Here is a 115343-nt window from a genome sequence, read left to right as displayed (position 1 = left end):
GAGAATTAGTAGGGAATTATTTTAAAACTAATCCCTTGATATCTATCGATCCTGATAAAGTAGTTGCTATTGGTGCAGCTATTCAGGCCGATATTTTGGTTGGCAATAAACCCGATTCAGATATGTTATTGCTTGATGTGATCCCATTGTCGTTAGGCATTGAGATCATGGGTGAATTGGTCGAAAAAATTATTCCACGTAATAGTACAATTCCGTGTGCAAGAGCTCAAGAGTTTACAACTTTTAAAGATGGTCAAACCGCGATGATGGTTCATGTTTTACAAGGAGAACGTGAAAGTGTTGCTGATTGTCGATCTTTGGCTCGTTTTACTCTGCAAGGTATTCCAGCAATGCCTGCCGGTGGTGCGCACATTAGGGTGACTTTCCAAGTTGATGCTGATGGTTTATTAAGTGTAACAGCAATGGAAAAATCAACGGGTATTGAAGCTGCTATCCAAGTAAAACCTTCATATGGACTGACTGATAATGAAATTGCCGATATGATTCAAGATTCAATCAGTTACGCACAGCAAGATAAACAGATTCGAATACTTGCTGAACAAAAAGTTGAGGCAGCCAGAGTGCTTGAAAGCTTGCAAAGTGCTTTAGATAAAGATGCTGACTTATTAGATGAAAGTGAACTAAACCATATTTTAATTGCTAAGCATCAATTACAAGCTGTAAGTGAGTCAAATGACAGTTATGCAATTGAAAAACAAATTAAAATTGTTGATAAAGTAACACAAAATTTTGCAGCTAAGCGAATGGATAGGTCAATTCGACATGCGTTAACTGGCCATAACGTTGATGATATTTAACTAACGAGATTACTATGCCAAAAATTACTTTTTTACCGAATGCGGAGCTTTGTCCAGATGGAAAAACTGTTGATGCCCAAGAAGGCGAATCCATTTTAGAAGTGGCATTGCGCAATGATATTGAAATCGAGCATGCTTGTGAAATGTCATGTGCTTGTTCAACATGCCACTGTATTGTGCGTAAGGGATTTGATTCGCTTGAAGCAAGCGATGAGCAAGAAGATGATATGTTAGATAAAGCCTGGGGAGTTGAACCGCATAGTCGTTTAAGCTGTCAAGCTCGTGTCACGAATGAAGATTTAGAGGTCGAAATCCCAAGATATAGCCTTAATCATGCCAAAGAAGATCATTAGTAAGTTATCATAATGATTATCCATTATGGGTTAATATAAAAATAACATTAAATCTGGTTATTTGATTGAAATTTGGTAATTGTAAATTAATAACCAGAAAAAGCTTCCCATCTTTAAACCCAAATATCTGTATTTATTTCTTGCCGTTAGTTAACTAACAGAGTATAATCGGCTCACTTTGTTTATTGCCTTTATGTAAGCAAATGAGAAAAAGATATAATTGCTATATAAAAAATAGCTAATTATATCAACAATACTCCCGATTTGGGGGTTACGAAAAAGAACGGATTACACTCTCCTGTCAATCGAAACAGGGTAAGAGGAGTAGTCTTTTGTTATAACTTTTAAATAATGGAGCTCTGGTCTCATGTCGAACCAAAGAATCCGTATCCGGTTAAAAGCGTTTGATCATCGTTTGATTGATCAATCAACTGCTGAAATTGTAGAAACTGCGAAGCGCACAGGTGCGCAAGTTCGTGGTCCTATTCCATTACCGACACGCAAAGAGCGTTTCACTGTATTGATTTCTCCACACGTAAATAAAGATGCGCGTGATCAGTACGAGATTCGCACTCATAAGCGTCTAGTTGATATTGTTGAGCCAACTGAAAAAACAGTTGATGCTTTAATGCGTCTAGACCTTGCTGCCGGTGTTGATGTGCAGATCAGTTTAGGTTAATCCTAAGCTGAATGATTGAGAGGTCGAAACAATGATTGGTTTAATCGGTCGTAAAGTAGGAATGACGCGTATCTTCACTGAAGATGGTGTTTCTATTCCTGTCACCGTAGTTGAAGTTCAAAGCAACCGCATTACTCAAGTTAAAACACTTGAGAATGATGGTTATCAAGCTATTCAGGTTACTACTGGCAGCAAAAAAGCAAGCCGCGTAAACAAACCTGAAGCAGGTCATTTCGCTAAGGCTGGCGTTGAAGCTGGTCGTGGTCTATGGGAATTCCGTTTTGAAGAAGGCGAATTTTCTGTAGGTCAAAGTATTAACGTTGATATCTTCGCTGACGTTAAGAAAGTTGATGTTACTGGAACATCTAAAGGTAAAGGTTTTGCTGGCGTTACTAAACGTTGGAATTTCCGTACTCAAGATGCTACTCATGGTAACTCTTTGGCACACCGTGGTCATGGTTCTATTGGTCAAAACCAAACTCCGGGTAAAGTGTTTAAAGGTCGTAAAATGGCAGGTCACCTAGGTAATGAACGTGTAACTGTTCAAAACTTAGATATTGTACGTGTTGATGTTGAACGTAATCTTTTATTAATTAAAGGTGCAGTTCCTGGCGCAATCAATAGTGACGTAATTGTTAAACCGGCAATCAAGGCTTAACGTCGAGGAGATAGAGATGGAATTAGTAGTAAAAGACGCGAAAGCGCTTTCTGTTTCCGAAACTACCTTCGGACGTGAGTTTAATGAAGCGTTAGTTCATCAAGTAGTTGTTGCTTATGCATCTGCTGCTCGTCAAGGTTCTCGCGCACAAAAAACTCGTGCAGAAATCGCTGGTTCAGGTAAAAAACCATGGCGTCAAAAAGGTACCGGTCGTGCTCGTTCAGGTTCAATTAAGAGCCCAATCTGGCGCAGTGGTGGTGTAACATTTGCAGCAAAACCACAAGATCATAGCCAAAAAGTTAACCGTAAAATGTATCGTGGTGCATTAAAGAGTATTTTCTCTGAATTAGTGCGTCAAGAACGTTTAGTTGTGGTTGAAACATTTACTGTTGAAGCACCTAAGACTAAATTATTAACTCAGAAATTAAACGATATGAATCTTAATGATGTTCTTATTATCGCTTCTGAAGTTGATGAAAATCTTTTCTTAGCAGCACGTAACTTACATAAAGTTGATGTGCGTGATGTGGCAGGTATTGATCCAGTTAGTTTGATTGCATTTGACAAAGTGGTTATCACAGTTGATGCCGTTAAACAAGTAGAGGAGATGTTAGCATGATTCGTGAAGAGCGTCTGCTTAAAGTCCTGCGAGCACCACATGTTTCTGAAAAAGCATCTATTTCAATGGAAAAAACAAATACATTAGTATTGAAAGTTGCTAAAGATGCTACTAAGAGAGAGATTAAAGCCGCAGTTGAACAACTATTTGAAGTTAAAGTAGATGACGTTAATACACTTGTTGTTAAAGGTAAAGTTAAACGTCGTGGTCAACAAATCGGTCGCCGTAGCGACTGGAAAAAAGCTTACGTTACTTTAGCAGAAGGTCAAAATTTAGACCTTGCTGGCGTCGCTGAGTAATTCGGAGGAGTAAGAACAATGGCAGTTGTTAAGTGTAAACCTACATCTCCGGGTCGTCGCCACGTTGTTAAAGTGGTTAACCCAGAGTTGCATAAAGGTAAACCTTATGCACCGTTGCTTGATTCAAAAAGCAAAACTGGTGGTCGCAATAATAATGGTCGTATCACTACCCGTCATATTGGTGGTGGTCATAAACAACATTATCGTATTGTCGACTTTAAGCGTAATAAAGATGGTATTCCAGCAGTTGTTGAACGTTTGGAATATGATCCAAACCGTAGTGCAAATATTGCATTGGTTTTATATAAAGACGGTGAACGCCGTTATATTTTAGCGCCTAAAGGCTTAAAAGCAGGTGATCAGATCCAATCTGGTGTTGATGCAGCAATTAAAACAGGTAACTGTTTACCAATGCGCAATATTCCAGTCGGTTCTACCGTGCATAATATTGAAATGAAACCAGGTAAAGGCGGACAGCTTGCTCGCTCTGCTGGTAGTTATGTTCAAATCGTTGCGCGTGATGGTGCTTATGTAACATTACGTCTACGTTCAGGTGAAATGCGTAAAGTATTATCTGATTGTCGTGCCACTATTGGTGAAGTTGGTAATTCAGAGCATATGCTTCGCGTATTAGGTAAAGCGGGTGCAACGCGTTGGCGTGGTGTTCGTCCTACTGTTCGTGGTACAGCAATGAACCCGGTAGACCATCCACATGGTGGTGGTGAAGGTCGTAACTTTGGTAAACATCCTGTGTCTCCATGGGGTCAAAAAGCCAAAGGATTGAAAACGCGTAGCAACAAACGTACTGATAAGTATATTGTTCGCCGTCGCAATAAGAAATAATTAATATAGAGGATTAGCTATGCCACGTTCTCTCAAGAAGGGTCCTTTTATTGACCTACACTTGCTGAAGAAGGTAGAGAAAGCGGTGGAAAGCGGGGACAAGAAACCAATTCGTACTTGGTCCCGTCGTTCAACGATCTTTCCTAACATGATCGGTTTGACCATCGCTGTCCATAATGGTCGTCAGCACGTTCCAGTTTATGTTTCCGACGAAATGGTTGGTCATAAATTGGGTGAATTCGCGCCGACTCGTACTTATCGCGGCCACGCGGCTGATAAGAAAGCTAAGAAGAAATAAGTAGGAGAAAGAGATGGAAACAATTGCAAAGTACCGCCACGCTCGTTCTTCTGCACAAAAAGTTCGCTTAGTTGCAGATCTTGTTCGCGGTAAGAATGTGTCTCAGGCACTAGATATTTTAACGTACACCAATAAAAAAGCGGCTGTACTTGTTAAAAAAGTACTAGAGTCTGCTATTGCTAATGCAGAGCATAACGATGGTGCTGATATTGATGATCTAAAAGTTGCGAAGATTTTCGTAGATGAAGGCCCAACCATGAAGCGTATTATGCCTCGTGCGAAAGGTCGTGCAGATCGAATTTTGAAGCGTACGAGTCACATCACCGTGATCGTTTCAGATCGCTAGGCTGGAGAATAGCAATGGGTCAAAAAGTAAATCCAAATGGTATCCGATTAGGCATTGTCAAGCCTTGGACATCTACATGGTATTCGGGTACAAAGACATTCGCTGATAATTTAGAAAGTGATTTTAGAGTGCGTCAATTCTTAAATAAAGAATTATCTCAAGCGTCAATCTCTAAGATTGTGATCGACCGTTCAGCAGAAACTAACGTTCGTATTACTATTCACACTGCTCGTCCGGGTATCGTGATTGGTAAAAAAGGCGAGGACGTTGAAAAATTACGTAATGCCGTAGCTTCTATTGTCAATAAATATAAAGACAAAAGAGAAAAACGTGATGTTGCAGTACAAATTAATATTGCTGAAGTTCGTAAACCAGAACTTGATGCTAAATTAGTTGCTGATAGCATTACTTCTCAGTTAGAACGCCGTGTTATGTTCCGTCGTGCTATGAAACGTGCGGTTCAAAATGCAATGAAGGCGGGTGCTAAAGGTATCAAAGTCGAAGTAAGTGGTCGTTTAGGCGGTGCTGAAATTGCTCGTAGCGAATGGTATCGTGAAGGTCGTGTACCTTTACATACATTACGAGCTGATATTGACTATGGTTTATCTGAAGCATTAACTACCTATGGTATTATTGGTGTTAAAGTGTGGATCTTCAAAGGTGAGATCCTTGGTGGTATGGCTGCCGTTGAACAAGCAGAAAAACAACCTGCTGCTCAACCGAAAAAGCAGCGAAAAGGCCGAAAACAATAAGGAGCGTCGCTGATGTTACAACCAAAGCGTACAAAATTCCGTAAAGTGCACAAGGGCCGCAATCGTGGTCTTGCTGTAAGTACTGATGTTAGTTTCGGTACATTCGGTCTTAAGGCTGTAGGTCGTGGTCGTTTGACTGCGCGCCAGATCGAAGCAGCACGTCGTGCAATGACTCGTGCAGTTAAGCGTCAAGGTAAAATCTGGATTCGAGTTTTTCCTGATAAACCGATTACTGAAAAACCACTTGCAGTGCGTATGGGTAAAGGTAAGGGTAACGTTGAATACTGGGTTGCTCAGATTCAACCAGGTAAAGTCCTTTATGAAATGGACGGTGTACCGGAAGAAGTTGCTCGTGAAGCATTTGCGTTGGCAGCTGCAAAACTGCCAATTAAAACCACCTTTGTGATTAAGACGGTGATGTAAATGAAAGCAAAAGAGCTACGCGAAAAAAGCGTTGAAGAGTTAAATACTGAACTTCTTAATTTATTACGTGAGCAATTTAACTTACGTATGCAATTAGTTGGAGGTCAGTTAACACAGACTCATATGTTAAACCAAGTGCGTCGTAATATTGCACGAGTTAAAACATTATTAACTGAAAAGGCGGGTGCGTAATATGACTACTGAAGTAAAAATTCGTACTCAGCAAGGTCGTGTTATTAGCGACAAAATGGATAAATCTATTACTGTAGCTATTGAACGTAAAGTGAAGCATCCGTTATATGGTAAATTCATTAAACGTACGACTAAATTGCATGTACATGATGAAAACAACGAGTGTGGTATTGGTGATACTGTTGAAATTAAAGAGTGTCGTCCATTATCAAAAACTAAATCTTGGACTCTTGTTCGAATCGTTGAAAAAGCAGTTATTTAATCTTTTTTGATTAAAAAATGTGCATAATATAATAAACGGCTCAACGGTCGTTTATTATATGCTATCCATTTTATTTGAGTGGTGTTATACTATACGCCACTCACGTAAGTGGGTTTTTGGTTGTCTATTCTTATCCATGGTAGTTGAGGTGGATGAAGGTAGATTAGACAATAATTAATTTATACGGAGCATTAAAATGATCCAAGAACAGACTAGGCTAGATGTTGCCGATAACTCTGGCGCACGTAGCGTAATGTGTATCAAGGTTCTCGGTGGATCGCACCGTCGTTATGCAGCAGTAGGCGATATCATCAAAGTTACCATTAAAGAAGCAATTCCACGTGGTAAAGTCAAAAAAGGTGATGTACTTAAAGCTGTTGTTGTGCGAACTAGAAAAGGTGTTCGTCGCCCTGATGGATCTGTCATTCGTTTCGATCGTAACGCTTGTGTTATTTTAAATAATAACAGTGAGCAACCGATTGGTACGCGTATTTTTGGACCGGTCACTCGTGAACTTCGCTCTGAGAAGTTTATGAAGATCATTTCATTAGCACCAGAAGTACTGTAAGGAGCGGGTAATGGCAGCGAAAATCCGTCGAGAAGATGAAGTTATCGTGTTAACAGGTAAAGATAAAGGTAAACGCGGTAAAGTAAAGAGTGTTTTGTCTACAGGCAAAGTGATTGTTGAAGGTATCAATTTGGTGAAAAAACATCAAAAACCAGTGCCTGCATTAAATCAAGAAGGTGGAATTGTTGAAAAAGAAGCAGCTATCAATGTTTCTAATGTGGCAATTTTCAATCCTGCTACTGGCAAAGCAGACCGCGTAGGCTTTCGTATTGAAGACGGTAAAAAAGTCCGTTTTTATAAGTCTACTAATGAATTAATCAATTAAGTAATTTGGAGTGTACGATGGCGAAACTGCATGATTACTACAAAGCACAGGTAGTAAATAAACTGCAAGAACAGTTTGGCTACAAATCTGTCATGCAAGTCCCTCGGATCGAAAAGATCACCTTGAATATGGGTGTGGGTGAAGCAATTACTGATAAGAAATTATTAGATAATGCTGTTGCAGATTTAGCAGCAATCAGTGGTCAAAAACCACTAGTCACTAAAGCACGCAAATCAGTTGCTGGTTTTAAAATCCGTCAAGGGTATCCTATTGGTTGTAAAGTCACTTTACGTGGCGAACGTATGTGGGAATTTTTTGAACGTCTAGTTTATATTGCTCTTCCTCGGACTCGAGATTTTCGTGGTTTAAGCGCAAAATCTTTTGATGGTCGTGGCAACTATAGCATGGGTGTTCGTGAGCAAATCGTTTTCCCTGAAATCGATTATGACAAAGTTGATCGTGTTCGTGGTTTAGATATTACTATCACCACTACTGCACAATCAGATGAAGAAGGCCGAGCTTTATTATCTGCCTTTAACTTCCCATTTCGTAAGTAAGGTAGGGCATAATGGCTAAACAATCAATGATTGAACGCGATAAGAAACGCGTAAAGCTAGCAGAAAAATATTTTGCAAAGCGTCAAGAATTAAAAGCGATTATCTCTGATCTTAATGCATCAGATGAAGATCGTTGGAATGCAGTGCTTAAATTGCAAACGCTTCCTCGTGATTCTAGTCCATCACGTCAACGTCGTCGTTGTCGTCAAACTGGTCGTCCTCATGGCGTCCTTCGTAAGTTTGGTTTAAGCCGTATTAAGGTTCGTGAGTCAGCCATGCGTGGTGAGATTCCTGGTCTTAAAAAGGCAAGTTGGTAATCAGGGGAGTGTTATAGATGAGCATGCAAGATCCTATAGCAGATATGTTGACCCGTATTCGTAATGGTCAATCTGCGAATAAAGTTGCAGTCACCATGCCTTCCTCTAAGCTAAAAGTGGCAATTGCCAATGTGCTAAAAGAAGAAGGTTATATTGGGGACTTTAAAGTTGTTGGTGACACTAAGCCAGAACTGGAAATTACTTTAAAATATTTCCAAGGTAAAGCTGTTGTAGAAAGTATCAAACGTGTTAGCCGTCCAGGTTTACGTATTTATAAGCGTAAAGATGAATTGCCGAAAGTTATGGCTGGACTAGGTATCGCAGTTGTTTCTACTTCTAAAGGTGTTATGACTGATCGTGCAGCACGCCAAGCAGGTCTTGGTGGTGAAATTATCTGCTACGTAGCTTAAGGGAGAAAAGAATGTCTCGTGTTGCAAAAGCACCTGTCGTTGTTCCTGCTGGCGTAGAGGTAAAACTCAATGGTCAGGTAATTACGATTAAAGGTAAAAATGGCGAATTATCTCGCACAATAAATAATGCTGTTGTGATTAATCAAGAAGAAGGAGAAATTAAATTTGCTCCTCGTGATGGTTTTGCAGATGCTTGGGCTCAAGCTGGGACTGCACGTGCTTTGATTAATTCAATGGTTATTGGTGTTACTGAAGGTTTTACAAAAAAACTTCAGTTAGTTGGTGTCGGTTATCGTGCACAAGTAAAAGGTAATGTAATTAGTTTATCTCTTGGATATTCACATCCAATTGAACATCAATTACCTGCAGGTGTAACAGCTGAATGTCCTTCTCAAACTGAAATCGTACTAAAAAGTACTGATAAGCAATTAATTGGACAAGTATCTGCTGATATCCGTGCTTATCGTCGTCCTGAGCCTTATAAAGGTAAAGGTGTTCGTTACGCAGATGAAGTTGTGCGTACTAAAGAAGCTAAGAAAAAGTAAGGTAACACTATGGATAAGAAATCAGCTCGTATCCGTCGTGCAACTAAAGCGCGTCGCAAGATGCATGAACTACTTGCGACTCGCTTAGTGGTTCACCGCACTCCGCGTCATATTTATGCGCAGATTATCGCACCAAACGGATCAGAAGTACTGGCAGCCGCTTCTACATTAGAAAAAGCTATCAGTGAAAGTTTAAAATACACTGGAAACAAAGACGCAGCTGCAGTGGTTGGTAAAGCAATTGCTGAACGTGCGTTAGCGAAAGATATCAAAGAAGTTTCTTTTGATCGTTCAGGTTTCCAATATCATGGTCGAGTTCAGGCGCTAGCAGATGCTGCTCGCGAAGCTGGCCTACAGTTCTAAGGTAGGAGTTAAAGATGTCAAACATCGAGAAACAAGCTGGTGAACTGCAGGAAAAACTAATCGCAGTTAACCGAGTTTCTAAAACCGTAAAAGGTGGTCGTATTTTTAGTTTTTCTGCACTAACAGTTGTTGGTGACGGTAATGGCCGCGTAGGTTTTGGATATGGTAAAGCACGTGAAGTGCCAGCAGCAATCCAAAAAGCAATGGAAAAAGCACGTCGCAATATGATCAATGTTGCTTTAAATAACGATACTTTACAGCATCCAGTTAAAGGTGCTCACACAGGTTCTCGTGTTTATATGCAACCAGCATCAGAAGGTACTGGTATTATTGCCGGTGGTGCAATGCGTGCAGTTTTAGAAGTTGCTGGAGTTCGTAACGTTCTAGCTAAAGCATATGGTTCTACTAACCCAATTAATGTGGTTCGTGCAACTATTGATGGCTTAGAAAGTATGAAATCACCAGAAATGGTTGCTGCTAAACGTGGTAAAACCGTCGAAGAGATTTTGGGGTAATTAACCATGGCAAAAACAATTAAAATTACACAAACTCGTAGTTCTATAGGCCGTCTACCGAAGCATAAAGCAACATTAGTAGGTCTAGGATTACGTCGTATTGGTCATACTGTTGAGCGTGAGGATACTCCTGCAATTCGTGGTATGGTAAACCAAGTTTATTACATGGTTAAAGTAGAGGAGTAATAGTAATGCGTTTAAATACTTTATCTCCTGCTGAAGGTTCAAAGCATGCACCAAAACGTCTGGGCCGAGGCATCGGTTCAGGATTAGGTAAAACTGGTACTCGTGGTATTAAAGGTCAAAAATCTCGTTCAGGTGGTGGCGTTCGTCGCGGCTTTGAAGGTGGTCAAATGCCTTTATATCGTCGTTTACCAAAATTTGGTTTTACCTCACGTAAAGCTCAAGTTACAGCTCAAGTTCGTCTTTCAGATTTAATGAAAGTCGAAGGCGATATTGTTGACCTAAATAGCTTAAAAGTTGCAAATGTGATTAATTCACATATCGAATATGCAAAAATCATGTTATCTGGTGAAGTAACTAAACCAGTAACTGTTCGCGGTATTCGAGTAACTAAAGGTGCTAGAGCTGCAATTGAAGCTGCTGGCGGAAAAATTGAGGAATAATTAGAAAAATGGCAAAGCAACCAGGATTAGATTTTCAAAGTACACGAGGCGGTAGTGGTGAGCTTAAAAGACGCTTAATGTTTGTGCTTTTAGCGCTTATTGTTTTTCGTCTCGGTTCTTATATTCCGGTTCCTGGTATTGATACTAAAGCTTTATCGGACTTACTAACAAAAGCATCGTCAAACGGTATTGTTGGTATGTTCAATATGTTCTCTGGTGGTGCTTTAAGCCGTGCTTCAATTTTTGCATTAGGGATAATGCCTTATATTTCGGCATCAATTATTGTGCAGTTATTAACGGCAATTAGCCCTAAGTTAGCTGAATTGAAGAAAGAAGGTGAGTCTGGTCGTAAAAAAATTAGTCAGTACACTCGCTATGGCACACTTGCTTTAGCAATAATACAGGCTGTTGGTATTTCGACTGGTTTACCTAATATTCCTGATTATGAAAATGTAGTGATTAATCCAGGATTTTCTTTCTATTTTATCGCATCGGTTAGCTTAGTTACTGGCACTATGTTTCTAATGTGGTTGGGTGAGCAGATCACTGAGCGAGGTGTAGGTAATGGTATTTCAATCATTATCTTTGCTGGTATCGTGGCGAGTCTCCCTCATGCTATTTATGAAACAATTGAACAAGCTCGTTCTGGTTCATTGCATCCGATTTTATTATTGGTTGTTGCTGCATTAGTGGTTGGTGTAACTTATTTTGTTGTATTTGTTGAACGTGGTCAGCGACGAATTGTTGTTAACTATGCCCAACGACAACAAGGTCGTCGTGTTTATGCAGCACAAAGTACACACTTACCATTAAAGATTAATATGGCTGGGGTTATTCCTGCGATATTTGCCTCTACAATTGCTATGTTACCATCAATGATGGCTTCTTGGTTCCAAGGAGATGGTACAGGATGGAGATATTTTATTGTACTTATTAGTCAATATTTTGGCCATGATCAACCGTTATACATAATCTTTTTTGCGGTGGCAATTATCTTCTTTTGTTTTTTCTATACAGCGTTGGTTTTTAACCCAAGAGAGACAGCAGATCAGCTTAAAAAATCTGGTGCATTTATTCCAGGTATCCGTCCAGGTGAACAAACATCTAAGTATATTGACAAGGTAATGACTCGTTTGACGCTAATTGGTGCAATCTACATTACTTTTGTATGTTTGGTTCCAATGTTTATGACAAGCGCAATGAAAGTTCCAGTTCAATTTGGTGGAACATCATTATTAATTGTTGTTGTTGTAATCATGGATTTTATGGCACAAGTACAGACTTTAATGATGCCAAATCGTTATGAGTCAGTGTTAAAGAAAGCGAACCTTAAAGGCTATGGCCGATAAGTTAGCCAGAAGTTACGGAGAAAAAAATGAAAGTTCGTGCTTCAGTCAAGAAATTATGCAGAAATTGTAAAATCATTAAACGTAATGGCATCGTTCGTGTTATTTGCGTTGAAGGTAAACACAAACAACGTCAAGGTTAATTTATTTAACTGGAAGGTTGGGCTTTTGCATATTTTTCTTGCCAAAGTATAGTAAAGCTGGCTAGAATAGCCAGCCTAGATTTATTTGTAAATTCACTGTTTGAGTATCCTGAAAACGGGCTTTTCAGTATGGTGAATTTGCTAAACATTAACAATAAAGGAGTGCATAGTGGCCCGTATAGCAGGCATTAACATTCCTGATCAACAACATGCTGTAATTGCTTTACAAGCAATTTATGGTATCGGAAATACTCGCGCTAAGACAATTTGTGCTGAAGCAGGTATTCCTGAACATGTTAAGATCAGAGAACTATCTGAAGATCAGATTGAAAAGTTACGTGAACAAGTCGCTAAATTCACTGTTGAAGGTGATTTACGCCGAGAAGTAACTATGAGTATCAAGCGTTTATTAGACCTTGGTTGTTATCGTGGAATGCGTCACCGTCGTGGACTTCCTGTTCGCGGTCAACGCACAAAGACTAACGCTCGTACCCGTAAGGGACCGCGTAAGCCAATCAAGAAATAATTGAGGTATAATTAAATGGCAAAGACACCTGTTCGTACACGTAAACGTGTAAAAAAGCAAGTTTCTGATGGTATAGCTCATATTCATGCATCATTCAACAATACAATCGTAACTATTACCGATCGTCAAGGTAATGCGTTAGGTTGGGCAACCGCTGGTGGTTCTGGTTTCCGTGGCTCTCGTAAATCAACTCCTTTTGCAGCTCAAGTGGCCGCAGAACGTTGTGCTGAAGCTGTCAAAGATTACGGAATTAAGAATCTGGAAGTTATGGTAAAAGGACCTGGTCCTGGTCGTGAGTCAACAATTCGTGCATTAAATGCAGCGGGTTATCGCATCACTAACATTACTGATGTTACTCCGATTCCTCATAACGGTTGTCGTCCACCAAAGAAACGTCGTGTTTAATTTTTTAAACATTGAATGTTTAGGATTATTGGAGAAATAAAATGGCAAGATATTTGGGACCAAAACTCAAATTAAGTCGTCGTGAAGGTACAGATTTATTCCTTAAATCTGGCGTCCGAGCGATTGATAGTAAATGTAAATTAGAACAAGCTCCTGGACAACATGGTGCGCGTAAACCGCGTTTATCAGATTATGGTGTTCAGTTACGTGAAAAGCAAAAAGTTAGACGTATTTATGGAATTTTAGAACGTCAATTCCGTAATTACTACAAAAGCGCTGCTCGCATTAAAGGCAATACTGGTGAAAACCTACTTGGTCTTTTAGAACGTCGCTTAGATAACGTTGTTTATCGCATGGGATTTGGTGCAACTCGTGCTGAAGCTCGTCAATTAGTTAGTCATAAAGCTGTTCTTGTTAATGGTCGTGTTGTGAATATTGCATCTTATCAAGTTTCACCTGAAGATGTGATTAGTGTTCGCGAAAAATCAAAAAAACAAGCACGTATTAAAGCCGCTTTAGAGTTAGCTGAACAACGTGAAAAACCAACATGGTTAGAAGTTGATGCTAGCAAAATGGAAGGTGTATTTAAACGCTTACCAGAACGTTCAGATTTATCTGCTGATATCAACGAACATTTGATCGTCGAACTTTACTCTAAGTAAAGTTTAGCACTTAAGAGAGGACATAATGCAGGGTTCTGTAACAGAGTTTTTAAAACCTCACCTAGTTGATGTTGTTCAATATAGCCAAACACATGCTAAAGTGACTTTAGAGCCACTAGAACGTGGTTTTGGCCATACTTTAGGTAATGCACTACGCCGCATTTTATTATCATCTATGCCGGGATATGCAGTAACCGAAGTTGAAATTGACGGTGTTCTGCATGAGTACAGTACTAAAGAAGGTGTTCAAGAAGATGTACTTGATATTCTGCTTAATTTAAAAAAATTAGCAGTGCGTGTACATACGAAAGATGATGTTATGCTGACTTTAAATAAATCGGGCATAGGTGCAGTAACAGCATCTGATATCACTCATGATGGTGATGTTGAAATTGTTAATCCTGATTTAGTGATTTGTCATCTTACTGATGCCAATGCTTCAATTAGTATGCGTATTCGTGTACAACGAGGACGTGGTTATGTCCCTGCTTCTGCTCGCGTTAAGTCAGAAGATGAAGAACGACCAATCGGTCGTCTGTTAGTTGACGCATGTTATAGCCCTGTAGAGCGCATTGCATATTCTGTTGATGCTGCTCGTGTGGAACAACGTACGGATTTAGATAAACTTGTTATCGATATGGAAACTAATGGTACTATCGATCCAGAAGAATCTATTCGTCGTGCATCAACTATTTTGGCTGAACAACTTGAAGCTTTCGTTGATTTACGAGATGTACGTCAACCAGAAGTTAAAGAAGATAAACCGGAATTTGATCCAATCCTTTTACGTCCAGTAGATGATTTGGAGTTAACTGTTCGGTCTGCTAATTGCTTAAAAGCAGAAGCAGTTCATTATATTGGTGATTTAGTACAACGTACCGAAGTTGAGTTACTTAAAACCCCTAATCTTGGTAAGAAATCACTTACTGAAATTAAGGACGTGCTCGCGTCTCGTGGTTTATCTTTAGGCATGCGTCTTGAGAATTGGCCACCAGCAAGTATTGTTGAAGACTAAGATAAAATTTATATAAGAAGGATAAAGTTATGCGCCATCGTAAAAGTGGTCGTCAACTGAACCGAAATAGCAGCCATCGTCAAGCAATGTTTCGTAACATGACAAGTTCACTTGTTGAACATGAAATCATCAAAACTACATTGCCTAAAGCAAAAGAGTTGCGTCGTGTTGTTGAACCGTTAATTACGCTAGCCAAAAGCGATAGCGTAGCTAATCGCCGTCTGGCTTTTGCTCGTATCCGTGATAAAGATACAGTTAAAAAATTATTTTCAGATTTAGGTCCACGTTTTGCTACCCGTCCTGGCGGTTATGTACGTATTTTAAAATGTGGTTTCCGTGATGGAGATAATGCTCCAATGGCTTATATTGAATTAGTTGATCGTCCTGCAGTAGAAGAAGCAGCATCAGCTGAATAATAATAAATCATTGTGTATTAAAACCGGCTATATGCCGGTTTTTTATTTTATGTTTACTATATTTGAAAACTCAAATTACTAACTTTAGTTAAAGTTAGTTAAAAACTAAAAGAGATCAAGACAAAATTATTAAATAAATAAATAATTGTTAACAACAGTTATTTACCTCATAAATACAATTAATAGTGAGGTGGTGGTATTTCTTCAGATAAATTAGCAATATTTGGAGGTTGTGTTGCTTGTAGTTTTTGAGACAATAACGTCAATTGCTCTTTTAATTTGCTAACATCAGCTTGAAGATTAGTTACCATTTGATTGAGTTCTTCGATGGTGATATCTTGAAAAGCTACTTTGGTTTCAAGTAATTCTAATTGCTGGTTCATAAAATAAATTCAATAGATTAGTTAATTAAATTACATTGTATGTAAAAATAGCTACGAAATCCATCCATGCTCTGCAAAAGAGACATATTCACCTTTACCTATAACAATATGATCTATGACTCGAATATCAACCAATTCACAAACTTCTTCTATTTTTTGTGTAAGATGACGATCTGCCTGACTAGGTTCTGCCACACCTGAAGGATGATTATGAGCTAGAATCAATGCAGCTGCGTTATGTTGTAATGCTCGCCTAACAACTTCTCTTGGGTGGACTTCAACACAATTATAGGTACCGACAAACATATCTTCTGATGCTATGACGTGATTTTGATTATCTAAAAAAATAACCATAAAAACTTCACGATCTTTATTAGCCAATCGACTAGCTAAATAGTGATGTGTCAAAGATGACGATGTCAAAAAATTATCGGTAGTCATTTTAACTTTTAAATATCTATAAGAAAGTTCAACAACTGCTTTCAATTGTGTATATTTAGCTGTTCCCAATCCTTTCTTCTTGCAAAAATCACTATGGCTTGCATTAATTAAATTATAAAAAGAACCAAACTCATTTAATAGCTTTTGTGACAGTTCCAAAACAGGCAAATCTCGAGTACCAGTGCGTAAAAAAAGAGCAAGTAATTCTGCATCACTGAGTGCTTCAACGCCAAATTTTAAAAGCTTCTCACGTGGCATTAATACTATTGGTTGTGAAGACATAGTTGCAGATCCCAATAATTGTAAAATAGAGATTATTAAAGGAAAAATTAGCAAAGCAAAATGATAATTTAAAATATTGGGAGTTGTTTCACAACTTATTAAGCAAAAACACAAAACAGAAGTAAATAAAAAGCGCTATAGAGCACTTTTAAAATTTAATTTGAATTAATTAAGAATTAGTGACAACCGCAGCCACCATGGCCACCGCCACAGCAGCCTGTGTTTTCATCATCTTCGTCTTCATGAGAATGTCCACCACAGCCACAACCGCCAAGTCCGTGATCATGACCATGCTCACCATGAATATGCCCGTGAGCAATTTCATCTTCAGTAGCTTCACGAATAGCCAATACTTCAACGTTAAATTGTAAATCTTGTCCAGCTAACATATGGTTTCCATCAATAGTGATGGTATCGCCATCGATAGCGGTGATTTCAACGGGTAAAGAACCATGCTCGGTATCAGCAAAAAATCGCATACCAACTTCAAGTTCATCTACACCAACAAAAACGTCACGAGGAACATTTTGTACAAGAGCATCATTAAAATCCCCGTAAGCATTAATTAGCTCAACGTCAAATTTGTCGCCAATTTGGTGACCATCTAATGCGTTCTCAAGATCTTGTAGCAAGTTACCTGCGCCATGTAAATATTCTAATGGCGCTGCCGTAGTTGCTTCATCAACTAAAACACCGTCTTTAGTGCGAACTTGGTATGCTAAACTAACCACTGTATTTTTTGCTATTTTCATTTTTTCTCCAACAAACTTTTATTGAGCAAATTACATTAGATTTTAACGGAAAAAAGAGTATAAGTATTCTAAATTTTATATTTTTGTTCAAAACTTACCAAAAAAATAAAATAAAAAAGGCGCAAACATTTAAGGTTTAGCGCCTTTTTCATATACACTGAGAACAGCTTATTTAAGTTCTAATTCATTCATCGCAGCGATGCTAAATCCACCGTCAACATGAATGACTTCACCTGTAATACCTGATGCTAAATCTGAACATAAAAATGCCGCTGAATTACCCACATCTTCGGTTGTCACAGTGCGACGGATTGGTGTTACTGATTCACAGTGAGATAACATTTTTTTGAAATCTTTAATACCCGATGCCGCCAGCGTACGAATAGGACCTGCTGAAATTGCATTAACACGGACACCTTCAGGACCCATAGCATTTGCCATATAACGCACATTTGCTTCTAGTGAGGCTTTAGCAAGTCCCATTACATTATAGTTAGGGATTGCACGCTCAGCACCAAGATAAGAAAGTGTCACTAATGCTGAATTTGGATTTAGCATTGAACGACATGCCTTAGCCATAGCAACGAAGCTATAAGAGCTAATATCGTGAGCAATAGCAAAACCTTCACGGGTAACGGCATTAACATAATCGCCATCTAATTGATCACCTGGTGCGAAAGCAATAGCATGAACAAAACCATCAAATTTATCCCAAGTTTTTGCAAGTTCAGAAAATAGTTCAGAGATGCTTTCATCATGAGCAACATCGCAAGGTAAAACGATTTTAGAACCAAAATCAGCGGCAAACTCTTCAACGCGTGTTTTTAATTTATCATTTTGGTAAGTAAAAGCGAGTTCAGCGCCTTCACGATGCATTGCTTGTGCAATACCGTAAGCAATTGAACGATTACTTGCAACACCAGTAACGAGTATACGTTTACCTGTTAAAAATCCCATAAATTATTCCTCTAATTTTCACTATATAGTCTAGGATGGTGACGATTATATGTTGATCAAGCCAACTTCGCTACTATAAATTTATTTTCGTTGATAGGTTTTTATTTTATTGCCTAAAATAAATGATTGTTTACCATATTAATATCCTACTATAATAGTCAACTATTGTTTTTTTATAGGAGGTATCAATTTGAATAATTTAGTTTGTTACAAAACATTGCCTATTTGGAATGCTGATACATTACCTGCGTTGTTGCGTCAAAAGCATAATACTCAAATTGGTACATGGGCCAAGTTAGAAATTTTAAAAGGAAGTATTGGTTTTGAAATGTTAACCGAACAAGGCGAAGTGATTACTAAGCATTGTTTTGATACTCAGCAGCAACCGCCATTTATATTGCCACAGCAATGGCACCGTATAGCCGAAATATCAGATGACTTACAGTGCCAGTTAGCATTTTATTGTGTGCCTGAGGATTATACTCAAAAAAATACCAAATGACCAAAACCCACTCCGAGGTAATTAGCGCAACAAAGATTATCCAAACAGGAAAGGCATTGGATTTAGGTTGTGGTTCAGGTCGTAATTCACTCTACTTGCAGTTACAAGGCTTTGATGTTACCGCGATTGATAAATCAGAACTCAGTATTGAAAACTTACAAAAAATCATTAATGATGATAACCTTAAGCACATTAATGCAATGGTTTACGATATCAATCAAGCAAATTTACCGGGCGAATATGATTTTATTTTTTCGACCGTTGTCATGATGTTTTTACAACCCGAAAGAATTCCAGCTATTATTAATAACATGCAAAAAATGACCAAATCAGGGGGATATAATTTAATTGTCACCGCCATGTCTACGTCTGATTATCCTTGCTCTGTTGGGTTTTCATTTACTTTTAAAGAAAACGAGTTGCACCAATATTACCAAGATTGGGAAATACTAAAATATAACGAAGATATTGGACAATTGCATAAAACAGATATACATGGAAACCGAATTAAATTAAGGTTTGCAACCTTATTGGCTAAAAAGAGATAACAATTACAGGATATATCATCCTGTAATTTAATATATTTGATTAAAGTGTATTTAGTTTTTCGCCAACTGTAAACCAAGCCTTGCGTGAGTTTAACAAATCTTGGGCAGGCATCGGTTTTTTCCCAGCAGGTTGCAAAAGTATCATATTCAATGCGCCGTTGCTGGTTGCAATACAAATGCCATTTTTATTGGCTTGCAAAATTGTGCCAGCCGGCTGTTTTGAATCCATTTTTACCACATGGGCTTGCCATACTTTTACTGGCTCACCATTAATCTCAAAATAACTCACTGGCCATGGGTTAAAAGCTCGAACGCAACGCTCAAGTTGCACGGCAGGCAAATTCCAATCAAGTTTAGCTTCCTGTTTTGACAGCTTTTCAGCATAGGTTGCTTGCGCCTCACCTTGTTTTTCAGGTTGGATTTTTCCTTCAGTGATTAACTCTAATGTATCAAGCAAGCCTTGGGGACCGAGCTTTGCGAGTTTCTCATACAGTGATGCGCTAGTATCGGATTGCTCAATAGGACAGGTAAGCTTATAAAGCATATCACCCGTATCAAGGCCTGCATCCATCTGCATAATGGTAATTCCTGTTTCTTGATCGCCTGCCCAGCAAGCACGCTGAATAGGGGCTGCGCCACGCCAGCGTGGTAGTAATGAACCATGCACATTTAAGCAACCTAACCTAGGTATACCAAGTACAGCTTGTGGCAAAATAAGTCCATAAGCAACAACAACCATAATGTCAGCATTTAATTCAGCAATAATTTTTTGATTTTCTTCGGATTTAAGCGTTGCTGGTTGATAAACAGGAATATTATGCTCAACAGCTAATTGTTTAACAGGGCTTGCTGTTAATTTATTACCACGACCTGCAGGGCGATCTGGTTGCGTAAAAACAGCAATTACATTATGGCGTGAGTTAATCAGAGCCTTTAAATGAGTTGCAGCAAAATCGGGTGTACCTGCAAAAATAATATTTAAAGGTTTAGTTGCATGTGGCATAAGCGTTATGTCCATAATCAAAATTTTATCTGAATTATACCCGAAATTTTAGTGAGAATCTTTAATCAAAAAGCGTTATGGATATAATAAGTGTTTTTAATTAGTATCAAATTTGACAATAATAACTATATAAATAAGTTATGCTGAATTATATCTTTTTTATAATAAAAATAATTTATGGCTAATTGTTTTTATTAAAATTTACTCAATAAGAAAATTATAATCAATGAATTATCTGAAATTTTTATAGAAAGAACAACAATCTTCACAATGCAGAAAGGTGTGAATATGACTGTCTTTTTCCAGCATTACAATGCGATGCTAACTAAGCAAAGTTAGAACACTAAATAAGAATGTTTGCTGAGGCATTAGGAATTTTGTAGAGAATTGCCACAACTTGAACGTAATCAACATTATTGGTTAAAATGTCCGAAACCTAACTGCCCCTAAACTCGAAACTAAAGCGTCTTTAACCAAGCTGTAACATCGCTACCTAAACACTTGTGTCGCATTGCGTATTGAACAAATGTTTGTATATAACCGAGTTTATTACCACAGTCATGGCTACGGCCTTTTATGCAATAGGCATCAACACGATCTTCTTTAAGTAACATGGCAATTGCGTCGGTCAATTGAATTTCGCCGCCAGCTCCTAATGGCGTTTTGGCAAGTAGAGGCCAGATTTTTTCAGATAGAACATAACGTCCAACAACGGATTGGTTTGATGGGGCTTCTTCAACTGATGGTTTTTCAACAACGCTGTACATTTGTGCAACATTACCTGCAGATAGTTCTTCACCACAGCAATCAACAATACCGTAAGAAGAAACTAATTCTTTTGGCACGGGCTCTACCATGATTTGACTATGTTTAGTTTCATGATAATTTTTGATCATTGCGGCTAAATTATCGCTGGCAAGGTCACTTTCGTATTCATCAATAATCACATCAGGTAAAACAACAGCAAATGGTTCATCACCAACTATTGGATAGGCGCATAGTACAGCATGACCAAGTCCTTTTGCCAAACCTTGGCGAATGCTGGTTATTGTTACATGTCTAGGTAAAATACCTTGTACTTCTTGCAATAATTGGCGTTTAACACGCGCTTCTAATATAGCTTCTAATTCAAAACTAGTATCAAAATGGTTTTCAATTGAGTTTTTTGATGAGTGTGTAACAAATATAATTTCAGTTATGCCTGAAGCAATACACTCTTTAACTACATATTGGATAAGTGGCTTATCAACAACGGGTAGCATCTCTTTGGGGATAGCTTTAGTAGCTGGTAACATGCGTGTTCCCAAACCTGCAACAGGGATAACTGCTTTTTTTATTTTTCCATTCACTGAATTGTCTAAATTTGATGTCATTTTATTTCCTTAAAACAAATTAACTAATAATGTTGCTATAATTACTTCACTACGGTAACCATTAACAAATTTATTTTTGACTCACACTGACTTTTATATATGAGTAAATCATCCACTCATTTTTGTATCTGTTTAATGGTTGATAAATCGTTAGATTCAATTAGCAAAGGATTATCTATGTCTTTAGCTAAAGAATCAATAGCGATATAAACAATTTGGCAATTTTGTAACACGGCTTGCCTTACTACAAATTTTGCTTTTCGGTCACGCGCTTCTTTTTGTGCTTTGCTGATGTAAAGATCATCATATAAAGAGGCTCTTTCGAATAAATTTGGTGTTCGCCAAAATGTCTGTTTGGGATAATTGCGAACAAGAATTTGATCGGTTAATTTGCCTTTTATTCCTGCATAACTACTGGGCAAATGTTTGCCTTCTCGACTCTGGCTAATATAAACATGCTGATAGATTGGTTTATTTGAAGGGAGTGGGTTTAATAAAAATTCAATACCTGATAGGTTTGAATATTGACAATTTTCCATAGTTAAAGGTGCAGTTCGAAAGTTTAACGAGCTGCACCCAACAAGTAAAAATAATGTAACTGTAAATAAAATACGTGACATTTTACTAAATATATTTAAGACGTTAAAATATTTGTAGACAGTCTATAACCTTAGTTACATTTTATCACTCACTTTTTCGGCTGTATGTGAAATGGCTTTTCCACCTGATTCGACATCTTGACCAACACCTTTTACGGTGTTACATCCAACAATAAGCGTTGTCATTGCTATACCTAATATTAACATTAACATTTTATGGAACATAAAAATACACTCCTTTATTAACATGATTGTTTTAGTGCAGCAAATGCTTCTGCCACACGTTCGATATTATGGTGATTTAAACCCGCTACACACATTCTTCCGCTACCCACCAAATAAATAGCAAAATTATCTTTCAATTGTGTAACTTGCTCTTTACTAAAACCAGTATAACTGAACATGCCCTGTTGTTTTACTAAATGATCAAAATGACAATCAGGTGCTGCTTTTTTTAATAATTCAACTAGAGTTGATCGCATGGTTACGATGCGAGTTCTCATCGAGTCGACTTCTTTTAACCATTGTGCCTTAAGTTCTGGATTATTTAAAACATAACTCACTAACTGCACGCCATATGCCGCTGGGGTTGAATAATTTTGGCGAACAGTTGCTTGTAACTGTCCTAACACGCGGTTAGCGATCTGGTTGTTATCACATAAAACGGATAATCCTCCCACTCGTTCACCATAAAGTGAAAATGTTTTCGAAAATGAGTTACTAACAAATCCACACAATCCTACATCTGCCATTTTTCGAATCGCATAAACGTCTTGTTCAATACCTTTGCCAAAGCCTTGATAAGCAATATCCATAAATGGAATAAGATCTCGTGCTTGTAAAACAGCTATTACTTTATCCCACTGTGCTTGCGTTAGATCGGCGCCAGTTGGGTTATGGCAACAAGGGTGTAGCAAGGCTATGCTTTTAGCTGGTAGTTGATTTAATGTTTCAAGCATTGCTTCAAATTTTACGCCACATGTTTGTTCATCAAAGTAAGGATATTGGTTTACTTTAAAACCTGCACCATTAAAAATGGCGATGTGATTTTCCCAAGTTGGATCGCTGACCCATACTTGTGAATTTGGGAAATAGCGAAATAAAAAATCAGCACCTATTTTAAGAGCCCCCGATCCACCTAAGGTTTGTATCGTTGCGATACGTTTATCTTTAGAGGCCGAATGATCTTCACCAAATAATAAAGATTGAATCGCTTGGCAATAAGCTGGTAGGCCACTCATGGGTAAATACAATTGAGCATCTTGGTTGTGATGATAGATATAATCACGCGCCGTTTTAATACATTGTAGTTGAGGCACTATGCTATTTTCATCATAATAATAACCAATACTTAAATTTATTTTGTTGTCTCGACTATCATTAATAAATTCAGTTACTAGTGATAAGATGGGGTCCCCTGCGTACGGCTCTACTTTTTCAAACATTTTTACAATCCAATTGGTACAAATAATAATAATAATAAATAATTGTAGATTATTGCACCAACTCTATTGGCGATCAATCATTAAATAATAGTTTAATAGCAAATAATTAAGTTGATTTTTGGTTGGAAAATTGCCGTTTTTAATAAGAGGAATTAAAGAACAAAATAACCCCAAAAATTATGTTTTTATATTAATTTTATACTGAAACACATAGTTACCTGAAACTTTTTGACAAAAATTAGCACCCATTGGTGCTAATCTGATAAGCAAATTTATTTAGCGGCAATAACTTCGATTTCGACTTTGGCATCTTTGGGAATTCGAGCTACTTGTACGCAAGAACGTGCAGGGAAAGATGCATTATTTTCAATAAAAAAGGCTTCGTATACTGCATTTACCGTAGTAAAGTCATTGATATCGGCTAAGAAAATAGTCGTTTTAACGATATTACTTACTTGATAGCCAGCCGCAGTGATGATCGCTTTAACATTAGCTAAACTTTGTTTGGCTTGCTCTTTAACACAAGTTGGCATTTCACCAGTTGTTGGATCTAATGGAATTTGTCCTGAGGCAAATAACATATTACCTAAATCTACTGCTTGAACATAAGGCCCAATAGCTGCTGGCGCTTTATCAGTACTAATTATTTTTGCCATGTCCGATTTTCTCCTTTTTAATTTATTCTGCTTTGTGATTATTAAGAATCGTCTTTTTCTCTTTCCTCATTTCAGCAGGAACACAATTTTGTGTCAAGTCAGTGCAAAATTATGATCGTGGGACTTATTGAAATTTTCTGATATGATAATGGCAATTTTTCATTTATTACGAGAGTTAATATGTTCGAGAATTTAACCGACCGTTTATCACAGACATTCCGCAATATTAGTGGTCGAGGAAGATTATCTGAAGATAATATCAAAGATGCATTGCGCGATGTTCGTATGGCACTACTTGAGGCAGATGTTGCACTACCCGTAGTTCGTGAATTTATTAATCAAGTTAAAGAAAAGGCTGTTGGATTAGATGTCAATAAGAGCTTAACCCCAGGTCAAGAATTTATCAAAATAGTTCAGGCAGAATTAACAACTGCTATGGGTGAGGTTAATAGTTCGCTCAATTTGGCAACTCAACCACCCGCAGTGATTTTAATGGCAGGTTTGCAAGGGGCAGGTAAAACAACGAGCGTTGCTAAGCTAGCTAAATTTTTAAAAGAAAAACATAAAAAGAAAGTGTTGGTTGTTTCTGCCGATGTTTATCGCCCTGCTGCGATTAAACAGCTCGAAACGTTAGCTAAGGCTATTGATGTTGAAGTTTTTCCATCTGATATTGCTGAAAAGCCAGTCAATATCGTTAATAAAGCAATTTCTCATGCTAAATTGCAATTTTTTGATGTGTTAATTGTTGATACTGCAGGACGTTTGCATGTTGATAGCGATATGATGGATGAAATCAAAGCGCTCCATCATGCTGTCAATCCAATTGAAACGCTATTTGTGGTCGATGCTATGACAGGGCAAGATGCCGCTAATACCGCTAAAGCGTTTAATGATGCATTACCGCTTACTGGTGTAATTTTAACAAAAGTTGACGGGGATGCTCGCGGCGGTGCAGCGTTATCAATTCGCCACATTACTGGTAAACCGATTAAATTCTTAGGGATGGGTGAAAAGACAGACGCTTTAGAGCCATTTTATCCTGATCGCATTGCTTCACGTATTTTAGGTATGGGCGATGTGCTATCTTTAATTGAAGAATTACAAAGTAACGTCGATCGCGAAAAAGCAAAAAAAATTGCCAAAAAGCTAAAAAAAGGTGATAAATTTGATTTTAACGATTTCCAAGATCAGTTAAAACAGATGCGTAATATGGGCGGAATGGGGGCTTTGTTAGCTAAATTACCCGGTGTTGGTCAACTTCCTGATCATATTAAAGCACAGATGGATGATAAAATTACCATCAAAATGGAGGCAATCATTGGTTCAATGACATTAAAAGAGCGTGCTAATCCTGAAATCATTAAAGGTTCTCGTAAACGCCGTATTGCCAACGGTTCGGGAACTCAGGTTCAAGATGTCAACAAGCTGTTAAAACAGTTCGAAGATATGCAAAAGATGATGAAAAAAATGAAAGGTGGCGGCATGATGAAGATGATGCGCCAAATGAAAGGATTAATGGGCGGTGGTATGGGATTACCTCCTCGTTAAGTCATTAATACTAAATTTTCAATTAAATGAGTTATATCTGAGTACTTAGTAACTGTTAACTATAGCTTGCCGTACAACCACTATCGCACTTATAAATAGTGCAATAGTGGTTTTAATTATTTAATTGTTTGGTTTACTCGATTTTATTTTTACTGGACGACTCATAGTTAGCACTGTACCTATTGATGAGGTAATAATAAAAATAATGGCTAAGCACTGGTAGTGGGTTAGTTGTTCATGCAAAACAATGAGCCCAGAAAGCGCGGCAAAAACAGGCGATAAGCTCATTAATGTACTAAATGTTTGTGCCGGTAATTTTGGTAGTGCAATCATGTCTAATCCATAAGGGATTGCTGATGCTAATAATGAGACCAGAAAAACCATTGGGAGCAATTCCAACGAAAACATGGTACTGCCACTTTGCCAAATTCCAATAGGAAATAAAAAGCACGAAGCAATGACTGATCCAATCGCTACGCTGGCTGAGCCATAAATAGTGCTGGCTTTGCGTCCAAATAAGATGTAACACGCCCAACCACTTCCAGCTAATAGCGCAAATAAAATACCCTTGGGATCTAAATTGCTTGAAGCTTGTTCAATGGGTAAAAGCATAGCCAAGCCAATAATAGCAACACCTAACCAAATAAAATCAAGTACTTTACGCGAGGAGCACATCGCCACCATAATTGGCCCTGTGAGTTCAATGGCAACTGCAATACCTAGCGGAATTCTTGCGATTGCGTTGTAAAACGCTAAATTCATACAACCAATTGAAATACCGTATAAAAAAATGTATTTTAGTGCTTGTTTTGTCAGTGTTTTACGCCACGGCTTGAATATTAAAATTAGCATAATTGCTGAAAAAAATAATCGCCAAGCTGTCATCCCTTCAGGCCCTAATACAGGAAACAGATATTTGGCTATTGAGGCACTGCCTTGCACTGAAATCATCGAGATAAAAATTAACAAAACAGGCCAAAACCTTTTAAGCATAAATAATTACCTTAAATTAAAGTTATTGTATATGAAACTAATGACAAAAAGTTTCAGGAAACTATGTGTTTGAGTATAAAAAGCATATATTTAATTGATTTATTGGCTAGTTAGCTTTCTCTTTTTACTGACAATAAGGCAAGATCTTGTAACGCTTGTTTATAAGGCGAATCAGGTAAAATTGCGATAACGTCAAACGCTTTTTGCGCTTCTTTTTGAGCGGTTTGTAACGTAAAATCTAGCGAACCACATTCGTCCATGATGTTTAAAATACGATCTAATAATTGTCGACCATTACCTTGCTCTATTGCTTGGCGTATTAATGCCGCATCTTGGGCGTTTTTTGTGTGGTGCATAGCATGTAAAAGCGGTAGAGTGGGCTTGCCTTCGTTAAGATCGTCCCCTAAATTTTTACCTAATTTTTGATTGCTAGCGCTATAATCGAGTAGATCATCAATGATTTGAAAGGCTGTGCCTAAATATTTTCCATATTCTTGTAAGGCGAGTTCTTGCTCCTCACTAGCTCCAGCTAGGACAGCAGCAGAATGCGATGTTGCTTCAAATAGACGTGCCGTTTTTCGATAAATTACATCTAAATATTGTTCTTTTGTGATATCTGGATCGTTACAATTAATCAACTGTTGTACTTCACCTTCAGCTATTACATTGGTTGCAGCCGACATGATCGTCAATACTTTAAACGATTCTGTACGTACCATCATTTGAAAAGAGCGTGTGTAAATATAATCGCCAACTAATACGCTCGCGGCATTGCCAAAAAGTGCATTGGCGGTTGATTTGCCTCGGCGTAAATCGGATTCGTCAACAACATCATCATGCAATAAGGTGGCAGTATGAATAAATTCAATAAAAGCAGCAGTGATAATATGTTTATCGCCTTGGTAGTTGAGTGCTTTGGCTATTAATAATGCGATAACAGGACGTATACGTTTGCCACCACTACTAATGATGTAATTGCCTAATTGATTAATTAAAGCCACATCAGAAGTTAGTTCTGCCTGTATTGCCTCATTTACTTTGACTAAATCATTTTTAACAAGATCGAGTATTTGATTCATTGATGGAGTATTCATCAGCCTAACCACTACAAATAATAGATATTTATTTTCTATTATCTGATAAATATCTTTATGCAACAAGGTATCATCCATCTTATTTTAAAATAATACTACAAATGATAAGCATTTTCATTTAGAATAACTGTCATTAAGTTAAATATGATTATTATTATGAAGATTAACTTTGATATAGATCTCGATGATACTAAGGCCCCTTTGAGTCCAATTAAAAAAAAACCTAAAAATACCTATGTATGTACATCAGTTTCTGTATTGTCGCATCTTATCTTATTTGCTTTGCTCTTTAGTTCTGCCTTGTTTGCTAAAAATGTTGCTGTTGATGAAGGCGATAATGCGATTAAAGCTATTATGGTCGATCTATCGCAATTTGCCGCCCCTGAACAATCATTAGTTGAAAATACCCCTGAAATTCAAGGTGCGGAAAATAGTGAACTGATCGATAACAAACAAATTGAAGAAAAACCAGTTGATCCTGTTGTTGAACCTGAAGTAGTTAAGGAAGAAAATCCTGAATCTATTCTCGAAAAAATATCCGATAAATCAACGGTTGAACCCCAAAAGGAAGTTGTAGTAAAAAAAGAGAAAAAGCCGAAAAAAAAGCGCAGGCCAGTCCAAAAAGCTTCTCATAAACAAGTTAGGCAAGAAGTGGTTAGTGATAATTTGGCAAATACCTCTGTTGCACCCAAACTTTCAGATAATCGCCAATATTCAGGTAATCCTTCTCCAATTAGACGGAATCAACCTGAGTATCCACGCCGAGCGCTTGATATGCGCTTAGAAGGCTACGTGGTAGCAATGTTTGATATTAACAGCGATGGGCGAGTTGAAAATATTCGCATTGTTGAAGCAAATCCTAATAATATATTTAATCGTTCGGTAATAAATGCCATGAAAACTTGGAAGTACAAACCAATTCCAGCAAAAGACCTAAAAATTAGGATTATTTTTAACCGTGATAAATCAATTAAGTTGGATTAATAATTAGGTAGATGAAAACAAAAAACCGTAATTTTTATTTTAAAAATTACGGCAACGACACAATTAATGAGTAAATTTATTTTCCATTAATTTTTCAATTTCGGCTGGGTCTTTTGGAACATCACCTGTCAGAACTTCATTTCCTGCGTCAGTAATTAAAATGTTATCTTCGATCCGAATACCGATACCTTTATATTGTGCTGGTACATCTGATTCTTGATTAATATAAAGCCCTGGTTCAACGGTCAATACCATTCCTGGTTCTAAAATTCGATCTCGTCCACTACCAACATCATGTACATCAATACCTAACCAATGGCCTAAACCGTGCATGTAATATTGTGTATAAGCTTTATTAGCAATTAAGCTATCAACATCACCTTGCATAATCCCGAGTTTTACTAAACCTTCTACCATCGTTCTTACAACTTGATTATTGACTTCCATAATTGACGTGCCCGGTTTAAATAATTTAATGGCTTGATATTGTGATGCTAAAACGATGTTATAAATTTCAAGTTGAGCGTGGTTAAATTTGCCATTGATAGGAAAAGTGCGAGTTATATCTCCTGCATAGTACTGATATTCACAACCCGCATCAATTAAAACTAAATCGCCATCTTTTAACTGCTGACTATTATTTTCATAATGTAGTATACATCCATTATTACCACTACCAACAATGGTGTTATAAGATGGTGCTCGTGCGCCATGCCACGCAAATTCATGCAAGATTTCAGCTTCTAGTTGATACTCATACATATTCGGTTTACATCTTTGCATTGCTCGAACGTGAGACTGAGCGCTGATTTTGCAAGCCTTGCGCAATATTTTTATTTCAAAATCTGATTTAAACATGCGCATTTGATGAACTATCGGTCGCCAATCGATCGTGCTGTTTGGTGCATAAAGATTTAATCTACTTCCTTGTCGCAGCGTATTCATTGCGCGATTTACGATTCTATCGGCATATTGATACTGTTGGTCGGCATGGTAAACCGCCGTTTTGCCATTTAATAAATCAGGTAATACTTTTTCAATCTCATCAAATGTATAAGCTTCATCAACAAAAACCGTCTTTAATGCGGCATCTTGACCTAAACGGTAACCAGTCCAAGTCTCTGCTAGCGTATCTTTGGGGCGATTAAATAATATGTATTTAGTTGTATTATCTTTTTGTTTAACTACTGCAAATACCGCTTCTGGTTCAGAAAAAAGTGTAAAATACCAAAAGTCGCTATTTTGTCGATATGGGTAGTGGGTGTCATTACTCCTCGTCATTTCTGGAGCAGCAAAAAAAAGTGCGATACTATTTGGTATCATTTGATCTAGTAATTTTTCTCGACGTGCAAAAAGTTCTGTTTTGATATCAGTATTTATCATTGTGATTCCCCCTGAAGATGTAATGTTATTAATATTAATGGATTGTTGGGGGTGTGTCAGCCTCATTAAATTCGTTAAATTCATCAAAACATAGCATAGAAGTTATGCGAACATACTCTTTTATCTCTTCAAAAGCAAAACCAAGCTCTTGTTGATCTTCATTTTCATCATAGCCTAGTTTAACAATTTGACGTAGGTCATAAATAGCTTCACCAACATCACCTTTGATGTGGTTAATTTTAGGTTGCACAAGCCCAATACCAAGTAAGAAATGATTTACCCAACCAACTAGATCATCCAGTTGTGTATATAAATCTTTGTCGCTAAGTAATAACTGAAAGCTGAAATCTTCTTCAAAAAATTGCTGTTTGATAAGCGCATAAAGTTGGCTAATTTTTTCATCTAATGATGTTGACATTTTTTGACCATTATTTAACATATCCTCAACTAATGGACGCCAGCTTTCGTCATAGTTACCTCCAGCTAATATACCTGAAAGAAAACCATGTAACTCTGCGGCAGTAATGCCTATTTTATTTTGAATTAATTGGCGATTAAATTCGTCGTAATTGATAGTATCTGACATAAACTTCCCCTAATATTATTACATCAAGAAAAATGCACTCTGCACTTTCTTCGATTATTAGTATATAATTTGCATCTAGTTATAAATCATAAACAGGTTGCTGTGCTTTATAAAGGAATTATTTTGAATATTATAGGATTTATCATGAAATTTTCTCTGCAACTATTATTTTTTGCAGGATTAATATTATCATTAACCTCCTGTGGTTCGCCTTTATCTAATAAAGGCGTAATTGTCCTTGATGTGCAAAATAAAATACATACCTATGTAACCAGCCAAGATTTACCTTCATCTTATAAATTGGGTAATAGTGAACAGGAATTACAACGATTTGAAGCTTTCTGTAGAGATGAGATCCGTGCATCACAACTTGATGGTAGTGAAGAAATCGTTTTTGAGAATATTAAACATGGAATCCATGGACAGGTAGAATTTAAAAAATGTAGTGATAAAGTCACTCGTATCTACCGATACTGATAAATTACGGCTATCTTAATGTGATAGCTAATACGGCTGACTTAATATAAAAGATCAATTAAATCTTACTAGCCTTTCAGGCGTTTTTTATTTATATTGGTCGGTGAAACAAAATATTTTGGGAGTAAAATAATATGTATAAACAAGATGTAACTATTACTGCATCTAATGGTCTTCATACCCGCCCTGCTGCACAATTTGTTAAAGAAGCAAAGAACTTTAATGCAGAAATTACTGTCACATCTAATGGTAAAAGTGCGAGTGCTAAAAGTCTGTTTAAGTTACAAACGTTAGGTTTATCACAAGGAACAACTATTACCATTTCTGCCGAAGGTGAAGACGAAAAAGAAGCTGTTGCTCATTTAGTAAAATTAATTCCTGAGTTGGAATAATAACTCCCAGTTAGCTATGAACGGTTTTAAAATAGAATAAGGATTAAATGTTATGGTATCAGGTACACTTGTTTCCCCCGGTATCGCTTTTGCTAAAGCGCTATTATTAAAAGAAGAGCCTATTGCTATTAGTAATAGACAAATTCTTGATAACAAGATTGAGGCTGAAATTGAGCGCTTCAAGGAAGCTCGCCAAAAATCAAGTAAACAGCTACATACGATTATGGAACGAGCAAAATCCACATTAGGCGAAGATAAAGCTGCCATTTTTGAAGGGCATATTATGCTTCTTGAAGATGAGGATCTTGAACAAGAAGTTATTTCTCGTATTCAAAGTAAACATTCAACCGCTGATGCCGCTGTTCAATCTGTATTTGAAACCCAAGCTAAAGAACTAGAAAACCTAGATGATGAATATCTAAAAGAACGTGCTGCAGATATTCGTGATATTGGTAAACGATTACTCAAAAATATTTTAGGTATTGAAATTGTTGACTTAAGTGCTATTAGCCAACCATGTATTTTAGTTGCAACAGATTTAACACCTTCTGAAACAGCTCAACTAAACCTAGACATGGTGTTAGGTTTTATTACTGACGCAGGTGGACGCACCTCGCATACTTCAATTATGGCTCGTTCTTTAGAAATCCCAGCTATCGTTGGAACATCTAATGCAACTCAAGCAATCAAACAAGGTGATTTTGTTATTTTAGATGCAATAAATAATGCCATTTATATCAATCCAGATCACACAACTCAAGAAAAATTAAAACAAGTTCAAGCTAAATATATTAGTGATAAAGAAGAACTAGCTAAATTGAAAGATCTACCTGCTGTAACCCTTGATGGCCATCAAGTAGAAATTTGCGGTAACATTGGTACAGTGCGTGATATTGCAGGTGCTGAACGTAACGGTTATGAAGGTGTTGGCCTATACCGTACTGAATTCTTATTTATGGATCGCGAAGCTTATCCTGATGAAGAAGAACAGTTTAAAGCATATAAAGAAGTAGCTGAATCAACCAATGGTTTATCGGTAATTGTCCGTACCATGGATATTGGTGGCGATAAGGATGTACCTTATATGCATTTACCAAAAGAAGAAAATCCATTCTTAGGTTGGCGAGCAATTCGAATCTGTTTAGATCGTAAAGAAGTACTTCATGCACAATTACGCGCAATTTTGCGTGCATCTGCATTTGGTAAATTACGCATTATGTTCCCAATGATTATTTCTGTTGAAGAAATCCGAACATTAAAATCCGAAATCAATATTCTTAAAGAACAATTGAATGCTGAAGGTAAAGCATTTGATAAAAATATTGAAATTGGTGTAATGATTGAAACTCCAGCAGCAGCTGTGATTGCACATCACTTAGCCAAGGAAGTAGACTTTTTTAGTATCGGTACCAATGACTTAACACAATATACGCTTGCTGTTGACCGTGGTAACGAATTAATTTCTCACCTTTATAATCCGTTTTCGCCTTCAGTGTTAACTCTGATTAAAAATGTTATCGATGCTTCTCATAAAGAAGGTAAATGGACAGGTATGTGTGGAGAGCTTGCTGGTGATGAAAGAGCCACAATCTTATTGCTCGGCATGGGACTTGATGAATTTAGTATGAGTGCAGTATCAATTCCTAAAATCAAAAAATTAATTCGCAATACTAACTATGAAGAAGCGAAAAAATTTGCTGATACTGTATTAGAAAAAGCAACTTCTAAAGAAATAATTGATTTAATTGAAAATTACACTGCTGAAAAGCAAATTTGTTAGGAGGCAATAATGGGTCTATTCGATAAAATTAAGCAATTAGTATCCGATGATAACAAAAATAGCATCGAGATTATTGCTCCTTTAAGTGGCGAAATCGTTAAAATCGAAGATGTGCCAGATGTGGTTTTTGCTGAAAAAATTGTTGGTGATGGGGTAGCTATTAAACCTTCTGGTAACAAAATTGTCGCTCCATTAAGTGGGAAAATAGGAAAAATCTTCGAAACCAATCACGCTTTTGCTATAGAATCGGATGAGGGAATTGAGCTTTTTGTTCATTTTGGTATTGATACAGTAGAACTAAAAGGTGAAGGCTTCAAACGAGTTGCTGAAGAAGGTCAGCAGGTAAAAGTAGGTGATACCATTATTGAAATTGATTTACCTCTACTTGAAAGCAAAGCTAAATCCGTATTAACTCCGGTAGTTATTTCTAATATGGAAACCATAATAGAATTAAATAAATTATCTGGCTCTGTCGAAGCAGGTAAAACTCCAATAATGCGTGTGAAAAAATAATTTTTTCACTATTATAAAAAAACCTTCAGTTTTAGCTGAAGGTTTTTTTATGTTATAAATTATCTTTTTTAATAATACTTAACGCCATTTTTTGTATTGGTTGATTAAGCTATTGGTTGAATCATCGTGAGAGCTAACTGGTTTATCATCTGCTAATTCAGGTAAAATACGTCCAGCAAGTTGTTTACCAAGTTCAACACCCCATTGATCAAAACTAAATATATTAAGAATAACTCCTTGAGTAAAGATTTTATGCTCATACATCGCAACTAAGGCACCAAGAGCATAAGGTGTAATTTTTTTCACTAATATTGAATTAGTTGGTTTATTACCTTCAAATACTTTAAATGGTACAACAGATTTCACTTCATCAAGATTTTTTCCTGCAGCTATGAACTCTTGCTCGACCTGTTCTTTTGTTTTACCAAAAGCTAAAGCTTCAGTTTGAGCAAAAAAGTTAGATAATAATTTGGGGTGATGATCTCCAACTGGATTATGGCTTATTGCTGGCGCAATAAAATCACAAGGGATGAGTTTAGTACCCTGGTGAATTAATTGATAAAATGCATGTTGACCATTGGTTCCTGGTTCGCCCCAAATAATTGGACCTGTTGTGTAAGGTGTTTTATTACCGTTGCGATCGACACTTTTACCATTTGACTCCATATTTCCTTGTTGGAAATAAGCCGCAAAACGTTGCATGTACTGATCATATGGTAAAATAGCTTCAGTTTCAGCACCACAAAAATTATTGTACCAAATACCAATTAATGCCAGTAACGTTGGGATATTTTTATCAATTGGTGCATTTTGGAAGTGTTTATCCATCGCATGGCCACCAGCTAAAAATTGTTTGAAGTTATCAAAACCAATTGATAAAACAATCGATAAGCCAATTGCCGACCAAGATGAATAACGTCCACCAACCCAATCCCAAAATTCAAACATATTAGCTGTATCAATACCAAATTTTTCAACTTCTTTAGCATTAGTTGAAAGTGCAACAAAGTGCAAAGCAACTGCTTTATCATCTTTAGCAGCGTCAAGTAACCATGCTCGTGCTGTTTGTGCATTTGTCATAGTTTCTTGAGTGGTAAAAGTTTTGGATGCAACCAAAAATAAAGTGGTTTCAGCATTTAAGCCTTTTAACGCTTCAACGATATGTGTGCCATCTACATTTGATACGAAATGCATGTTCAAGTGGTTTTTGTAAGGTCGTAGTGCTTCGGTAATCATTACTGGCCCTAGATCCGAACCACCAATACCAATATTGACCACATCGGTAATGGCTTTACCTGTGTATCCTTTCCATTCACCATTAATGATTTTTTTACTGAATGACTCCATCTTAGCTAAGACAGCGTTAACATCATCCATCACATTTTTGCCATCAACATAAATTGGTGTATTTGATACGTTACGTAATGCAACATGTAATACAGCTCGATTTTCTGTACGATTAATCTTTTCACCGCTATGCATGGCTTTAGTTGCACCAATTAGATCGCATTCATCAGCTAGCTTATAAAGCAATTCTAGCGTTTCTTGCGTTACTCTATTTTTAGACAAATCAACTAAAAACTCATCTTCAAAAGGAATAGTAAGTTTTTCAACGCGTTTCGGTTCTTCTTTCAAAATTTGTGCAATGGTTTTATTGTGGTGTTTTTCGTAACTAGCTTGAAGGGATTTCCAAGATTGGGTTGTTGTCGGATCAATTGATTTTAACATAATTTATTCCTTAAATAATATTGCATTATAGTCATAATATAACTATGCTTATAACGATGCAACTAAGGATCTTATCGATTAAAAATAATATGTAGGAAAACGCTGTACTATTTAGATTATATGTTTAAAAAAATCTGTTAAAAACACGTAAGGTGTTTTACCGCAAAGCACTTAAATTTTTATTTTCTATCTTTTTAATTTTCAAATTTTGACAAGGATGACCATATCATTAGTAAAATTATCAATTGCTTTTATTATTTTTATATCCACCCCCTTCGTTTTGTTTATTTGCATATGGATCGGCTACACTAATTAGCACCAGTTTTATAAGGTCATTGTTATGATAAACTAAAAATAAGAGAAGGTAACAACAATGGCAATCGATTCATCACGAAGAGCAAAACGTAGCTTTACTAACGAGTTCAAAAAACAAATGGCCATGCTATATCAAAATGGTAAAAAACGTGCGGATATTGTCGCAGAGTATGACCTCACCAAATCAGCATTAGATAAGTGGATAATGCAGTACCAAACTACCGGCTCATTCATCGCAAAAGATAATCGTCGAACTGAAGAAAACGAACTTATCGCGCTACGCAAAGAGAATAAACGCTTGTTAATGGAGAATGATATCCTAAAGCAAGCGGCGTTGATAATGGGAAGAAAATCGAGTTAATTATTACATAATAAGCATCGATACAGCTTACGTGCATTATGTCGATGTTTAAATGTAACCCGAAATCGTTTCTATTATCAACGGCAATTAACGCAGTAACCACAAGATATATCGCTAAGTAAAATTTTTAATAATAATTATCGTACTTATGGTACAAAGCGTCTGCAAGCAGAGCTGAGAAAGCAAGGCATAACCGTATCTAGACGCCGAATAGGTCGAATCATGGCGAAAAATGGCTGGGTTTCGAAATACACCTGTAAACAATATTGTATCCATACAGAAAAAAGCAATGAATCGCCGGTGGGGAATGAACTGAATCGAGAATTTGATATAGGTCAACCACGAAAGATATTGGTGACCGATTTAACCTATGTAAGGGTTAAACAACGTTGGCACTACCTTTGTGTAATTGTTGATATCAGTAATCGAGAAATAGTGGGACGAAGTGCTGGCAAGCATAAAACAGCGGCACTGGTCATGCAAGCTATGAGTCAAATTCCAATGAACTTACAGACGATTGAGTTGTTTCATTCTGATAGAGGAAAAGAGTTTGATAATCATTTGATTGATGAAAGTTTAACAGCATTTGGAATTAAACGGTCGTTAAGTCGCAAAGGCTTCCCCTATGATAACGCAATTACAGAAAACACATTTAAAGCAGTGAAAACAGAATTTGTGTCAAGATTCACTGGCGCAACTTAAATTGGAATTTAATCACTATGTGGATTGGTTTAATTATAATCGACTTCATTCAACATTAAATTACTAGTCGCCGATTGAATACAAAAGAAATCGATGGCCTTATCTTTTTGGTACTAAAAAGTGTGGGCATACCAGAATTTTTATATCAATAAATATATTCGTTTTAATATGTTATAAATATAAAACATTTTTGGTTCACATTTATTGTATATGCAACATTAACATGTTTTTATTAATAGCAATACACACCTGATTTTAGTAAACTTGTCGATGGTTATCTACGATAAAAGGAGGTGTTTTTTAATGCATATACATTTTATTATTCATGAGGCTTTTGAAGCACCTGGAGCTTATGAACAATGGGCTCTAAATAATCATCATACTATAACTTATTCTCGCGTTTACCTAAATGAACCACTTCCTAATAGCATTGATGATATCGACTTTCTTATTGTTATGGGCGGTCCACAGTCACCATCAACCACCAAACAAGAATGTGCTCATTTTGATTCTAAAGCAGAACAATCCATTATTTTATCTGCAATAAAAGCAGAGAAAGTAGTCATTGGTGTATGTCTTGGTTCACAATTAATCGGTGAAGCGTTAGGGGCAAGTTATAGCAACAGCCCAGAAAAAGAAATTGGTAAATTCCCTATTAGACTAACTCAAGTCGGTAAAAAAAATCTTTTATTTTCTGATTTTGGTAGCACATTAGAAGTAGGTCATTGGCACAATGATATGCCCGGTTTAACCAAAGATGCTCAAATTATTGCTTATAGTGAAGGGTGTCCTCGTCAAATCATTGTATACAGTAAATTTGTTTATGGGTTTCAATGTCATATGGAGTTAACACCTGAATTGGTCGAATTATTAATTGCCTATTCAAAAAAGGAATTTAGCCAAGCAGAAAAATACCGCTTTGTCGATACACCTGATAAGCTTCGCTATCATGATTATACTGAAATGAATCAAAAACTTTTCACTTTTCTCGATAAATTGAGCCAGTTTTATCATTCATCTTTAGGGAACTAAATTCAGTACAATAAAATATAGCAACACAAAATATATTTAATTGATAGTAAGTAAAAGGAAACCTGATTAATAAAAACCATGCAATTATTTATATAAACTCCATTTATAGCAAATAATGAAGACGAATTGAAAAAGCAATAGTCATTCTGATAACAGATAGTCACTAACTATCTAAGTGATAGTTTGAGAGCTATACTAATAGCCCGTATACTCATGAAATAAAGTAGTTAATAATACCTAATATATGAAAGGAGCAAATTTCATGGCTTATACTTTACCCCCATTACCTTATGCTTATGATGCATTAGAACCTTATATTGATTCTGAAACTATGCATCTTCATCACGATAAACATCATCAAACCTATGTGAACAATGCAAATGCCATTCTTGAAACTTTGCCAGCTGAATTAAAAGAATTTTGCCCTAGTACTTTGTTAAAAAATTTAGATAAAGTACCTGCTGACAAAATCACGGGTATTAAAAATAACGTAGGGGGTCATGTTAATCACACTCTTTTCTGGGAACTATTAAAAGTTGGTACTGAACTAAAAGGCGACCTAAAAGCGGCCATCGAAAAAGATTTTGGTTCGGTTGATGCATTTAAAGAAAAATTTGCAGCAGCGGCAGCAACTCGATTTGGTTCAGGTTGGGCTTGGTTAGTATTACAAAATGGTAAACTGGAAGTTGTTTCTACAGCCAATCAAGATTCACCGATAATGGGCGAAAAATTTGCTGGTGTTTCTGGTACGCCGATTTTAACACTAGATGTTTGGGAACATGCTTATTATTTAAAATATCAAAATCGCCGTGTTGATTACATTGGTGCATTTTGGAATGTAGTTAACTGGGATAAAGTTGCTGAGCTATACGCTGAAGCAAAAAAATAACTTGATTGTACTCATATTCTTTTCACCTTAAACAATGGCGCCTAGTGCGCCATCTTTTCTTTTCGAGCACTGAGTCAAAGTCAAAAATAGTAATTGGCAATTGCTAAATTATGCCCAAATCCGCTACAATGAACGCTTGTTTAATAAATCATAAAACTGAGCAACTCCATTTAAATCATGTTTGAAATTAATCCAGTTAAATCAAAGATAGCAGAACTTACCGAACGCACAGCCGTGATTCGGGGGTATCTTTGACTATGATCTAAAAAAAGAACGGCTCGAAGAAGTCAATGCCGAGCTAGAGCAATCCGAAGTATGGGCCGATCCAGAAAAAGCACAAGCGTTAGGTAAAGAACGCGTTGCACTTGATGAAATAATCAATACTATTCATTCATTAACTCAAGGTCTTGACGATGTTGAAGGCTTGCTTGAACTTGCTATTGAAGCTGAAGATCAAGATACTTTCAATGAAGCTAATTTTGAACTTGAACAGTTAGAGAAAAAACTGGCTGGACTTGAATTCCGACGAATGTTTTCTGGTAAATATGATAGTGCAGATTGTTATTTAGATATCCAATCAGGCTCTGGGGGAACTGAAGCACAAGATTGGGCAGAAATGTTACTTAGGATGTATTTACGCTGGGCTGAATCAAAAGGTTTTGCAACTGAAGTGATGGAAGTATCGGATGGTGATGTTGCTGGTATCAAATCGGCAACGATTAAAGTATCGGGTGATTATGCTTACGGTTGGTTACGCACAGAAACTGGAGTACACCGCCTAGTTCGCAAAAGTCCATTTGACTCAGGCAATCGACGCCATACCTCGTTTGCTTCTGTATTTGTTTATCCTGAAATTGATGATGATATTGATATCGACATTAACCCTGCCGATCTCCGTATCGATGTATACCGTGCGTCAGGCGCTGGTGGTCAACATGTAAATAAAACCGAGTCTGCTGTACGAATCACTCATATTCCTACGGGCATTGTTACTCAATGTCAAAATAACCGTTCACAACACAGCAATAAAGATCAAGCAATGAAACAGTTAAAAGCAAAACTGTATGAGCTTGAGATGCAAAAAAAGAATGCCGAAAAACAACAAATGGAAGAAACTAAATCTGACATTGGTTGGGGAAGCCAAATTCGCTCTTACGTACTTGATGATTCGCGTATCAAGGATTTGCGTACTGGCGTTGAAACTCGTAATACACAGGCCGTATTAGATGGCGATTTAGATCAATTTATTGAAGAAAGCTTAAAAGCAGGTTTATAAACCGCTTGGTTATAAATAAAAGGTAAAACTATGTCAACAGAGCAGCAAGATCAACAAAACCAAATTGAAGAGTTAAATAATGAACTAAAAGTACGTCGCGAAAAGCTCGCTCATCTTCGCGAACAAGGTATTGCTTTCCCTAATGATTTTCGCCGTGATGCGATTTCTAGTGATCTCCATAAACAATATGGCGATAAAACTAACGAAGAACTGATTGAAAAGAAAATTATTGTAACTGTGGCTGGCCGTATGATGATGCGTCGTATTATGGGTAAAGCCTCGTTTGTTTCTCTACAAGATGTTGCTGGACAAATCCAACTTTATGTTACTCGTGATGATCTCCCTGAAGGTTTTTATAACGAGCAATTTAAAAAATGGGATTTGGGAGATATTGTCGGCGCTAAGGGTTACCTATTTAAGACTAAAACTGGTGAGCTTTCTATTCACTGTGAAGAAATTTGTTTATTAACTAAAGCTCTTCGCCCATTACCTGATAAGTTTCATGGACTTGCCGATCAAGAAATGCGTTACCGTCAACGTTACTTGGATCTTATCACAAATCAAGAATCAAGAGAGACGTTCAAAGCACGTTCAAAAGTGGTCAGTGAAATTCGTAACTTTATGATTGAAAACCACTTTATGGAAGTCGAAACGCCAATGATGCAGGTAATTCCGGGTGGTGCATCAGCTAAACCCTTTATTACGCATCACAATGCGCTTGATTTAGATATGTATATGCGTATTGCGCCAGAACTTTATCTAAAACGATTAGTTGTAGGCGGCTTTGAGCGGGTATTTGAAATTAATCGCAACTTCCGAAATGAAGGCGTATCACCAAGACATAATCCAGAATTTACCATGATGGAAATGTACATGGCTTATGCTGATTACAAAGATCTGATCGTATTAACAGAAACATTATTCCGTCGTTTAGCTATTGCGGTAACAGGTGATGCTGTTGTGCAATATGGCGATCATACTTTTGATTTTGGTAAACCTTTTGTCAAAATGACCATGCGTGAGGCTATCTGCCATTACCGTCCAGAAACCAATAATGCAGACTTAGATGATTTTGATAAAGCTTGTGCTATTGCACAGTCAATTGGCATTAAAATTGAAAAAGGTTGGGGACTTGGTCGTGTTGTGACTGAAATTTTTGAAGAAGTGGCTGAATCGAACTTAATTCAACCAACTTTTATTACCGAATACCCAGCAGAAGTATCACCGCTTGCTCGTCGTAACGACGAAAACCCATTTGTAACAGACCGATTCGAGTTCTTTATTGGTGGTCGTGAAATTGGCAATGGATTCTCAGAACTCAACGATGCCGAAGATCAAGCTCAACGCTTTGCTGATCAAGTATCACAAAAAGATGCAGGTGATGATGAAGCGATGTTTTATGATGAAGATTATATTACAGCGCTGGAGCACGGCTTACCGCCAACAGCAGGACTTGGGATCGGTATTGACCGTACCGTGATGCTATTTACCAACAGCCACACGATTCGTGATGTAATTTTATTCCCAACCATGCGTCCAATCAAATAAAACCGCTTATCACTACTTATCACTAAAAACACACTTATTTTTTGATAAGTGTGTTTTGATACTTAAATACATACTTTCCTGAAAGTTTTTAACAAAATCTAGCTGTTTTTTAGATTATTTTTTTGTAAAAAATATTCAGGATTCTATACCGTTTCGCGATTTATTATAAATATCGTTGGCTATAAAATATTCAACGATATATAAGGAGTTTAAGGACTTTAATGAGTACCTGTCGACTTTTCTTGACGAGGTAAGATCAGGTTTAACACAATAGCTAAAATACCGCACAAACTAATACCTTGCAGTGTATAAGAGCCAAAATCAAAGATCATCCCTCCAATACCAAAAACTAAAACTAATGAAACAATACACATATTACGCGGTACAGATAGATCGACTTTATGTTTCACTAAGATATTAATGCCCACTGATGCAATAGAACCAAACAGTAACACCATAATCCCACCCATTACTACAGTTGGAATTGAACTTAAAAATGCACCAATTTTTCCGATAAAAGACATTAAAATTGCCCAAAAAGCTGCCCATGTCATTACTCGAGTTTTGAAATTGCGAGTTAGCGTTACTGCACCAATCACTTCTGCATAAGTAATACACGGTGGTCCACCAAAAAATCCAGCCATCGAAGTTGCTAGCCCATCACCAAGTAATGTACGCTGTAAACCGGGATCGCGTGTATAGTCTTTACCTGTTACGGCGCTAATAGCCATAATATCGCCAACATGTTCAATGGTTGGCGCAATTACAATCGGGATCATATATAAAATGGCTTGCCAGTGAAATTCAGGAAAAGTGAAATCGGGAACTTTAAACCATGGTGCATCAATAATTGGTTGGAAGTTAACAATACCAAACATGCAAGAGAGCGTATAACCAACTACAATACCTGAAATAATAGGTAATAATTTTAAAAAACCTTTTGCCCAAATGGCAACCACTAAAGTTGTTAATAATGATACCATTGAAATAATAATCAATTGATAATTTTCAGCTTGCAGTCCACTGTTTTTACCCATTGCCATACCTATAGTAACAGGCGCCAATGATAAACCAATAACCATAATAATTGGTCCAGTTACAACTGGCGGTAAGATACGATCAATAACATGTTTACCATTTATTTTTACTAAAAAAGCAAAAAAAATAAATACAAATCCAGCAGCTATTAAACCGCCTAAAGTAGCAGGAATCCCCCATTGAGTAACACCAAATGAGATGGGAGCAATAAAAGCAAATGATGACGCTAAAAATACAGGAACTTTCCCTTTAGTTGTCAATTGAAATAATAAAGTACCTACTCCAGCAGTAAAAAGAGCTACATTCGGGTTTAACCCTGTTAATAGTGGAACTAACACCAATGCACCAAATGCGACAAATAACATTTGCGCTCCAGTAAAAATATCTTGCCAAGAATGCTTATGCAGTGATGTTATATTTTTTGTTTTATCTGTTGTGATATTGCTCACATCTCGCCTCTCTTACTTAACGAAGTTTATTGTATAACTTACCTGATTAACAGGCATAAAAAAACCGGATTAACCGGTCTAAATTTTGAGATTTTATTTTGTGCCGAAGATTTTGTCTCCAGCATCACCCAGTCCAGGTAATATGTAGCCTTTTTCGTTCAACCTCTCATCAATCGATGCCGTATAAAGTTCAACATCAGGGTGAGCTTGTTCAAGCACTTTAATACCTTCTGGTGCGGCAACTAAAACTAATACTTTAATATTTTTACAACCTGCTTTTTTAAGCAAATCGATTGTCGCCACCATTGAGCCACCTGTAGCTAACATTGGATCAACAACTAAAGCCATTCGCTCTTCAATATCCGAGGTTAATTTCTGGAAATAAGGAACAGGTTCTAACGTTTCTTCGTTACGATAAAAACCCACAACACTAATACGCGCACTTGGAATATGCTCAAGCACACCATCCATCATACCTAAACCCGCACGCAAAATAGGCACAACCGTAATTTTTTTACCTTTAATTTGCTCAACTTCAACAGGCCCACACCAACCATTTATGGTGACTTTTTCAGTAGGGAGATCAGCCGTTGCTTCATAAGTTAATAAACTGCCAACTTCGCTGGCAAGATCACGAAAGTCTTTGGTACTAATATCGTGTTCACGCATTAATCCAATTTTATGACGTACAAGAGGGTGTTTTACTTCAACTATTTTCATGGATGGCCTCAGTGTTATTTTCTATAATCTGTTAGCTGGTATAAATAACCACTGAGCGATAATTCTAACATAGTTATCACTTTATGAAAACCTGAAATCAACAGCCTTATAGGCAATGTAAATATTGATAAAAAAATAAAAATAAAAAATTCAACGATAAAAATCAGTTTTATTTTCGTTTTTTTTTCATTAGAATAGCCACAATAGCCGTTCCAAATAATTTATTTCAGTAATTAATTTAAAAAAGGAATATAGGAATGAATTGGTTTATTGATTGTATTACAAAAAATTATGCAAATTTTAATGGGCGAGCGCGTCGTAAAGAATATTGGATGTTCGCTTTGTTCAATTTTATTTTAACCTTTATCGCAGCAATCATTGATAAAATGATTGGAAGTCCCTTAGCTATAACTGCTATCTTAGCGTTGGCATTACTCCTCCCTAGTTTAGCTGTTACAGTACGCCGCTTACATGATACAAGCAAATCAGGTTGGTGGGTTTTGTTACAACTTATTCCATACATTGGTATTATTATTATATTTGTATTCTGCGTACTAGATTCAACACCAGGCAGGAACCAATACGGTGAAAACCCTAAAGGGTTATAATTTACTAATAACCTTATTACTAAAGGTGGTAAGGTTAAATCATTATCAATGTCATCTTCTACCTTATTAAATACTTTCTCCGTTTAAATACTCAACAGGTAAATCAATCACTTTTTTATCAATTTGTTCACCATTAATCCGTTTTAATAACAGCTCCGCTGCAATTTTTCCCATTTCAATTCTTGGTGTCTGTATAGATGCTAGTTTGGGATTCATAAATTGACCAATTTGATGTCCATGAAATCCAACAATCGCTATTTGTTTTGGCACTTCAATTCCCATCCGTTGGCACTCAAGTAATACCCCTAAAGCTAAGTCATCATTAGTACTAAAAATACCATCAACACAAGGAAAATCTTTTAAAATTTGATGCAAAAATCTTGACCCTAATTCATAAGATGATGCTTCTTTAGTCGCTAGCGTTCTAGGTGTTAATCCTGCTTCTTCCATAGCCTTTTCATATCCTTTTTGACGTATAATACTTCGTTGATCTTGTCTTGCACTAAAATAGACAATATTACGGCGGCCTTTATCTATCATTTTATCAATCATATTCTTGGTTACAGTAAAATTATCAAATCCAACAGCCATATCAATACAAGGTGAAACACTGTCCATAATTTCAACCACAGGAACACCCGAAATTTCAATCATCTTTAATGTTGCTGGAGTATGTGTTCTTTCCGTTAAAATTAACCCGTCAATATTATAAGAAAGTAATGAGCGTAAACGTAACTCCTCTTTGTCAGCACTATATCCGGTATGAGTGATCATGGTTTGATATCCTCTTACATCCGTCATCATCTCAATACCTTTTAAAATATCGGCGAAAACCTGATTGGTTAAAGAAGGGAACACAATACCAATGGCATTACTTTTAGCGTTAGACAGCATATCGGGAGCTTTATTGGGAATATATCCTAACTTATCTATTGTGGCTGAAATTTGTAATTGAAGTGGTTTAGATACAAGATTGGGATCGCGTAAAAAACGACTCACTGTCATTTTACTAATCCCGATTAAATTTGCAATTTCCTGCAAACTTGTTCGACGTCTTTTATTATTACTCATGTTTGTTTTTCCGCTAGTCTTGGTTGCCAATCTATTGCTTTTTTACCTTGTTGCATAATAAGATCATTCGCTTTGGAAAAGTGCTTACAGCCAAAAAATCCACGATGAGCTGATAACGGTGATGGATGCACCGATGTTAAAACATGATGTTTTTGGCGATTAATAAACTGCCCCTTTTTTTGTGCAGGAGATCCCCACAATAAAAAAACCACACCTTGAAGATATTCATCGATTGCCGCTATCACATTATCAGTAAAAGTTTCCCAACCTATTTTTGCATGAGAATGCGCTTGCCCAGCTTCGACAGTCAACACATTATTTAATAGTAATACACCTTGAGTAGCCCAAGAAGCTAAATAGCCATGAGAAGGAATTGTAAAACTATCAATGTCGGTTGCTAGTTCTTTATAAATATTAACTAACGATGGTGGTGTCTTAACTCCGGGTAAAACAGAAAAAGAAAGGCCGTGAGCTTGATTGGGACCATGATAAGGATCTTGCCCTAAAATCACCACTTTGATTTGATCAAATGGTGTAAAACGAAACGCATTAAACACATCATGCTGAGGCGGGTAAATTATCTTGCCATTAGCACGCTCAGCCATTACAAATTGCATTATTTGTTGAAAATAAGGTTTTTGTTTTTCTGCACCAATAACTTCATGCCAAGTCAATTTTGTTGTCATCTTTTGATATCACTCATCAATAATGCCAGTGTTTCTGGCAATAACTAATATATTTCTACATAATAACCTATCACAAAAGAAAATAGAAATTAAAGGCATTACTTATCGAATTAATAGCTTTTTTTGACTTTTATCAATCTTTTAAAGTGATATATTAACCCTAATTATTTTAGGGCAATAAGGTCCCGTTAGGAGGATTTAAAATGATTACAGGTATCCAAATTACTAAAGCAGACAACTCAGCACTTCTAAATTCTTTCTGGTTATTAGACGACTCTACAAAAGAAGCTCGTTGTATAGCTGCTAAATCAGTTTATAAAGAAGATCAAATCATTCCAACTGCAGAACTTGGTCAATTCGAATATCGCGAAGTTCCATTAGATGTTGCTCCAACTGTAAAAGTTGAAGGAGGTCAACATTTAAATGTGAACGTTCTTCGTCGTGAAACTTTAGAAGACGCTGTAAAACACCCAGAAAAATACCCACAATTAACAATTCGTGTTTCTGGTTATGCAGTACGTTTTAACTCATTAACAGCAGAACAACAACGTGATGTTATTGCTCGTACATTTACAACTAAAATGTAAGTGCGACAAGAGCGCACTTATTTAGCCTAACTCTTTGATTTTTAATTAAAAAGTTAGGTAGGTTAATTAAGGTGAAGAACTTTAATTAGCCACCCTCACAATGTCTGAGTAGGGCGTTATACATGTCCGAAAGGACATTGTACAACCTGTATTCAGTAAAGAATATGTTAAAGTCTGTGAGAGACAAATCTCATACTTTAAAGAACAAAATTCTTTGGACAATTCATTTAATCATATCTGATATTCTGGAAGATTCCAAGGAGTTCAATAAGAGTTTATTGAATCGACCAAGGAAACGAAAGAACCCACAGCGTATAGTTTAAGCTAGAATTGACCTATTGTGAAGTTATAAGTGCATAAGCTGTTATTATCATTGTTGAAGTACAATTGCTTATAAATTAGGTAAAAGTGCGAGCTCAACCTGTTATATGACTAACAGTAGCCTAGGGATAGTGCGAGACTGGTAACGGTCTGGTGCGGAGCTTCCTGACAATGTACCCCCTTGAGGAATAGCAAGGTTAATGCGTATCGTGAGGTAACATTAGGTAATGACAAGTAGCATGTCATGAGGGGCTAGGCTAAATAGAAAGATGAACGTAAGTGAATTGTTGATAAACGTCGTGATAGTTGAAGAGCTTAAGCTACTGACAAGCTCTAACCAAAAAGGTATATAGTGGGATATCTCTTTTTACATTGGGGATACGTCATCATAAACACTATCGGCGAACAGACAACATCTTAACTATTTGTGTGATAATAATGGAACTTGGTAAGCCTGTATTTCCGCCCTAGGGCAGGTAGAGCGTAAGCGATACTGTTGGGGGTGCAGGTAAGGGAGGTTAGAGAAAGCGAATGATTGGCTGTAATGGCTGATATAGGGTATGAAACATGACCTAACCCGAAAGGGTGCAGACTTCTAACTGGTCTTTCATCGTAAGATGTTGGCAAATCCTTTTGTGGTCATTTCTTCGGGAATGATTGGGTGAGGACAGGAAATAGGCAAGTGAAAACAAGCCCATTTCCCTACTCTAACAATTCACCATGTGACAGAGAAGTAGAATTTATTTGGTAACCTGAATAATTCTTCTTTCTCTCACAGGACGAAGAAATTATTCACACAAAACCAAGTAGATTTCTGCTTATTTCTGTTACTACAGGAGTAAGTATGAAAGAGTACTCTAAGTCTAACGAAAAAGTTAAAAGTAGTCCAGCTCCAGCGACTCCTAACATGAATGAGCTATGGCACAAGATTGATTGGGTCAAAGCAACAAAGCATGTTAAAGGGTTGCAGGTACGGATTGCGAAGGCAACAATTGAAGGTGACTACCGTAAGGTTAAACGCTTACAACGGTTACTGACACGCTCAACGTATGCTAAGCAATTAGCGGTGCGGAGAGTGACAGAAAACAGAGGTAAAAGAACGGCAGGGGTTGACAAGGTAACATGGTCAACACCAATGAGTAAATGGAAAGCCATTGCAACGCTGACAAGTAAAGGATATAAACCCATGCCATTAAGGCGAGTTTATATTCCCAAGTCTGACGGAAAGAAACGCCCTTTGGGCATTCCGACCATGAAAGACAGAGCAATGCAAGCGCTGCATTTATTTGCTTTACAGCCTGTAGCCGAAACGACAGCAGATAAAAACTCGTATGGATTTCGTGTCAATCGCTCAACGGCGGATGCGATAAGCCACGTGCATAAGATATTTTCACGCAAAGGGAGTCAAATGAGACAAACGGCGCAATGGGTATTGGATGCGGATATACAGGGTTGTTTTGACCATATTAGTCATGATTGGTTAATAGCCAATATTCCGATGAATAAACGGATATTAGCAAAATGGTTAAAATCGGGCGTTGTGGACATGGGACAGGTTACACGGACGGCAGAGGGTACACCACAAGGGGGTATCATCTCACCAACTTTAGCAAATATGGCACTAGACGGCATTGACGAGCTATTAACTAAACACTTTGGTGTAATTGGAAATAGACAACGGCGAGCTAATAAGGTGTACATGGTTCGATATGCGGACGATTTTATTATATCGGGGAGTTCGAAAGAATTACTTGAAAATGAAGTTCTGCCAATAATGCGGGAATTTTTGAAAGAGAGGGGATTAACCTTATCGGAAAAGAAAACTCACGTTGTTAATATCGAGCAAGGATTTGATTTTCTCGGTTGGACGGTGAAATCATTTAAAGGCAAATTGTTGATTAAACCTAGCAAAAAGAATGTGAAAGCATTTTATCGCAAGGTGAAAGAAACAATAAGTGCCATGAAAATGGTTAAACAAGACATACTAATAGGAAAATTAAATCCAATGTTAAGGGGATGGGCTAACTATCACCGCAGCATTGTTGCTAAAGAGACGTACAGTAAAGTAGACTATCTAGTCTGGCAAGCGATTTGGCGATGGTGTTGTCGAAGACACAGTAACAGGCGGAAACGATTTGTTAAAGCGAAATACTTTACAAAGATACAAAGCAGGGACTGGATATTTGGCACACATACAACGAATCGGCACGGCGAAAAGATATGGACTGAATTACTGTTTTGCAGTAGGACAGAGATTAAACGTCATGTTAAGGTAAAATCGGAATATAACCCGTTTTTACCTGAATGGGAATTATACGGCGAAACGTTATACCAAAAACGGATGTACGAGGATTATTCGCACAGAAGTCAATGGCAAAGGTTGTATAAGGAACAAAAAGGGCGTTGTGGATTATGTCATCTCCCTATCACAAAAGAGACGGGATGGCATGACCACCATATTATATACCGTGTACAGGGTGGAGATAATAAACTGAAAAACAGGGTTTTATTACATCCTGTATGTCATACTAAAGTTCATGCACTGAAGTTAGACGTATTGAAACCGACTTAGCAATAAGTTAATAGGAAGGCTTGAGCTGTATGCGGAGAAATTCGCTCGTACAGTTCTTAGGGGGCGGCGACACAGTAATGTGTCGTTGCTACCCGACTTTATTAAATAATAAATATTTAAACCCAGCAAATGCTGGGTTTTTTATGCTTAAATAATAATTAATACAATCCTGACTTACTTAACTGTAGGAAAACGCCGAAGGAAAGGCACTTTATGATTAGAATAATACCCTAAAAACTCATAAGGAGTTTTCTCAGAAATTGTTTTATGCGGTCTTACTATATTATAAAGTTAATGCATTGCTTAAGATTTTATTTTCTATCTTTTAAATTATTAAATATTGTTGATTAGCTAAATTTCTATTAAAGTGCATATCATTGTTTCTGCTTTTCAATTCGTTTATGGCCAAGCAGATTTAGAAACTTTTTGATTAAAGGAAAGTGGTTTTTGTATATGAAGTAATTTACTAAGTGTTTTTTCACTTAGAAGTTGGCTCCTCCAACAGGACTTGAACCTGTGACATACGGATTAACAGTCCGCCGTTCTACCGACTGAACTATGGAGGAACCGAAATGTAGTGCGCATATTATAGATTTAATGGTGCTATGTCAATAGTTAAATTATTTTAAATGTTTTTTTGTGTAAAATTTCCTCCTTTTATTATCATTCAAGTGTTAGGATTGTCTTGAATAAATGGCGTTGTCTAAGTAATTGCTGTGGGTGCGATCCTAGTTCATGTTGTGGAATAATCTGATTTAGATCGCGATAATAATCAACCCAATAAGATAAAATCTCATTTGTCGCTAAATCTTTAAAATTCATTGGATATAATGCGAAATAATCATTACCTTGCTCAGTTTTAAAGGCATAAGTAATTAGTTCACTGCAATAAAACCCATCTGCATTGGGATGAAAGCTGTGATTGTAAGGTGAACCCAAGCATTTCTTTACCCGTCTTAATGCATTTTGAATAACAACTAAATCATGGATTCTACCAATGATATTGTGCTTAGCTGCACAAATAAAATTAGTAAACGATTGTTCAATCACGCCATAGTTTTGCGTTGCTTCAATAACGGTATTATTTCCAATATATAAACCAACATGATTAATACTTTTGGTTATTTCATCTATCTTTGACAATGCACCTGAAAGGCTTACAGCGCCATTAAAAGCATTATTTTTTTTTAGGCTTTGGAAGATAATATCTCCACATTGGATATTATTGTTTTTTAGCACGATAGCGCCATAGCGAAAACATTACACAAGTTGCAATAATAAATTTAAGCGCATCCACACCAACAAATGGCAGATAACCCACTTTTAAAGCATCAATTAGCGTGATGTGTAAATAGCCCATTAAATAGACAACGCCAAATACAAATAACAATTGATGCGCACAAGCGAATGCAATTAAACCTAAAATAAAGTGACGATCATAACCTCTTTCTGCTGCAAACCCTGCTAAATAGGCACTAAATACATAGCCATATAAGTAACCTGAAGATGGTGATGCTAACGCCATAATTCCACCACTACCATTGGCAAATAGCGGTAACCCAATTGCACCTAAAATAAGGTATTGGATTATTGCTAATGCACCTAGTTTACGACCTAAAAAAGCACCAATTAACAATACAGCCAATGATTGTAATGTAAATGGAACAGGGTAAGTTGGAATACTAATGTTAGCGGCTAATCCTAAAAGTAATGCTGCACTTGTTGTGGTTAATAATTTACGTTGCCAAGAAGATAAATTTACAAGTGTAGTGATAAATGTTGGATAATACGAAGTCGGTTGAAGTTTCATTATTTTCTACCTTTTATATAAATAGTAGAACTATAATAGCGCAATTATTATTGTTGTAAACTTTTTTGTTTTTAATTTGTTTACATTGGAGTGGGATATAGGATATTTTTATCACACTCTAAAATAAAGAGTGTGATAATTAAAATAATTTGTTACTTAAACTAAGTAAGGATTACTAACTCGTTCATGACCAAAACTAGACATAGGTCCGTGGCCTGGTACAAAAATAAAGTCATCCCCAAGTGGTAATAATTTATTAGTGATTGATGAAATTAAATCGGCATGGTTGCCTCGTGGAAAATCAGTTCTTCCTATACTACTTTTAAATAATACATCGCCGACAAAAGCCAGCTTATCCAAATGGTTAATAAAAACAATATGTCCCGGAGTGTGACCCGGGCAAAAAAGTACATCAAGGCTAATATTACCAACTTGAATCTGCTCACCTTCTTTTAACCAACGATCAGGCAAAAAGCTATCAGTATAAGGAAAACCGAATTGTGTACTTTGTTGTGGTAAACTTGTTAATAGAAATTCATCTTCTTGGCTTGGTCCAATAATCTTCACATCATAATGTTTAGCCAATATAGTTGCAGCACCGACATGATCCAAATGTCCATGGGTTAATAAAATCTGCTTAATATTAACGCCTAGCTTTTCAACCGCTTTTATAAGCAGTTCGGGTTCACCTCCGGGATCAATAAATGCACCTTCCATGGTTTGATCGCACCAAATGATGCTACAATTTTCTTGGAAAGCTGTAACTGGGATGATTTGGTACTGGAACATAGATTTATCTCCTTATTTCTTGCTGATGATTGGTTAGATTTTGTCCGTCTTCTTTTTTTAATTGTGCAAAAATAATGCTTGATAAAACGGTAATCATACCAAGTATAACAAATGTTAACTGAAATGAGTGAATAGTACTTGTTGTGGTGCTAATTAAGCGTAATAAAACAGCACCCAATCCGGTACCAAAACTAATTGCTAATTGTTGATTTACTGCCATTAAGCTATTGCCACTACTTGTATTGTCGTTTTCTAGATTAGCTAAGGTTATGCTATTCATGGCCGTGTATTGCATGGAGTTGATTCCACCGATACAAAATAGCAATAAACTGATAAGAATAAGTGGTGTCGATAAATTTAATACGGACATTAAAATAATCATTATGCCAGCTAAAATTGTATTAGTAACTAGTACGAAACGGTAACCTAAACGTGCTAAAATACGTGGAATAAAGATTCGAGTACAAATTGAAGCAATGGCCATTGGCATCAACATAATGCCGGCAAAAATAGCTGAATAACCAAATCCCACTTGTAATAATAGTGGAATAAGAAAAGGCACTCCTGATATACCTAATCGGCAAATTAAATTTCCGATAATTCCTATTTTGAACGTACGGATTTTAAATAGCGATAGTGGGAATAATGGAGTTTGTTTCTTTTTTGCATATTCACGATAAATAAATAAAAAAAGTAGACTAATTGTCGCAAGTAGTAATGGACAATAATATGTCTGATTTTGGTTTAAAATCTCTACACTCAAAGTGGCGCTAATAAAGCTAATAACAATAAATATAAAGCCTAATAGATCAAAAGGCATGTGTTGGCCTTTTAAGTTAGGCATGTATTTCCAACTAATTATTATACCTAAAATACCAATGGGTAAATTAATAAAAAACACCCAGTGCCAACTTACCATATCAACTAGATATCCTCCCAATACTGGTCCTAAAACGGGACCAATTAATCCAGGAATCGTGGCTGTATTTAACGCAGCTAAAAAATCACTACGCTTAAAAGATTTTATCAATACTAAACGTGATATAGGCACCATCATCGAGCCACCAACACCTTGGATCACTCGTGATATATCTAAAAAAATTAATGAATTAGATAAAGCGCAAAGTAATGAACCCAGTGTGAATAGTGAAACGGCCATGACAAAAATATTTCTAGTGCCAAATTTATCTGATAAAAAACCACTAACAGGAATAAATAATGCAAGGGTCAAAGCATAACTTATCACGGCTGATTGCATATTTAATGGGGACTCATTGAGGTCGTTAGCCATAGTGGGGAGGGCTGTATTTAATATCGAGGTATCAAGTGATTGCATAAAGAATGCAAACGCCGCAATCCACGGTAATATGCGATAGACAAACGGTGGTAACTGTAATTCGCTATTCATTTTAATTTGGCCTAAAATTAATTTAAATGCTAGTGGAGCGGTTGGATATAAGCTCAGAAAATTAAGCTCTCTTACTTAGAGTTGATTAAGAAAGAGAGCTGATGAATGCTATTTTACAATATTATTTGTTAATGATTGGATTTTTTCTTATTCTTTACTGGTTTATCTTGCCAATAACCAGCCAGTAATGAACCTGAAATATTGTGCCAAACAGAAAATACTGCAGCAGGTAGAGCTGATAAAGCTGAAAAGTAGGTAGTGCCTAAAGTAGCTGCAAGGGCAGAGTTTTGCATTCCTACTTCAAGTGACATGGTTCTGCAGGTTGATTCATCAAAACCAAATAAACGTCCTCCCCAGTAACCACCAAGCAATCCTAACGCATTATGAATCACAACTGCAAAGATAACAGTGCCCCCCACTTGGCCAATTTGAGTATGGCTACCTGCTACTACAATACAAATAATTAATAAAATACAAATCATTGATAAAATTGGTAAAAATTGCTCACATTTTTTAACAATAGCATTTAAGAAATGGTGAACAATTAATCCTAATATAATCGGTATTAGTACAATCTGTACAATATGTACAAGCATTCCCCAAACAGGGACTTCAACTGTTGTTCCAACTAATAGTAGTGTTATCAGTGGTGTTATAACTACCCCCACAAGTGTCGAAACAGATGAAATTGTAACAGACAATGCAACATCACCTTTGGCAAGATAAATCATCACATTTGATGCTGTTCCGCTAGCTACGCTTCCAACTAACACCATGCCAACCAATAGTTCTGGTCTCATTGTAAACAGTTTTGATAAAATTAGAGCAGTTAACGGCATAACAATATAATGTAACAAAGTACAAATAACCACCGCTTTAGGTTTGGTGACTACACGTTTAAAATCATCAATACTTAATGTAACTCCCATGGTGAACATCACAAACATGAGTAATTGTGATGTATAGGGACGTATAGGTGTAAAAGTATCAGGAGAAAAATAGGCCATAACCGCACACAAAACTGCCCACAAAGGAAATAATCGGGTGAGGGAGGAAATAGATTGAGCAAATAGTTGATTCAATTGTCTAGCCATATAAACCTACTGTCGTTGGTTTACTAAAATAACTTCATAATAATAGTAAATTTATTTTAGTTGCTTGTTAAATTTTTATTCTATTGATTCCACTAAATAGCGTCAAGGTATTTGTTAAAATTGTGTTAAGTATGTGTTCTGGTGATTCAGTGCGTAATTGTGTCAATATTTTAAAAACCTCAGTGATATATTCAGGGCGATTTGCTTGACCTTGACGCCCACTTAATGGCATGTCGGGCGCATCTGTTTCAAGTACTAGGCTGCTAAGTGGTAATTGAGCAATTGTATTGCGAGTTTTATTCGCACGTTCATAACTAATTACGCCACCTACACCAATATAATAACCCAGCTTAACAAATTGCATGGCTTGTTGATAACTACCTGAAAAACCATGTATTACGCCACAACAAGATAAGTTGGCCTTGTGTAATTCACGGTACATAATATCGTGCGCTTTGCGTGAATGTATTAAAACGGGCAAATCAAACTGTTTGGCAATTGTTAATTGCGACCTAAAAAATAATAATTGTTGTTGCCAATCGATACTTAAATCGTAGCGATCGAGCCCGATTTCACCAATGGCAACTAATTTTTTAGGTTTTGTTTTAACAATATTGGTTAATAGTTCTAAATCAGCCATAGTATGTTGATAGATAGGATGCAACCCCAAAGCGGCATAAAGTTCATGGTATTTATTCGTAAGTTGTAAAACAGCATCAAAATAGTTAGCACTAACTGCGGGTATAATTAACCCAACGATATTCGCTTGGCGAATCTTATTTATTGAATCAGCAAGAAAATCACTAAAAGGTGGAAAATCAAAATGACAATGTGTATCAATAAACATAATGCTAATGCCTCTTATTCTGCCGCTGTTTGATGTAATAAAATTGGCAATAAAAATCGCTCAGCAGTAAATATAATTTGTTCAATCAGTGTATCGGTTAACTCAGGATAAAGACGAGTATAATAACTGTCACACTCGGCGGATTGGTTAAATCCGCCTTGCCATGAATTTAAAAGTTGATTGATAGCTCTTTCACTAGCGATAATCTGACCTGTTTTTTTATCATAAGCTGTAATTAACCAACTCCACGAACTTTTTAATGGCATTAATAATGGTTCATTGATCCCCTGCAAATAGCCTTCAACTAAATTAGTTAATATAGTTAAGGACAGATCTGCATTTAAATGTGAAAATCGCCATTCATTATCGTCCCGACCATACATACGACTTTGACTATCAATTTTATCAGGATTTAAAATGCAATAAATCAAATGATCAATCCACAACGAAATACCATCGCGAATCGAAAGCTTTGACGGTCGCCATGTCAATATACCATCATCTTGAATGTGAGTTAACCAACCTTGTAATTGGTAATGTTGATCATTAGATGAAATGGTTAAATTAACTTCTTGCGTTGTCATAACTAAACGTTCTTGGTCAACTTTATTGGCCAAAGGTTGCAGTGATTCAAGTTGATTATCATAAATAATTTCACCAAACGCACCATCTGGTAAGTCACCTGTTAACGCTAATCGTTGATAGAAATCATCTGATTGTTGCGATCTATTGGCAATTAATTCATTTAAAATCTGTAAGTTTAATTGATAGCGCTTTAAGCTATCAAGATTAAAGTTTTCGGCATCTGGTAAGGTATCATCCATATAATTTATATAAAAATTAAACCGTTTTTGTAAAAATAGCCTAATAGAGTGCTGGTAAAATCGTTTTAATTCATCAAGATTAATATTATCTACACTAATAATTGGTATTTCACTAATAAATAACTGACTTTCACCTTGCTGCAATGCTGCAGGTAACCACTCATCGGCATAGCTTTTGGGTTCTTGTAAAAAATTTTGGGGGTTAAACGGTGTGCGTGTATGGTTTACACGTAAAAAATCTAAGCTATTTGTAGTGCTATTCGTAGTGCCATCTGTATTATTTTTAGCCTTGCCATAATATTGGCCAATATATTCCCAAAACTCATCAACAAGTATAGAAGGATAACGTTCACTATTATCTTTCATATCGCGACCAATATAACTGATATACAACTGTTTTTGCGCAGATAAAATTGCTTCTAAAAAAAGGTAACGATCATCTGTGCGACGGCTACGATCCCCTCGTCTTGGATGTTGTGCGATTAAATCAAAATCAAGTGGAAGAGACGTTCTTGGATAATCGCCGTCATTCATACCAAGTAAACAAACAACTTTAAATGGAATAGAACGCATTGGCATCATGGTACAAAAATTTATCTTACCAACTAAAAAACGATGCGCTAAATGATTTTGCTCTAAGCGTGATTGCATAGCATCATGTAGAATAGTGATAGAAATATTATCTGTATAACAAGCCGATAATCCACTATTAATCAGTTCTTGCCATTCTTCTTCGATCATCAATAAAATGGATTCACGTTGAACATTACTTACAAAAAAGTCATTGATTAATTCAAGGCAACAAGGTTGCCAATTAATTAGCGGTTTTTCTTCATTTAAGATAGCAAACCACTTACTTACAACTTTAATAAATTCGGCTAATTGGCCTATTAATTCGGCATCTAAACCTGTTGCACCATCATAAGGTAATATTTGTTGCCAACCGCCTTGTTCACTGTTCATCGTGTAACCGAGTAATAACCGCTCAAGCCCAAATAACCAACTATGTGCACTATCAAGTCCAAAACGAATGCCTGACTCAACAATCCAAGTTCGCAACAAGGTTAATTGAGATTCGTTAATAGCGAATTTTTCGGCAATAGCAGGGATTTCAAGTAAATTAAATAGTTCTTCTGCTGTAAATCGACTATTTGGAAAATTTAAAATGGCAAAAAAGCCTTGAACAATAGGATCGATATTTCGTGCTTTTTGATCTGAAATAGTAAAAGGTAAATAGCGCTTTTCAACAGCATTACCAAAGACGGCTCGAATATAAGGAACATACTTATCAATATCTGATACCATAACTATGCAATCGCGCAACTCCAGCGTAGGATCTGCATCAAAAACCGATAGCAGGTAGTCATACAATACCTCAACTTCACGTTGTTCACTATGGCAGGCATGAAACGAAATCGACTTATCTGTTACGGCAAAAGTTTTATCATCAAAATCGGTTTGATACAGTTCTAAAATATCTTGCTGAATAGCATGTAATAGACAAGAACGATCCTGATCGGCAAACGCTTCAATATCTTGCTTATTATTAAATTCTTGTAACAAAAATAGATTATCACGCCCAAGTTTTCCCCATGAGGTTAACAGAGGATTGGGTATATTATCGGGTGTATTTAATATATCTGACAGCTGTTTTTCAGCAATATCGCCCCAATACCATTTACACGGATTATTAAACATTAAATGGACATCAATATGTTGCCCAAGTGCTGAAAGTAGCGAAAGATAAATAGGAGGAAGAGAAGTAATACCAAAAATAAAAATACGGTTAGGTAATGCATCTAAACGTAAACGTTCAAAGTTATTATTTAATAACATTTCAAGCATTTGTTGATGAATATTAGCGCGATGATAAGGTTGGCTAATTGATATTAGTTTTCGCCACAACTCCGCTTGCCACGTTTCATCAGAATGATGCTTCAATTCGGCAACAGTCTGGTTTGCCTCCCATTTTGCTAACCAATCTGGACGGTAAACTAAATATTGGTCAAATAATCGTGCAATACGCGTTGCGAGCTGATATCGTTTTTTATCTTGCTTATCAATATCAAGATAATGTTTAAGCGCGCTAAACTCAGGTTGTTTAATAACTTGAGGCAATAAATAATACAAACGCCAACTCATTGATTCAACATTAAAGCTATTTTCAATTGGCGCCTCTGGTAATAAGACTTGATAAAGTTGCCAAATAAACTGAGTTGGAAAAAGAAAATCAACATTAGCCACGATACCTAGTTCATTCGCTAACGCAATTTGCAACCATTGTGCCATGCCTTGACTTTGCACCATAACAACATCAGGTGTAAATACATCCTCTAATGGTTGCCTGCGCATCAATTCACTTAATAATGTTTTGAGTAAATCGACTTGATTTGAATGATAAATGGTAAACATAACAACACTAATTATTAGTAAGATTGGGTTAAGATTATCGCTGATTGTTATTAATAAATCTAGTTGCTATTCTAGTATCAATTTTTTATATAAGAAAATTAATTAACGAGTAATATTAGTCTTTTTTGTCAATAATTTTAGATTAAGATAAAGACAAGTCTCATGATAGCAAAAATAATAACTATAATGATGATAATTGTATTGAAAGTGGTCAGTGTTATACTTATACCCATTATTCGCTATAAACATATTATCAGCAACTAATTATCATTAAAGGCAGTTTCCTGACTGATATTGATGAGGAGGTGATTATTTAAAGAGCACATAAAAATTTTTTTTAAATAATGCAAAATATTGGATTGAAGTGATGTAATGTAATGTGATATGTGGTGAGTGTAAACATCTATATGTAACTTGAATCGGCATATGGTTAAAAAGAGCGGTAAAAACGTACAATCACTGGCAGGGGAATACCGTATGCCTGATTTACTAAGATATTTAGAACAATAAACAAAATTTTTTAAAAATGAGGAATAAATCATTGTAGTAACGAACATTCGCCGACTTAAGCCGGCGAATTGTAGCATATTAAATTACGCTTCGTTCCAGCTATCTCTTAATCCTACGGTTCGGTTAAACACTAGTTTATCTTCAGTTGCAAACTTGCTATCTAAACAGAAATAACCTTCTCGTTCAAATTGATAAGCTTGCCCCGCTTGAGCTTTTTGTAAACTAGGTTCAACAAGACCTTGCTTAATCACTAACGAAGTAGGATTAATGGTTGATAAAAATTCCTCTGCTGCACCTGGGTTTGGCGTATTAAATAGACGATCATACAGGCGAATTTCAGCTGCTTTTGCAAATTTAGCTGAAACCCAATGAATTACACCTTTGACTTTACGACCATCTTCAGGATTTTTATTTAAGGTTGCTGGATCATAACTACAATAAATCGTTTGAATATTACCTTCGGCATCTTTTTCAACTCGATTTGCTCGAATCACATAGGCATTACGCAATCGCACTTCTTTACCTAATACTAAACGTTTGTAATTTTTGTTGGCTTCTTCTCGAAAATCCGCACGATCAATATAGATTTCACGAGTGAAAGTGACTTCTCGATGACCCAGCTCAGGACGATTTGGATGATTTGGCATACTAAGCACTTCATCAATAGTATCCGAGAAGTTTTCAATGACAACTTTAACTGGATCAAGCACCGCCATAGCACGAGGCGCATTTTCGTTAAGATCTTCGCGAATACAAAACTCAAGGGTACTCATTTCTACGGTATTTTCTTGTTTTGTCACACCAATTCGACGGCAAAATTCACGGATCGAAGCTGGTGTATAACCACGACGACGTAAACCTGAAACAGTCGGCATACGCGGATCATCCCAACCATCAACAATTTTTTCTGAAACAAGTAAATTTAATTTACGTTTTGAAGTAATCGCATATTCAAGATTTAATCTTGAAAATTCATACTGATGAGGTCGTGCCTCGATTGTAATATTATCTAATACCCAGTCGTATAAACGGCGATTGTCTTGGAATTCAAGTGTACAAAGCGAATGGGTAATATTTTCGATCGCATCAGAAATACAGTGGGTGAAATCGTACATTGGATAAATACACCATTTATTACCTGTTTGGTGATGTTCTGCAAATTTAATACGATATAATACTGGATCTCGCATCACAATAAATGGTGATGCCATGTCAATTTTAGCACGCAGACATGCTTTTCCTTCGGCAAATTTGCCCTCTTTCATTTGGGTAAAAAGCGCTAAATTTTCATCGATGCTACGATCACGATAAGGGCTATTTTTACCCGGTTGAGTAAGTGTTCCTCGATATTCACGGATTTCATCAGCTGAAAGCTCGTCAACATAAGCAAGTCCTTTATTGATTAGCTCAATAGCATATTCATATAATTGGTCGAAATAGTCAGATGAGTAACAAATTTCACCATCCCATTCAAACCCTAACCAACGGACATCTTCTTTAATCGAGTCAACATACTCTATATCTTCTTTAGCTGGATTAGTATCGTCAAAACGTAAATTACATTTACCTTTATAATCTTGCGCAATACCAAAATTTAAACATATTGATTTAGCATGACCAATATGTAAATAACCATTAGGCTCTGGTGGAAAGCGAGTGTGCGTAGTTTTATATTTTCCTGCTGCTAAATCAGCATCAATAATTTGGCGAATAAAATTAGATGGACGATTATCTGTCTCGCTCGGTAATGAACCGCTCATAAAAAAACCTCTGATGATATCTTTATTAATAACAAATTGAGAATATTTGCTATATTATTGCTTATTATGTGACGAATATAGCAAATTTTTCTTATTTCTGAAATGGAAAACAAACGATTCACATCGACAAAATTAGTCTTTGATTAAACCCTGCTATTTTTAACAAAAAAACATATTTTTTTAGAAAAAACACAAAAAACAAAAAATACAATAAAATCAATGCTCTACCGAAAGTTTTTTTTGCTAAAAAATATAACTGATTATATTTATTCATCACCTGATTTTAACGAAACCACAAATCTTGCTCCACCTAGTGGGCTAGTGACAACAAAAGCTTTACCATTATGAAATTCTGCCATAAGTTTTACATAAGCGAGACCTAAGCCATAGCCACCCGTAGTTCGAGTTCTACTAGTATCAAGCCTTGCAAACGGCATAAATATTTTTTCACGCGCATCAAAAGGAATACCAGCACCATCATCATCGATTTCAAGGATGATTCGATTTTCTTGTTTTGTGATATTTAAAACTGCTTTATGTGCAGCATATTTAAAAGCATTTAGTAACAAATTTTTAACTATGGTTTCAACTAAATTAGTATCAATCATTGCATATGCTTCTTGGCTATTACAAGTTAGTTCAAATCCTTTTGGTTTAAATAATGTTAGGGATTGGCAAACTTTTTCACTCCACTGTTTTAATGATACCCTCGTGAAGTTTAGTTCAATATTGCTTTGCTGCATTTTAAAGTAATTTAAACTAGCATTAATTAATGTCTCAAGTTCATTAATATCATCACTCATGCCTTTTTGTAGCGCAAATCTCTCTTTTTCATCGGTTGACTCTTCAAGCATACTAAGTTCAAATCGCATACGGGCAAGAGGAGTACGTAATTCATGAGCCATCGCATGTGAGATTGTTTGATTGGTACCAACTAGATGTTCAATATGCGTTCCCATATTATTTAAAACATTTGCTAGTGGCTTAAATAACCAACCTTTAACATTTTCGGTTCGGGCTTTTAAATTACCTTGTCCTAACTGCTCGGCAGTTTGTCTGATATTAACTAGATCCTTCCATACGGCACTAAAAGCCATATAAATTAAAATAAAAAAAACAATAGCACTAAACAAAGCCCAAATAACAAGAAAGATGGTCAATGACATAGTATTGGATGCCAAAATATCCCGCATTACAATCGGACCTAATTGAAGCAAATTACCATCTTTTAAATCTATATAAACAACCTCATTATCACCATCATAAGAAAATCCAAGTTTTTTTAACTCGTTAAGTACAGTATCAGGTAACGGTGTGTTAATTGGTAACACTTCGATAGGGTAACCAAAATAAGGTTGCAATTCATTAACCACTTCTTGAAGGGGACGATCTTTATGTTCTTTAATTTGCATACGAATCAGATTCACTGTACCTCGTTGAGATTCACGAAATACAACATGATCATCTGGCATATCGGTTAATGATGAAGGTAATGAATCAAAAACCAATAAAGCGCCATAAGCAATAATACTTTGCAATAAAAGTAAAATAACTAGATAAAATACAATACGGCGATTAAAAAACAACGGCTTGGCTAATAGTTGACTCAATGATTTTCTCCTTCTCGCATAAATAAATAGCCTTTTCCTCGCACTGTTTTGATGCGAGATGGATTATCTGGATCATCAAGTAATTTACGACGAAGTCTTGAAACACGAGCATCAATAGAACGATCACTACCATCAAAATCGATCCCTCTTACTTGAGAAAAAATATCATCTCGAGAAAGAATTGCCCCAGCATTATAAGCAAGCAACCATAGCAGATCGAATTCGGCAGTGGTTAAATCAATTTCTTGCTCGTGCAAGAGTACTTTTCGGTTTTCACCGTCTATGACTAGATTATCAAATATTAAAGTTTTATTATTCTGTGGTAAAACAAACTCTTTCGTATTGTCTTTGTCGGTTTCTATCTGTTTCCGTCGTAATAAAGCTCGTATTCGCGCTAGTAATAATCTGGGTTCAACTGGTTTTGCTAAATAATCATCCGCTCCCAATTCAAGCCCAACAATTTCATCAATATTATCTTCACTTGCTGTCATGATCAGTATAAAATTACTAAACCATGTACGAATATCTCGACAAATATCAAAACCTGTTTTTACAGGTAACATTACATCTAAAATAACCAGATCGGGATTAAGTTGTTGAATCTTTTCTTCTGCCCCCTCGCCACTATTATGCCATTCAACAAGATATCCTTGCCGAATTAGATAAACTTGAATTAAATTGGCTAAGCGCTGATCATCTTCAATGATTAATATACGTTCACTCATTATCTGTTCTCGATTACTGTAGCTTGTACCTAGAGATACCTCATTATACAGATAATTCTTTTCCCGTTACAAAATATATACAAAGAGGCTACAAAGTTTATAGCCACTCTATGAGAGAATTTACGCCAATATCTATAAATAGACTATTTTTTATCAAAATGAATACTTTTTCATCAATAGCAAACCATCTTTTTCATCCATCTTATCCACAAAATCACACGCCAATTGTTTTGTGTGATTTTGATGGTACGATTAGTGTTAAAGATGTCACAGATACTTTACTAAGCCACTTTGGTCAACATGGTTGTGATGAGCTTGAAGAATTGTGGGTTAGCGGTAAAATTGGCTCTCAAGAATGTATGAGTAAACAAATTGCATTAATGGATGCAAGCTTAGATGAACTCAATCAAGTTTTATCACAAATTGAAATTGACCCGGATTTTAAATCTTTTATTCATTATACAGAACAGAACAATATTCCCGTACATGTGCTCAGCGACGGTTTAGATTATGCCATTGAGTTTATTTTAAAACGTCATGGTATTGAACATTTACCTATTTTTGCTAATAAATTGATGCATAATAATGCACGCAGTTGGCGCCTTGAGTTTCCTTATGCAAATAAGGACTGTATTAAGCAAAGTGGCAATTGCAAATGTAATCATGTAAAAAAACAACAGCACTTTTCGCAAATATTATATGTTGGTGACGGCACATCAGACTATTGCGTATCACATAATGTTGATTTCGTTTTTGCCAAAGACAAGTTAGTTAATTATTGTGAAAAAAATAAAATTGAACATTGTAAGATTACTAGTTTCGCAGATGTAACCTCGGCATTAAAACAGGCGCAACATGCTGTTATCCCTGTCATGATGGTAAAATAATAAGGAATATTAATGAGTACAATTCAAGATTTATCTTACTTTCTACCAGGTAACAAAAATGGCGTACTTTTGATTCATGGTTTAACTGGTACCCCCAATGAAATGCGCATTTTAGCTAATGGATTAAATAAAGCTGGATTTACTGTTTATGCAATCCAATTAGCTGGGCATTGTGGTACTGAAGAAGATCTGTGTAAAACAACATGGCAAGATTGGTATAAAAGCGTACAAGATGGCGCAGATTATTTAGCACAACATGTAGATAATGTTTTTGTTGCTGGATTATCAATGGGTGCGCTACTTGCACTAAAACTTGCTGCCGATAGACCTGAACAAATTAAAGGTGTTGGTGTTTTAGCCCCCACATTTTGTTATGATGGTTGGAGTATGCCATTTTGGGCAAAAAAACTTTTCTTCTTATTAGTCTATTTTAAAAAATTGGGTATTTTTCAAAAAAAGATTTTCATTGAAAAACCACCCTATGGACTTAAAGATGAACGCATTCGCGCAGTAGTGTCCGAAAGCATGTTAAGTGGCGATGCGGCATCAGCAGGGCTTGCTGGTAACCCGTTTCCTGCACTTGCCGAAATGCAGTTATTGGCAAAAGAGATGCGCAAACAATTACCTAAAGTAATTTCGCCTTGTTTAATTATGCATTCAGGCAATGATGATATCGCCAATATAGAAACTAATGCCAAATTGGTTGAAAAATCGGTATCAGGCTCAACAAAATTAGTGGTATTAAATGATAGTTATCATTTAATTACTATTGACAGCCAACGTCGTGAAGTGATCAAAGAGTGTGCATCGTTCTTTGATAATATCGCAGAAGGAATAAAAGCATAATGTCACCATTAGTTATTATACTTTGGATTAGTAATATCTGTTTTGATACTCTAGGACAAGTCGCTTTTAAATTTGCAGCCATCGCACCAAATAATCGCGATGGTTGGTACTACTGGCTAGATTTATCGAAAAATAAGTGGATTTGGGTTGGTGTTATATCTTATATTGCTGAATTTTTATTATGGTTAGCCTTTTTAACCTTAGTCCCTCTTTCTCAAGGCGTATTACTTGCTTCATTTAATATCATTACGATTATGTTAGTTGGTCGAATTATTTTTAAAGAATTGCTAACCATTTATCGCTTAATTGGGATGCTATTAATCACTGCTGGTGTCATTTTTGTAGGAATGTCTTAATATGGCTAGATTTTATTTAATTGGCTTTTCTGTATTGCTTTTTTTTGACACAATTGCGCAATGTAGTTTTAAATTAACGGCTATCGAAGCTCAACCATTAGAAATGAGTATTCAATGGTTAATTCGAGTATTTACCAATCCTTGGATTTATATTTCAATAGTGGGATATATTCTTACTTTCTTCACTTGGATGACATTATTAAAAAAAGCACCTGTAGGCCCTGCTTTTGCTGCATCACATTTTGAAGTTGTGACAGTTATGATTGTTTCAATCTGGTTATTTCACGAACCTATTACATTATTCAAGTTAATAGGTGCAATATTAATTGTTTCAGGTATTCTCTTTTTAGCTTTAGCAGAAAGTAAATTATCTAAACAAAATTTACACAATCATCAACATTAAATTCTGATCACAATAATGGGAAGGTAGGTAAGGCTTTATACCTAAAATACCTGCTTTCCTAAAACTTTTTTGCCAGTTTATACTGCTAATGCCTTTAATAAGGTTAAATTAAGTTGATGTTGCTCTCGTTGCCAATTGATAAGCTTATCTGGCGATATGGTAGGTTGTTTATCGAGCGAACTGAGTAAACGTTTGAACCAATTTGATGGCTGCCATATAGATAGCTCTCCCGTAATATCACTACCAATAATTCTAGGCTTTATTGATGATATAGTATCAAGAATATGATATGTTTGTAGCTTACCTTGATCCCAATTGGTATGAATTACATCTTCGCTCAATGCATCTTTATCAATCGATAAGTAAACGGGTTGTGCACTGTGATACTGTTCTGATAAAAAGCTCGCAATAAGATCATCTGGTGTTGCAAAATGTCGAAAAGCGTGCCCTAAACCAATTTTTTTTGCCCATGCAACATTGACCTCCAAGCTCCAATAAGTCAACTTTTTATGAAAAAGCGCTGACCATCTATTTTCCCAAAAATGAAAAAGCCCAATATCATGAGACGTAATACCAAGTACATGTACATGACTAACAAAAGGCAAACTTGCCACATAACTAACCCATGAACCACAATGAATACCAAACAAATATCGCATATTGTCTGGATGATTATCAAAAATTACGACTTGAATTGGATTCTCGGCAGAGTATTGTTTAGCTAGATTTTCAATCAGTAATAATGAAATATGGTGATAATCACCACTACCCATTAATACCGTGCCATGGTTTTCAGGTAAAGATTGCTGTAACACATCATTAAATTGGTGAAATTTTTTCTTAGTACAACCAAAACGAATCGCATCTTGCCATTGGGTAAAATCAATCGTTTTAGCATGACAAATTTCACCAACACTTCTATCAAAATTGAGAATAATAGGACATGTCATGTTACTTTCTCCTTGTCACTTTCAAAATGACCAATGAATCTACGCAATACGGTTCTTAATAATGGGTTGCGAATATAGACAAGATGTTTAGTAAAGGTGAATTTTGCACCTAACGAAGCTTTTACTTCGGGATCAGTCCAACCTGCAATATAGTGACTAAAACCTTGCTGTAAAGCATATTCAAGATTAACAAACCAACTTACAAAATAGAGATTAAGTTCCCTTGCCTGTGGATAAACCATACCGATATATTTATCAACTAGCATATTATTAACAACAAAACAAATATTGAACCCCACCAACCTATCATTATAGTGATAAGTCACTATATGTGCATTTTGGATTTTGCATTGTAATAGTTGAGTAAAAAACGGTTTGGTCAATAAGTCAAAATGTATTTCACTTTGCTGATAAACATTAAGATACAATTGATAATACTCATCTAGAACAGTATCATCAAAAAAACAATCATCACCACTATGCAAAACATTAATATTTAATTTTTCACGTGATCTTAATTTTCTTCTAAAATTTTTGCGTCGGCTATAAGAAAACCGTAAAAAAACCTCGTCCATATTTGCAAAGTCAATCGGAACCCAAGCTAATGCCTGCCCTTCAACTTCTATAAAACCATTTTCTTTTAATGACGAAATAAAATCCATTGAATAATGGTTGTCTTTTTCGTTTAGTAAAGGAGACGCAACAGGAATATCTTTAACAATAAAAAAAGGATACTGCTTAGCGTAAGCTGCTTTAAGGTGTTCAGCCAATTGATTCGCATCAACGTTATCAGTTAATAATGCATATTCCGAAACAGTAGCACCAACAAAACAAGTATGAGGTTGTAAATAACGCCGCCATTTATTATAAAAAGGAAGTTTCTGAACTTTATGCCTGAAATCATCATCTGCAGTAGTAAGAAGATCAAACTTAGCAGAAAAAATAGGCACGCCATCTTCGCTCAGCCATGCTGAAAAATCTTGCGGAGGATGGGCTAAAAAATTGTCTATCAATTCATTAGGTTCTAACTGATTAAGGTATTTCATAAGGTAAATCTATGATTGGCTGTAACACATAATCCCGCCAATAGACATTGACGGGATTATGAAGATCAAACAATTAAAGTTCTTTTTTCGCTCGGGTAATTAACTGATCTAGAAGTTCAATACCTTGATCAATTTCCTGACGAGAAATGTGTAATGATGGTGCAAAAGTAATCACATTTTTATAGTAACCACCAATATCAAGCACTAATCCCATTTTGGTACCTTTCCAATCAAGATCACCTGACATACCAATATCAACCATTTTGTCAACTAAGGCTTTATTAGCTGTAAAGCCATCTTCTGTACAAATTTCTGCGCGAAGTGCCAAGCCTAAACCATCAACTTCACCAATTTCTTTATGTTTCTTCTCAAGTGTTTTTAAACCCTCAAGGAAATAAGCACCACTATCCATTACCATTTTTTCGTAATCTGTTTCAGAAGTTATTTTTAATACTTCAAGACCAACAGCCGTACCTAATGGATTTGATGCAAAAGTTGAGTGGGTTGAGCCAACAGGGAATACTTGTGGATTAATTAATTCTTCACGCGCCCATAAACCACCTAGCGGGTTAAGACCATTGGTTAATGCTTTCGCAAAAACAACAACATCAGGTTTAACATCAAAGTGTTCAATTGACCAAAGTTTACCTGTACGATAAAAGCCCATTTGGATTTCATCAACCACCAATAAAATACCATACTGATCTAAAACTTTTTTAAGTCCTTTAAAGTAATTACGAGGAGGAACAATATAACCACCTGTTGCCTGTAAAGGTTCAGCATAGAACGCTGCATATTCAGCTTGCCCAACTTTTGGATCCCAAACACCGTGGTATTCAGTTTCAAATAAACGCGCAAATTCTGCGACTAGATGTTCACCATACTCCTCTGCAGTCATCCCTTTTGGACGACGGAAAGGATATGGGAATGGAACAAACATCGCACGATCACCAAAATGACCATAGCGACGACGATAACGATAACTTGATGTAATTGATGAAGCACCTAGAGTTCGACCATGGTATCCACCTTGGAAAGCAAACATTAATGATTTACCACCAGTAGCATTACGAACAACTTTTAAAGAGTCTTCAATACACTGTGAACCACCTACATTGAAATGTACCCGACCTTCATAACCAAATCGCTTTTCCATACCTTGAGCAATAGTTTTAGCTAATTCAATTTTAGTTGGGTGTAAATATTGGCTAGCACATTGTGGTAAGGTATCAATTTGCTTTTTAAGAACATTATTTAAACGCTCATTGGCATAACCGAAGTTACATGCAGAATACCACATTTGCAGATCAAGGAAAGCTTTGCCTTCTTTGTCATACATATAACTACCTTCACAACCATCAAAAATTTTTGGCGGTTCTACATAATGCACTGTATCACCGAAAGAACAATATTTTGCCTCATCTGCTAACAAAGTAGCATCATCAGGACGGCTATTAATCATTTCTAAAGTTGGTTTACTCATAAGTTGTCTCACTAATTGATATTCAAACATGATAAAATGTGGCATTATTATTCAGGAAATTTGTTTGTTACAATGTACAATTAATGTATAGATTGTGTGACGACAAAACTAACTATCAATAAGATATAAAATTAGTATAAATAACGACAGGTGATCACCTTTTATATATGGGTATGAAAAATGAAAAAAACATTTTGTACACTTTCTATTTTATCAGTAATAACTTTAGGAGCTACCCAAATTGCATTAGCTGATTCCACCTCTATCGGGGGTGGTGTTGGTTGGAGTAATTCACCGTATAAAAGTTATAGTGCTAATTATTACCCTATTCCTCATATTGATTATGATAATGGCCTATTTTTTATCGATGACCTGTCAGCTGGTATTTATGCTTATAATCAGGACAATCAAAGCGTGTCTATTGGCGCACGTTATTTATCTAACGAATTTAAGCCACATGATTCAGATAACCACCAATTAAGGCTACTTGATAGCCGCCATTCGACATTACTGGCAGAAATCGAGTATTCTATTGATACCAATTGGGGAAGTTTTTCTAGTAGTGTAGGAACTGATGTATTAAATAAAAGTAATAGTATTTTAGTAAATGCTGATTATACCGTTCCTTATATGCAAGGCAATTTGATTGTTGCACCTACCATCGGTATAAATTGGGCTAACAATAGGCATAACAATTATTATTATGGTATTTCACATAAAGAATCGTCTCGTTCAGGATTACGATACTTTAATGCCAATGAATCATTAACACCTTATGCTGAAATAGCTGCACAATATTCATTAAACCAAAATATTGCGACATTTGGCGGTGTTCATATTGACAGGTTAACTGGCGATGCTGCAGATAGTCCAATGGTGGATAATAGCACTGTAACTTCGATTTATATGGGTGTATCTTATAGCTTTTAGTAAATATACATCCATACCCAATAACCAAATATGATAGCTTATTATTCTCTATAAGTTGTTGTTCATTTAAACAATGATAAAACCTTTATCACAAAAAATTCAGGAAATAGAAAAGTATGCTTTGGTTTAAAAATGCCATAATTTATCAACTTAATAGCGACACGTTACTTAATAAAGATGCAATAGAAAAAGCTCTAAAGTCTCACCCTTTTACTCCATGTAGTAATTTAGACACCACAAAGATGGGTTGGGTTTCGCCTTATTGTGATAATAACCAAGATGATTTTATAGTTGACATGCAAGGACATTTATTATTACGGATCAAAAAAGAAACAAAAATATTGCCATCCCTTGTAATTAAACAAACTTTATTAGAAAAAATCGATAAACAAGAACAGGTACTAAGCAGAAAACTAACTAAAAACGAAAAAGCCACATTAAAAGATGAAGTTATGATTGATCTAATGCCAAGGGCTTTTAGTAAATATAATCACTATTGGTTATGGTTAGATACACATAATAAACGCATTATTGTTGACTGCAGTAGCTTTAAACAATCAGAAGATATCTTAGCGATTTTACGTAAAGAGCTTGGCTCACTCGCTTTAGCGCCTTTATCGATTGATAAACCGCTTGAACAGGTTATGACCACATGGGCTAAAGAAAACCTAAAATTTCCACCATTTTTACTGGGCGATCAAGCCGAACTAAAAGATCCTCTTGAAGGGAATGGAATTATTAGCTGTAAAAATCAAGAAATCACCAGTGATGAAATGCGTGTCCATTTCGATTCAGGGAAATGGATCACTAAAATTAAAATTATTGATGAAAGAGGCGTTAACTTTATTGTTAATAGTGACCTAACATTTAAACGAATTAAGTTCGATTCTGTTATTTTGGATGAAAACGAAGATATCGGTTCAGATGAATTTGATAAAAGATTAGAAGCTGACTTCTTTATTATGGCTAATACATTAGCAAATTCCATTAATGACTTTTACATAACAATTAACAAAATTATTTGATAAAATTATCTAAATATTTTTCATTGTAATTGCAATAACTATAGATTTGCCTATTATCTATGCTATACTAGGACAAGATTATGGGTAACATAATTATATAAAAATAAGTAATTGTTCTTTTTATTTAAAGTAATTTTTAAATAAAAAAAGAAACTAAACAACGTCTATAACAATATATAAGTTGAGGCAATAAAATGAAAAAAACTACTCTAGCTCTAGCAATCGCAGTTGCCAGTTTAACAGCTACTGCAGCTAATGCAGCATACGAAGATAACACTTTTTATACAGGTGCTAAATTAGGTTGGTCAGAACTTTATAAATTAGATGCCAATAAAGTTCGAGGTTATGATAAAGATGAAGTTGGTATCAAAACTTCAAATCGTAGCAATGTTGCTGGCGGTGCCTTCCTTGGCTTCCAAGCAAATCCTTATTTAGCCTTTGAGTTAGGTTATGATTGGTTAGGTTCAGCTAAATATAAAAGAACTTGGACGAATAATAATACTAAGGCCGGTAATAGCAAAATCTCTGCGCAAGGCGTTTCTTTAACTGGTAAATTAAGCTACCCTATCATTGATGGTCTGGATATTTATGGCCGTGCAGGTGGTATGGTTACTATCGCTAAATGGAAAAATGGTGGAGATGTTAGACAATCTGATAGGCTTAATCATGGTACAAAAACTGACTTATCTCCTGTTTATGCATTAGGTCTTGACTATCGTTTCGATGAAGACTTTTCTACTCGCTTAGAATATCAATACGTTCAACATATTCATACTAAAACTAGTGCATCTCCAGATGCCGGTACTGTAAGCTTAGGTATTACTTACCGTTTAGGTGGTCCTGTTGCTGCTCCGGCACCAGTTGAGTTAAAAACAGAAGTAAACCGTTATGTATTAAATGAAGATGTACTATTTACTTATGCAAAAGCTGACTTAAAAGAAGAAGGACGTCAAGCATTAGACAACTTGCTTACAAACCTTGTAAAAATTAATCCAACTGAAAGTGCTGTCGTAGTAATTGGTCATACTGATCGTATCGGTTCAGTTAGTTATAACCAAAAACTATCAGAACAACGTGCTAACTCAGTAATGAAATACTTAGTTGAAAAAGGTGTTCCTGCTAGCATAATCAGCGCTCGTGGTATGGGGAAATCTCAGCCAGTTACTGGTACAAAATGTCATGCTCTTCGTGGAGCGAAATTAAAAGCGTGTTTAGCTCCAGATCGTCGTGTTGAAATAGAAGTTGAAGCACGTAATGTTAAAGAGGTCGAAGTAACTAATACAACAAATTAAAATTAATTTTTGTTATGAATTATGAGCTAAAACCCGGTTAAATACTGGGTTTTTTTCTACCGATTTTGTTAATATTTAAATTATATATCACCTTGTATCTACAAATTATCCACAAAAAAGGTTATAATACTTTACGGTATTGTTAGTAAGAAAAGTTGAAGGAGTTGCCGTGCCTACCGCTATTTGGCAAGATTGCCTTTCTCAATTACAAGAAGAAATTCCCACAACAGAATTCAATTTATGGATTCGCCCGTTGCAAGCGGAAATGGTCGATAATAAACTCTATATCTATGCGCCCAATAGATTTGTCCTAGATTGGGTAAGAAATAAATATTTAACTACTATTTCACAATTATTAAATAAACTAATTAACGATGATTCTGTAAAATTATTTCTTGAAGTAGGATCCACTGTATCTACAGATAAAAAAGTACAAAATAATCAACAAAAAGCAGAAGTTGTTCCGGCATGGAAAACAACAAAAGAAACCAATAATAATCAAGTGTATCATTCAGGTATTAATCATAAGCACACTTTTAATAGTTTTGTTGAAGGTAAATCAAACCAACTTGCTGTTGCCGCAGCAAAACAAGTAGCTGAAAATCCAGGAAAAGCTTATAACCCGCTATTCTTATATGGTTCTACAGGTTTAGGTAAAACGCATTTGTTACACGCAGTTGGTAATCAAATAATGGCAAAAAAAGCCAACGCCAAAGTTGTTTACATGCACTCGGAACGCTTTGTACAAGATATGGTCAAAGCACTACAAAATAATGCTATTGAAGAATTTAAAAATTACTATCGTTCAGTTGATGCATTGTTGATTGATGACATTCAATTTTTTGCCAATAAAGAGCGATCTCAAGAAGAATTTTTTCACACTTTTAACTCTTTATTAGAAGGTAATCAACAAATTATTTTAACTTCAGATCGCTATCCTAAAGAAATTAATGGCGTTGAAGACCGGTTAAAATCACGTTTTGGTTGGGGACTAACCATTGCAATTGAACCTCCTGAACTAGAAACACGGGTTGCAATTTTAATGAAAAAAGCCGAGGAAAATCATATTAAATTACCTGAAGAAGTTGCTTTTTTTATTGCTAAACGATTACGTTCTAATGTTCGTGAATTAGAGGGCGCACTTAATAGGGTTATCGCTAATGCTAATTTTACTGGTAAAGCTATTACCATTGATTTTGTTAAAGATGCCTTAAAAGATTTGCTAGCTTTACAAGAAAAACTTGTCACCATTGAAAATATACAAAAGACAGTTGCTGAATATTATAAAATTAAAGTATCAGATTTACTTTCTAAACGTCGTTCTCGTTCTGTTGCAAGGCCACGACAAGTAGCAATGGCGCTTGCCAAAGAGCTTACCAATAAAAGCTTACCTGAAATCGGTGATGGCTTTGGTGGCAGAGATCACACGACTGTATTACATGCATGTAGAAAGATCGCAGAGTTAAAAGAAGAAAGTAATAATATTAAAGAAGATTACTCCAATTTAATTCGAACATTATCAACTTAAAAAGAATCAATACTATGAAATTTATTATAGATCGTGAAAAACTAATAAAACCATTACAACTTGTAAGTGCTCCATTAAGTAGTCGTCCTACACTACCAATATTGGCGAATTTATTATTACAAGTGAGTGATAACACGCTATCAATGACAGGAACTGATCTTGAAATAGAGATGATATCTCATCTACCACTGGTTGAACCAAGTGAACCGGGTTCTACAACCGTGCCAGCAAGAAAGTTTCTTGATATCTGCCGAAACTTACCTAATGATGCCAAAATTTCGATAAGCGTTGACGATAACCGATTGATGATTCAATCAGGACGTAGTAAATTTTCATTATCGACATTACCAGCCACCGATTTTCCAAATTTAGAAAATTGGCAAAGTGATGTTGAACTTTCAGTGCCACAAAAAACCATTAAACGCCTTATTGATGCAGTACAGTTTTCAATGGCGAACCAAGACGTAAGATATTACCTAAATGGTATGTTATTTGAAATTGAAGATGGTTTATTAAAATCAGTTGCAACAGATGGACATCGATTAGCTTTATGCGCACAACCTATTGAACAAGATACTCAAACTAATCATTCTGTCATCTTACCGAGAAAAGGGGTACTAGAGCTTGCAAAACTGGTTAGTGATAACGACCAATTAATCAATATGCAAATTGGTAATAATAACTTACGGGTTAATCTTGGTGATTTCACTTTTACATCAAAACTCATTGATGGAAGATTCCCTGACTACAAACGAGTATTACCACGCAACCCAGATAAACCACTTGAAGTATCTTGCGAAGAACTTAAAAACGCCCTATCAAGAGTTGCAATCTTATCTAATGAAAAATTCCGTGGTATTCGACTTTATGTCCATAACAATCAAATAAAAATTACAGCAAATAACCCAGAACAAGAAGAAGCAGAAGAAGTTATTGACGTAAAATATGAATCAGCAGAGCTTGAAATTGGCTTCAATGTAACCTATCTACTTGATATATTAAATACATTGAAATGTGATAGCGTACAACTATTATTAACCGATGCAACATCAAGTGTACAAATAGAAGATATTAATAATCAAACGGCAACTTATGTTGTTATGCCAATGCGCTTATAATCCAATCTCACTTAATATTCCGGTTTCGACCGGAATAATTTAAAGCATATGACTCTTTCAAAAATCAATGTCCATCATTTTCGTAATATTAGTTATGCACAGTTATCTTTATCTCCACATTTCAACTTCATTGTAGGCGATAATGGGAGTGGAAAAACAAGCTTACTTGAAGCTATTTATATGCTTGGTCATGGTCGTGCATTTAGACATACTCAATCGAATCGAATTATTCAACACGAGCAACCAGAGCTAGTATTATTCAGCGAACTAAACACGTCCAATCAACAAATTCACTCAATTGGACTTGCTAAATCGCGTAATAATGATAATAAAATCAGAATAGATGGGGATGAAGGTTATCGATTAACCGATTTAGCCAAATTATTACCTATTCAACTAATTACACCAGAAGGATTTGATTTATTGACTGGCGGACCTAAATATCGCCGTGCATTTATTGATTGGGGATGTTTTCATCATTACCCAGAATTTGTTCATTTATGGAACAATTTAAAGCGTTTATTTAAACAACGCAATGCATTATTAAAGCAATCCCATAGCTATAATCAATTATTACCTTGGGACAAAGAACTCGCGCCCATCGCTGAAAAAATTAGCCACATTAGAGAAAACTACTCACAACATATTTTTCCTGAAATTATACAAACATGCCATGATTTTTTACCCGAGTACCAACTTAATTGCCAATATTATCAAGGTTGGGAGCATAATACCGATTATGCCGAAATGTTGCGCAAACAATATGAACGAGACAAACTCCTCAACTACACATCAGTCGGACCACATAAAGCAGATATTCGATTACGTGTTGACAACATTTCGGTTGAAGATCTGTTATCACGTGGTCAATTAAAATTATTAATGTGCGCATTACGCTTATCTCAAGGCGAATATTACTCCAAGCAAAATACTCAAGCTTGTATCTACCTACTTGATGATTTTGCATCTGAATTAGATAACAATAAACGCGAATTGCTAGCTAAACGTCTAAAACAAGCTAATTCACAAGTATTTATAACAGCAGTTAACCAATCGCAAATTACCCATATGATCGATGAAAATGATAAGATTTTTTACATAAAATCTGGTATAATTTCGTAAATATACAGAATGATATAAACAATCAAATAAGTCGAGAAATCCATGTCTAATTCTTATGATTCTTCTAGCATTAAAGTACTCAAAGGGCTTGATGCTGTCCGTAAACGTCCAGGTATGTATATTGGTGATACTGATGATGGCACAGGGCTTCACCATATGGTTTTTGAAGTTGTTGATAATGCCATAGATGAAGCATTAGCTGGGTATTGTCACCATATTGAAGTAACTATCCATCCCGACAACTCTGTTTCTGTGCGTGACGATGGTCGCGGTATTCCAACAGGTATTCATGAAGAAGAAGGTGTTTCAGCAGCAGAAGTTATCATGACCGTATTACATGCTGGTGGTAAATTTGATGATAATTCTTACAAAGTATCTGGTGGTTTGCACGGTGTAGGTGTTTCAGTTGTTAACGCCTTATCAGATAAATTAGAATTAGTTATTTATCGTGATGGAAAAATCCACCAACAAGTTTATAACTTAGGTGTACCGCAAGAGCCACTAAAAGTAATTGGTGAAACATCTGAATCTGGCACTTATGTACGCTTTTGGCCAAGCCCAGAAACGTTTACCAATATTGAGTTTGTCTACGAAATATTAGCAAAACGACTACGAGAATTATCATTCTTAAACTCAGGTGTATCTATAAGATTACTTGATGAGCGTACCGGCAAAAGTGAACATTATCACTACGAAGGTGGTATTCAAGCGTTTGTTGAATATTTAAACAAAAACAAAAATTCTATTCATCCTAAAATATTTTATTTCAGCACAGAAAAAGACGGTATTGGTGTTGAAGTAGCACTACAATGGAACGATGGTTACCAAGAAAACATCTATTGCTTTACTAACAACATCCCACAACGAGATGGCGGTACTCACTTAGCAGGTTTCCGTGGAGCAATGACACGAACATTAAACAACTATATGGAAGCTGAAGGATACAGCAAAAAAGCCAAAATCAGCGCCACAGGTGATGATGCTCGTGAGGGGTTAATTGCGGTAGTGTCAGTTAAAGTACCTGACCCTAAATTCTCATCACAAACCAAAGACAAATTGGTATCATCAGAAGTAAAATCCGCAGTTGAATCCGTAATGGGTGAAAAGTTAACAGAATATCTACTTGAAAACCCAAGCGATGCCAAAATTGTTGTCGGAAAAATCATCGATGCAGCAAGAGCACGAGAAGCCGCCCGTAAAGCACGCGAAATGACACGTAGAAAAGGTGCTTTAGACTTAGGCGGATTACCGGGTAAACTTGCTGATTGCCAAGAAAAAGACCCAGCTCTATCTGAACTGTACTTAGTGGAAGGGGACTCTGCGGGGGGCTCAGCAAAACAGGGGCGCAACCGCAAAAATCAAGCAATCTTACCACTTAAAGGTAAAATTTTGAATGTTGAAAAAGCTCGCTTTGACAAAATGCTCTCATCTCAAGAAGTCGGAACACTAATTACCGCATTAGGTTGTGGAATTGGCCGTGATGAATATAACCCAGACAAAATGCGTTACCACAGCATTATTATCATGACCGATGCCGACGTTGATGGCTCGCATATTCGAACATTATTATTAACATTCTTCTACCGACAAATGCCAGAAATCATTGAGCGAGGTTATGTTTATATTGCACAGCCACCTTTATACAAAGTCAAAAAAGGCAAGCAAGAACAATATATCAAAGATGATGAGGCAATGACGCAATTTCAAATTGCCTTAGCGCTTGAAAATGCATCGTTACATGTCAATGACCATGCACCTGCTCTTGCAGGCGAAGCATTAGAAAGACTAATTGCTGAATATCAAAAAGTCGAAAAACTTATTACAAAAATGGAACGTCGCTATCCAAAAGTGTTGCTATCGGAATTGGTTTATCATGATGTATTAAACGAAAGTATTCTACAAAATCAACAACAGGCCGAAAACTGGGCAAAAACCTTTGTTGAAAAACTATCAAATAAAGAACAACATGGTAGCAGCTACCTTTATTCAGCTGAATATAATGAAAAAGCAAAGCTATATGTGCCAATCATTAAAGTAAAAACTCATGGTGTAGATACTAATTATCCATTAGATCAAGTATTCATCCATAGTAATGAATACCGTAATATTTGCCATCTTGGTGCACAATTAAAAGATCTACTTGAAGACAGCGCCTTTATTCAACGTGGTGAGCGCAAACAACATGTTGAATCTTTTGACGAAGCTGTTGATTGGGTAATTAAAGAATCACGTCGTGGATTAACTATTCAGCGTTATAAAGGACTAGGTGAAATGAACCCAGAACAGTTATGGGAAACCACAATGGATCCAACCAGCCGCCGCATGTTACAAGTCACCATTAAAGATGCAATTGAAGCAGATCAATTGTTTACAACACTAATGGGGGATGAAGTCGAACCCCGTCGACTATTTATTGAAGAAAATGCGCTTAAAGTAGCAAATTTAGATTTCTAAACATTATCGTTATTAAGAGAAATAGTTGGATCTGGTAATTAATAAAATATGTCTGGAGTAGATGAAATAAAATCCAGAAATTATTGAAATATCAAATCAGGTAAAATATCTGATTTGACTTTAATGATAGTTTTAAAATTACTAGCTGTACAATTTAAAACGCTTTAAAGTGTTTTACCAACTCACATCATCATAATAAAAAATGAAAATTCCAATTTATAAATTAGTACAACAGGGTAGATTTATTAATCTGAATGGGCTTAATTGAATTATTTATTTTGTGTTTACCAATATTGAAAACTAATACCAACAATAGTAGTTTTCAATATTGGTATTTATCACTTTTTTATATTTGGTAATTATTAATTTTCTGCGAATCAATTAAATTAACGATTGCACAACTAGCACACTAAGATAGCGCTTAATTTAAACGCAGTGTTAGTTAAAATAATAACTAAGATTCATTTTTAATTCTTTTTGGTAAATCAGCCAAACTATCAATAATCCAATCAGCTTGTTCTAATGTCTCTTCTGTTATGGTATCACCCGTTTTTACTAACACAGTTTTTTTAACGCCAGCTTTTTTACCCGATAATAGGTCAGACACTCTATCTCCAACCATATAGGAATTAGCAATATCAATTTTTAGTTCTTTAGCTGCTGTTTGAATCATACCTGGACTTGGTTTGCGACATTCACAGTTATCAATTAACGGATCATGAGGACAATAATAGACACCATCTAAATCAACACCACGATCTTGTAAAGACCAATCCATCCATTCAGTCAAAGTATGAAATTGTTCTTCTGTAAATATATTTCTAGCAATACCTGATTGATTGGTTGTTATAACTAACATAAAACCCATTTTTTTGAGTTCTTGCATTGCCTCAATAACACCATCAATAAAATGGAATTTATCGATTGTATGCACATAATTATAATCTATATTAATGGTACCATCTCGATCTAAAAAAATAGCTGGCTTCATGTTTAGTTTCTTCCTTTTATTAAGATATTACTCTAATATTGCATAGAATATTATTGATTGACTTAGATGTCTAGACGTCTTAATATTCATTTATTCATCTTTTTTTTTATATATTATGATACAACTACAACATATTTCGAAAACATTTGAGCATAATAAAACTCCCATTTATGCTTTAAAAGACATTAATATCCATGTTCCCCAAGGGAAAATTTACGGAGTTATTGGCAAATCAGGGGCTGGGAAAAGCACACTTATTCGCTGCATTAACCTGCTAGAAAAGCCGACTAGTGGGAAGATTTTCTTTGATAATCAAGAGATCACTAATCTATCTAATAGAAAATTAATTGAAATACGCCGAAAAATTAGTATGATTTTTCAATATTTCAATCTACTGTCTTCACGTACTGTATTTGATAATATCGCTTTCCCTCTTGAACTAAATAAAACGCCTAAAATAGCAATTAAGCAGAAAGTAAATGAGCTTATGGATTTAGTTGGATTGACAGAAAAAGCGAATGTTTATCCAACTAATTTATCTGGTGGACAAAAACAACGTGTTGCTATTGCGAGAGCTTTGGCAAGTGACCCCAAAGTATTATTATGTGATGAAGCAACCAGTGCGCTTGATCCTGAAACAACACGTTCAATTTTGTCATTACTAAAAAATATTAACCAAAAATTAGGACTAACAATTTTATTAATTACGCATGAAATGAATGTAGTAAAACAGATTTGTGATCAAGTGGCTGTCATAAGTGATGGCAAACTAGTTGAACAGTCATCAGTAGGCGAAATGTTTTCTCATGCTAAAACAGATATTGCACGACAATTTATTCAATCAACCTTACACCTTAGTATTCCAGATGATTATTTAATAAGGCTATCATCTGAACACAAAGAAGGACTCAATCCTTTATTACGTTTAGAATTTACAGGAGTCTCTGTTGATTTACCATTATTATCACAAATCGCTAAAGAATTCGAAATTGATAGTAACATTATCAGTGCACAAATGGATTATGCCGGAGGAGTCAAATTTGGCTTAATGTTAGCGGAAATGAAAGGGAAACAAAAAAGTATGGCATCAGCAATTCAATTCTTAGAAAAAAATAATACTAAAGTAGAGGTGCTCGGCTATGTTTGATTTTATTCCTTCATTTAAACCTTTTGAATCATTATTTCGATATTTAACTCAATATAATTTTTGGGCTGACTTTGTTGCTTTTTGTTCATCATTTAATGGCTTTAATGAAGCAATGCTGTTCAAAATGGCACAAGCAACAGATGAAACTCTATTTATGGTCATCTTATCAGGTTTTTGGGGAACGATAATTGGATTACCCGTTGGTATATTACTTTATACGACGCGTAAAGGACAAATATTGGATTGTTATGTCGCTAATAGCACTATTTCATTTATTACTAATGTATTTCGATCAATCCCTTTTATCATATTAATTGTATGGATTATTCCTTTCACCACAATTTTAATGGGTACCTTTATAGGTAAACAAGCTGCAGTGGTACCATTAAGTATTGGTGTATCGCCATTAATTGCACGTATGATAGAAAATGCATTATTAGATGTTCCTAAAGGATTAATAGAGGCTGCACGCTCAATGGGTGCAACACCACTACAAATTATATATAAAGTTTTATTACCTGAGTCATTGCCTATAATTGTCAATAGTATGACAATTACCTTAATTACTTTGACAGGATATATTGCAATGGCTGGAGCTGTTGGCGCAGGAGGCCTTGGGCAACTTGCTATTCAATATGGTTACAACGGCTACAAGCCAGCTATAATGAATACTGTTTTAGTTATATTAATTATTATTGTCTTTATTATTCAATTTATTGGTAATATGATTGTTAAACGCGTCACGCATCATTAATTTTGGAGAAATATATGTCTATTAAAAAGCTAGCGCTTATTACCACATTGGTAAGTGCATTTTTTTTAACTGGCTGTGATAATAATAAACAAACAGCCACAACGGATAACAAACCAACAGAGCCAGCTAAAGTAAATGTTCTAAAAGTCGGAGTAATTTCAGGCCCTGAACAAGAAGTTGCTGAAGTAGTTAAACAACAAGCAAAAGATCTTTATAATCTAAATGTTGAACTAGTTATTTTTAACGATTACGTAACCCCAAATCAAGCATTAAATGATGGCTTAATTGATGTAAATGCTTTCCAACATAAACCTTATTTAGATGAACAAATGAAAGAACGTGACTATAAATTAGCTTTAGTAGGTAATTCATTTGTTTATCCTATTGCAAGCTATTCTCATAAACTAAAACCAATTGATGAATCAATAGAAAGAGGCGAAGGCGTAAAAGTCACTTCACCACGCGGTGAAGCATTTTTCATTCCAGCTAACTCAACGATTGCTATTCCTAATGACCCTACAAACTTAGGACGAGCACTATTATTATTACAACATGAAGGGATGATTACGATTGATAAATCTAAAGGTTTACTACCAACTGTACTTGATATTACCAGTAACCCTTATAACTATAATATTTTAGAACTCGAAGCCCCAATGTTACCTCGTTCATTGGATGATGCCCAAGTTGATCTTGCAATCATCAATAACGCATTTGCAGGACAAGCAAACTTAACACCAAGTAAAGATGGTATTTTTGTTGAGGATAAAGAATCACCATATGTCAACATTATTGTTTCGCGTGAAACGGATAAAGATAATGAAAATGTGAAAAATTTTGTAAAAGCATACCAAACCGAAGCTGTTGCACAAAAAGCTGACCAAATTTTTAATGGTGGAGCTATTCGCGGTTGGTAATAATTTATAAATAAATATTAGACTAATATTAAATCCGCCGATCTTTGTATCGATCGGCGGAAATAGAGATAGTAATTAAATGACTTAACAAAACTGCTACTCATAAACAAAATTATCGACCAATAATGATATATCAAATTGAACCAATCGGTATTATCCGCTCACCGTATAGTGAAAAATTTGCCGTTCCAAGGCAACCCAATCTAGTTAGTGCAGGACAAGGGGAACTTTATTTATTAGCACCTTATAATGACCCTATCAGTGTAAAAGGATTAGAACAATTTTCACATTTATGGCTATTATTCCTATTTCACCATGTTGCCCCTGAAAAATGGAGATTAACCGTTCGCCCTCCTCGTTTAGGCGGTAATAAAACAATGGGCGTGTTTGCTACACGATCGCCATTTAGACCTAATCATATTGGGCTTTCAGCAGTAGAGTTAAAAGATATCATCATAGAAAATAAGCAAGTAGTCTTAAAATTAGGAAGTCTCGACTTAGTCGATGGCACACCAATTATTGATATCAAGCCTTATCTCCCTTATTCCGATAGCCACTCAGAAGCACTTGCAGGATACGCACAATCTACTCCTGAAAAAAAAATAACAGTAGAGTTCTCACAAAAAGCACGATTATCTTTGGAGTTACAAAAACAAAGTTATCCTCAACTCGCCGAATTAATTACACAAGTAATATCCCAAGATCCAAGACCAGCCTATAAACAAAAAAACATTAATGAACAAGCATACGGACTTGCACTTTACCATTTTAATATTAAATGGAGAATCGTAAATCAACACGCCATTGTTGAAGATATTTATGTAGGAAGTAAATAAAAATAATTTTTATGAATTTTAAAAAGTTAAGGCTAAAAAATTTTTTATTAATTTCAATGTAAAATAATTTTGTAAATTTTCTTTACAAAATTTTTATATAAAACAGATTGGTATCTTTTTTTATTCTGTTAAATTAAATATGGATTTAATTCCCTATATTTTCACTTTACCACTATGGTATTAGTAGCCTTAGTGGTGTTTTTCTATGAAAATCAATGATAATTTAGGTTACTTTTACTTCTAATTTCAGCAATATCAATTGCATCAAACAGATAATGCTTTCCACAATAATCACAATGGATATCAATCTTCCCCTCGTTTTCCTTTAGGATTTCATCAATCTCATTAGCTGGTAAAGTCATTAAACTATCTTCACAACGTTGACGTGAACATCCACACTTAAAAGTAATATCATGCGTTTCAAAAAGACGTACTTCTTCTTGATTATATAAACGATATAAAATCTCATCAGTAGAAAGTTGAAATAACTCATCACTAGTGATTGTCTCAGTTAAAGCGCTAACATGTTCAAATGATTCAACTGTATTTTTATTAGCAGGTAAAACTTGCAATAAAATACCTGCTGCTATTGGTTTATTATCATGTACACCTGTTTTTACAAATAGACGAGTAGGGAGCTGTTCTGATTGCATAAAATAATTTTCGATACAACCAATAAGTGTATCTTTTTCCAGCCCAACGATACCTTGATAACGCTCACCATTTTTAGGGGTGATAGTAATAACGACATAGCCATTACCCACCATTTCTTTAAGTGTTGCATTATCAGCGATTTCACCACTAACCCGAGCAACACCTCGTAGCTGCTGTTGATCATTACCATTAATAACCGCTAAAGATAACGCTCCATCACCTTGTAACTGAACAGCAATATCACCTTCAAATTTTAGTGTTGCTGTTAATAAACTAGTTACAACCAATAATTCACCAAGCAATTTTTGTACTGCAATTGGATAAGTATGATTATCTAAAATTGCTTGATATGTCTGTTCCAGACGGGTAATTTCACCACGAATAGGGTGATTATCAAATAAAAAACGGTTTAAAGTATCCATATTAATCATTGCCATCTTTTTGCCTATCATATTTAAATTTAATCAAATTACGTCGTTCCTTTTTATCAGGCCGTCTATCTGGATGCGGCATTGTTAATGCATTAAGTTTACGCGCTTGTGCTATTTTTTCTCGTTTTGTAATGCTATCAGGAGTTTCTTTATAAAGCTGTTGGGCTTCAATAGCCGTTCTTCGTTGTTCACTAATGGCTAAAACCTGAACTGTTTTTTGATCAGAACCTTGGCGAAGCGTTAAGATTGCACCGACTTCAACAAGCTTACTTGGTTTGGTACGTTGGCCATTATAATGCACTTTGCCACCATCAACCATTTCTCGTGCTAACGATCGAGACTTATAAAATCTTGCCGCCCAAAGCCATTTATCTAATCTTACAAGCACTATTACTACCTCGTATTACTTATTATTGAGTTTTTAAGCTCAAATGAACATAATAACTTAAACATCTTAACGATGTTATATAAGGATGCTTTTGTAAAAATCAATGCGCAAGATTAATGATATACTCATTCCCATTTGCCGAAAATTTACCTGAGAAATTAAATGGTTGTAATTTACCATGTAAATTAGCTGAGTAATTCGTAGCATTTGGCGGTTGTTTTATCAATTTCCAATTTTCTAGTAGTGAACTTGTTACACCATAAGCATCAAATTGCAAAGATAGCGGTTCATTTTGCGATAAATCAACTTTTGCTCTCGACTCAATTATTCCTCCATTAGTTAAAGAACTAAAAGTTAATGAAGGACGGTTATCAGAATCAAATTTGAGAACAAGATCTGGATAACGAATATCTATTCGATTTAACGAAGCTTTTTCAGATTTCAAAAAAACAGTTCCTGAAAATAGTCCTAATTTTTGTGCTTTTGCTAAAGTGATATCTTTACCTGAAGCTTGAAAATTATATAAACTAAAAGGAAAATCGCTCTGCTTTCTAATTATCAAACTCTGAAAAACATTCAGCTTATCAAGCTTAATATTTCTAAAAATATTAGGTAACAGAGTCTGCCCCAAATTTTCAGGAATCTCATAGACAATATCCGCTAACATTAATTGATCTAGATGTAAGGTATTATCTTTCCACTTACCAGAAAAAGTTATACTACCTTTATTCCATTTTGCTAATACTTTTTGAATTGTCGCTTCTTGGTTTTGAAATGATAATTGTGCTAATACCGACGAAAATAACTCATCATGCAAAACAAGTTCCTCAGCAGTAAAAATAAATGCCCCCTGTTCAAAATACCATTGCCCATCATAACGAAGATTCGTCGCTTCAATATTGCCTTTTTCCATTAAAAAACTAGGCAACTGAATACTACTTTCCTGTATCGATAATTGTTTGATTATTAACTTTGGAAGGACATGAGAATATCTATCAAAAAAATCATCATCGGTTGATTGAAAATGTATATTATGCAAATTTAATTGTTCGATATTTAAAATATTGTCGGCCTGTATTTTTAATTTACTAACAAAAAATCCGTCATTAATATTCCCACCTAAATTAGTAATGGTTGTAATACCATTTCGATGAAATCCTTGAATAAGCAAGGATTTTATTGATATTTGATTTAACAAAGTTTCTTGCGAGGTAAAATCAAATTGATATTTATCTGCTCCTGATGAAGAAAAAGGTTGAACCCCCCCATTGATTTTTGTGAAAGAAAATTTGTCCTTTCCATTATTGGCCAAAATATTAATGGTTGAATCAACAAATTTTAATGTATTTGCTGAAAAAGCATAATTACTAGATTGAGTATTATTAATAGTGCCATTAATAACAGTAACATATTTAAAATGACTTAATTGCCATAGATCATTTTTATCAAACCCCACAACTAATTTAGGAACATTAACAATCTCTTGATTATTATCATTGACAACAACATCATCAAAAATCAGTTCATAAAAATTTGAAAAAGAGTGATGAACACTGCCGATTGAGATTGTATATGAACTTAATTTGGATAATTGTTGACTAATTATTTTAGCTCCAAACGAAGTTTGCACGATAAAATAAGACAACAATACCAAAAACCAAATAATGGTTAGGAAGATGATTATATAAAATCGTAATCGTCGCATAAATAAATATAATTGTTATAATCAACTACTGGTAGTTATATTACGATAACCGATTTAAATCAAAATATCATCTCATTTTCGGTATAAATAATTTGTTATTAAGTCAGCTTTACAGTTAATATATAATTATTCACTATAATGTTTTTAAATAACCAAAATAACAATTAACTTTCTCTTTCTTTTTATTAAGATAAGTGATAGTTATTTTTATTTACTAAATAAGTAAAAACGGGAGATACTTAGATGAAACAAATCCCAATGACAGTCAAGGGAGCTGAACTATTACGAGCCGAATTAGAAGAGCTAAAAAATGTTAAAAGACCACAAATAACGGCAGCAATAGCAGAGGCAAGAGCTCATGGAGATTTAAAGGAAAACGCTGAATACCATGCAGCAAGAGAACAGCAAGGTTTTTGTGAGGGTCGTATTCAAGAAATCGAAGGTAAATTATCACAAGCTCAAATTATTGATATTACCAAAGTAAAAAATACTGGTCGTATTATTTTTGGTGCTACAGTAACAGTAATAAATATTGAAACGGACGAAGAGACAACATATCGCATAGTGGGTGATGATGAAGCTGACTACAGACAAAATCTTATTTCAGTCAACTCACCTATTGCCAGAGGCTTAATTGGCAAAGAAGACGGTGATACAGTACAAATTAAAACGCCAGGGGGGGATGTTGAATTTGATATTGTTAAGGTTGAATATATCTAATTATTAAATAAATCAATTATAAAAGTAGATGATAAATGCAACAGGGCTTAGCCCTGTTGCATTTATTTAGGTAGGGAAATTTTCTTATCTTCGCTTGGTCTAAAAATAGTGAAATTAGAACCAACCAATTGCACTGGTAACGCTTTTGTTTCGCGTACAATTGCATCACAAATAAGCTTTTTGGTTTCACGATCTTCAGCAGAAACCTTAATTTTAATCAACTCATGGAAATTTAAAGCGTTGTCAATCTCGGCAAGTACACCTTCGGTAAATCCATTAGCCCCAATCATCACAATAGGTTTCAAATGATGAGCTTCACTTTTTAAATACTTTTTTTGTTTATTCGATAAATTCATTAAATTTTTATCACATTAAGTTGTAATTTTGCTATTCTACCCTTATATATGTTTGTAATCAATGAAGTGACCTCTTACATTAAGGATTTATTAGTTGTGAGTAATAAAAAACGCTCAGCAAGTTCAACTCGTTGGCTCAATGAACATTTTAATGATCGCTTTGTACAACAAGCACAAAAAAAAGGGATCCGTTCTAGAGCGTGGTTTAAACTTGAAGAAATTCAAAAAAGTGACAAATTATTTAAGCCAGGAATAACGGTTGTTGATTTAGGAGCAGCTCCTGGCGGTTGGTCACAATATGTCGCATCGCTTATTGGCAATAAAGGACGTATTATTGCCTGTGACTTACTTCCTATGGATCCCATTGTTGGTGTTGACTTTCTTCAAGGAGATTTTCGGGATGAAGCAGTTTTAAAAGCGTTACTTGAACGGGTTGGCAAAGAAAAAGTTCAAGTAGTCATGTCAGACATGGCACCAAACATGAGTGGGCAACCCGCAGTTGATATACCAAGAGCAATGTATTTAGTTGAACTAGCGTTAGACATGTGTAAAGACGTGCTTGCTCTTAATGGTAATTTTATTGTTAAAGTGTTTCAAGGTGAAGGATTTGAAGAGTATCTAAAGCAAGTACGTTCGATGTTTAAAACTGTCAAAATTCGAAAACCTGAGGCTTCACGCGCAAGGTCTCGAGAAGTTTATATTGTTGCAATGGGTATGAAGTAGCCAGTTGTATAATTTTGTAGTACTATATTTCGTTAAATTTAGTCGTAACTATTAATTTTTATGAGAGGTTTTTCTTTTGAACGACATGGTAAAGAATTTACTGATCTGGGGAGTTATCGCTGTAGCATTGATTGTTGGATTTAGCCAATTTAGCTCAATATCTAATAGCGGACCTCAAGTCAATTATACTCAATTTAATTCCGATATCGCAGCTGGTAATCTCCAAGAAGTGCATATTAACGGACGAGAAATTGTTGCCACAACAAAAAATAGTGGCAATTATGTTACCTATATCCCGTACCTTGATGAAAAATTAATGGATGATTTATTAGCCAATAAGGTGCCAGTCTATGGTAAACCTGATGAAAAACCAAGCTTAATACTTAGTATTTTTGTCTCTTGGTTTCCTATGATTTTACTTATCGGTTTTTGGTTCTTCATGATGCGCCAAATGCAAGGCGGTGGTAAAGGGGGACCAATGTCGATAGGCAAAAGTAAAGCTCACATGCTAACTCCTGATCAAATTAAAACTAAATTTACCGATGTTGCTGGTAGCGAAGAAGCAAAACAGGAAGTGACTGAAGTAGTCGACTTTCTACGTGATCCAGGCAAATATCAGAAATTAGGCGGACGTATTCCAAAAGGAATTTTAATGGTTGGACCTCCTGGTACAGGTAAAACCTTACTGGCGAAGGCCATTGCCGGTGAAGCGAATGTACCTTTCTTTAGCATTTCAGGTTCAGATTTTGTTGAAATGTTTGTTGGTGTGGGTGCATCGCGTGTACGAGATCTGTTTGAACAAGCTCGCAAACACTCTCCTTGTATTATTTTCATCGATGAAATTGATGCTGTAGGTCGCAAGCGTGGTGCAGGTTCAATGGGAGGGCACGATGAACGTGAACAAACACTAAACCAAATGCTAGTTGAAATGGATGGGTTTGAGGCCAATAGTGGTATCATCATCATTGCTGCAACGAATCGAGTTGATATTTTAGATCCCGCGTTACTTCGTCCAGGCCGTTTTGATCGCCAAGTTCAAATTGGCTTACCAGACATGAAAGGTCGCGAGCAAATTCTTGCCGTACATGTACGCAAAGTACCATTAGGAACGGATATTGACTTATCTGTCCTTGCAAGAGGTACGCCAGGCTACTCGGGTGCAGAATTAGCAAATTTAGTCAATGAAGCAGCTTTATTTGCTGCACGCCGTAATAAACGTGTAGTGACCATGGAAGAATTTGAAGAAGCTAAAGATAAAATCAACATGGGAACTGAAAGACGTTCATTAACCATGACTCAAGAGCAACTTGTTTCAACTGCGTATCATGAAGCAGGGCACGCAATTATTGGTCACTTAATGCCTAGTCATGATCCAATCCATAAAGTTACCATTATTCCACGAGGACGAGCTCTCGGTGTGACTTTCTTCCTCCCTGAGGGTGATCGGGTTAGTGAGAGTAGAGAAAAATTAGAAGGTGATATTGCAACTCTTTATGGTGGACGACTAGCTGAAGAGTTAATCTATGGCGCAAACAAAATATCCACTGGCGCATCGAATGACATAAAAGTTGCTACACAATACGCAAGAGCGATGGTAACACAATGGGGATTTTCTGATCGTTTAGGTCCATTATTTTACGAAACCGATGATAATTCATATGGGCGACCGAAAGATATTTCGGACGAAACAGCCCGAATTATTGACGAAGAAGTCAAAGCAATTATCGATCGTAATTACCAGCGCGCACGTAAAATATTAACAGAGAATATTGATGTACTTCATGCAATGAAAGATGCTCTAATAAAATATGAAACTATTGGTGCAAAACAAGTTGCTGATTTAATTGCTCGTCGTCCTATTACCACTCCTGACGATTGGACAGAAAGTGACGAGCAAGCAGCGAACAAAATACCAAATGAAGGAAGTGATACGCCACCTAAATCAGAAAGTTAAAATACTTAAATAAAATCTAACGCGCCTCGGCGCGTTTTTTATCGATAAAATAAAAATATCTAATGAACAAATTTGCTGTAATAACATAATAAATATATTGAAAATTTAACCTTAATCTACTACATTTTAAATTAAAAAATAGGGCTTGTAATCATGGAAATACATTTTCAAAATCAGACAATAGATCTTTCTTTTCCACAAGTCATGGGCATTGTTAATATGACACCTGATTCGTTTTCTGATGGCGGAAATTATAATAACCTTGATGACGCCATGCGTCGTGTTGACAGCATGATTCAAGCTGGCGCAACATTTATTGATGTAGGGGGCGAATCAACACGCCCCGGTGCTGCCGAGGTATCAGTTGATGAAGAGCTAAACCGTGTTGTGCCATTAGTTGAAAAAATTGCTCGTTATTTTGATGTTTGGATTTCGGTTGATACCTCAAAGCCACAAGTGATGACTGAATCAGCTAAAGCAGGGGCCCACCTAATTAATGATGTTCGAGCTTTAACAGAGCCCGGTGCACTTGAAGCCGCAACACAAACCGGCTTACCAGTTTGCATTATGCACATGCAAGGCGATCCCCAAACCATGCAAAAGGCGCCACACTACGAGCAAGATATCTATCAAGAAGTCGATGACTTTTTTGCAAAACAGATCGAACGCTGCATAAGCGCAGGCATTGACCGCCAAAACATCATACTAGACCCCGGTTTTGGATTTGGTAAAACATTAGCACACAATTACCGACTATTAGCAACGCTTGAACGGTTTCATCATTTCAACCTGCCTTTATTAGTAGGTATGTCCCGAAAATCCATGATAGGACAAGTGCTAAATATGCCGCCGCAAGAACGCATGTTAGGCAGTGTATCTTGTGCGGTGATAGCGGCAATGAAAGGGGCACAGATTATTCGTGTGCATGATGTAAAAGAAACGTTTGATGCCTTAAGAATTGTACAAGCAACTCTTGCAGAACAAGGCTAATTGCATAAAGAAAGGCTTTTAGTTAAATGGTTGGGTTTGAATTGTTGACACATTTTGTAATAGCAATATTGTTCTTTTGAGATTGAAAAATTATTATGTTTTCTTCTTATAAAATCAATTAGTTATTGCATTGATTTTATTTATTTTTTTAATTGATGGTGATTTTTTATAATTTATAGTTTTCACTCAAGGTTCAGTCTGGCTTCTTTTTCGTGTGGAAATCTTTCTGCAAAAAATTTGAAGCTATGAGCTTTGAATCTCTAAGTATAGAGCAGATGGTCTCGAAGCGATGAGTATTAGATGATACAAGTAATTTTAGTGGGTTTCCGTATAAGAACATCTAAATCGGACATTATCACTATTGCTAGTTACTACAATCAAAGGGATAAAATATCCCAACCCTTATCGTGAAATAGCCTTTAGAAAATACCTTAATTTTTAAACAAAAAATAGACCTAAAAAAACAATAAAACCAACATAATTATTATTTAAAAAAGCTTGAAAGCAAGGTTTTCGTTCTCGATTTTTGATTAGCCATTGTTGGTAAATAAATAGCATTGCAATAAGCAATAAAGCAATATAAAAAAACAATGATAATTGGTTGATGATACCAATCATGACTAACCCAATTACCACAACTGCCTGCAATATCCCTATAATTAACTTATCATATTGTCCAAATAAAATAGCAGTAGATTTTATACCAATTTTTACATCATCATTGCGATCAACCATTGCATATTCTGTATCATAAGCAATTGTCCAACAAATATTAGTAAAGAAAAGCAACCAACAGGTTAATGGGAACTGCTCAGTAGTAGCTGCATACACCATCGGAATACTCCAACCAAATGCGATACCTAAGATGACCTGAGGTAAATGGGTATAACGTTTCATAAACGGATAAATCAGTGCTGTTAATAATGCAAAACAGCCTATCAACCATGATAGTTTATTTAAAGTTAGCAATAGGCAAAGTGCAATAAGTAATAATACAAATAACATCCATAATGCGTTTTTTTTAGTCAGTGCACCACGAGCCAGTGGGCGATTTTTAGTCCGTTCAACATGTGCATCAAAATGACGATCAGCATAATCATTCACCACACAACCTGCTGAGCGCATTACAAATACGCCAAGTATAAAAATAACTGTTATATAAATAGAAGGATGACCTGCAAGCCAGATTGCCCAAAGAGTCGGCCAGAGTAAAAGCAATGAGCCAATAGGCCTATCTAATCGCATTAGTTGTAAATAAGCTAACATTAATATTAATTACCTTGAAAAAGCATAGCGTGGATTATACCGATTACGATAAAAGCTGCAATGTTATAGTATGACAAGTTATAATCCAGTATTAAGTAAAATAATCATTCACCTGAAATAACTATTTTTTAATAGAAAAATATAATTAAAGTATCTGCAAATATTGCTCAGCAATCATAGCTAATGCGCGATAAAATGGACTTATCTTATTTTGCTTCAGCTTTTTTAAATAGGTTGGAGACCAAATTAATAAATGTTCATTGATTAACTGTTTTGCTGCTGTATAGTTATTATTTTCAAGCAGCATGGCGTAAGCCATTAGCATTAATCCAAATTGGTCTTCAGGTTCGTTGATACCTGTATTGAGTATTAACCCGTGTTGCTGTAAAAATTGACGATAGCGCTCTTGTGATTCGCCCATTAATAATTGTTTTTGATCTAAATAGATCGATCCCCATGGTGGCGCAGACATGCTACCCTGTCCTTCAAATAATAGTGAAAATTGGTAATTAAGTTCTGAGTTGTTGATTTGAGTCGCAATTATTTGGCACTGTTCACCAATAAGCACGGCATTTTGCCAGTTAGTGATATGCTCAATTTGACATAAGGTATCAATGAGTGGTTTAACCGTTTGATGATCTGGTGGATAATAAAAAAAAGCACCTAATACTTTGGCTAAAATGGTAGATGTGAGTTTATCTAAATGCGTTGCTTGGTTATTTTTCATTAAATCGCTACCTGACTATAAGTGTATCGTATTGATGATACATTACATCGGAATTGTCCATAAGTTATAAAATGCAATACGCCCACTGATTTCGCCAATGAAGATACCAATAAAGGCAATGCTATAAATAATTGTTGAATTACGTTTTTGCCAAATGTTGATAGTCATTAATATTAATGCCATGATTAATAGTATGCATTCAATCATCATCCAGCTATGTTGTTGATGAGTAAGTTCTGGTGCGATTGTGGCCATTAAGTGGGTATAAGGTACTTTCAATAAAATAATAAATAAGCTTCCTGTCATACAAGCCATATAACCATGTCGCGGTAGTCCTAATAGTGTGATAGCAACGCCTCCTAAAGCTAGCATGGCAGTGTACATTTGTATCGCGGTGTAATAGGTGTTCCATGTTTTTACGGTTGGTAGCATATAGGTTAATACAATCGTCCAAACAAAAAATAGACTGATGATAGTTAAAAGTGTTGCCAATATTTGCTCTAAGTGCGGAATTTGCTTGAGTTGCAAACAAATCTTTTTGATTATTTTTAATTTATTGGTATTCGGATGTAGTACATAATAGTTTATTAGCACCCATGCAAAGGTAACACCGAATAATACGCCAAAGGTGAAAATTTCATTACTCATTGGTGATCGCCCAATACCAAATATCACATTTAACGCACGCAAGGGCTTACCTAAGTGAAACGAGGCTATCGCCATACCTATAGCCATAAAAACTAGAGCGGTTATATTGATTTTTTGGATGATAATACTCCGATTTGGGTCACGATTAACTAAATAAAATCCCCCTCCTAACCATACCATGCCAGCAGATAACTGCCCAAATACAGTAAAAAAAACTAATGGTAATTCATGCATGTTAAACCTCCTCAGGGTTGAGTATTTGTCCTAATGTATCGCCCGAGACTTTCGCTTGTGGATGAGGTTTGATAACAATGTTTGGTTTGGTTAGGTTTTCGTTTGGTAACGGAGCAATATTTCGTTCATTGCCATGTCGCTGACGCAGTTTTTCAATTTCGTCAAAATCTAATGCTCTCTGTGGGCAGGATTCGACACAAACGGGTTTTAGCCCTTGTTCGACACGTTCATAACAGCCGTCGCATTTTAACATAACCTTATTTTGATGATCAAACTGTGGCGCACCATATGGGCAACGCATTTCGCAATATCGGCAACCAATACAGACATCTTGATTAACTACAACTAGCCCATCTTGTTTGCGTTTATGCATTGCACCCGTTGGGCAACCTTGTACACAAGTAGGCTGTTCACAATGGTTACAGGAAATCGATAAATAATAAGTAAAGGTATCATTTTGCCAAATACCATCAACTTGTTGCCATGTACCTCCGCCATATTCATAAACTCGGCGAAAATGAACGCCTAATGCGTTGTCTTTTTCGTCCTTGCAACTAAGTTGGCAGGTTTTACATCCTGTACATTTTGAAGAATCGATATAAAATCCATATTGCATTTTTATTGCCCCCCTGTTACTGGCAATGTCGATGATGTAGCAGATAATGGTTTAACATCAACCAAATTAGTATGTTGTGAGTTTGATTTAGCCAACACACTTGGACGCAACGAAGTTAAGCGGTTAATACATCCGCCAATATCAACCCCTGATGCATTAGTTTTGGCCCACATACCTTGAGGTATTGCAAGCACACCTGGTAATATTCGTGGTGTAACTTTGGCAGGAATATAAAGCCGACCGCGATCGTTGTAAACCTCAACTAATTGACCATGTTTAATTTGCCTTTGTTTGGCATCAAATGGATTAATCCAAAGGCTATTGGCTACTACTTCACGTAGTTGTGGTAAGTTGCTGTAAGTAGAATGGCAATGCCCTTTGGTATGAAAACCTATAAGTTGCAATGGATATTTTTCGCGTTTTGATTTATCTTCACTCCCTTCAATGGCAGGTAAATAGACAGGAATAGGGTGAAGAAAATCCTCTGGATCGAGTTCCCATTCATTGGCGATAGTAGCTAATGCTTCTGAATAGATTTCTATTTTTCCTGATGGTGTATTTAATGGGTTTTTAATAGGATCGTCTCGAAAGGCTTTTAGTGCAATCTGGGTATCGCTATCAGCTAGCTTGCGATCAATAACGCCCATACCATCAGTATTGGCAAAAGGTGGTAAATGGGTTTCACTTTTGCGTAATTTTTCATAACAGTAGGCTATCCAATCTTCTTGCGTTCTCCCTTCGGTAAATTTGTCTTTTACGCCCATAATTTTGGACAGATCAGTTAATACTTCATAAGCTGGGCGGTTTTCCCAAAGTGGTGTTATTGCGCGTTGCATACGGATAAGGTAGTGATAAGCACCCGATGCATAAGAGTTATTAATCAAATCGTTACTTTCAACCGATGAAACATCGGGCAAGACTAAGTCTGCATATTTTGCCGAGGCGGTCATATGCGTATCCCAAACAAGAATAAACTCACATTTAGACTCGTCTTGCAAAATTTGGTGTGTTCGATTTAGGTCAGCATGCTGATTACCAATTACATTGCTAGCATAACTCCAGAGGAATTTTATTCCAACATCAAGTTTATTTTTATTGAGTAAATAGGCATTTTTGGCAGTCATACTAAGTGGATCTTCAATTGCTTTAGTCCACAAAAAGAAGGGAATGCTAGTTTTTATTGGATTAGGAATGCTTAAGCTTGGAACAGGATAAGTAACACTGCCTCCCCATGTACCAATATTAGTGCCTGGTTTACCAAATTGACCAGTGATAATTGGCAATATCATAATCGCCCTTGTGGTATGTTCACCATTTTGCCAACGCTGCGCTCCCCAACCTTGAGAAATCCAAGCAGCTTTAGCATTCACTATATCCATCGCAAGTTTGCGAATTTGCATAGCTGAAATGCCAGTTTTTTTCGCTGCCCATTCTGGTGTTTTAGGCGTTCTATCGTCACCCAATCCGAGAATATAAGATTTAAAATCACTAAAAGGCGGTGCACTGTCAGGCAATGAATCAGCGTTCCAACCGACACAATATTGATTGAGCATCGCATCATCAATACGATCTTCTTCAAGTAAAGCATAGCCAATAGCAGCAACTAACGCAGCATCGGTACCGGGAATAATCGGGATCCACTCAGCATTATAACCGACAACACTTTCACTACGTCTTGGATCAATAATAATTACTCTTGCCTTACTTTGTGATAATGCATTAAATAGCTCTGTAACTTGCCCACCACCAGACATTCGGGTTTCAGCAATATTTTGCCCAAACATTACAACTAGATCAGAATATTTTATCTGGTCTAATAAAGATTCTTTTGCATTACCATAAATATAGGGTTGAATGGCGGTTATCTGTCCACTTGAATAGTCACCATGATAATTCAAGTAACCACCAATAGTACTTAAAAATCGCTTACAGGCACTGCGTCCTGAAATATTTGCACCTGTTGTACCTGTTCCATATTGATAATAAATTGCCTCATTACCATAATTATTAATGGTATATTTGAGTTTATCTGCTAATAAATTAATAGCCTCATTCCACGAAATTCGTTTAAATTTACCTTCACCACGCTTACCAATCCGTAACATTGGATATTTTAAGCGCTCAGGATCGTAAGTGCGCCATCGAACTGAGCGTCCACGCAAACAAGGGCGAATTTGGTGCTGACCAAAAGTTGGTTCATGAATGCCGTCTTCTGATGATATTTTGGTGATAATATCGTTTTTGACATGAACTTTTAAAGGACAACGACTACCGCAGTTTACTAAACAAGCACTATAAACAATTTTTTCTTCATCTGTGGAATTAGTAGGGATTATGCTACTTTTAGCATTAGTTTTTGGATCTGCATAGACAAAAGGTAGCTGCATATTATTCGTTAGCGCTGCTACACCTGCTATAGTTAATGATTTTTGTAAAAAATTACGTCGACTTATTTTATTTTTTAATTTGCTCACACTATTTCCCGATGTTTATATGGGATATATTGATAATAATACTAAAAAATGAATAAACAAACTAAAAGCAACAAAAAATTGCCATTAATTGACATGAACTCAATAAGAGGATTATCAAATAGATTAGTAGTGTACAATGCCAATATTTTTATTTTTAACATTACAAATTTTTTTGAATATCAAATTATAATTTCCCCCTAAAAATAGCACAGCAAAAAGTAGAATATTATTCATGCAATGTAAAAAAATAGGTGTTTAGCAGATTGATTATAAAATTGTTTCTTATATTTTAGATGTTTTCATCGCTAGCACTAGCTACTCGCTATAAAAAGAAATTTCTATTTTTGCAGAACAATTTTAGAGGATTGCTGTAAGCGCAATTATTCAATACTTCGGCGATAGTTAGGCAGCACCATTCATTTTTTAAGCATAACCACCGCTTTCTATTCGCATTACACTCTGAATTATTGCATAATACAGAGCGTATAAACTATAAAAATTGAGTTAGGAATAATTATGGAACTTCTTTGTCCAGCGGGATCTTTACCATCATTAAAAGTGGCCATTGATAATGGCGCTGATGCTGTTTATATTGGTTTGAAAGACGATACCAATGCCCGTCATTTTGCTGGTTTAAATTTTAATGAAAAGCGATTGATTGAAGCTTCAGATTATGTACACAAACACGGCAAAAAATTGCATATTGCTATTAATACTTTTGCCCATCCAGAAAATTTTCAGCGTTGGCAATATGCGGTTGATACTGCGGCTAATATTGGTGCTGATGCTTTAATTATTGCCGATCTTGCTATGCTTGATTATGCGGCTGAAAAATACCCTAATCTTGAGCGTCATGTTTCTGTGCAAGCATCGTCGACTAATGAGGAGTCGATTAAGTTTTACTATAATAATTTTCAGGTACATCGCATTGTTTTGCCACGCGTACTTTCGATGCATCAAGTTAAACAGTTATCACAAGTTTCACCCGTTCCGCTCGAGGTGTTTGCTTTTGGTAGCTTGTGTATTATGGCCGAAGGTCGGTGCTATTTGTCATCTTATTTGACTGGCGAATCCCCTAATACCGTTGGCGCTTGTTCGCCTGCCAAATTTGTTCGTTGGGAAGAAACTGAGAAAGGACTGGAGTCAAGACTGAATAATGTGTTAATTGATTGTCATAAGAAAGGTGAGAATGCTGGCTATCCAACGCTATGTAAAGGTCGTTATTTTGTTGGTCAGGAGCTTTATCATCCTATCGAGGAGCCAACAAGTTTGAATACCATTGAGCTATTGCCTGAACTGTTTGCCGCAAATATTGCATCAGTCAAAATAGAAGGTCGTCAGCGTAGCCCAGCTTATGTCGAGCAAGTGACAAAAGTATGGCGACAAGCTATCGATCGCTATAAGGCTAATCCGCAATCGTTCCAAGCCGAACAACGCTGGATCGATACGCTTGGTTCGGTGTCAGAAGGCACACAAACAACATTAGGCGCTTATCACCGTAAATGGCAATAAAGTGAGTTAGCAATAGGTAATGTGCTAACAGCATCAACGTAAATCATTGAGAAAGATCTAACATAAATATAGTGAGCAAAACCATGAAATACGCATTAGGACCAGTGCTTTATTATTGGCCTAAAACTGAAACAGAAGCTTTTTATTATGCCGCCAAAGAGAGTCAAGCGGATATTATTTATATGGGCGAAACGGTTTGTACCAAGCGCCGTGAAATGAAAGTACCAAACTGGATTGAATTAGCAAAAGAGATTGCTAAATCTGGTAAACAGGTAGTGCTTTCTACATTAGCTTTACTTGAAGCACCATCAGAATTAAATGACTTACGGCAATTGGTTAATAATGGGGAGTTTTTAGTCGAAGCAAACGATTTAGCTGCCATTAATGTTGCGCATGAGCATAAATTACCCTTTGTTGCAGGTCCGGCTATTAACTGTTATAACGCTTTAACTTTAAAATTATTACAAAAACAAGGTATGGTTCGCTGGTGTATGCCGGTTGAGCTTTCTCGTGATTGGTTGAGTAATGTGCTTAAACAGTTTGAGAGTTTAAATATCGCACGAAATTTTGAAGTTGAAGTGTTTAGTTATGGTTATTTACCTTTAGCTTATTCAGCTCGCTGTTTTACCGCAAGATCGGAAGATAAGCCTAAAGATAAATGCGAAACTTGTTGTATTAAGTATCCTGTTGGACGTGAGGTGTTTTCACAAGAACAACAGAAAGTATTTGTGTTAAACGGCATTCAGACTCAAAGCGGTTATTGTTACAATTTGGGAAATAATCTAAAAGAGATGAAAGGATTGGTTGATATCGTTAGAATTTCACCATTTGGTATTGAAACACTTGATATTATTAAGCAGTTTAAAGCTAACGAAGATGGATTAAATCCACTGCAAATTGAACATAACCGAGATTGTAATGGTTACTGGAATGGGATTGCCGGACTTGAACTTACCCAATAAGCATTTTCTGCCTGAACAGTTTCGGGCAAATTTTCCTGCACTTAATAGTGAAAGCGTATATCTTGATTCGGCAGCAACAGCACTTAAACCGCTAGCAATGATTGATGCGACACTTGCCTATTATGCCCAGAATACTGCTACTGCAAAACGTAGTTTACACCAAGATGCATTGCAAGTAACTGCAACAATTGATAAGGCAAGACAAAATGTTGCCGATTTGGTTCACGCTAATAGTAGTGCTGAAATTATCTGGACACGAGGTGCAACCGAGTCAATTAACTTAATTGCGCAGAGCTATGCTCGATCGTTGTTACAACCTGATGATGAAATTATTGTGAGTGAATTAGAGCATCATAGTAATTTGTTACCTTGGTTGATTGTGGCTAAGCAAACGGGAGCTAAAGTCGTTAAGTGGTCGTCGGATGTTAATGAGTTATTGTCGTTAATGTCAGCTAAGACCAAGATTGTTGCAGTGACTCAAATGTCAAACGTAACTGGATTTTGTCCTGATTTAGCTACAATAAGTAATATTGTTCATCAATATGATGCGGTTTTAGTGGTGGATGGTGCGCAAGGTGTTGTTCATCATGCAATTAATGTTAACCAGTTAGAGATCGATTTTTATGCCTTTTCTACCCATAAATTGTATGGTCCAACGGGGCTTGGCGTTTTATATGGTAAAAAGGCATTACTTGAGCTAATGTCGGTTTGGCATGGTGGCGGTAAAATGCTAAAAATCGCTTCGTTTGATGATTTTATTCAAGAAGATCTTCCTTATAAATTTGAAGCTGGTACACCTAATATTGCCGGTATTGTTGGTTTTAATGCCGTACTTGAGTGGTTAAAAAGTTGGGATAATAAGCAAGCTGAAAACTACACAAAACAGCTAGCTTGTTACGCAAAATCACAACTAAACCAATTTGCCGATATTCAATTTTATAGTGTGGATGATAGCCCGATAATCACTTTTAATATTAATAATATTCATCATAATGATATTGCTATTTTGTTAAGTGAACAAAATATTGCCATCCGTACTGGTGAGCTTTGTGCCCAGCCTTTAATGAATAAATTAGAATGTCACGGTGCAGTTCGTATTTCATTGATGCCATATAATAATCAGCAAGATGTGGATAAATTTATTTCAGTATTACAAAATGCAATTGAATTATTAGTGTGATTTTATACTAAAACGTATAGTTACCGGAAACTTTTTTACAAGCAATTAACCGTAAATAGGTCAATATTATGCTATCACAGCAAAGCTTAACCGAATTATTTGCAAAGCAACATAATTGGCAAGATCGTTATCGACAGTTAGTGATATTAGCAAAGCAATTGCCTGATTTTCCTGATGAACAAAAGACAGCACAAAATCAAGTCAATGGTTGCGAAAACCGTGTTTGGTTGACTTATCAAAAACGGACAGATGATACCTATGTTTTTAGTGGTGATAGCGAGGGGCGAATAGTGAAAGGACTATTGGCTGTGTTAATCAGTATTGCTAATCACAAAACAGCACAGCAAATAGCCGCTATTGATTTTCAATCGGTTTTGCATGAATTAAAAATTACTGACGAACTGAGCCAGTCTCGTTTGCAAGGGCTTACTAAATTAATTGAGCGCATTAAATCAGTTGTATAAAAAAGGGGGCTAATCGCCCCCTGTCTTTTGTATAGTCACTATTTAATCTTCAGTATACGTATATAGTGTGATAACTTTTTTTACACCACGGACTTTACTTGCAATTTCGGCTGCTACTTTACCTTCTTCTGACGTAACAATACCAATTAAGAAAACTTCGCCGTTTTCAGTTACTACTTTAATTTTGCGAGCTTTTGTTTTGGCATCTAAAACTAACTGAGATTTAACTTGAGTCGTTATCCAAGTATCATTGGTAATAGTCCCTGCGCCAACAGGCTCTCCAATACGAATTCGATTATAGACTTTTTTTACCCCTTCAACTTGGTAAGCAAGGCTTTCGGCCTTTTCAATTTGATTACTATTTGCTTGACCAACTAAAAGAATATTGCCACCATAAGCACTCGATATAATGCGTGATCCAATAAAAAATGGTCCGTTATTTTTAATTTTCATACCCATGCGTGAACTTAGAGTGGTATCGTCAACTTGAGTACCCGCAGTACGAGGATCGGTTGCAACTTTTGCTGTCGCACCTGCTCCAACACCAATCACGGCAGCAACACAACCTTGTAATGTTAATGCGCAAGAAATTAACATTACGATTAAGCTAACTTTTTTCATTATCACTCCTTATGATTTATTACGCCGTAATAATCAAATTCCAATAAATTGCTTTTATTATGCCTTGTAGATATTGATTTGCAAATAATTTTATCATTTGAAATAAGATAAATTTTAATAATTTTTTAGTCAATAGCCTGCAATTTGTTCTAGAATTTGATTGTTTTTATAGTAATGTCTGTTTATTTATTATTGTAAATGATTTGATTATTTTCTATATTATTAGAAATAAACTTCACGTCATTTATTTATTTCAGTAATTTGGCTAATAAGTTTACTTTTTTTCAGCCTTGTTACGATAATGTCACCCACCGTGACTTGCTCAGAGCGACGAACCACTGTATTGTTTTGGTCGGTGGTAACTGAATAACCTCGTTCGAGAGTAGCTAGCGGACTAACGTTGTTAAGTTGAGAGGTTTGTAAAACAAATTGATATTGTGATTTTGTTAACTTTTGTTTAATTAAATTAATTAATTGCTGTTGTTTTTGCCAAGTAAGTTGCCCTAAATAGGTAATATTATTTTGTGGAGATACTCGTAATAGTCTTTTATCGAGTGAATTATGGCGATTTGATAGTCTGAGCAAATATTGCTGAATATTTTCAGATAATGAGTGGCGATAAGCTAAAAGTTGATTTAATTGCTTTTCTAGCTTTGTTTGTGGATGTTGAGTCTGTAATTGATGTCGCCATTTATTGAGTTTTTCTCGGCATTGCATTAAATAATAATCCATTGCCATGGTTAAATGCAGCTGTTGAACTTGCAAACGTTTTACTTGTTGTAAACTGTCTCGACTAACAAGCTCGGCTGCCGCAGATGGGGTTGCCGCTCTAACATCAGCCACAAAATCGGCAATCGTAAAATCAATCTCATGCCCAACCGCACTCACAATAGGTATTTGACTAGCAAAAATAGCTCTGGCTACCACTTCTTCATTAAATGACCATAAGTCTTCAAGCGAGCCACCACCTCGTCCAACGATTAATACATCACATTCTTGACGAATGTTGGCAATGTGAATCATGTTAGCGATTTGCCCTGCCGCTTCACTACCCTGTACTTGTGTTGGATAAATAATTAAATGCAAACTTGGATCTCGGCGTTTTAATATCTGACAAATATCATGCAATGCCGCACCCGTTGATGAAGTGATAATTCCAACTGTGAGAATGTTTTCTGGTAATGGCTGTTTATTGATAGAATCAAATAAACCTTCCTCAGACAGCTTTTGTTTTAGTTGCTCAAACTTTTGCTGTAATAATCCCGTACCTGCTGCTTGGATTTTATCAATAACCAGTTGGTATTCCCCACGTGCCTCATATAGTGTCACTGTGGCCCTAACTAAAACTTGTTGCCCATTTTGTGGGGTAAAACCCGCACGAAAATTGCTATTGCGAAACATAGCACAGCGTACTTGTGCACTATCGTCTTTTAATGAAAAATACCAATGACCTGATGATGGACGTGAAAAGTTTGATATTTCACCTATTAACCAGATCTGGCCAATAGCATCACAAAGCAATTCTTTAACCATTTGATTAAGATCTTTCACTGATAAAATTGAATTGTTTTGCATGCTATTGTCCTTATTACAACTATATTATAACTATAAAGGTTTATACTAAATCAAATTGAGCCCAAATTGGTGCATGATCAGATGGTTTTATCATTGCACGAATATCATAATCAATACCCGTTTGTTTACAATAAGTCATCATTTTTTGACTAGCTAGTATTAAATCAATTCTTAACCCATTATGGGTTTCAAAACCTTTAGTACGATAATCAAACCAAGAATACTCAAGTTCAGTTGGGTGAGCATTGCGGTAAGTATCAATAAAACCGAGAGACATTAAGTTGTTTATCCATTTTCGTTCTTCCGGTAAAAATGAACATTTTCCTGTACGAAGCCATCGTTTACGGCTATCTTCGGAAATGCCTATATCTAAATCGGTTGGGCAAATATTCATATCGCCCATAACTAAAGTTAGTTGATTATTTAATTGATGATCTTGTAAATACTGTATTAAGTCATTGTAAAATTTAAGTTTATCCGGGTATTTAATTTCATGGTGTAAACTTTCACCTTGAGGGAAATAACCATTGATTACCGTTAAATTGCCTTGATTGGTTGGTAACTCAGCTATAATCAAACGACATTGAGCATCCTCACTATCGTTTGGAAAGCCACATTGTACAGACAAAGGTTGTTCCTTGGTTAATAACGCCACCCCATAATAGCCCTTTTGTCCGTGATAATGTAAGTGATAACCAAACTGTGCTAATTCGCCAATAGGAAACTGATCGTTATGAACTTTAGTTTCTTGTAAAGCAATAATATCTGGTTGATGAGTCTCAATAATTGCGGCTAACTGGTGAATTCTAGCACGAAGGCCATTAATATTAAACGAGATAACTTTCATAATAAATTTATTATATTTAATGCCATGTTATAAACTAAATACGCATCGTAACAAAAATACGTTATACTGTTAAGCTATTACAATAAAAACCACCATTTGTGATAAAGGGAATCACTAAATATGTCTACGGAATTACTTGCCTTGCGCGATAAAATCGATGAAGTTGATAAATCCATTTTATCTTTAATTACAAAGCGATTAGCATTAGTTGCCGAAGTTGGCGAAGTAAAAAGCAAACATGGCATTCCGATTTATGATTCCAAACGTGAAGCGGATATGTTAGCTAAAAGGCGAGGTGAGGCTGAAAAAGTAGGTATATCCCCCAATTTAATAGAAGATATTTTACGTCGTTTAATGCGTGAGTCTTATATTAGCGAAAATGATAAAGGTTTTAAAAAAGTTTATAGTGGTCAAGGATCAATAGTGATTGTTGGTGGTAATGGGCAAATGGGGCGATTGTTTGCTCGTTTATTTACCTTATCTGGCTATCAGGTTAAAACATTAGGCTCCAAAACTATGCATCAAGCCGCCGAAGTGGTTGCTGATGCAGCGGCCATTATCGTGACAGTACCTATTAACAAAACCTGTGAAGTCATTAAACAACTACCACCATTACCCAAAGATTGTATTTTAACGGATTTTACATCCATAAAAGCCAAGCCTCTCCAAGCAATGCTTGATAAACATCAAGGACCTGTAGTCGGTTTACACCCAATGTTTGGTCCAGATGTACCAAATTTAGCTAAACAAATTATTGTTTATTGTGAAGGGCGATATCCAGATAAATGCCAATGGCTAATAGAACAAATGCGTATTTGGGGTGCAAATTTATGTGCGATTAATGCCAAGGAGCATGACAAATGCATGTCATTCATCCAAGCATTACGCCATTTCACTTCGTTCTCATATGGTGTCAATTTGCAACGAGAACAGGCCGATTTAGAGCAATTGATCGCACTTTCTTCACCAATTTATCGCCTTGAATTGATGATGGTTGGACGCTTATTTGCTCAAGATCCCGAGCTTTATGCCGATATCATCATGGCGTCAGATGATAATATTGAATTAATCAAACGCTACTATGAACGCTTTGGTCAAATGGTCGAACTTATTGAACAACGTGACAAAACTAACTTTATTAAAAGTTTTAACGAAGTTACGCAATGGTTTGATAGTTATGCCGAACGTTTTATTAAAGAGAGCCAAGGATTATTAAAATTTGCCAATGATAATCGAGAGTAGTTTTATATTAAAAGGTATACTTTCTTGAAAGTTTTTCACAAATTAAAATATACTTTTTATTAAAAGATAGTTGTTAGAAATAATAAATGTTAGTGTGAGGGAATATAATGTCTAATCGAAAATATTTTGGTACAGATGGGATTCGCGGTAAAGTTGGTCAGTATCCTATTACACCAGATTTTGCGCTTAAATTAGGCTGGGCTGCTGGGCGTGTGCTAGCCAAAGATGGTGTTAAAAAAGTATTAATCGGTAAAGATACCCGCATTTCAGGCTATATGCTTGAATCAGCACTAGAAGCGGGATTTGCTTCTGCTGGTGTTGCCGCTGCGTTTACAGGACCAATGCCAACCCCGGCCATTGCCTATTTAACCCGCACTTTTCGTGCTGATGCTGGCGTTGTCATTTCTGCCTCGCACAATCCTTTTTATGACAATGGTATTAAATTCTTTTCAACCGAAGGGAAAAAACTTGATGATACAATCGAATTAGAAATTGAAACCGAACTTGAAAAAGAGATCGATTGTGTTGAATCCAAACAACTTGGGCGAGCTAGTCGTATTACCGATGCTGCAGGGCGTTATATTGAATTTTGTAAAAGCACATTTGACCATGATTTAAGTTTGGCTGGATTAAAAATTGTTGTCGATTGCGCTAATGGTGCCACCTATCACATAGCACCAAAAGTATTACGAGAACTAGGAGCACAAGTAATAAAAATTGGTTGTGAGCCAGATGGTGTTAACATCAATGAAAACTGTGGCGCAACTGACATAAAAGCGCTTGCTAAACGAGTTATTGATGAAAAAGCCAATTTAGGTTTTGCCTTAGATGGCGATGGTGACCGCATAATCATGGTTGATCATAAAGGTCAAAAAATTGATGGCGATTTAATTATCTATATCATTGCCCGTGAAGCATTAAGACAAGGTCAACTAAAAGGCGGAGTTGTCGGCACATTAATGAGCAATATGGGGCTTGAACTTGCACTTAAAAATCTCGGTATCCCATTTGCTCGTGCTAAAGTTGGCGATCGTTATGTACTTGAAAAAATGGTCGAAAAAAATTGGCGTTTAGGTGCCGAAAATTCGGGACATGTTTTATTGTTAGATAAAACCACCACTGGTGATGGTATTATTGCTGGCCTACAAGTATTAGCAGCAATGATTCGTAATGATATGTCATTGGCTGACTTGTGCAGTGGTATGACAATGTTACCACAAGTATTAATTAATGTTCGATTTTCAGGTGAAAATGACCCTCTAAATAGTGATGAAGTGAAAGCGGCAATTAAACAAGCAGAAAAACAGCTTGGTCATAATGGTCGAGTTTTGATCCGTAAATCAGGAACCGAACCGCTAATTCGTGTTATGGTAGAAGGATGCAATGAAATCGAAGTGCAAAAGTTGGCAGAAACTATCGCTACAGCAGTTAAAGCGTAAAAATACCCCCAATTATGCCCATTAATTAAGCCATTAATTGAGCTATATTGAAGTTAGAATAGTAAGAGAAGTTGCGTGCATTTACGTAAAATTAGTAAAAAGTGTCTAAAAATTTAATTTTGTTAATCAAAGGTTGACTTATTATAGGCAATTAGGTTTAAAATAGTAACTTCAGATTATTACAGCAATTGCTTATATCTTTCAACTGAAAACATGAGCAATATTTTTTATTTTTTAAAAATAGGTTAAGAGGGTTATATGTCGGTTTCCTCTCCAGCTTCACCACAAGCTTATATCAAGCATCATCTTGAGAACTTGCAAGTAGGTTCTGGTTTTTGGACCTTAAATCTTGACTCATTGTTCTTTTCGATCTTACTTGGTGTTATCTTTTTATGGATATTCCATCGTGTAGCAAGAAATGCCACCAGTGGCGTCCCAAGTAAACTACAATGTGCAGTAGAAATGATTTTAGAGTTTGTCAATAATACTGTTAAGGACATGTTTACTGGTCAAAATAAACTCATTGCGCCGTTAGCATTAACTGTGTTTATTTGGGTTTTCTTGATGAATTTAATGGATCTTATCCCTGTTGATTTTCTACCTTATGCAGGTCAGTACCTAGGTCTGTCACACTTGAGAGTTGTACCAACCGCAGATGTAAGCATTACTATGTCAATGTCCTTAGGTGTGTTTGCACTTATCATCATTTACTCAATCAAGTACAAAGGGATTTCAGGATTTGTTAAAGAATATACCTTGCATCCATTTAATCACTGGGCGTTTGCACCTATTAATTTAGTACTTGAATTAGTTAGCCTATTAGCGAAACCTGTTTCTTTAGGGCTTCGACTTTTCGGAAATATGTATGCAGGTGAACTTATCTTCATCCTAATTGCTGCATTATTACCTTGGTGGTCACAGTGGGTATTATCGTTACCATGGGCCATTTTTCATATTTTAATAATTACGTTACAAGCTTTTATTTTTATGGTGTTGACGATCGTCTATTTAGCTATGGCGTCGGCAACAGAAGATCATTAATTTTAATATTTTTTTGTTAATAAACTGGAGTATATAATGGAAATGTTATTTGTAGCCGCAGGCATTATGATGGGATTAGCTGCAATTGGTGGTGCAGTTGGTATTGGTTTATTAGGCGGTAAATTTTTAGAAGGTGCTGCTCGTCAACCGGAATTAATGCCTATGTTACGTACTCAATTCTTTATCGTTATGGGTCTAGTTGATGCAATCCCAATGATCTGTGTAGGTATTGCACTTTACGTTATCTTTGCTGTTGCAGGTTAATAAAAATTTAAGAGGAATCGTGTCATGAATATGAACGCAACTCTTCTCGGCCAAGCAATTACATTTGTATTGTTTGTTTGGTTCTGTATGAAGTTTGTTTGGCCTCCTGTTATTGGCGCGATTGAAAAACGCCAAAAAGAGATAGCCGAAGGACTTGCTTCAGCAGAAACAGCAAAAAAAGATTTGGAATTAGCCAAAGCAAATACATCTGACATAATGCAACAGGCTAAGGTTGAGGCTAATGCAATTATTGAGCAAGCGAATAAACGCAAAGCAACCATTCTTGAAGAAGCAAAGCAAGAAGCTTCTCGCGAAAAAGAACGAATTGTTGCTCAAGGGCTTGCCGAAGTAGAAGCTGAACGCAAACGAGCAAGAGAAGAGCTTAAACAGCAAGTCGCTACACTCGCTATTGCTGGTGCAGAAAAAATTATTGAACGTTCTGTTAATGAAGCCGCAAATAGCGACATCATTGATAAACTCGTGGCTGAACTATAAGGAGAATAGAGCAATGGCTGACTTAATTACGATTGCTCGCCCTTATGCTAAAGCTGCTTTCGAATTTGCGGTAGAAAATAACAGCATCGAATCATGGCATAAAATGTTAGTGCTAACATCTGAAGTGAGTAAAGATACTCAAATAAGAAGTGTCTTAACATCTGATATGAAAACTGATTCGGTGGCTAATTTACTCATCAACATCTGTAAAGATGTGTTAGATGAGTTTAGTACTAATTTTATTAAGATTATGGCTGAAAACAAACGATTATCACTTCTTCCTGAAGTGTTAACCTTGTTTGAACAATATTGTTTAGATAGAGAATCACAAGCAGATGTTGATGTAATTTCTGCCAGTGAACTAACTAATGAGCAACTTAATAAAATTTCTGTCGCTGTCGAAAAACGTTTATCACGAAAAGTAAAACTAAAATGTCATATAGATAAATCGCTCATTTCTGGTTTTATTATTCGTACGGGCGATATGGTTATTGATAGTAGTATCAGAGGGCGTTTAAATCGTTTAAATAACGCTCTACAGTCTTAAGGGGACTGATAATGCAGCTAAATTCAACTGAAATAAGTGAACTAATTAAAGAGCGGATAGCTCAGTTCAATATTGTGAGTGATGCTCACAATGAAGGAACTATCATATCTGTAAGTGATGGTATCCTTCGAATCCACGGATTAACTGATGTAATGCAAGGCGAAATGATTGCATTACCAGGGGGCCGATATGCAATGGCATTAAACCTTGAAAGAGACTCCGTCGGCGCGGTAGTCATGGGGCCATACGAAGACTTGTCTGAAGGTATGAAAGTACAATGTACTGGCCGTATTTTACAAGTACCAGTTGGTGAAGGTTTATTAGGCCGCGTTATTAACACACTAGGTGAACCAATTGATGGTAAAGGTTCACTTCAACATGACGGTTTTTCACCAGTAGAAGTAGTTGCACCCGGTGTTATCGATCGTAAATCCGTTGACCAAGCATTACAAACTGGTTATAAAGCCGTTGACTCAATGATTCCAATTGGACGAGGTCAACGTGAACTTATCATCGGTGACCGTCAAACAGGTAAAACAGCACTTGCTGTCGATGCAATCATCAACCAACGCGACTCAGGTGTAAAATGTATTTATGTTGCCATTGGTCAAAAACAATCAACTATTGCCAATGTTGTACGTAAACTTGAAGAGCATGGTGCACTTAAAAACACAATTGTGGTTGTGGCATCAGCGTCTGAATCAGCTGCGTTACAATACTTAGCGCCATATGCTGGTTGTGCAATGGGTGAATACTTCCGCGATCGTGGTCAAGATGCATTAATTGTTTATGATGATTTATCTAAACAAGCTGTTGCTTATCGTCAAATTTCGTTATTACTTCGCCGGCCTCCTGGACGTGAAGCTTATCCCGGTGATGTATTTTATCTTCATTCTCGCTTACTTGAACGCGCAGCGCGAGTCAACGAAGCCTATGTTGAAGAGTACACTAAAGGCAAAGTTAAAGGAAAAACAGGCTCATTAACAGCATTACCAATTATTGAAACTCAGGCTGGTGACGTTTCAGCATTCGTACCAACTAACGTAATTTCGATTACTGATGGTCAGATTTTCCTTGAAACTAGCCTATTTAACTCTGGTATCCGCCCTGCGGTTAACCCTGGTATTTCGGTTTCACGTGTGGGTGGTGCTGCACAAACTAAAATAATGAAAAAATTATCAGGTGGTATTCGTACTGCGCTTGCACAGTATCGCGAATTAGCTGCGTTCTCTCAATTTGCATCAGACTTAGATGAAGCAACAAGAAACCAATTAAGTCACGGTGAAAAAGTAACAGAATTGTTAAAACAAAAGCAATACTCGCCAATGACTGTTGCTGAACAATCAATAGTACTTTATGCCGCTGAACGTGGTTATCTTGAAGATGTAGAATTAGCTAAAGTATTACCATTTGAAACAGCACTACTTGCTTATGCCCATAGTCAATATGCCGATTTTGTTAAATTAATTGATGAAACAGGTAATTACAATGATGAGATTGAAACTAAGCTAAAAGAATTACTTGAAAGCTTTAAATCAACTCAAACATGGTAAGGGTGAGGTAAAAAATGGCTAATGCAAAAGAGATTAGAACAAAAATTGCCAGTATCCAAAGTACGCAAAAAATCACTAAAGCGATGGAAATGGTTGCCAATTCTAAAATGCGTAAAACGCAAGATAGAATGGCTGCTAGTCGACCATATGCTGAAATGATTCGTGAAGTAATTGGACATTTAGCGTTAGCTAAGATAGGAGCCAAACATCCTTATTTAGAAGAAAGAGATGTAAAGCGAGTTGGCTATCTTATCATTTCAACCGATCGTGGTTTATGTGGGGGTTTAAATATCAATCTTTTTAAAACTGTCATTGCTGACATGTCAGCATGGCAGGAAAAGGGTGTTGAAGCTGATGTCGCTTTAATCGGTTCGCGTGGTGTTTCGTTTTTCTCGTCAGTGAAAGCGAACATTTTAACCCAAGTCACTAATTTGGGTGATGAACCAAATTTATCTGATTTAATTGGGCCGGTAAAAACAATGCTTGAGGCATATGACAACGGTAAAATTGATAGATTATATATTGTTACAAACAAATTTATTAATACGATGTCACAAAAGCCGACGATTCAGCAATTATTACCTTTACCACCATCAGAAGATAAAAAACTCAAAGCTTCATCATGGGATTATATTTATGAGCCTGATGCTAAATCACTATTAGACGTGATTTTACGTCGCTATATTGAATCACAAGTCTATCAAGCAGTGGTTGATAATTTAGCGAGTGAACAAGCAGCAAGAATGGTGGCCATGAAAGCGGCAACGGATAACGGTGCAAACCTAATTAATGAATTACAAATTGTGTATAACAAGGCACGTCAAGGTGCTATCACTAATGAATTAATTGATATTGTATCTGGTGCAGCCGCTGTTTCAGGTTAGTGCTAAATATTGGCTTATAGTTAAGAAAAAGACGTAGAGGATTAAAAATGGCTACTGGAAAGATTGTCCAGATCATCGGTGCGGTGGTTGATGTCGAATTCCCAGAAGATGCAGTACCAAAGGTATATGATGCATTAGAAGTGGAAACAGGCACTGAAAAATTAGTTCTGGAAGTTCAGCAACAATTAGGTGGTGGCGTTGTATGTTGTATTGCAATGGGTTCATCTGATGGTTTAAGACGTGGACTTGACGTAGTAAACACTGGTCACGGCATTGAAGTACCTGTTGGTACAAAAACACTAGGTCGTATTATGAACGTACTTGGTGATCCTGTTGATAAAGCAGGTCCTATTGGTGAAGAAGAACGTTGGGCGATTCACCGTGCTGCCCCAACCTATGAAGAGCTTGCAAACTCAACTGAATTACTTGAAACAGGTATTAAAGTTATCGACTTAATTTGTCCATTTGCTAAAGGTGGTAAAGTTGGTCTGTTTGGTGGTGCTGGTGTAGGTAAAACCGTTAACATGATGGAGTTGATCCGTAATATCGCTATTGAACACTCAGGTTACTCAGTGTTTACTGGTGTGGGCGAACGTACTCGTGAAGGTAATGACTTTTACCACGAAATGAAAGAATCAAACGTACTTGATAAAGTATCATTAGTTTACGGCCAAATGAATGAGCCACCAGGAAACCGTTTACGTGTTGCGTTAACTGGTTTAACTATGGCTGAAAAATTCCGCGACGAAGGTAAAGATGTTTTATTATTCATCGATAATATTTATCGCTATACATTAGCCGGTACTGAAGTATCTGCGTTATTAGGTCGTATGCCATCGGCAGTAGGTTATCAACCAACATTAGCTGAAGAAATGGGGTTACTACAAGAACGTATTACTTCAACTAAGACCGGTTCGATTACTTCAATCCAAGCGGTGTATGTGCCAGCAGATGACTTGACTGACCCATCACCAGCAACAACCTTTGCTCACTTAGATGCGACAATCGTATTAAGTCGACAAATTGCTTCTTTAGGTATCTATCCGGCAGTGGATCCATTAGATTCAACTAGTCGTCAATTAGATCCTTTAGTTGTTGGTCAAGAGCACTATGATTGTGCCCGTGGTGTTCAGTCAATTCTACAACGTTATCAAGAATTAAAAGATATTATTGCTATTCTTGGTATGGATGAGTTATCTGAAGATGATAAATTGATCGTTGCTCGTGCACGTAAAATTCAGCGCTTCTTATCTCAACCATTCTTTGTTGCAGAAGTATTTACTGGTTCAGCAGGAAAATATGTACCTTTAAAAGATACGATCAGTGCATTTAAAGGAATCATGAATGGTGATTATGACCATATTCCTGAACAAGCATTCTATATGGTTGGTTCAATTGATGAAGCGATTGAGAAGGCAAAATCTCTCTAAGAGATTCATTGAACGAAGATCGTATTAATGGAGATCATATTATGGCACTAACTTCCTATCAATTAGAAGTTGTTAGTGCTGAATCTCACCTATTTTCGGGTGATGTTCAGCGAATCAGAGTCACAGGTAAGGAAGGTGAACTTGGGATTTATCCTGGTCATACCCCTTTACTCACAACCATAAAACCAGGCATGGTCGGCATTGTGAAAGCGGATGGTGAAGAAGAGTTTATTTATCTATCTGGTGGCATTTTAGAAGTACAACCTAACATCGTAACTATCTTGGCAGATACTGCAATTCGTGGTGAAGATTTAGATGAAGCAAGAGCACAAGAAGCAGTAAGACAAGCACAAGAACATATCAATCACCCAAGCGATGATATGTCATTTGCACAAGCATCTGCTGAATTATCAAAAGCTTTGGCAAAAATTCGCGTTATCGAATTGACTCGCCGCATGGGTCAATAGTTTGCTTTTTGATGTTTTATCATACACAAAAGGCTATTTGGTATTACAAGTAGCCTTCTTTAATTACAACTCTTTTTAATTTAGGAATTGATCTTTCTTTTAATAGCGTTTTGGATAATTTACTGGTAAATTTATACTGAAACATATAGTTTTCTGAAACTTCTTTACAAAAAAATATTTACATCTACACCTACTTTCAATAATATAAAACAGCGCAAACATAAAATGGCAAATTTACTTATTATTTTTAACATTAATCCTTATTTCATAATTGATTTATCTTTAAATTAAATATTTCATGACAATTCGTGACTTTTAATATTATCTCAACAGTTACCTTATACGGCTGATACTGCATTTTCATCCATAAGCAGCTAATATCATTTGGTTTGGATAACCAGGACAAAGTATCTGTATGATTAATACTTGGCATACCAAAGGCTTTTTCCGATTGTTTACTTATACCTTTTTTAAGATTATAAGTTTTTCATTCGCCTATCAACGTATTCACAAGACAAGCTATAGCCGCTATCTAATAGGTTGACGTTCGACAACTATAATTATGCAAATCATGATGTCTTTTGATAAACTGGTACCTTGCTATTTATGGCTGCAAAATGCTGAGTGACTTTTTACAATTTCGAATGTAGTTCAAGTTCTTTTTTATTGCTTTATTTTTGTACTCTAAGGTTTGATAATCAGGCTTTTTATTCGATTTTATCAGTGTCTATACAAATATCATCATTTAGTTGATAGACATTTGCTAAAATGAAACATTATCTATTTATAACTATACTTCACGGAAAGTTGGTAAGAAATGATATTGGCATGGTCTCATTAACGTGTTGTATGGTATGCTATAAAAGTAAAGGAGGCTTATGATTAACACCAAGGAGCAATAAACCCTATTTTTAGTCTATTTTTGTTGCATTTCGGGTAAAAAAAAAACAAACAGAAATAAATTACACAATAACCTCTTGCACAAAAATTTTAAGCCCCTATAATGCGCATCCACTGACACGCAATCAGCGACAAGCAGGCGGGGAGTTGGTGGTAAAGTGAGATCAAAAAAATTTAAAAAAGATCTTGACGAATAAAAAGGTGTAGCGTAGTATACGCAACCCTTGAGACAGCGAACTAAGTCAACGAAAAGTTGATGGGGAATATAAGCTGTCAGCTCTTTAA

General features: G+C 36.0%; 121 protein-coding genes, 1 tRNA gene and 2 pseudogenes (1 of these 124 running past the window's edge). 78 read left to right on the top strand and 46 right to left on the bottom strand.

Going from position 1 to position 115343, the window contains the following annotated elements:
• The 30 genes from hscA to rplQ form a co-directional block, all read left to right on the top strand.
• On the top strand, window positions 1–818 hold the 3' portion of the coding sequence (gene hscA / locus ACGH49_RS03405; protein ID WP_065605934.1) for a Fe-S protein assembly chaperone HscA. The gene continues 1042 nt to the left of window position 1, outside the view; the window shows 818 of its 1860 coding nt (coding positions 1043–1860); the start codon falls outside the window, past its left edge; its stop codon occupies window positions 816–818.
• Between the two features lie 14 nt (window positions 819–832).
• Complete coding sequence (gene fdx, locus ACGH49_RS03400) at window positions 833–1171, top strand: ISC system 2Fe-2S type ferredoxin (RefSeq protein ID WP_065605936.1); 339 nt, start codon at window positions 833–835, stop codon at window positions 1169–1171.
• Between the two features lie 367 nt (window positions 1172–1538).
• The gene (rpsJ, locus tag ACGH49_RS03395) at window positions 1539–1850 is read left to right on the top strand and encodes a 30S ribosomal protein S10 (protein ID WP_006120582.1); all 312 of its coding nucleotides are present in this window, start codon (window positions 1539–1541) and stop codon (window positions 1848–1850) included.
• A 31-nt stretch (window positions 1851–1881) separates the two neighbouring features.
• A complete protein-coding gene (gene rplC / locus ACGH49_RS03390) occupies window positions 1882–2508 on the top strand; it encodes a 50S ribosomal protein L3 (protein ID WP_411588230.1) in 627 nt (208 codons plus the stop codon).
• A gap of 16 nt (window positions 2509–2524) precedes the next feature.
• A complete protein-coding gene (gene rplD, locus ACGH49_RS03385) occupies window positions 2525–3127 on the top strand; it encodes a 50S ribosomal protein L4 (RefSeq protein WP_034911160.1) in 603 nt (200 codons plus the stop codon).
• The gene (gene rplW, locus ACGH49_RS03380; RefSeq protein WP_034885052.1) at window positions 3124–3426 is read left to right on the top strand and encodes a 50S ribosomal protein L23; all 303 of its coding nucleotides are present in this window, start codon (window positions 3124–3126) and stop codon (window positions 3424–3426) included. Before rplD ends, rplW begins: the two co-directional genes overlap by 4 nt.
• A gap of 18 nt (window positions 3427–3444) precedes the next feature.
• A complete protein-coding gene (gene rplB, locus ACGH49_RS03375) occupies window positions 3445–4269 on the top strand; it encodes a 50S ribosomal protein L2 (RefSeq protein WP_065561019.1) in 825 nt (274 codons plus the stop codon).
• Between the two features lie 19 nt (window positions 4270–4288).
• Complete coding sequence (rpsS, locus tag ACGH49_RS03370) at window positions 4289–4567, top strand: 30S ribosomal protein S19 (protein WP_024496505.1); 279 nt, start codon at window positions 4289–4291, stop codon at window positions 4565–4567.
• Window positions 4568–4580: 13 nt separating this feature from the next.
• On the top strand, window positions 4581–4913 hold the full coding sequence (rplV, locus tag ACGH49_RS03365) for a 50S ribosomal protein L22 (protein WP_034947997.1): 333 nt from the start codon (window positions 4581–4583) through the stop codon (window positions 4911–4913).
• A 14-nt stretch (window positions 4914–4927) separates the two neighbouring features.
• Window positions 4928–5665 (top strand): 30S ribosomal protein S3, encoded by a 738-nt coding sequence (gene rpsC, locus ACGH49_RS03360; RefSeq protein WP_411588229.1) that lies wholly within the window; start codon window positions 4928–4930, stop codon window positions 5663–5665.
• 12 nt (window positions 5666–5677) lie between these two features.
• Window positions 5678–6088: a 50S ribosomal protein L16 gene (rplP, locus tag ACGH49_RS03355; RefSeq protein ID WP_034911153.1), complete on the top strand. Its 411-nt coding sequence runs from the start codon at window positions 5678–5680 to the stop codon at window positions 6086–6088.
• Window positions 6089–6280, top strand: coding sequence for a 50S ribosomal protein L29 (rpmC, locus tag ACGH49_RS03350; protein WP_065605940.1), 192 nt, complete (start codon window positions 6089–6091; stop codon window positions 6278–6280).
• Between the two features lies 1 nt (window position 6281).
• A complete protein-coding gene (gene rpsQ / locus ACGH49_RS03345; RefSeq protein WP_034911151.1) occupies window positions 6282–6542 on the top strand; it encodes a 30S ribosomal protein S17 in 261 nt (86 codons plus the stop codon).
• A gap of 196 nt (window positions 6543–6738) precedes the next feature.
• A complete protein-coding gene (gene rplN, locus ACGH49_RS03340) occupies window positions 6739–7110 on the top strand; it encodes a 50S ribosomal protein L14 (RefSeq protein ID WP_025314392.1) in 372 nt (123 codons plus the stop codon).
• 10 nt (window positions 7111–7120) lie between these two features.
• Window positions 7121–7435 carry a 50S ribosomal protein L24 gene (gene rplX, locus ACGH49_RS03335; protein ID WP_065561017.1) on the top strand — a complete coding sequence of 105 codons (315 nt, stop codon included), beginning with the start codon at window positions 7121–7123 and terminating at the stop codon, window positions 7433–7435.
• A gap of 17 nt (window positions 7436–7452) precedes the next feature.
• Window positions 7453–7992, top strand: coding sequence for a 50S ribosomal protein L5 (gene rplE, locus ACGH49_RS03330; protein ID WP_025314394.1), 540 nt, complete (start codon window positions 7453–7455; stop codon window positions 7990–7992).
• A gap of 11 nt (window positions 7993–8003) precedes the next feature.
• Window positions 8004–8309: a 30S ribosomal protein S14 gene (gene rpsN / locus ACGH49_RS03325; protein ID WP_025314395.1), complete on the top strand. Its 306-nt coding sequence runs from the start codon at window positions 8004–8006 to the stop codon at window positions 8307–8309.
• A gap of 17 nt (window positions 8310–8326) precedes the next feature.
• Window positions 8327–8719 carry a 30S ribosomal protein S8 gene (gene rpsH / locus ACGH49_RS03320; protein ID WP_034911147.1) on the top strand — a complete coding sequence of 131 codons (393 nt, stop codon included), beginning with the start codon at window positions 8327–8329 and terminating at the stop codon, window positions 8717–8719.
• Between the two features lie 11 nt (window positions 8720–8730).
• Complete coding sequence (rplF, locus tag ACGH49_RS03315; RefSeq protein WP_065605942.1) at window positions 8731–9264, top strand: 50S ribosomal protein L6; 534 nt, start codon at window positions 8731–8733, stop codon at window positions 9262–9264.
• 9 nt (window positions 9265–9273) lie between these two features.
• Complete coding sequence (gene rplR, locus ACGH49_RS03310) at window positions 9274–9627, top strand: 50S ribosomal protein L18 (protein WP_065605944.1); 354 nt, start codon at window positions 9274–9276, stop codon at window positions 9625–9627.
• Window positions 9628–9641: 14 nt separating this feature from the next.
• Window positions 9642–10142, top strand: a complete 501-nt coding sequence (rpsE, locus tag ACGH49_RS03305; protein WP_034911141.1) for a 30S ribosomal protein S5 — start codon at window positions 9642–9644, stop codon at window positions 10140–10142.
• A 6-nt stretch (window positions 10143–10148) separates the two neighbouring features.
• Window positions 10149–10328 (top strand): 50S ribosomal protein L30, encoded by a 180-nt coding sequence (gene rpmD, locus ACGH49_RS03300; RefSeq protein WP_025314400.1) that lies wholly within the window; start codon window positions 10149–10151, stop codon window positions 10326–10328.
• 5 nt (window positions 10329–10333) lie between these two features.
• Window positions 10334–10768: a 50S ribosomal protein L15 gene (rplO, locus tag ACGH49_RS03295; protein WP_065605946.1), complete on the top strand. Its 435-nt coding sequence runs from the start codon at window positions 10334–10336 to the stop codon at window positions 10766–10768.
• An 8-nt stretch (window positions 10769–10776) separates the two neighbouring features.
• A complete protein-coding gene (gene secY, locus ACGH49_RS03290; RefSeq protein ID WP_065605948.1) occupies window positions 10777–12117 on the top strand; it encodes a preprotein translocase subunit SecY in 1341 nt (446 codons plus the stop codon).
• Window positions 12118–12143: 26 nt separating this feature from the next.
• Window positions 12144–12257 (top strand): 50S ribosomal protein L36, encoded by a 114-nt coding sequence (rpmJ, locus tag ACGH49_RS03285; RefSeq protein WP_025314403.1) that lies wholly within the window; start codon window positions 12144–12146, stop codon window positions 12255–12257.
• 169 nt (window positions 12258–12426) lie between these two features.
• Complete coding sequence (gene rpsM, locus ACGH49_RS03280; RefSeq protein ID WP_025314404.1) at window positions 12427–12783, top strand: 30S ribosomal protein S13; 357 nt, start codon at window positions 12427–12429, stop codon at window positions 12781–12783.
• A gap of 15 nt (window positions 12784–12798) precedes the next feature.
• Window positions 12799–13188 (top strand): 30S ribosomal protein S11, encoded by a 390-nt coding sequence (rpsK, locus tag ACGH49_RS03275; RefSeq protein WP_025314405.1) that lies wholly within the window; start codon window positions 12799–12801, stop codon window positions 13186–13188.
• A 41-nt stretch (window positions 13189–13229) separates the two neighbouring features.
• Window positions 13230–13850, top strand: coding sequence for a 30S ribosomal protein S4 (gene rpsD / locus ACGH49_RS03270; protein WP_034911134.1), 621 nt, complete (start codon window positions 13230–13232; stop codon window positions 13848–13850).
• Between the two features lie 25 nt (window positions 13851–13875).
• Window positions 13876–14865: a DNA-directed RNA polymerase subunit alpha gene (locus ACGH49_RS03265; protein ID WP_034911133.1), complete on the top strand. Its 990-nt coding sequence runs from the start codon at window positions 13876–13878 to the stop codon at window positions 14863–14865.
• A gap of 29 nt (window positions 14866–14894) precedes the next feature.
• Entirely contained in the window at window positions 14895–15281 is a 387-nt protein-coding gene (rplQ, locus tag ACGH49_RS03260) for a 50S ribosomal protein L17 (protein ID WP_065589720.1), read from the top strand.
• 179 nt (window positions 15282–15460) lie between these two features.
• On the opposite strand, the gene ACGH49_RS03255 is transcribed toward rplQ, so the two are convergent.
• The 4 genes from ACGH49_RS03255 to fabI all read right to left on the bottom strand — a co-directional run bounded on the left by ACGH49_RS03255 (window position 15461) and on the right by fabI (window position 18096).
• Complete coding sequence (locus tag ACGH49_RS03255) at window positions 15461–15664, bottom strand: SlyX family protein (protein WP_411588228.1); 204 nt, start codon at window positions 15662–15664, stop codon at window positions 15461–15463.
• 51 nt (window positions 15665–15715) lie between these two features.
• Window positions 15716–16387, bottom strand: a complete 672-nt coding sequence (gene radC / locus ACGH49_RS03250; RefSeq protein ID WP_065605954.1) for a RadC family protein — start codon at window positions 16385–16387, stop codon at window positions 15716–15718.
• 176 nt (window positions 16388–16563) lie between these two features.
• Complete coding sequence (slyD, locus tag ACGH49_RS03245; protein ID WP_411588227.1) at window positions 16564–17139, bottom strand: peptidylprolyl isomerase; 576 nt, start codon at window positions 17137–17139, stop codon at window positions 16564–16566.
• Window positions 17140–17307: 168 nt separating this feature from the next.
• Entirely contained in the window at window positions 17308–18096 is a 789-nt protein-coding gene (fabI, locus tag ACGH49_RS03240; protein ID WP_034911124.1) for an enoyl-ACP reductase FabI, read from the bottom strand.
• Between the two features lie 190 nt (window positions 18097–18286).
• Here fabI and tehB point away from each other — a divergent pair.
• Window positions 18287–19146, top strand: a pseudogene (tehB, locus tag ACGH49_RS03235) (SAM-dependent methyltransferase TehB).
• 40 nt (window positions 19147–19186) lie between these two features.
• On the opposite strand, the gene fmt reads toward tehB, so the two are convergent.
• From fmt to ACGH49_RS03205, 6 genes are all read right to left on the bottom strand, one after another.
• A complete protein-coding gene (gene fmt / locus ACGH49_RS03230) occupies window positions 19187–20149 on the bottom strand; it encodes a methionyl-tRNA formyltransferase (RefSeq protein WP_296207962.1) in 963 nt (320 codons plus the stop codon).
• Between the two features lie 458 nt (window positions 20150–20607).
• Window positions 20608–21522, bottom strand: a complete 915-nt coding sequence (gene galU, locus ACGH49_RS03225) for a UTP--glucose-1-phosphate uridylyltransferase GalU (RefSeq protein ID WP_411588226.1) — start codon at window positions 21520–21522, stop codon at window positions 20608–20610.
• A gap of 116 nt (window positions 21523–21638) precedes the next feature.
• Entirely contained in the window at window positions 21639–22061 is a 423-nt protein-coding gene (locus tag ACGH49_RS03220; RefSeq protein ID WP_411588225.1) for a hypothetical protein, read from the bottom strand.
• A gap of 135 nt (window positions 22062–22196) precedes the next feature.
• A complete protein-coding gene (locus tag ACGH49_RS03215) occupies window positions 22197–22328 on the bottom strand; it encodes an entericidin A/B family lipoprotein (RefSeq protein ID WP_411588277.1) in 132 nt (43 codons plus the stop codon).
• A gap of 35 nt (window positions 22329–22363) precedes the next feature.
• Window positions 22364–23566, bottom strand: coding sequence for an aromatic amino acid transaminase (locus ACGH49_RS03210; protein ID WP_065605968.1), 1203 nt, complete (start codon window positions 23564–23566; stop codon window positions 22364–22366).
• Between the two features lie 272 nt (window positions 23567–23838).
• Window positions 23839–24222, bottom strand: a complete 384-nt coding sequence (locus ACGH49_RS03205) for a RidA family protein (protein ID WP_065605970.1) — start codon at window positions 24220–24222, stop codon at window positions 23839–23841.
• Between the two features lie 180 nt (window positions 24223–24402).
• On the opposite strand from ACGH49_RS03205, the gene ffh reads away from it, so the two are divergent.
• Complete coding sequence (gene ffh / locus ACGH49_RS03200) at window positions 24403–25770, top strand: signal recognition particle protein (RefSeq protein WP_411588224.1); 1368 nt, start codon at window positions 24403–24405, stop codon at window positions 25768–25770.
• A gap of 120 nt (window positions 25771–25890) precedes the next feature.
• Here ffh and ACGH49_RS03195 read toward each other — a convergent pair whose 3' ends face one another.
• Complete coding sequence (locus ACGH49_RS03195; RefSeq protein ID WP_065589708.1) at window positions 25891–26763, bottom strand: EamA family transporter; 873 nt, start codon at window positions 26761–26763, stop codon at window positions 25891–25893.
• Between the two features lie 110 nt (window positions 26764–26873).
• Complete coding sequence (gene ispB / locus ACGH49_RS03190; protein ID WP_065609938.1) at window positions 26874–27857, bottom strand: octaprenyl diphosphate synthase; 984 nt, start codon at window positions 27855–27857, stop codon at window positions 26874–26876.
• Between the two features lie 156 nt (window positions 27858–28013).
• On the opposite strand from ispB, the gene ACGH49_RS03185 reads away from it, so the two are divergent.
• Window positions 28014–28841: a TonB family protein gene (locus ACGH49_RS03185; protein ID WP_034911107.1), complete on the top strand. Its 828-nt coding sequence runs from the start codon at window positions 28014–28016 to the stop codon at window positions 28839–28841.
• Window positions 28842–28904: 63 nt separating this feature from the next.
• Here the strand turns inward: ACGH49_RS03185 and pepP are convergent, their stop codons facing one another.
• A complete protein-coding gene (gene pepP, locus ACGH49_RS03180; RefSeq protein ID WP_411588276.1) occupies window positions 28905–30221 on the bottom strand; it encodes a Xaa-Pro aminopeptidase in 1317 nt (438 codons plus the stop codon).
• A 37-nt stretch (window positions 30222–30258) separates the two neighbouring features.
• Window positions 30259–30810 carry a UPF0149 family protein gene (locus tag ACGH49_RS03175; protein WP_411588223.1) on the bottom strand — a complete coding sequence of 184 codons (552 nt, stop codon included), beginning with the start codon at window positions 30808–30810 and terminating at the stop codon, window positions 30259–30261.
• A gap of 144 nt (window positions 30811–30954) precedes the next feature.
• Here ACGH49_RS03175 and ACGH49_RS03170 point away from each other — a divergent pair, with 144 nt between their 5' ends.
• The 4 genes from ACGH49_RS03170 to crr all read left to right on the top strand — a co-directional run bounded on the left by ACGH49_RS03170 (window position 30955) and on the right by crr (window position 33972).
• Window positions 30955–31287 carry a hypothetical protein gene (locus ACGH49_RS03170; protein ID WP_411588222.1) on the top strand — a complete coding sequence of 111 codons (333 nt, stop codon included), beginning with the start codon at window positions 30955–30957 and terminating at the stop codon, window positions 31285–31287.
• Window positions 31288–31421: 134 nt separating this feature from the next.
• Complete coding sequence (gene ptsH / locus ACGH49_RS03165; RefSeq protein ID WP_034911114.1) at window positions 31422–31679, top strand: phosphocarrier protein Hpr; 258 nt, start codon at window positions 31422–31424, stop codon at window positions 31677–31679.
• Window positions 31680–31731: 52 nt separating this feature from the next.
• Window positions 31732–33459 carry a phosphoenolpyruvate-protein phosphotransferase PtsI gene (gene ptsI, locus ACGH49_RS03160; protein WP_065605982.1) on the top strand — a complete coding sequence of 576 codons (1728 nt, stop codon included), beginning with the start codon at window positions 31732–31734 and terminating at the stop codon, window positions 33457–33459.
• A gap of 9 nt (window positions 33460–33468) precedes the next feature.
• Complete coding sequence (gene crr / locus ACGH49_RS03155) at window positions 33469–33972, top strand: PTS glucose transporter subunit IIA (protein WP_296207989.1); 504 nt, start codon at window positions 33469–33471, stop codon at window positions 33970–33972.
• 78 nt (window positions 33973–34050) lie between these two features.
• Here the strand turns inward: crr and pgi are convergent, their stop codons facing one another.
• Window positions 34051–35700: a glucose-6-phosphate isomerase gene (gene pgi / locus ACGH49_RS03150; protein WP_411588221.1), complete on the bottom strand. Its 1650-nt coding sequence runs from the start codon at window positions 35698–35700 to the stop codon at window positions 34051–34053.
• 373 nt (window positions 35701–36073) lie between these two features.
• On the opposite strand from pgi, the pseudogene ACGH49_RS03145 reads away from it, so the two are divergent.
• The 5 genes and pseudogenes from ACGH49_RS03145 to lysS all read left to right on the top strand — a co-directional run bounded on the left by ACGH49_RS03145 (window position 36074) and on the right by lysS (window position 41823).
• Window positions 36074–37145, top strand: a pseudogene (locus ACGH49_RS03145) (IS3 family transposase).
• A gap of 236 nt (window positions 37146–37381) precedes the next feature.
• Window positions 37382–38110: a type 1 glutamine amidotransferase gene (locus ACGH49_RS03140; protein WP_411588220.1), complete on the top strand. Its 729-nt coding sequence runs from the start codon at window positions 37382–37384 to the stop codon at window positions 38108–38110.
• Window positions 38111–38372: 262 nt separating this feature from the next.
• Window positions 38373–38999, top strand: a complete 627-nt coding sequence (locus ACGH49_RS03135) for a Fe-Mn family superoxide dismutase (RefSeq protein WP_034910802.1) — start codon at window positions 38373–38375, stop codon at window positions 38997–38999.
• 177 nt (window positions 39000–39176) lie between these two features.
• A protein-coding gene (prfB, locus tag ACGH49_RS03130; protein ID WP_411588219.1) for a peptide chain release factor 2 occupies window positions 39177–40275 on the top strand; the annotation gives its coding sequence in 2 pieces (ribosomal slippage) (window positions 39177–39251 and window positions 39253–40275; 1098 coding nt in all).
• Window positions 40276–40305: 30 nt separating this feature from the next.
• A complete protein-coding gene (gene lysS, locus ACGH49_RS03125; RefSeq protein ID WP_160407079.1) occupies window positions 40306–41823 on the top strand; it encodes a lysine--tRNA ligase in 1518 nt (505 codons plus the stop codon).
• A 218-nt stretch (window positions 41824–42041) separates the two neighbouring features.
• On the opposite strand, the gene ACGH49_RS03120 is transcribed toward lysS, so the two are convergent.
• Together ACGH49_RS03120 and upp are read right to left on the bottom strand one after the other, a co-directional pair.
• Window positions 42042–43301 carry a uracil-xanthine permease family protein gene (locus ACGH49_RS03120; protein ID WP_411588275.1) on the bottom strand — a complete coding sequence of 420 codons (1260 nt, stop codon included), beginning with the start codon at window positions 43299–43301 and terminating at the stop codon, window positions 42042–42044.
• Between the two features lie 102 nt (window positions 43302–43403).
• Window positions 43404–44030 (bottom strand): uracil phosphoribosyltransferase, encoded by a 627-nt coding sequence (upp, locus tag ACGH49_RS03115; RefSeq protein ID WP_091350428.1) that lies wholly within the window; start codon window positions 44028–44030, stop codon window positions 43404–43406.
• Between the two features lie 257 nt (window positions 44031–44287).
• Between upp and ACGH49_RS03110 the strand changes: the two genes are divergently transcribed.
• Window positions 44288–44638, top strand: a complete 351-nt coding sequence (locus ACGH49_RS03110) for a DUF805 domain-containing protein (protein WP_411588218.1) — start codon at window positions 44288–44290, stop codon at window positions 44636–44638.
• A gap of 66 nt (window positions 44639–44704) precedes the next feature.
• Here the strand turns inward: ACGH49_RS03110 and gntR are convergent, their stop codons facing one another.
• Together gntR and ung are read right to left on the bottom strand one after the other, a co-directional pair.
• Complete coding sequence (gntR, locus tag ACGH49_RS03105; RefSeq protein WP_411588216.1) at window positions 44705–45709, bottom strand: gluconate operon transcriptional repressor GntR; 1005 nt, start codon at window positions 45707–45709, stop codon at window positions 44705–44707.
• Entirely contained in the window at window positions 45706–46395 is a 690-nt protein-coding gene (gene ung, locus ACGH49_RS03100; protein WP_411588215.1) for a uracil-DNA glycosylase, read from the bottom strand. The genes gntR and ung overlap by 4 nt, the downstream gene beginning before the upstream one ends.
• A 203-nt stretch (window positions 46396–46598) precedes the next feature.
• Here ung and grcA point away from each other — a divergent pair, with 203 nt between their 5' ends.
• Together grcA and ltrA are read left to right on the top strand one after the other, a co-directional pair.
• A complete protein-coding gene (gene grcA, locus ACGH49_RS03095; RefSeq protein ID WP_065605996.1) occupies window positions 46599–46982 on the top strand; it encodes an autonomous glycyl radical cofactor GrcA in 384 nt (127 codons plus the stop codon).
• A 1228-nt stretch (window positions 46983–48210) separates the two neighbouring features.
• Complete coding sequence (ltrA, locus tag ACGH49_RS03090) at window positions 48211–49875, top strand: group II intron reverse transcriptase/maturase (RefSeq protein ID WP_411588274.1); 1665 nt, start codon at window positions 48211–48213, stop codon at window positions 49873–49875.
• Window positions 49876–50365: 490 nt separating this feature from the next.
• Here ltrA and ACGH49_RS03085 read toward each other — a convergent pair.
• From ACGH49_RS03085 to ACGH49_RS03035, 11 genes are all read right to left on the bottom strand, one after another.
• Window positions 50366–50441: transfer RNA gene (locus ACGH49_RS03085), tRNA-Asn, on the bottom strand.
• A 97-nt stretch (window positions 50442–50538) separates the two neighbouring features.
• Window positions 50539–51114: a YiiX/YebB-like N1pC/P60 family cysteine hydrolase gene (locus ACGH49_RS03080; protein ID WP_065561677.1), complete on the bottom strand. Its 576-nt coding sequence runs from the start codon at window positions 51112–51114 to the stop codon at window positions 50539–50541.
• The gene (locus ACGH49_RS03075) at window positions 51098–51685 is read right to left on the bottom strand and encodes a biotin transporter BioY (protein WP_051634174.1); all 588 of its coding nucleotides are present in this window, start codon (window positions 51683–51685) and stop codon (window positions 51098–51100) included. The genes ACGH49_RS03080 and ACGH49_RS03075 overlap by 17 nt, the downstream gene beginning before the upstream one ends.
• 156 nt (window positions 51686–51841) lie before the next feature.
• Window positions 51842–52474 (bottom strand): MBL fold metallo-hydrolase, encoded by a 633-nt coding sequence (locus tag ACGH49_RS03070; protein ID WP_065561679.1) that lies wholly within the window; start codon window positions 52472–52474, stop codon window positions 51842–51844.
• 4 nt (window positions 52475–52478) lie between these two features.
• Entirely contained in the window at window positions 52479–53882 is a 1404-nt protein-coding gene (locus tag ACGH49_RS03065) for a DHA2 family efflux MFS transporter permease subunit (RefSeq protein ID WP_051634175.1), read from the bottom strand.
• 128 nt (window positions 53883–54010) lie between these two features.
• Window positions 54011–54976, bottom strand: a complete 966-nt coding sequence (panS, locus tag ACGH49_RS03060) for a ketopantoate/pantoate/pantothenate transporter PanS (RefSeq protein ID WP_411588212.1) — start codon at window positions 54974–54976, stop codon at window positions 54011–54013.
• A 67-nt stretch (window positions 54977–55043) separates the two neighbouring features.
• Window positions 55044–55823 (bottom strand): TatD family hydrolase, encoded by a 780-nt coding sequence (locus ACGH49_RS03055; protein ID WP_034910812.1) that lies wholly within the window; start codon window positions 55821–55823, stop codon window positions 55044–55046.
• Between the two features lie 14 nt (window positions 55824–55837).
• Window positions 55838–59059: an exodeoxyribonuclease V subunit gamma gene (gene recC / locus ACGH49_RS03050; protein WP_411588210.1), complete on the bottom strand. Its 3222-nt coding sequence runs from the start codon at window positions 59057–59059 to the stop codon at window positions 55838–55840.
• Window positions 59060–59652: 593 nt separating this feature from the next.
• Window positions 59653–61329, bottom strand: coding sequence for a glutamine--tRNA ligase (gene glnS, locus ACGH49_RS03045; RefSeq protein WP_297224017.1), 1677 nt, complete (start codon window positions 61327–61329; stop codon window positions 59653–59655).
• A gap of 266 nt (window positions 61330–61595) precedes the next feature.
• Window positions 61596–62939 (bottom strand): ATP-binding protein, encoded by a 1344-nt coding sequence (locus ACGH49_RS03040; RefSeq protein WP_297224018.1) that lies wholly within the window; start codon window positions 62937–62939, stop codon window positions 61596–61598.
• A complete protein-coding gene (locus ACGH49_RS03035) occupies window positions 62936–63664 on the bottom strand; it encodes a winged helix-turn-helix domain-containing protein (RefSeq protein WP_065560843.1) in 729 nt (242 codons plus the stop codon). Before ACGH49_RS03035 ends, ACGH49_RS03040 begins: the two co-directional genes overlap by 4 nt.
• 158 nt (window positions 63665–63822) lie before the next feature.
• On the opposite strand from ACGH49_RS03035, the gene ACGH49_RS03030 reads away from it, so the two are divergent.
• The 4 genes from ACGH49_RS03030 to ACGH49_RS03015 are packed head-to-tail and all read left to right on the top strand — an operon-like array spanning window position 63823 to window position 66156.
• Window positions 63823–64551: an MtnX-like HAD-IB family phosphatase gene (locus ACGH49_RS03030; protein WP_065560873.1), complete on the top strand. Its 729-nt coding sequence runs from the start codon at window positions 63823–63825 to the stop codon at window positions 64549–64551.
• Window positions 64552–64563: 12 nt separating this feature from the next.
• Window positions 64564–65397, top strand: a complete 834-nt coding sequence (locus ACGH49_RS03025) for an alpha/beta hydrolase (RefSeq protein ID WP_411588207.1) — start codon at window positions 64564–64566, stop codon at window positions 65395–65397.
• On the top strand, window positions 65397–65753 hold the full coding sequence (locus ACGH49_RS03020) for an EamA family transporter (protein ID WP_034914277.1): 357 nt from the start codon (window positions 65397–65399) through the stop codon (window positions 65751–65753). Before ACGH49_RS03025 ends, ACGH49_RS03020 begins: the two co-directional genes overlap by 1 nt.
• Before the next feature lies 1 nt (window position 65754).
• Window positions 65755–66156 carry a DMT family transporter gene (locus tag ACGH49_RS03015; protein WP_065560840.1) on the top strand — a complete coding sequence of 134 codons (402 nt, stop codon included), beginning with the start codon at window positions 65755–65757 and terminating at the stop codon, window positions 66154–66156.
• Between the two features lie 77 nt (window positions 66157–66233).
• On the opposite strand, the gene ACGH49_RS03010 is transcribed toward ACGH49_RS03015, so the two are convergent.
• The 3 genes from ACGH49_RS03010 to ACGH49_RS03000 form a co-directional block, all read right to left on the bottom strand.
• Window positions 66234–67106, bottom strand: coding sequence for an arginase family protein (locus tag ACGH49_RS03010; protein WP_297224020.1), 873 nt, complete (start codon window positions 67104–67106; stop codon window positions 66234–66236).
• Window positions 67103–68152, bottom strand: coding sequence for a GNAT family N-acetyltransferase (locus tag ACGH49_RS03005; RefSeq protein ID WP_065606017.1), 1050 nt, complete (start codon window positions 68150–68152; stop codon window positions 67103–67105). The genes ACGH49_RS03010 and ACGH49_RS03005 overlap by 4 nt, the downstream gene beginning before the upstream one ends.
• Window positions 68153–68225: 73 nt before the next feature.
• Entirely contained in the window at window positions 68226–69635 is a 1410-nt protein-coding gene (locus ACGH49_RS03000) for an aspartate aminotransferase family protein (RefSeq protein WP_411588206.1), read from the bottom strand.
• A gap of 180 nt (window positions 69636–69815) precedes the next feature.
• On the opposite strand from ACGH49_RS03000, the gene ACGH49_RS02995 reads away from it, so the two are divergent.
• The 7 genes from ACGH49_RS02995 to gyrB all read left to right on the top strand — a co-directional run bounded on the left by ACGH49_RS02995 (window position 69816) and on the right by gyrB (window position 79104).
• Window positions 69816–70565 (top strand): MipA/OmpV family protein, encoded by a 750-nt coding sequence (locus tag ACGH49_RS02995; protein ID WP_411588205.1) that lies wholly within the window; start codon window positions 69816–69818, stop codon window positions 70563–70565.
• Window positions 70566–70681: 116 nt separating this feature from the next.
• Window positions 70682–71590, top strand: coding sequence for a recombination-associated protein RdgC (locus ACGH49_RS02990; protein ID WP_411588204.1), 909 nt, complete (start codon window positions 70682–70684; stop codon window positions 71588–71590).
• A 194-nt stretch (window positions 71591–71784) separates the two neighbouring features.
• A complete protein-coding gene (gene ompA, locus ACGH49_RS02985) occupies window positions 71785–72882 on the top strand; it encodes a porin OmpA (protein WP_411588203.1) in 1098 nt (365 codons plus the stop codon).
• A 169-nt stretch (window positions 72883–73051) separates the two neighbouring features.
• On the top strand, window positions 73052–74410 hold the full coding sequence (gene dnaA / locus ACGH49_RS02980) for a chromosomal replication initiator protein DnaA (RefSeq protein WP_065606025.1): 1359 nt from the start codon (window positions 73052–73054) through the stop codon (window positions 74408–74410).
• Window positions 74411–74424: 14 nt separating this feature from the next.
• Window positions 74425–75528, top strand: coding sequence for a DNA polymerase III subunit beta (gene dnaN, locus ACGH49_RS02975; RefSeq protein ID WP_065606027.1), 1104 nt, complete (start codon window positions 74425–74427; stop codon window positions 75526–75528).
• Window positions 75529–75576: 48 nt separating this feature from the next.
• A complete protein-coding gene (recF, locus tag ACGH49_RS02970) occupies window positions 75577–76650 on the top strand; it encodes a DNA replication/repair protein RecF (protein WP_065606029.1) in 1074 nt (357 codons plus the stop codon).
• 42 nt (window positions 76651–76692) lie between these two features.
• Window positions 76693–79104 carry a DNA topoisomerase (ATP-hydrolyzing) subunit B gene (gyrB, locus tag ACGH49_RS02965; protein ID WP_411588201.1) on the top strand — a complete coding sequence of 804 codons (2412 nt, stop codon included), beginning with the start codon at window positions 76693–76695 and terminating at the stop codon, window positions 79102–79104.
• Window positions 79105–79558: 454 nt separating this feature from the next.
• On the opposite strand, the gene gmhB is transcribed toward gyrB, so the two are convergent.
• Window positions 79559–80095, bottom strand: a complete 537-nt coding sequence (gene gmhB / locus ACGH49_RS02960) for a D-glycero-beta-D-manno-heptose 1,7-bisphosphate 7-phosphatase (RefSeq protein ID WP_065606033.1) — start codon at window positions 80093–80095, stop codon at window positions 79559–79561.
• Window positions 80096–80210: 115 nt separating this feature from the next.
• Between gmhB and metN the strand changes: the two genes are divergently transcribed.
• From metN to tsaA, 4 genes are all read left to right on the top strand, one after another.
• Complete coding sequence (metN, locus tag ACGH49_RS02955) at window positions 80211–81242, top strand: methionine ABC transporter ATP-binding protein MetN (RefSeq protein WP_065606035.1); 1032 nt, start codon at window positions 80211–80213, stop codon at window positions 81240–81242.
• A gap of 112 nt (window positions 81243–81354) precedes the next feature.
• Window positions 81355–81996 carry a methionine ABC transporter permease gene (locus ACGH49_RS02950; protein WP_065606103.1) on the top strand — a complete coding sequence of 214 codons (642 nt, stop codon included), beginning with the start codon at window positions 81355–81357 and terminating at the stop codon, window positions 81994–81996.
• Window positions 81997–82010: 14 nt separating this feature from the next.
• Window positions 82011–82913, top strand: a complete 903-nt coding sequence (locus tag ACGH49_RS02945) for a MetQ/NlpA family lipoprotein (protein ID WP_065606037.1) — start codon at window positions 82011–82013, stop codon at window positions 82911–82913.
• Between the two features lie 122 nt (window positions 82914–83035).
• Window positions 83036–83749 (top strand): tRNA (N6-threonylcarbamoyladenosine(37)-N6)-methyltransferase TrmO, encoded by a 714-nt coding sequence (tsaA, locus tag ACGH49_RS02940; protein WP_411588273.1) that lies wholly within the window; start codon window positions 83036–83038, stop codon window positions 83747–83749.
• 212 nt (window positions 83750–83961) lie between these two features.
• Here the strand turns inward: tsaA and hslO are convergent, their stop codons facing one another.
• From hslO to ACGH49_RS02925, 3 genes are all read right to left on the bottom strand, one after another.
• Complete coding sequence (gene hslO, locus ACGH49_RS02935) at window positions 83962–84834, bottom strand: Hsp33 family molecular chaperone HslO (RefSeq protein ID WP_411588272.1); 873 nt, start codon at window positions 84832–84834, stop codon at window positions 83962–83964.
• Window positions 84827–85222, bottom strand: a complete 396-nt coding sequence (gene hslR / locus ACGH49_RS02930; protein WP_411588200.1) for a ribosome-associated heat shock protein Hsp15 — start codon at window positions 85220–85222, stop codon at window positions 84827–84829. Before hslR ends, hslO begins: the two co-directional genes overlap by 8 nt.
• A 100-nt stretch (window positions 85223–85322) precedes the next feature.
• On the bottom strand, window positions 85323–86867 hold the full coding sequence (locus ACGH49_RS02925) for a hypothetical protein (protein WP_411588199.1): 1545 nt from the start codon (window positions 86865–86867) through the stop codon (window positions 85323–85325).
• A 303-nt stretch (window positions 86868–87170) separates the two neighbouring features.
• Between ACGH49_RS02925 and greA the strand changes: the two genes are divergently transcribed.
• Window positions 87171–87647 carry a transcription elongation factor GreA gene (gene greA / locus ACGH49_RS02920; RefSeq protein ID WP_034910774.1) on the top strand — a complete coding sequence of 159 codons (477 nt, stop codon included), beginning with the start codon at window positions 87171–87173 and terminating at the stop codon, window positions 87645–87647.
• 62 nt (window positions 87648–87709) lie between these two features.
• Here greA and yhbY read toward each other — a convergent pair whose 3' ends face one another.
• Entirely contained in the window at window positions 87710–88003 is a 294-nt protein-coding gene (gene yhbY, locus ACGH49_RS02915; protein WP_296208735.1) for a ribosome assembly RNA-binding protein YhbY, read from the bottom strand.
• Window positions 88004–88099: 96 nt separating this feature from the next.
• On the opposite strand from yhbY, the gene rlmE reads away from it, so the two are divergent.
• The 3 genes from rlmE to folP all read left to right on the top strand — a co-directional run bounded on the left by rlmE (window position 88100) and on the right by folP (window position 91670).
• Window positions 88100–88726, top strand: coding sequence for a 23S rRNA (uridine(2552)-2'-O)-methyltransferase RlmE (gene rlmE, locus ACGH49_RS02910; protein ID WP_296208738.1), 627 nt, complete (start codon window positions 88100–88102; stop codon window positions 88724–88726).
• Between the two features lie 76 nt (window positions 88727–88802).
• Window positions 88803–90680 (top strand): ATP-dependent zinc metalloprotease FtsH, encoded by a 1878-nt coding sequence (gene ftsH, locus ACGH49_RS02905; RefSeq protein WP_411588198.1) that lies wholly within the window; start codon window positions 88803–88805, stop codon window positions 90678–90680.
• A gap of 153 nt (window positions 90681–90833) precedes the next feature.
• On the top strand, window positions 90834–91670 hold the full coding sequence (gene folP, locus ACGH49_RS02900; protein WP_411588197.1) for a dihydropteroate synthase: 837 nt from the start codon (window positions 90834–90836) through the stop codon (window positions 91668–91670).
• Between the two features lie 438 nt (window positions 91671–92108).
• Here the strand turns inward: folP and ubiA are convergent, their stop codons facing one another.
• The 5 genes from ubiA to ACGH49_RS02875 all read right to left on the bottom strand — a co-directional run bounded on the left by ubiA (window position 92109) and on the right by ACGH49_RS02875 (window position 97635).
• Window positions 92109–92936 carry a 4-hydroxybenzoate octaprenyltransferase gene (gene ubiA, locus ACGH49_RS02895; protein WP_065606053.1) on the bottom strand — a complete coding sequence of 276 codons (828 nt, stop codon included), beginning with the start codon at window positions 92934–92936 and terminating at the stop codon, window positions 92109–92111.
• A gap of 145 nt (window positions 92937–93081) precedes the next feature.
• The gene (locus ACGH49_RS02890) at window positions 93082–93663 is read right to left on the bottom strand and encodes a molecular chaperone (RefSeq protein WP_411588196.1); all 582 of its coding nucleotides are present in this window, start codon (window positions 93661–93663) and stop codon (window positions 93082–93084) included.
• A 42-nt stretch (window positions 93664–93705) separates the two neighbouring features.
• Window positions 93706–94545 carry a dimethyl sulfoxide reductase anchor subunit family protein gene (locus ACGH49_RS02885; RefSeq protein WP_411588195.1) on the bottom strand — a complete coding sequence of 280 codons (840 nt, stop codon included), beginning with the start codon at window positions 94543–94545 and terminating at the stop codon, window positions 93706–93708.
• Between the two features lies 1 nt (window position 94546).
• Window positions 94547–95161, bottom strand: a complete 615-nt coding sequence (locus ACGH49_RS02880; protein ID WP_411588194.1) for a DMSO/selenate family reductase complex B subunit — start codon at window positions 95159–95161, stop codon at window positions 94547–94549.
• Between the two features lie 2 nt (window positions 95162–95163).
• Complete coding sequence (locus tag ACGH49_RS02875) at window positions 95164–97635, bottom strand: DMSO/selenate family reductase complex A subunit (RefSeq protein ID WP_411588193.1); 2472 nt, start codon at window positions 97633–97635, stop codon at window positions 95164–95166.
• A gap of 516 nt (window positions 97636–98151) precedes the next feature.
• Between ACGH49_RS02875 and ACGH49_RS02870 the strand changes: the two genes are divergently transcribed.
• From ACGH49_RS02870 to csdE, 4 genes are all read left to right on the top strand, one after another.
• Entirely contained in the window at window positions 98152–99147 is a 996-nt protein-coding gene (locus ACGH49_RS02870) for a peptidase U32 family protein (RefSeq protein ID WP_065590577.1), read from the top strand.
• A gap of 83 nt (window positions 99148–99230) precedes the next feature.
• Entirely contained in the window at window positions 99231–100109 is an 879-nt protein-coding gene (locus tag ACGH49_RS02865) for a U32 family peptidase (RefSeq protein ID WP_411588192.1), read from the top strand.
• Window positions 100066–101289: a cysteine desulfurase CsdA gene (csdA, locus tag ACGH49_RS02860; RefSeq protein ID WP_411588191.1), complete on the top strand. Its 1224-nt coding sequence runs from the start codon at window positions 100066–100068 to the stop codon at window positions 101287–101289. The genes ACGH49_RS02865 and csdA overlap by 44 nt, the downstream gene beginning before the upstream one ends.
• 68 nt (window positions 101290–101357) lie before the next feature.
• Window positions 101358–101753 carry a cysteine desulfurase sulfur acceptor subunit CsdE gene (csdE, locus tag ACGH49_RS02855; protein WP_411588189.1) on the top strand — a complete coding sequence of 132 codons (396 nt, stop codon included), beginning with the start codon at window positions 101358–101360 and terminating at the stop codon, window positions 101751–101753.
• 42 nt (window positions 101754–101795) lie between these two features.
• Here the strand turns inward: csdE and dolP are convergent, their stop codons facing one another.
• The 3 genes from dolP to xthA form a co-directional block, all read right to left on the bottom strand.
• Complete coding sequence (gene dolP / locus ACGH49_RS02850; protein ID WP_411588188.1) at window positions 101796–102374, bottom strand: division/outer membrane stress-associated lipid-binding lipoprotein; 579 nt, start codon at window positions 102372–102374, stop codon at window positions 101796–101798.
• 240 nt (window positions 102375–102614) lie between these two features.
• Window positions 102615–103949 (bottom strand): exodeoxyribonuclease VII large subunit, encoded by a 1335-nt coding sequence (gene xseA / locus ACGH49_RS02845; protein ID WP_411588187.1) that lies wholly within the window; start codon window positions 103947–103949, stop codon window positions 102615–102617.
• 40 nt (window positions 103950–103989) lie between these two features.
• Window positions 103990–104796 carry an exodeoxyribonuclease III gene (gene xthA, locus ACGH49_RS02840; protein WP_411588185.1) on the bottom strand — a complete coding sequence of 269 codons (807 nt, stop codon included), beginning with the start codon at window positions 104794–104796 and terminating at the stop codon, window positions 103990–103992.
• Between the two features lie 120 nt (window positions 104797–104916).
• On the opposite strand from xthA, the gene tyrA reads away from it, so the two are divergent.
• The 10 genes from tyrA (at window position 104917) to ACGH49_RS02790 (ending at window position 114158) form a co-directional block, all read left to right on the top strand.
• Window positions 104917–106038: a bifunctional chorismate mutase/prephenate dehydrogenase gene (tyrA, locus tag ACGH49_RS02835; protein WP_411588184.1), complete on the top strand. Its 1122-nt coding sequence runs from the start codon at window positions 104917–104919 to the stop codon at window positions 106036–106038.
• 107 nt (window positions 106039–106145) lie between these two features.
• Window positions 106146–107477, top strand: coding sequence for a phosphoglucosamine mutase (gene glmM, locus ACGH49_RS02830; protein WP_411588183.1), 1332 nt, complete (start codon window positions 106146–106148; stop codon window positions 107475–107477).
• A gap of 258 nt (window positions 107478–107735) precedes the next feature.
• A complete protein-coding gene (atpB, locus tag ACGH49_RS02825; RefSeq protein WP_411588182.1) occupies window positions 107736–108518 on the top strand; it encodes a F0F1 ATP synthase subunit A in 783 nt (260 codons plus the stop codon).
• Window positions 108519–108554: 36 nt separating this feature from the next.
• Window positions 108555–108782: a FoF1 ATP synthase subunit c gene (atpE, locus tag ACGH49_RS02820; protein WP_411588181.1), complete on the top strand. Its 228-nt coding sequence runs from the start codon at window positions 108555–108557 to the stop codon at window positions 108780–108782.
• A 24-nt stretch (window positions 108783–108806) separates the two neighbouring features.
• Window positions 108807–109277, top strand: coding sequence for a F0F1 ATP synthase subunit B (gene atpF / locus ACGH49_RS02815; protein ID WP_296209256.1), 471 nt, complete (start codon window positions 108807–108809; stop codon window positions 109275–109277).
• Between the two features lie 13 nt (window positions 109278–109290).
• Window positions 109291–109824 carry a F0F1 ATP synthase subunit delta gene (atpH, locus tag ACGH49_RS02810; protein ID WP_065606085.1) on the top strand — a complete coding sequence of 178 codons (534 nt, stop codon included), beginning with the start codon at window positions 109291–109293 and terminating at the stop codon, window positions 109822–109824.
• A gap of 11 nt (window positions 109825–109835) precedes the next feature.
• Complete coding sequence (atpA, locus tag ACGH49_RS02805) at window positions 109836–111377, top strand: F0F1 ATP synthase subunit alpha (RefSeq protein WP_411588180.1); 1542 nt, start codon at window positions 109836–109838, stop codon at window positions 111375–111377.
• 14 nt (window positions 111378–111391) lie between these two features.
• Entirely contained in the window at window positions 111392–112261 is an 870-nt protein-coding gene (gene atpG / locus ACGH49_RS02800; protein WP_411588179.1) for a F0F1 ATP synthase subunit gamma, read from the top strand.
• Window positions 112262–112308: 47 nt separating this feature from the next.
• Window positions 112309–113691 carry a F0F1 ATP synthase subunit beta gene (gene atpD / locus ACGH49_RS02795; RefSeq protein WP_411588177.1) on the top strand — a complete coding sequence of 461 codons (1383 nt, stop codon included), beginning with the start codon at window positions 112309–112311 and terminating at the stop codon, window positions 113689–113691.
• A gap of 41 nt (window positions 113692–113732) precedes the next feature.
• Window positions 113733–114158 (top strand): F0F1 ATP synthase subunit epsilon, encoded by a 426-nt coding sequence (locus ACGH49_RS02790; protein WP_034911289.1) that lies wholly within the window; start codon window positions 113733–113735, stop codon window positions 114156–114158.
• Window positions 114159–115343 lie beyond the last annotated feature (1185 nt).

The organism is Gilliamella sp. BG7 (assembly GCF_046635565.1).
Lineage (GTDB): Bacteria > Pseudomonadota > Gammaproteobacteria > Enterobacterales > Orbaceae > Gilliamella > Gilliamella apicola_P.
Note: the sequence above shows the minus strand (reverse complement) of the source record. Positions and strands in the feature narration are given on the sequence as shown.

Excerpts from the sequence above, each read along its gene's own strand:
- atpD (WP_411588177.1), top strand. The coding sequence starts at position 112,309 with ATGGCTACTGGAAAGATTGTCCAGATCATCGGTGCGGTGGTTGATGTC.
- rplN (WP_025314392.1), top strand. The coding sequence starts at position 6,739 with ATGATCCAAGAACAGACTAGGCTAGATGTTGCCGATAACTCTGGCGCA.
- ubiA (WP_065606053.1), bottom strand. The coding sequence starts at position 92,936 with ATGTTAGCTTATTTACAACTAATGCGATTAGATAGGCCTATTGGCTCA.
- rpsQ (WP_034911151.1), top strand. The coding sequence starts at position 6,282 with ATGACTACTGAAGTAAAAATTCGTACTCAGCAAGGTCGTGTTATTAGC.
- ACGH49_RS03055 (WP_034910812.1), bottom strand. The coding sequence starts at position 55,823 with ATGTTTATTGATACACATTGTCATTTTGATTTTCCACCTTTTAGTGAT.
- ACGH49_RS02990 (WP_411588204.1), top strand. The coding sequence starts at position 70,682 with ATGCTTTGGTTTAAAAATGCCATAATTTATCAACTTAATAGCGACACG.
- folP (WP_411588197.1), top strand. The coding sequence starts at position 90,834 with ATGGAAATACATTTTCAAAATCAGACAATAGATCTTTCTTTTCCACAA.
- rplV (WP_034947997.1), top strand. The coding sequence starts at position 4,581 with ATGGAAACAATTGCAAAGTACCGCCACGCTCGTTCTTCTGCACAAAAA.
- metN (WP_065606035.1), top strand. The coding sequence starts at position 80,211 with ATGATACAACTACAACATATTTCGAAAACATTTGAGCATAATAAAACT.
- csdA (WP_411588191.1), top strand. The coding sequence starts at position 100,066 with ATGGTTACTGGAATGGGATTGCCGGACTTGAACTTACCCAATAAGCAT.
- rpsS (WP_024496505.1), top strand. The coding sequence starts at position 4,289 with ATGCCACGTTCTCTCAAGAAGGGTCCTTTTATTGACCTACACTTGCTG.
- ACGH49_RS03015 (WP_065560840.1), top strand. The coding sequence starts at position 65,755 with ATGGCTAGATTTTATTTAATTGGCTTTTCTGTATTGCTTTTTTTTGAC.
- ACGH49_RS03025 (WP_411588207.1), top strand. The coding sequence starts at position 64,564 with ATGAGTACAATTCAAGATTTATCTTACTTTCTACCAGGTAACAAAAAT.
- rplD (WP_034911160.1), top strand. The coding sequence starts at position 2,525 with ATGGAATTAGTAGTAAAAGACGCGAAAGCGCTTTCTGTTTCCGAAACT.
- secY (WP_065605948.1), top strand. The coding sequence starts at position 10,777 with ATGGCAAAGCAACCAGGATTAGATTTTCAAAGTACACGAGGCGGTAGT.
- fdx (WP_065605936.1), top strand. The coding sequence starts at position 833 with ATGCCAAAAATTACTTTTTTACCGAATGCGGAGCTTTGTCCAGATGGA.
- crr (WP_296207989.1), top strand. The coding sequence starts at position 33,469 with ATGGGTCTATTCGATAAAATTAAGCAATTAGTATCCGATGATAACAAA.
- rpsK (WP_025314405.1), top strand. The coding sequence starts at position 12,799 with ATGGCAAAGACACCTGTTCGTACACGTAAACGTGTAAAAAAGCAAGTT.
- dnaN (WP_065606027.1), top strand. The coding sequence starts at position 74,425 with ATGAAATTTATTATAGATCGTGAAAAACTAATAAAACCATTACAACTT.
- panS (WP_411588212.1), bottom strand. The coding sequence starts at position 54,976 with ATGGCTAGACAATTGAATCAACTATTTGCTCAATCTATTTCCTCCCTC.
- ACGH49_RS03195 (WP_065589708.1), bottom strand. The coding sequence starts at position 26,763 with ATGCTTAAAAGGTTTTGGCCTGTTTTGTTAATTTTTATCTCGATGATT.
- ptsH (WP_034911114.1), top strand. The coding sequence starts at position 31,422 with ATGTATAAACAAGATGTAACTATTACTGCATCTAATGGTCTTCATACC.
- greA (WP_034910774.1), top strand. The coding sequence starts at position 87,171 with ATGAAACAAATCCCAATGACAGTCAAGGGAGCTGAACTATTACGAGCC.
- rplX (WP_065561017.1), top strand. The coding sequence starts at position 7,121 with ATGGCAGCGAAAATCCGTCGAGAAGATGAAGTTATCGTGTTAACAGGT.
- ACGH49_RS03140 (WP_411588220.1), top strand. The coding sequence starts at position 37,382 with ATGCATATACATTTTATTATTCATGAGGCTTTTGAAGCACCTGGAGCT.
- ACGH49_RS02950 (WP_065606103.1), top strand. The coding sequence starts at position 81,355 with ATGCTGTTCAAAATGGCACAAGCAACAGATGAAACTCTATTTATGGTC.
- ACGH49_RS03135 (WP_034910802.1), top strand. The coding sequence starts at position 38,373 with ATGGCTTATACTTTACCCCCATTACCTTATGCTTATGATGCATTAGAA.
- gmhB (WP_065606033.1), bottom strand. The coding sequence starts at position 80,095 with ATGAAGCCAGCTATTTTTTTAGATCGAGATGGTACCATTAATATAGAT.
- ACGH49_RS03005 (WP_065606017.1), bottom strand. The coding sequence starts at position 68,152 with ATGAAATACCTTAATCAGTTAGAACCTAATGAATTGATAGACAATTTT.
- rplF (WP_065605942.1), top strand. The coding sequence starts at position 8,731 with ATGTCTCGTGTTGCAAAAGCACCTGTCGTTGTTCCTGCTGGCGTAGAG.
- rpmD (WP_025314400.1), top strand. The coding sequence starts at position 10,149 with ATGGCAAAAACAATTAAAATTACACAAACTCGTAGTTCTATAGGCCGT.
- rpsE (WP_034911141.1), top strand. The coding sequence starts at position 9,642 with ATGTCAAACATCGAGAAACAAGCTGGTGAACTGCAGGAAAAACTAATC.
- recC (WP_411588210.1), bottom strand. The coding sequence starts at position 59,059 with ATGTTTACCATTTATCATTCAAATCAAGTCGATTTACTCAAAACATTA.
- lysS (WP_160407079.1), top strand. The coding sequence starts at position 40,306 with ATGTCAACAGAGCAGCAAGATCAACAAAACCAAATTGAAGAGTTAAAT.
- rpsN (WP_025314395.1), top strand. The coding sequence starts at position 8,004 with ATGGCTAAACAATCAATGATTGAACGCGATAAGAAACGCGTAAAGCTA.
- rpmJ (WP_025314403.1), top strand. The coding sequence starts at position 12,144 with ATGAAAGTTCGTGCTTCAGTCAAGAAATTATGCAGAAATTGTAAAATC.
- ACGH49_RS03210 (WP_065605968.1), bottom strand. The coding sequence starts at position 23,566 with ATGTTTGAAAAAGTAGAGCCGTACGCAGGGGACCCCATCTTATCACTA.
- fmt (WP_296207962.1), bottom strand. The coding sequence starts at position 20,149 with ATGCCACATGCAACTAAACCTTTAAATATTATTTTTGCAGGTACACCC.
- rpsD (WP_034911134.1), top strand. The coding sequence starts at position 13,230 with ATGGCAAGATATTTGGGACCAAAACTCAAATTAAGTCGTCGTGAAGGT.
- ACGH49_RS02945 (WP_065606037.1), top strand. The coding sequence starts at position 82,011 with ATGTCTATTAAAAAGCTAGCGCTTATTACCACATTGGTAAGTGCATTT.
- ACGH49_RS02870 (WP_065590577.1), top strand. The coding sequence starts at position 98,152 with ATGGAACTTCTTTGTCCAGCGGGATCTTTACCATCATTAAAAGTGGCC.
- ACGH49_RS02890 (WP_411588196.1), bottom strand. The coding sequence starts at position 93,663 with ATGAAAAATAACCAAGCAACGCATTTAGATAAACTCACATCTACCATT.
- ACGH49_RS03215 (WP_411588277.1), bottom strand. The coding sequence starts at position 22,328 with ATGTTAATATTAGGTATAGCAATGACAACGCTTATTGTTGGATGTAAC.
- grcA (WP_065605996.1), top strand. The coding sequence starts at position 46,599 with ATGATTACAGGTATCCAAATTACTAAAGCAGACAACTCAGCACTTCTA.
- rplW (WP_034885052.1), top strand. The coding sequence starts at position 3,124 with ATGATTCGTGAAGAGCGTCTGCTTAAAGTCCTGCGAGCACCACATGTT.
- galU (WP_411588226.1), bottom strand. The coding sequence starts at position 21,522 with ATGACATCAAATTTAGACAATTCAGTGAATGGAAAAATAAAAAAAGCA.
- atpH (WP_065606085.1), top strand. The coding sequence starts at position 109,291 with ATGGCTGACTTAATTACGATTGCTCGCCCTTATGCTAAAGCTGCTTTC.
- rplQ (WP_065589720.1), top strand. The coding sequence starts at position 14,895 with ATGCGCCATCGTAAAAGTGGTCGTCAACTGAACCGAAATAGCAGCCAT.
- pgi (WP_411588221.1), bottom strand. The coding sequence starts at position 35,700 with ATGTTAAAATCAATTGATCCGACAACAACCCAATCTTGGAAATCCCTT.
- glmM (WP_411588183.1), top strand. The coding sequence starts at position 106,146 with ATGTCTAATCGAAAATATTTTGGTACAGATGGGATTCGCGGTAAAGTT.
- atpB (WP_411588182.1), top strand. The coding sequence starts at position 107,736 with ATGTCGGTTTCCTCTCCAGCTTCACCACAAGCTTATATCAAGCATCAT.
- ompA (WP_411588203.1), top strand. The coding sequence starts at position 71,785 with ATGAAAAAAACTACTCTAGCTCTAGCAATCGCAGTTGCCAGTTTAACA.
- ACGH49_RS03205 (WP_065605970.1), bottom strand. The coding sequence starts at position 24,222 with ATGGCAAAAATAATTAGTACTGATAAAGCGCCAGCAGCTATTGGGCCT.
- ACGH49_RS03255 (WP_411588228.1), bottom strand. The coding sequence starts at position 15,664 with ATGAACCAGCAATTAGAATTACTTGAAACCAAAGTAGCTTTTCAAGAT.
- ACGH49_RS03185 (WP_034911107.1), top strand. The coding sequence starts at position 28,014 with ATGAAGATTAACTTTGATATAGATCTCGATGATACTAAGGCCCCTTTG.
- slyD (WP_411588227.1), bottom strand. The coding sequence starts at position 17,139 with ATGAAAATAGCAAAAAATACAGTGGTTAGTTTAGCATACCAAGTTCGC.
- rplP (WP_034911153.1), top strand. The coding sequence starts at position 5,678 with ATGTTACAACCAAAGCGTACAAAATTCCGTAAAGTGCACAAGGGCCGC.
- ACGH49_RS02865 (WP_411588192.1), top strand. The coding sequence starts at position 99,231 with ATGAAATACGCATTAGGACCAGTGCTTTATTATTGGCCTAAAACTGAA.
- rplE (WP_025314394.1), top strand. The coding sequence starts at position 7,453 with ATGGCGAAACTGCATGATTACTACAAAGCACAGGTAGTAAATAAACTG.
- ACGH49_RS03110 (WP_411588218.1), top strand. The coding sequence starts at position 44,288 with ATGAATTGGTTTATTGATTGTATTACAAAAAATTATGCAAATTTTAAT.
- yhbY (WP_296208735.1), bottom strand. The coding sequence starts at position 88,003 with ATGAATTTATCGAATAAACAAAAAAAGTATTTAAAAAGTGAAGCTCAT.
- xseA (WP_411588187.1), bottom strand. The coding sequence starts at position 103,949 with ATGCAAAACAATTCAATTTTATCAGTGAAAGATCTTAATCAAATGGTT.
- rpsJ (WP_006120582.1), top strand. The coding sequence starts at position 1,539 with ATGTCGAACCAAAGAATCCGTATCCGGTTAAAAGCGTTTGATCATCGT.
- ACGH49_RS02995 (WP_411588205.1), top strand. The coding sequence starts at position 69,816 with ATGAAAAAAACATTTTGTACACTTTCTATTTTATCAGTAATAACTTTA.
- recF (WP_065606029.1), top strand. The coding sequence starts at position 75,577 with ATGACTCTTTCAAAAATCAATGTCCATCATTTTCGTAATATTAGTTAT.
- ACGH49_RS03175 (WP_411588223.1), bottom strand. The coding sequence starts at position 30,810 with ATGTCAGATACTATCAATTACGACGAATTTAATCGCCAATTAATTCAA.
- ffh (WP_411588224.1), top strand. The coding sequence starts at position 24,403 with ATGTTCGAGAATTTAACCGACCGTTTATCACAGACATTCCGCAATATT.
- atpG (WP_411588179.1), top strand. The coding sequence starts at position 111,392 with ATGGCTAATGCAAAAGAGATTAGAACAAAAATTGCCAGTATCCAAAGT.
- ung (WP_411588215.1), bottom strand. The coding sequence starts at position 46,395 with ATGACAACAAAATTGACTTGGCATGAAGTTATTGGTGCAGAAAAACAA.
- ACGH49_RS02885 (WP_411588195.1), bottom strand. The coding sequence starts at position 94,545 with ATGCATGAATTACCATTAGTTTTTTTTACTGTATTTGGGCAGTTATCT.
- hslO (WP_411588272.1), bottom strand. The coding sequence starts at position 84,834 with ATGATTAATATGGATACTTTAAACCGTTTTTTATTTGATAATCACCCT.
- atpE (WP_411588181.1), top strand. The coding sequence starts at position 108,555 with ATGGAAATGTTATTTGTAGCCGCAGGCATTATGATGGGATTAGCTGCA.
- tyrA (WP_411588184.1), top strand. The coding sequence starts at position 104,917 with ATGTCTACGGAATTACTTGCCTTGCGCGATAAAATCGATGAAGTTGAT.
- rplC (WP_411588230.1), top strand. The coding sequence starts at position 1,882 with ATGATTGGTTTAATCGGTCGTAAAGTAGGAATGACGCGTATCTTCACT.
- ACGH49_RS02880 (WP_411588194.1), bottom strand. The coding sequence starts at position 95,161 with ATGCAATATGGATTTTATATCGATTCTTCAAAATGTACAGGATGTAAA.
- ACGH49_RS03000 (WP_411588206.1), bottom strand. The coding sequence starts at position 69,635 with ATGAGTAAACCAACTTTAGAAATGATTAATAGCCGTCCTGATGATGCT.
- ispB (WP_065609938.1), bottom strand. The coding sequence starts at position 27,857 with ATGAATACTCCATCAATGAATCAAATACTCGATCTTGTTAAAAATGAT.
- radC (WP_065605954.1), bottom strand. The coding sequence starts at position 16,387 with ATGTCTTCACAACCAATAGTATTAATGCCACGTGAGAAGCTTTTAAAA.
- atpF (WP_296209256.1), top strand. The coding sequence starts at position 108,807 with ATGAATATGAACGCAACTCTTCTCGGCCAAGCAATTACATTTGTATTG.
- rpmC (WP_065605940.1), top strand. The coding sequence starts at position 6,089 with ATGAAAGCAAAAGAGCTACGCGAAAAAAGCGTTGAAGAGTTAAATACT.
- upp (WP_091350428.1), bottom strand. The coding sequence starts at position 44,030 with ATGAAAATAGTTGAAGTAAAACACCCTCTTGTACGTCATAAAATTGGA.
- gyrB (WP_411588201.1), top strand. The coding sequence starts at position 76,693 with ATGTCTAATTCTTATGATTCTTCTAGCATTAAAGTACTCAAAGGGCTT.
- rplO (WP_065605946.1), top strand. The coding sequence starts at position 10,334 with ATGCGTTTAAATACTTTATCTCCTGCTGAAGGTTCAAAGCATGCACCA.
- rpsC (WP_411588229.1), top strand. The coding sequence starts at position 4,928 with ATGGGTCAAAAAGTAAATCCAAATGGTATCCGATTAGGCATTGTCAAG.
- rpsH (WP_034911147.1), top strand. The coding sequence starts at position 8,327 with ATGAGCATGCAAGATCCTATAGCAGATATGTTGACCCGTATTCGTAAT.
- rplB (WP_065561019.1), top strand. The coding sequence starts at position 3,445 with ATGGCAGTTGTTAAGTGTAAACCTACATCTCCGGGTCGTCGCCACGTT.
- gntR (WP_411588216.1), bottom strand. The coding sequence starts at position 45,709 with ATGAGTAATAATAAAAGACGTCGAACAAGTTTGCAGGAAATTGCAAAT.
- ACGH49_RS03265 (WP_034911133.1), top strand. The coding sequence starts at position 13,876 with ATGCAGGGTTCTGTAACAGAGTTTTTAAAACCTCACCTAGTTGATGTT.
- ACGH49_RS03075 (WP_051634174.1), bottom strand. The coding sequence starts at position 51,685 with ATGAAACTTCAACCGACTTCGTATTATCCAACATTTATCACTACACTT.
- ltrA (WP_411588274.1), top strand. The coding sequence starts at position 48,211 with ATGAATGAGCTATGGCACAAGATTGATTGGGTCAAAGCAACAAAGCAT.
- dolP (WP_411588188.1), bottom strand. The coding sequence starts at position 102,374 with ATGAAAAAAGTTAGCTTAATCGTAATGTTAATTTCTTGCGCATTAACA.
- ptsI (WP_065605982.1), top strand. The coding sequence starts at position 31,732 with ATGGTATCAGGTACACTTGTTTCCCCCGGTATCGCTTTTGCTAAAGCG.
- ACGH49_RS03020 (WP_034914277.1), top strand. The coding sequence starts at position 65,397 with ATGTCACCATTAGTTATTATACTTTGGATTAGTAATATCTGTTTTGAT.
- ACGH49_RS03070 (WP_065561679.1), bottom strand. The coding sequence starts at position 52,474 with ATGTTCCAGTACCAAATCATCCCAGTTACAGCTTTCCAAGAAAATTGT.
- xthA (WP_411588185.1), bottom strand. The coding sequence starts at position 104,796 with ATGAAAGTTATCTCGTTTAATATTAATGGCCTTCGTGCTAGAATTCAC.
- fabI (WP_034911124.1), bottom strand. The coding sequence starts at position 18,096 with ATGGGATTTTTAACAGGTAAACGTATACTCGTTACTGGTGTTGCAAGT.
- atpA (WP_411588180.1), top strand. The coding sequence starts at position 109,836 with ATGCAGCTAAATTCAACTGAAATAAGTGAACTAATTAAAGAGCGGATA.
- rplR (WP_065605944.1), top strand. The coding sequence starts at position 9,274 with ATGGATAAGAAATCAGCTCGTATCCGTCGTGCAACTAAAGCGCGTCGC.
- glnS (WP_297224017.1), bottom strand. The coding sequence starts at position 61,329 with ATGAGCGGTTCATTACCGAGCGAGACAGATAATCGTCCATCTAATTTT.
- ACGH49_RS03035 (WP_065560843.1), bottom strand. The coding sequence starts at position 63,664 with ATGAGTGAACGTATATTAATCATTGAAGATGATCAGCGCTTAGCCAAT.
- ACGH49_RS03010 (WP_297224020.1), bottom strand. The coding sequence starts at position 67,106 with ATGACATGTCCTATTATTCTCAATTTTGATAGAAGTGTTGGTGAAATT.
- ACGH49_RS03170 (WP_411588222.1), top strand. The coding sequence starts at position 30,955 with ATGAAATTTTCTCTGCAACTATTATTTTTTGCAGGATTAATATTATCA.
- ACGH49_RS03065 (WP_051634175.1), bottom strand. The coding sequence starts at position 53,882 with ATGAATAGCGAATTACAGTTACCACCGTTTGTCTATCGCATATTACCG.
- ACGH49_RS02790 (WP_034911289.1), top strand. The coding sequence starts at position 113,733 with ATGGCACTAACTTCCTATCAATTAGAAGTTGTTAGTGCTGAATCTCAC.
- ACGH49_RS03030 (WP_065560873.1), top strand. The coding sequence starts at position 63,823 with ATGAATACTTTTTCATCAATAGCAAACCATCTTTTTCATCCATCTTAT.
- ACGH49_RS03220 (WP_411588225.1), bottom strand. The coding sequence starts at position 22,061 with ATGGAAAATTGTCAATATTCAAACCTATCAGGTATTGAATTTTTATTA.
- csdE (WP_411588189.1), top strand. The coding sequence starts at position 101,358 with ATGCTATCACAGCAAAGCTTAACCGAATTATTTGCAAAGCAACATAAT.